General features: G+C 69.9%; 90 protein-coding genes and 3 pseudogenes (1 of these 93 only partly in view). 57 read left to right on the top strand and 36 right to left on the bottom strand.

Translation table 11 applies throughout. The features are described 5' to 3' along the window. The first annotated feature begins 206 nt into the window (after positions 1-206). The 8 genes from ACZ4NB_RS27470 to ACZ4NB_RS27435 all read left to right on the top strand — a co-directional run bounded on the left by ACZ4NB_RS27470 (position 207) and on the right by ACZ4NB_RS27435 (position 7,650). Positions 207-476 (top strand): YkoF family thiamine-binding protein, encoded by a 270-nt coding sequence (locus ACZ4NB_RS27470; protein ID WP_407288398.1) that lies wholly within the window; start codon positions 207-209, stop codon positions 474-476. After that, entirely contained in the window at positions 473-853 is a 381-nt protein-coding gene (locus ACZ4NB_RS27465) for a helix-turn-helix domain-containing protein (RefSeq protein ID WP_467665671.1), read from the top strand. The genes ACZ4NB_RS27470 and ACZ4NB_RS27465 overlap by 4 nt, the downstream gene beginning before the upstream one ends. Before the next feature lie 171 nt (positions 854-1,024). After that, positions 1,025-1,546 carry a 2-oxo-4-hydroxy-4-carboxy-5-ureidoimidazoline decarboxylase gene (gene uraD / locus ACZ4NB_RS27460; protein ID WP_393501397.1) on the top strand — a complete coding sequence of 174 codons (522 nt, stop codon included), beginning with the start codon at positions 1,025-1,027 and terminating at the stop codon, positions 1,544-1,546. Next, positions 1,543-1,971 (top strand): hydroxyisourate hydrolase, encoded by a 429-nt coding sequence (gene uraH / locus ACZ4NB_RS27455; protein ID WP_467665669.1) that lies wholly within the window; start codon positions 1,543-1,545, stop codon positions 1,969-1,971. The genes uraD and uraH overlap by 4 nt, the downstream gene beginning before the upstream one ends. A gap of 7 nt (positions 1,972-1,978) precedes the next feature. Then, the gene (pucL, locus tag ACZ4NB_RS27450) at positions 1,979-2,902 is read left to right on the top strand and encodes a factor-independent urate hydroxylase (RefSeq protein ID WP_467665667.1); all 924 of its coding nucleotides are present in this window, start codon (positions 1,979-1,981) and stop codon (positions 2,900-2,902) included. An 83-nt stretch (positions 2,903-2,985) separates the two neighbouring features. Next, the gene (locus ACZ4NB_RS27445; RefSeq protein ID WP_467665665.1) at positions 2,986-4,362 is read left to right on the top strand and encodes a nucleobase:cation symporter-2 family protein; all 1,377 of its coding nucleotides are present in this window, start codon (positions 2,986-2,988) and stop codon (positions 4,360-4,362) included. An 84-nt stretch (positions 4,363-4,446) separates the two neighbouring features. After that, positions 4,447-5,832 (top strand): 8-oxoguanine deaminase, encoded by a 1,386-nt coding sequence (locus ACZ4NB_RS27440; RefSeq protein WP_467665663.1) that lies wholly within the window; start codon positions 4,447-4,449, stop codon positions 5,830-5,832. A 297-nt stretch (positions 5,833-6,129) separates the two neighbouring features. Continuing rightward, positions 6,130-7,650, top strand: a complete 1,521-nt coding sequence (locus ACZ4NB_RS27435) for a nucleobase:cation symporter-2 family protein (protein ID WP_467665661.1) — start codon at positions 6,130-6,132, stop codon at positions 7,648-7,650. Between the two features lie 119 nt (positions 7,651-7,769). Here ACZ4NB_RS27435 and ACZ4NB_RS27430 read toward each other — a convergent pair whose 3' ends face one another. From ACZ4NB_RS27430 to ACZ4NB_RS27410, 5 genes are all read right to left on the bottom strand, one after another. After that, the gene (locus ACZ4NB_RS27430) at positions 7,770-8,645 is read right to left on the bottom strand and encodes a chitosanase (RefSeq protein WP_467665659.1); all 876 of its coding nucleotides are present in this window, start codon (positions 8,643-8,645) and stop codon (positions 7,770-7,772) included. 111 nt (positions 8,646-8,756) lie between these two features. Next, complete coding sequence (locus tag ACZ4NB_RS27425; RefSeq protein ID WP_467665657.1) at positions 8,757-9,332, bottom strand: TetR/AcrR family transcriptional regulator; 576 nt, start codon at positions 9,330-9,332, stop codon at positions 8,757-8,759. A gap of 176 nt (positions 9,333-9,508) precedes the next feature. Beyond that, positions 9,509-11,137, bottom strand: coding sequence for a malate synthase A (gene aceB / locus ACZ4NB_RS27420; RefSeq protein ID WP_467665655.1), 1,629 nt, complete (start codon positions 11,135-11,137; stop codon positions 9,509-9,511). 368 nt (positions 11,138-11,505) lie between these two features. Next, positions 11,506-12,084 carry a nucleotidyltransferase family protein gene (locus ACZ4NB_RS27415; protein ID WP_467665653.1) on the bottom strand — a complete coding sequence of 193 codons (579 nt, stop codon included), beginning with the start codon at positions 12,082-12,084 and terminating at the stop codon, positions 11,506-11,508. Between the two features lie 157 nt (positions 12,085-12,241). Further along, positions 12,242-12,466, bottom strand: a complete 225-nt coding sequence (locus tag ACZ4NB_RS27410; RefSeq protein ID WP_467665652.1) for a hypothetical protein — start codon at positions 12,464-12,466, stop codon at positions 12,242-12,244. A 363-nt stretch (positions 12,467-12,829) separates the two neighbouring features. On the opposite strand from ACZ4NB_RS27410, the gene ACZ4NB_RS27405 reads away from it, so the two are divergent. Together ACZ4NB_RS27405 and ACZ4NB_RS27400 are read left to right on the top strand one after the other, a co-directional pair. Further along, the gene (locus ACZ4NB_RS27405) at positions 12,830-14,701 is read left to right on the top strand and encodes a serine/threonine-protein kinase (RefSeq protein ID WP_467665650.1); all 1,872 of its coding nucleotides are present in this window, start codon (positions 12,830-12,832) and stop codon (positions 14,699-14,701) included. 424 nt (positions 14,702-15,125) lie between these two features. Beyond that, on the top strand, positions 15,126-15,461 hold the full coding sequence (locus ACZ4NB_RS27400; RefSeq protein ID WP_467665648.1) for a DUF5955 family protein: 336 nt from the start codon (positions 15,126-15,128) through the stop codon (positions 15,459-15,461). 17 nt (positions 15,462-15,478) lie between these two features. Here ACZ4NB_RS27400 and ACZ4NB_RS27395 read toward each other — a convergent pair whose 3' ends face one another. Further along, positions 15,479-16,282: an IclR family transcriptional regulator gene (locus tag ACZ4NB_RS27395; protein WP_467665646.1), complete on the bottom strand. Its 804-nt coding sequence runs from the start codon at positions 16,280-16,282 to the stop codon at positions 15,479-15,481. A 268-nt stretch (positions 16,283-16,550) separates the two neighbouring features. Here ACZ4NB_RS27395 and ACZ4NB_RS27390 point away from each other — a divergent pair, with 268 nt between their 5' ends. The 5 genes from ACZ4NB_RS27390 to ACZ4NB_RS27370 all read left to right on the top strand — a co-directional run bounded on the left by ACZ4NB_RS27390 (position 16,551) and on the right by ACZ4NB_RS27370 (position 22,175). After that, positions 16,551-17,345 (top strand): aspartate/glutamate racemase family protein, encoded by a 795-nt coding sequence (locus tag ACZ4NB_RS27390; RefSeq protein WP_467665645.1) that lies wholly within the window; start codon positions 16,551-16,553, stop codon positions 17,343-17,345. Between the two features lie 42 nt (positions 17,346-17,387). Beyond that, positions 17,388-18,938, top strand: coding sequence for an NCS1 family nucleobase:cation symporter-1 (locus tag ACZ4NB_RS27385; RefSeq protein ID WP_467665643.1), 1,551 nt, complete (start codon positions 17,388-17,390; stop codon positions 18,936-18,938). A 177-nt stretch (positions 18,939-19,115) separates the two neighbouring features. Next, entirely contained in the window at positions 19,116-20,456 is a 1,341-nt protein-coding gene (gene allB, locus ACZ4NB_RS27380; RefSeq protein ID WP_467665641.1) for an allantoinase AllB, read from the top strand. Beyond that, positions 20,453-21,583, top strand: coding sequence for an allantoicase (alc, locus tag ACZ4NB_RS27375; RefSeq protein ID WP_467665639.1), 1,131 nt, complete (start codon positions 20,453-20,455; stop codon positions 21,581-21,583). The genes allB and alc overlap by 4 nt, the downstream gene beginning before the upstream one ends. Positions 21,584-21,641: 58 nt before the next feature. Then, positions 21,642-22,175 carry a GNAT family N-acetyltransferase gene (locus ACZ4NB_RS27370; RefSeq protein ID WP_467665637.1) on the top strand — a complete coding sequence of 178 codons (534 nt, stop codon included), beginning with the start codon at positions 21,642-21,644 and terminating at the stop codon, positions 22,173-22,175. A 53-nt stretch (positions 22,176-22,228) separates the two neighbouring features. On the opposite strand, the gene ACZ4NB_RS27365 is transcribed toward ACZ4NB_RS27370, so the two are convergent. The 4 genes from ACZ4NB_RS27365 to ACZ4NB_RS27350 form a co-directional block, all read right to left on the bottom strand. Further along, a complete protein-coding gene (locus tag ACZ4NB_RS27365; RefSeq protein WP_467665635.1) occupies positions 22,229-22,906 on the bottom strand; it encodes a thiaminase II/PqqC family protein in 678 nt (225 codons plus the stop codon). Positions 22,907-23,016: 110 nt separating this feature from the next. Beyond that, the gene (locus tag ACZ4NB_RS27360) at positions 23,017-25,695 is read right to left on the bottom strand and encodes a beta-N-acetylglucosaminidase domain-containing protein (RefSeq protein ID WP_467665633.1); all 2,679 of its coding nucleotides are present in this window, start codon (positions 25,693-25,695) and stop codon (positions 23,017-23,019) included. Positions 25,696-25,841: 146 nt separating this feature from the next. After that, positions 25,842-26,036 carry a DUF6126 family protein gene (locus ACZ4NB_RS27355; protein WP_467665631.1) on the bottom strand — a complete coding sequence of 65 codons (195 nt, stop codon included), beginning with the start codon at positions 26,034-26,036 and terminating at the stop codon, positions 25,842-25,844. Between the two features lie 20 nt (positions 26,037-26,056). Then, positions 26,057-26,683: a helix-turn-helix domain-containing protein gene (locus tag ACZ4NB_RS27350; RefSeq protein WP_467665629.1), complete on the bottom strand. Its 627-nt coding sequence runs from the start codon at positions 26,681-26,683 to the stop codon at positions 26,057-26,059. Between the two features lie 229 nt (positions 26,684-26,912). Between ACZ4NB_RS27350 and ACZ4NB_RS27345 the strand changes: the two genes are divergently transcribed. The 3 genes from ACZ4NB_RS27345 (at position 26,913) to ACZ4NB_RS27335 (ending at position 29,365) form a co-directional block, all read left to right on the top strand. After that, complete coding sequence (locus ACZ4NB_RS27345) at positions 26,913-27,362, top strand: ribonuclease (protein ID WP_467665627.1); 450 nt, start codon at positions 26,913-26,915, stop codon at positions 27,360-27,362. A 307-nt stretch (positions 27,363-27,669) separates the two neighbouring features. Further along, positions 27,670-28,338, top strand: a complete 669-nt coding sequence (locus ACZ4NB_RS27340) for a bifunctional 4-hydroxy-2-oxoglutarate aldolase/2-dehydro-3-deoxy-phosphogluconate aldolase (protein ID WP_467665625.1) — start codon at positions 27,670-27,672, stop codon at positions 28,336-28,338. 199 nt (positions 28,339-28,537) lie between these two features. Continuing rightward, positions 28,538-29,365: a transporter substrate-binding domain-containing protein gene (locus ACZ4NB_RS27335; RefSeq protein ID WP_467665623.1), complete on the top strand. Its 828-nt coding sequence runs from the start codon at positions 28,538-28,540 to the stop codon at positions 29,363-29,365. Positions 29,366-29,383: 18 nt separating this feature from the next. On the opposite strand, the gene ACZ4NB_RS27330 is transcribed toward ACZ4NB_RS27335, so the two are convergent. Then, positions 29,384-29,752 carry a VOC family protein gene (locus ACZ4NB_RS27330; protein ID WP_467665621.1) on the bottom strand — a complete coding sequence of 123 codons (369 nt, stop codon included), beginning with the start codon at positions 29,750-29,752 and terminating at the stop codon, positions 29,384-29,386. A 243-nt stretch (positions 29,753-29,995) separates the two neighbouring features. Between ACZ4NB_RS27330 and ACZ4NB_RS27325 the strand changes: the two genes are divergently transcribed. The 7 genes from ACZ4NB_RS27325 (at position 29,996) to ACZ4NB_RS27295 (ending at position 37,137) form a co-directional block, all read left to right on the top strand. Beyond that, the gene (locus ACZ4NB_RS27325) at positions 29,996-30,715 is read left to right on the top strand and encodes a GntR family transcriptional regulator (protein WP_467665687.1); all 720 of its coding nucleotides are present in this window, start codon (positions 29,996-29,998) and stop codon (positions 30,713-30,715) included. Between the two features lie 365 nt (positions 30,716-31,080). Beyond that, positions 31,081-32,106, top strand: a complete 1,026-nt coding sequence (locus ACZ4NB_RS27320) for a sugar ABC transporter substrate-binding protein (RefSeq protein ID WP_467665619.1) — start codon at positions 31,081-31,083, stop codon at positions 32,104-32,106. A 221-nt stretch (positions 32,107-32,327) separates the two neighbouring features. Then, positions 32,328-33,341 carry a sugar ABC transporter substrate-binding protein gene (locus ACZ4NB_RS27315; RefSeq protein ID WP_467665617.1) on the top strand — a complete coding sequence of 338 codons (1,014 nt, stop codon included), beginning with the start codon at positions 32,328-32,330 and terminating at the stop codon, positions 33,339-33,341. Then, positions 33,338-34,408 (top strand): ABC transporter permease, encoded by a 1,071-nt coding sequence (locus ACZ4NB_RS27310; protein ID WP_467665615.1) that lies wholly within the window; start codon positions 33,338-33,340, stop codon positions 34,406-34,408. The genes ACZ4NB_RS27315 and ACZ4NB_RS27310 overlap by 4 nt, the downstream gene beginning before the upstream one ends. After that, a complete protein-coding gene (locus ACZ4NB_RS27305; protein WP_467665613.1) occupies positions 34,405-35,250 on the top strand; it encodes an ATP-binding cassette domain-containing protein in 846 nt (281 codons plus the stop codon). Before ACZ4NB_RS27310 ends, ACZ4NB_RS27305 begins: the two co-directional genes overlap by 4 nt. 196 nt (positions 35,251-35,446) lie before the next feature. Then, the gene (locus ACZ4NB_RS27300; protein WP_467665611.1) at positions 35,447-36,568 is read left to right on the top strand and encodes an ROK family glucokinase; all 1,122 of its coding nucleotides are present in this window, start codon (positions 35,447-35,449) and stop codon (positions 36,566-36,568) included. Then, positions 36,565-37,137 (top strand): hypothetical protein, encoded by a 573-nt coding sequence (locus ACZ4NB_RS27295; RefSeq protein ID WP_467665609.1) that lies wholly within the window; start codon positions 36,565-36,567, stop codon positions 37,135-37,137. The genes ACZ4NB_RS27300 and ACZ4NB_RS27295 overlap by 4 nt, the downstream gene beginning before the upstream one ends. A gap of 100 nt (positions 37,138-37,237) precedes the next feature. On the opposite strand, the gene ACZ4NB_RS27290 is transcribed toward ACZ4NB_RS27295, so the two are convergent. Continuing rightward, positions 37,238-38,356: an oxygenase MpaB family protein gene (locus ACZ4NB_RS27290; protein ID WP_467665607.1), complete on the bottom strand. Its 1,119-nt coding sequence runs from the start codon at positions 38,354-38,356 to the stop codon at positions 37,238-37,240. Between the two features lie 168 nt (positions 38,357-38,524). Then, positions 38,525-40,072, bottom strand: coding sequence for an MFS transporter (locus tag ACZ4NB_RS27285; RefSeq protein WP_467665605.1), 1,548 nt, complete (start codon positions 40,070-40,072; stop codon positions 38,525-38,527). A gap of 103 nt (positions 40,073-40,175) precedes the next feature. Here ACZ4NB_RS27285 and ACZ4NB_RS27280 point away from each other — a divergent pair, with 103 nt between their 5' ends. The 3 genes from ACZ4NB_RS27280 to ACZ4NB_RS27270 all read left to right on the top strand — a co-directional run bounded on the left by ACZ4NB_RS27280 (position 40,176) and on the right by ACZ4NB_RS27270 (position 45,340). Next, positions 40,176-41,051, top strand: coding sequence for a helix-turn-helix domain-containing protein (locus ACZ4NB_RS27280; RefSeq protein ID WP_467665604.1), 876 nt, complete (start codon positions 40,176-40,178; stop codon positions 41,049-41,051). Positions 41,052-42,233: 1,182 nt separating this feature from the next. Beyond that, the gene (locus ACZ4NB_RS27275) at positions 42,234-43,334 is read left to right on the top strand and encodes an RICIN domain-containing protein (protein ID WP_467665603.1); all 1,101 of its coding nucleotides are present in this window, start codon (positions 42,234-42,236) and stop codon (positions 43,332-43,334) included. 32 nt (positions 43,335-43,366) lie between these two features. Further along, on the top strand, positions 43,367-45,340 hold the full coding sequence (locus ACZ4NB_RS27270; RefSeq protein ID WP_467665601.1) for a hypothetical protein: 1,974 nt from the start codon (positions 43,367-43,369) through the stop codon (positions 45,338-45,340). Positions 45,341-45,687: 347 nt separating this feature from the next. Here the strand turns inward: ACZ4NB_RS27270 and ACZ4NB_RS27265 are convergent, their stop codons facing one another. The 5 genes and pseudogenes from ACZ4NB_RS27265 to ACZ4NB_RS27245 form a co-directional block, all read right to left on the bottom strand. Beyond that, entirely contained in the window at positions 45,688-46,011 is a 324-nt protein-coding gene (locus ACZ4NB_RS27265) for a hypothetical protein (protein ID WP_467665599.1), read from the bottom strand. A gap of 74 nt (positions 46,012-46,085) precedes the next feature. Next, positions 46,086-46,592, bottom strand: a pseudogene (locus ACZ4NB_RS27260) (IS256 family transposase); the annotation flags it as partial. Between the two features lie 273 nt (positions 46,593-46,865). Next, positions 46,866-47,195, bottom strand: a complete 330-nt coding sequence (locus tag ACZ4NB_RS27255) for a hypothetical protein (RefSeq protein WP_467665597.1) — start codon at positions 47,193-47,195, stop codon at positions 46,866-46,868. Positions 47,196-47,382: 187 nt separating this feature from the next. Then, entirely contained in the window at positions 47,383-47,982 is a 600-nt protein-coding gene (locus ACZ4NB_RS27250; protein ID WP_467665595.1) for a hypothetical protein, read from the bottom strand. Between the two features lie 432 nt (positions 47,983-48,414). Next, positions 48,415-48,781: pseudogene (locus ACZ4NB_RS27245) on the bottom strand (short-chain fatty acyl-CoA regulator family protein); the annotation flags it as partial. Positions 48,782-48,888: 107 nt separating this feature from the next. On the opposite strand from ACZ4NB_RS27245, the gene ACZ4NB_RS27240 reads away from it, so the two are divergent. Then, positions 48,889-49,470: a cold-shock protein gene (locus tag ACZ4NB_RS27240; RefSeq protein WP_467665594.1), complete on the top strand. Its 582-nt coding sequence runs from the start codon at positions 48,889-48,891 to the stop codon at positions 49,468-49,470. Positions 49,471-49,575: 105 nt separating this feature from the next. On the opposite strand, the gene ACZ4NB_RS27235 is transcribed toward ACZ4NB_RS27240, so the two are convergent. The 3 genes from ACZ4NB_RS27235 to ACZ4NB_RS27225 form a co-directional block, all read right to left on the bottom strand. Beyond that, on the bottom strand, positions 49,576-50,151 hold the full coding sequence (locus ACZ4NB_RS27235; protein ID WP_467665592.1) for a hypothetical protein: 576 nt from the start codon (positions 50,149-50,151) through the stop codon (positions 49,576-49,578). Continuing rightward, a complete protein-coding gene (locus ACZ4NB_RS27230) occupies positions 50,148-50,540 on the bottom strand; it encodes a hypothetical protein (RefSeq protein ID WP_467665590.1) in 393 nt (130 codons plus the stop codon). The genes ACZ4NB_RS27235 and ACZ4NB_RS27230 overlap by 4 nt, the downstream gene beginning before the upstream one ends. Positions 50,541-51,209: 669 nt before the next feature. Then, the gene (locus tag ACZ4NB_RS27225) at positions 51,210-52,073 is read right to left on the bottom strand and encodes an SAM-dependent methyltransferase (RefSeq protein WP_467665588.1); all 864 of its coding nucleotides are present in this window, start codon (positions 52,071-52,073) and stop codon (positions 51,210-51,212) included. A gap of 794 nt (positions 52,074-52,867) precedes the next feature. On the opposite strand from ACZ4NB_RS27225, the gene ACZ4NB_RS27220 reads away from it, so the two are divergent. Then, complete coding sequence (locus ACZ4NB_RS27220; protein ID WP_467665586.1) at positions 52,868-53,047, top strand: hypothetical protein; 180 nt, start codon at positions 52,868-52,870, stop codon at positions 53,045-53,047. A 47-nt stretch (positions 53,048-53,094) separates the two neighbouring features. Here ACZ4NB_RS27220 and ACZ4NB_RS27215 read toward each other — a convergent pair whose 3' ends face one another. Continuing rightward, on the bottom strand, positions 53,095-53,892 hold the full coding sequence (locus ACZ4NB_RS27215) for a terpene synthase family protein (protein WP_467665584.1): 798 nt from the start codon (positions 53,890-53,892) through the stop codon (positions 53,095-53,097). A gap of 401 nt (positions 53,893-54,293) precedes the next feature. On the opposite strand from ACZ4NB_RS27215, the gene ACZ4NB_RS27210 reads away from it, so the two are divergent. The 3 genes from ACZ4NB_RS27210 (at position 54,294) to ACZ4NB_RS27200 (ending at position 56,572) form a co-directional block, all read left to right on the top strand. Continuing rightward, complete coding sequence (locus tag ACZ4NB_RS27210; RefSeq protein ID WP_467665582.1) at positions 54,294-54,449, top strand: hypothetical protein; 156 nt, start codon at positions 54,294-54,296, stop codon at positions 54,447-54,449. Between the two features lie 5 nt (positions 54,450-54,454). Then, entirely contained in the window at positions 54,455-54,817 is a 363-nt protein-coding gene (locus tag ACZ4NB_RS27205; protein WP_467665580.1) for a transposase, read from the top strand. 480 nt (positions 54,818-55,297) lie between these two features. After that, a complete protein-coding gene (locus ACZ4NB_RS27200; protein ID WP_467665578.1) occupies positions 55,298-56,572 on the top strand; it encodes an HAD family hydrolase in 1,275 nt (424 codons plus the stop codon). 134 nt (positions 56,573-56,706) lie between these two features. On the opposite strand, the gene ACZ4NB_RS27195 is transcribed toward ACZ4NB_RS27200, so the two are convergent. Further along, entirely contained in the window at positions 56,707-57,900 is a 1,194-nt protein-coding gene (locus ACZ4NB_RS27195; protein WP_467665576.1) for a PP2C family protein-serine/threonine phosphatase, read from the bottom strand. Between the two features lie 162 nt (positions 57,901-58,062). Between ACZ4NB_RS27195 and ACZ4NB_RS27190 the strand changes: the two genes are divergently transcribed. The 5 genes from ACZ4NB_RS27190 to ACZ4NB_RS27170 are packed head-to-tail and all read left to right on the top strand — an operon-like array spanning position 58,063 to position 63,311. Continuing rightward, positions 58,063-58,968, top strand: coding sequence for a metal ABC transporter solute-binding protein, Zn/Mn family (locus ACZ4NB_RS27190; RefSeq protein WP_467665574.1), 906 nt, complete (start codon positions 58,063-58,065; stop codon positions 58,966-58,968). After that, the gene (locus ACZ4NB_RS27185) at positions 58,968-59,852 is read left to right on the top strand and encodes a metal ABC transporter ATP-binding protein (protein ID WP_467665572.1); all 885 of its coding nucleotides are present in this window, start codon (positions 58,968-58,970) and stop codon (positions 59,850-59,852) included. The genes ACZ4NB_RS27190 and ACZ4NB_RS27185 overlap by 1 nt, the downstream gene beginning before the upstream one ends. Then, positions 59,852-60,781 (top strand): metal ABC transporter permease, encoded by a 930-nt coding sequence (locus ACZ4NB_RS27180; RefSeq protein WP_467665685.1) that lies wholly within the window; start codon positions 59,852-59,854, stop codon positions 60,779-60,781. Before ACZ4NB_RS27185 ends, ACZ4NB_RS27180 begins: the two co-directional genes overlap by 1 nt. Positions 60,782-60,810: 29 nt before the next feature. After that, the gene (locus ACZ4NB_RS27175) at positions 60,811-61,122 is read left to right on the top strand and encodes a DUF1490 family protein (protein ID WP_053924707.1); all 312 of its coding nucleotides are present in this window, start codon (positions 60,811-60,813) and stop codon (positions 61,120-61,122) included. Between the two features lie 2 nt (positions 61,123-61,124). Continuing rightward, on the top strand, positions 61,125-63,311 hold the full coding sequence (locus tag ACZ4NB_RS27170) for a heavy metal translocating P-type ATPase (RefSeq protein ID WP_467665570.1): 2,187 nt from the start codon (positions 61,125-61,127) through the stop codon (positions 63,309-63,311). A 104-nt stretch (positions 63,312-63,415) separates the two neighbouring features. Here ACZ4NB_RS27170 and ACZ4NB_RS27165 read toward each other — a convergent pair whose 3' ends face one another. The 5 genes from ACZ4NB_RS27165 to rpmG form a co-directional block, all read right to left on the bottom strand. Continuing rightward, a complete protein-coding gene (locus ACZ4NB_RS27165; protein WP_467665568.1) occupies positions 63,416-64,639 on the bottom strand; it encodes a GTP-binding protein in 1,224 nt (407 codons plus the stop codon). 92 nt (positions 64,640-64,731) lie between these two features. Next, positions 64,732-64,971, bottom strand: coding sequence for a 30S ribosomal protein S18 (rpsR, locus tag ACZ4NB_RS27160; protein WP_235444869.1), 240 nt, complete (start codon positions 64,969-64,971; stop codon positions 64,732-64,734). A 46-nt stretch (positions 64,972-65,017) separates the two neighbouring features. Beyond that, positions 65,018-66,175: a CobW family GTP-binding protein gene (locus ACZ4NB_RS27155; protein ID WP_467665566.1), complete on the bottom strand. Its 1,158-nt coding sequence runs from the start codon at positions 66,173-66,175 to the stop codon at positions 65,018-65,020. Further along, entirely contained in the window at positions 66,172-66,423 is a 252-nt protein-coding gene (locus ACZ4NB_RS27150) for a type B 50S ribosomal protein L31 (RefSeq protein WP_467665564.1), read from the bottom strand. The genes ACZ4NB_RS27155 and ACZ4NB_RS27150 overlap by 4 nt, the downstream gene beginning before the upstream one ends. Before the next feature lie 5 nt (positions 66,424-66,428). Next, positions 66,429-66,593, bottom strand: coding sequence for a 50S ribosomal protein L33 (gene rpmG / locus ACZ4NB_RS27145; protein WP_026252351.1), 165 nt, complete (start codon positions 66,591-66,593; stop codon positions 66,429-66,431). A gap of 84 nt (positions 66,594-66,677) precedes the next feature. Here rpmG and rpmB point away from each other — a divergent pair, with 84 nt between their 5' ends. From rpmB to ACZ4NB_RS27110, 7 genes are all read left to right on the top strand, one after another. Beyond that, entirely contained in the window at positions 66,678-66,914 is a 237-nt protein-coding gene (gene rpmB, locus ACZ4NB_RS27140; protein WP_467665562.1) for a 50S ribosomal protein L28, read from the top strand. Further along, complete coding sequence (gene rpsN, locus ACZ4NB_RS27135) at positions 66,914-67,219, top strand: 30S ribosomal protein S14 (RefSeq protein ID WP_467665560.1); 306 nt, start codon at positions 66,914-66,916, stop codon at positions 67,217-67,219. Before rpmB ends, rpsN begins: the two co-directional genes overlap by 1 nt. Before the next feature lie 169 nt (positions 67,220-67,388). Next, positions 67,389-67,940 carry a GNAT family N-acetyltransferase gene (locus tag ACZ4NB_RS27130; RefSeq protein ID WP_467665558.1) on the top strand — a complete coding sequence of 184 codons (552 nt, stop codon included), beginning with the start codon at positions 67,389-67,391 and terminating at the stop codon, positions 67,938-67,940. A 124-nt stretch (positions 67,941-68,064) separates the two neighbouring features. After that, positions 68,065-69,534 carry a Y4yA family PLP-dependent enzyme gene (locus ACZ4NB_RS27125; RefSeq protein WP_467665556.1) on the top strand — a complete coding sequence of 490 codons (1,470 nt, stop codon included), beginning with the start codon at positions 68,065-68,067 and terminating at the stop codon, positions 69,532-69,534. Beyond that, on the top strand, positions 69,531-70,850 hold the full coding sequence (locus ACZ4NB_RS27120) for a pyridoxal-phosphate dependent enzyme (protein WP_467665554.1): 1,320 nt from the start codon (positions 69,531-69,533) through the stop codon (positions 70,848-70,850). The genes ACZ4NB_RS27125 and ACZ4NB_RS27120 overlap by 4 nt, the downstream gene beginning before the upstream one ends. A gap of 1 nt (position 70,851) precedes the next feature. Further along, entirely contained in the window at positions 70,852-72,060 is a 1,209-nt protein-coding gene (locus tag ACZ4NB_RS27115) for an aminotransferase class V-fold PLP-dependent enzyme (protein WP_467665683.1), read from the top strand. A 111-nt stretch (positions 72,061-72,171) separates the two neighbouring features. Continuing rightward, positions 72,172-72,927, top strand: a complete 756-nt coding sequence (locus ACZ4NB_RS27110) for a class I SAM-dependent methyltransferase (protein ID WP_467665553.1) — start codon at positions 72,172-72,174, stop codon at positions 72,925-72,927. A 10-nt stretch (positions 72,928-72,937) separates the two neighbouring features. Here the strand turns inward: ACZ4NB_RS27110 and ACZ4NB_RS27105 are convergent. Further along, positions 72,938-73,096, bottom strand: a pseudogene (locus ACZ4NB_RS27105) (IS481 family transposase); the annotation flags it as partial. Here ACZ4NB_RS27105 and ACZ4NB_RS27100 point away from each other — a divergent pair. Next, positions 73,088-73,447 carry an Lrp/AsnC ligand binding domain-containing protein gene (locus ACZ4NB_RS27100; protein WP_467665681.1) on the top strand — a complete coding sequence of 120 codons (360 nt, stop codon included), beginning with the start codon at positions 73,088-73,090 and terminating at the stop codon, positions 73,445-73,447. The pseudogene ACZ4NB_RS27105 and the gene ACZ4NB_RS27100 sit on opposite strands and share 9 nt — an antisense overlap. Before the next feature lie 241 nt (positions 73,448-73,688). Here the strand turns inward: ACZ4NB_RS27100 and ACZ4NB_RS27095 are convergent, their stop codons facing one another. Continuing rightward, positions 73,689-74,189, bottom strand: a complete 501-nt coding sequence (locus ACZ4NB_RS27095; protein WP_467665551.1) for a Fur family transcriptional regulator — start codon at positions 74,187-74,189, stop codon at positions 73,689-73,691. Between the two features lie 104 nt (positions 74,190-74,293). Between ACZ4NB_RS27095 and ACZ4NB_RS27090 the strand changes: the two genes are divergently transcribed. From ACZ4NB_RS27090 to ACZ4NB_RS27070, 5 genes are all read left to right on the top strand, one after another. After that, positions 74,294-75,247, top strand: a complete 954-nt coding sequence (locus tag ACZ4NB_RS27090; RefSeq protein WP_467665549.1) for a metal ABC transporter substrate-binding protein — start codon at positions 74,294-74,296, stop codon at positions 75,245-75,247. Beyond that, entirely contained in the window at positions 75,244-76,062 is an 819-nt protein-coding gene (locus tag ACZ4NB_RS27085; protein ID WP_467665547.1) for a metal ABC transporter ATP-binding protein, read from the top strand. Before ACZ4NB_RS27090 ends, ACZ4NB_RS27085 begins: the two co-directional genes overlap by 4 nt. 4 nt (positions 76,063-76,066) lie before the next feature. Continuing rightward, positions 76,067-76,927, top strand: coding sequence for a metal ABC transporter permease (locus ACZ4NB_RS27080; protein WP_467665545.1), 861 nt, complete (start codon positions 76,067-76,069; stop codon positions 76,925-76,927). Continuing rightward, positions 76,924-77,838, top strand: coding sequence for a metal ABC transporter permease (locus ACZ4NB_RS27075; RefSeq protein WP_467665543.1), 915 nt, complete (start codon positions 76,924-76,926; stop codon positions 77,836-77,838). Before ACZ4NB_RS27080 ends, ACZ4NB_RS27075 begins: the two co-directional genes overlap by 4 nt. Before the next feature lie 64 nt (positions 77,839-77,902). Further along, the gene (locus ACZ4NB_RS27070; protein ID WP_467665541.1) at positions 77,903-78,583 is read left to right on the top strand and encodes a DUF6445 family protein; all 681 of its coding nucleotides are present in this window, start codon (positions 77,903-77,905) and stop codon (positions 78,581-78,583) included. Between the two features lie 49 nt (positions 78,584-78,632). Here the strand turns inward: ACZ4NB_RS27070 and ACZ4NB_RS27065 are convergent, their stop codons facing one another. The 3 genes from ACZ4NB_RS27065 to ACZ4NB_RS27055 all read right to left on the bottom strand — a co-directional run bounded on the left by ACZ4NB_RS27065 (position 78,633) and on the right by ACZ4NB_RS27055 (position 81,217). Beyond that, entirely contained in the window at positions 78,633-79,832 is a 1,200-nt protein-coding gene (locus ACZ4NB_RS27065; protein WP_467665539.1) for a GTP-binding protein, read from the bottom strand. A gap of 50 nt (positions 79,833-79,882) precedes the next feature. After that, positions 79,883-80,056, bottom strand: coding sequence for a 50S ribosomal protein L32 (rpmF, locus tag ACZ4NB_RS27060; protein WP_467665537.1), 174 nt, complete (start codon positions 80,054-80,056; stop codon positions 79,883-79,885). 195 nt (positions 80,057-80,251) lie between these two features. Beyond that, positions 80,252-81,217: a WD40 repeat domain-containing protein gene (locus tag ACZ4NB_RS27055; RefSeq protein ID WP_467665535.1), complete on the bottom strand. Its 966-nt coding sequence runs from the start codon at positions 81,215-81,217 to the stop codon at positions 80,252-80,254. Between the two features lie 229 nt (positions 81,218-81,446). Between ACZ4NB_RS27055 and ACZ4NB_RS27050 the strand changes: the two genes are divergently transcribed. Both ACZ4NB_RS27050 and ACZ4NB_RS27045 read left to right on the top strand, forming a co-directional pair. Continuing rightward, entirely contained in the window at positions 81,447-81,626 is a 180-nt protein-coding gene (locus tag ACZ4NB_RS27050) for a hypothetical protein (protein WP_467665533.1), read from the top strand. Between the two features lie 116 nt (positions 81,627-81,742). Then, positions 81,743-82,417 (top strand): hypothetical protein, encoded by a 675-nt coding sequence (locus ACZ4NB_RS27045; protein WP_467665531.1) that lies wholly within the window; start codon positions 81,743-81,745, stop codon positions 82,415-82,417. A 420-nt stretch (positions 82,418-82,837) separates the two neighbouring features. On the opposite strand, the gene ACZ4NB_RS27040 is transcribed toward ACZ4NB_RS27045, so the two are convergent. After that, a complete protein-coding gene (locus tag ACZ4NB_RS27040) occupies positions 82,838-83,083 on the bottom strand; it encodes a zf-HC2 domain-containing protein (protein ID WP_467665529.1) in 246 nt (81 codons plus the stop codon). Between ACZ4NB_RS27040 and ACZ4NB_RS27035 the strand changes: the two genes are divergently transcribed. Genes ACZ4NB_RS27035 through ACZ4NB_RS27020 form a run of 4 tightly spaced genes read left to right on the top strand, consistent with a single transcriptional unit; the run spans position 83,082 to position 86,099 of the window. Further along, complete coding sequence (locus ACZ4NB_RS27035; RefSeq protein ID WP_467665527.1) at positions 83,082-83,831, top strand: sigma-70 family RNA polymerase sigma factor; 750 nt, start codon at positions 83,082-83,084, stop codon at positions 83,829-83,831. The genes ACZ4NB_RS27040 and ACZ4NB_RS27035 overlap by 2 nt on opposite strands. Continuing rightward, positions 83,831-84,469, top strand: a complete 639-nt coding sequence (locus tag ACZ4NB_RS27030) for an ABC transporter ATP-binding protein (RefSeq protein ID WP_467665525.1) — start codon at positions 83,831-83,833, stop codon at positions 84,467-84,469. Before ACZ4NB_RS27035 ends, ACZ4NB_RS27030 begins: the two co-directional genes overlap by 1 nt. Next, positions 84,466-85,335, top strand: coding sequence for a metal ABC transporter permease (locus ACZ4NB_RS27025; protein ID WP_467665523.1), 870 nt, complete (start codon positions 84,466-84,468; stop codon positions 85,333-85,335). Before ACZ4NB_RS27030 ends, ACZ4NB_RS27025 begins: the two co-directional genes overlap by 4 nt. Continuing rightward, entirely contained in the window at positions 85,287-86,099 is an 813-nt protein-coding gene (locus ACZ4NB_RS27020; RefSeq protein ID WP_467665521.1) for a metal ABC transporter solute-binding protein, Zn/Mn family, read from the top strand. The genes ACZ4NB_RS27025 and ACZ4NB_RS27020 overlap by 49 nt, the downstream gene beginning before the upstream one ends. 97 nt (positions 86,100-86,196) lie before the next feature. Here ACZ4NB_RS27020 and ACZ4NB_RS27015 read toward each other — a convergent pair whose 3' ends face one another. Further along, the gene (locus ACZ4NB_RS27015; RefSeq protein WP_467665679.1) at positions 86,197-87,867 is read right to left on the bottom strand and encodes a class I adenylate-forming enzyme family protein; all 1,671 of its coding nucleotides are present in this window, start codon (positions 87,865-87,867) and stop codon (positions 86,197-86,199) included. Positions 87,868-87,941: 74 nt separating this feature from the next. Continuing rightward, positions 87,942-88,093, bottom strand: partial view of a CoA transferase gene (locus ACZ4NB_RS27010; RefSeq protein WP_467665519.1) — the end only. It continues 1,666 nt past the right edge of the window; only the last 152 of its 1,818 coding nucleotides appear in the window; its start codon lies off the right edge, out of view; it ends in the stop codon at positions 87,942-87,944.

The raw sequence follows: 88,093 nt of genomic DNA, 5'->3' as shown, positions 1-88,093 counted from the left end.
CGCTCCAGCAACGCAAGCTCGGTGAACAGGATCGACAGATTGACGTTGAAGCGCGTGTCCGTGAAACCCATAAGGCCGGCGCTCCTTCCGGATAGTGGAACTATTTTTCTGCGTAATGGAACATTGCCTGGCGGGTTCCGAGGCTGTCAAGGGGGCCCCGAAGCAATTTCTGGTGGCCGGGGCGAACCGCGCGTAGGTTGAGCGGCGTGCGATTGAGAGTTGAGTTCACGACGGAGCCGTTCGACCTGGACGAGGCGCCGGCGCATGCGGTGGTGGCGCGCGACATCGTCACCGGCGCCGAGCTGGACGCCGTCGATGTCGGCCCGTTCGGCAATACGGCCGAGGGCGACGCCGATCAGGTGCTCGGCGCGGTGTCCGCGCTGCTGCGCGAAACCCTGCGGGCGGGCGCCACCCGGGTCTCCCTGCAGGTCAACGTGATCGGGGAGGCCGCGCGGGGCGAGGGGGACGCGACGTGACCGAGCCCGCCGACCACCCGTTCGTCCAGGCGGTCAAGCCGCTGGTGGACGCCATGGGTGGACAGATGGTCGCGCCGGACCTGGCCACGGGCGACGATGTCGTGCTGACCTGGGAGGGGCAGGACCGGGTCGCCGTACGGCTCCCGCACCTGTCGGATTCGCTCGATCACATCCTGGCCGAGCTGGAGCGCCGGCACGGTATGCCGCTGGCCGAGCTGGACCGCAAGACCAAGCAGTCGGTGGTGCGGATTCTGGAGGCCCGCGGGGCCTTCTCGGTCCGGCACGGCGTCGAGACGGTCGCGGGTGCCCTTGGCGTCAGCCGCTTCACCGTCTACAACTATCTGAACAGGGAGAATGCCGCGAAGGGCGCCGACTGAGGCGATTCGGACGAAGAACCGCCCCGACCGCCGGAGCCGCCGTCCCGCATCACCCGGACGGCGGCTTTTGTGTCACCGACTTTTCAACAAAGTGTTGACGTGATGTTGCCGGAGGTCTTAGCTGTTTCCAGCCAACCAGAGCTGTCCAGCACCAGGCCACGGAGGCTTCCCGTGTCTTCGAGCAAGACCCCGGGGCTCACCCGGTTCAACACCGCCGACGACAGTACGGCACGGGCCGCACTGCACGAGGTGTGTGCCAGCCGGGCATGGGGGAACAAGGTTCTCGCCCAGCGCCCCTACGCCACCACCGACGCCCTGTTCGCCGCCAGCGACGCCGCCATGGCCGAGTTGACCGCACAGGACCTGGCCGAGGCGATGGCCGGGCACCCGCCCATCGGCCGGCCGAAGCCGGGGGACCCGACCTCGAACCGCGAGCAGAGCGGGATGGCCGGCGCCTCCGACGAGCTCAAGGCGGAGATGCTCGAACTCAACCTGGCCTACCAGGAGAAGTTCGGCCATGTCTTCCTGATCTGCGCCTCCGGCCGTACCGGAGAGCAGATGCGCGATGCGGTCCGTAACCGGATCGACAACACGCCGGAACAGGAACGAGAGATCGTTCGCGTGGAGCTCGGCAAGATCAACCGGATTCGCCTGACCCGTATCGCGGAGCACGCAGAAGGAGACGCAGCATGAGCAGCGAGACGGCTGCACCGACGTCGGTGTCCACGCACATCCTGGACACCAGCGTGGGCCGCCCCGCGGAGGGCGTCGCCCTCACGCTCTCGGTGCGCTCCGGCGACGGTGCCTGGACCGCCCACGGCGCGTCCAAGACCGACGCGGACGGGCGCTGCAAGGACCTGCCGGCGCTGCCGGAGGGCACCACCCACGTACGCCTCGACTTCGCCGTCGAGGAGTACTTCGTTTCCGACCAGCACAGCGTCGCAAAAGAGCACAGCACACACCAGCAAGCCGAGGAACAGCAGGACGCCCCCCGCGTAAGGGACAGCGGAGCCTTCTTCCCGGAGGTGGCAATCACCTTTGCCGTCAAGCCGGGCGAGCACTACCACGTACCGCTGCTGCTCAACCCGTTCGGCTACTCCGTATACCGAGGGAGCTAGCACCGACATGCCCACGATTCTCGGCCAGAACCAGTACGGCAAAGCGGAAAACCGCGTCGTCAAGATCACTCGTGATGGCGACACCCACCACATCAAGGACCTGAACGTCTCCGTCGCCCTCTCCGGCGACCTGGAGGAGGTCCACCTCTCCGGCTCCAACGCCCACTGCCTGCCCACCGACACGACCAAGAACACCGTGTACGCCTTCGCCAAGGAGTACGGGATCGAGTCGGCCGAGCAGTTCGGCATCCACCTGGCCCGGCACTTCGTGACCAGCCAGGAGCCGATCAAGCGGGCCCGGATCCGCATCGAGGAGTACGCCTGGGAGCGGATCGAGACCTCCGACGCCAACTCCCGCTTCATCGGCGCCGACGAGGTCAAGCACTCCTTCGTCCGCCAGGGCCAGGAGACCCGCCTCACCGAGATCGTCTACGACGGTGAGCAGTGGCAGGTCATCTCCGGTCTGAAGGACCTCGTGGTGATGAACTCCACCAACTCGGAGTTCTGGGGCTACATCAAGGACAAGTACACGACGCTGAAGGAGGCATACGACCGCATCCTCGCCACGCAGGTATCCGCCCGCTGGCGGTTCAACTGGACCGACGACGAGCAGCGGATGCCCAACTGGGAGCGTTCGTACGAGCAGGTGAAGAAGCACATGCTGCACGCCTTCGCCGAGACCTACAGCCTCTCGCTCCAGCAGACCCTGTACCAAATGGGTTCGCGCATCATCAACAACCGCTCCGAGATCGACGAAGTGCGGTTCTCCCTCCCGAACAAGCACCACTTCCTGGTGGACCTGGAGCCGTTCGGGCTGAAGAACGACAACGAGGTCTACTACGCGGCGGACCGCCCGTACGGGCTGATCGAAGCCACTGTCCTGCGCGACGGTGTCGAAGCCCGGATCCCGGTGGATCTGACGAACCTCTGAGCGCCTTTGACGCCACGCCGTGCCTCGCGTCCCCTCCCCACCCGACAGCGGGGAGGGGGCGCGGATCCTGAGGGGAACGACCCATGGCACAGCCATCGCACGACCCGCACCACCTTCCGTCCCCGGTCCACCCGGTGGACGAAAAGCCGGCGGCCAAGCGGCTCGTCCCTGCCGCGCTCCAGCACATCGCTGCGATGTACGCCGGTGTCGTCACCCCTCCGCTCATCATCGGCCAGGCCGTCGGTCTGGACGCCGCGGGCCGCACCCGGCTGATCGCCGCCGGCCTGCTCGTCGCCGGGCTCGCCACGCTCCTGCAGACGCTCGGCCTCCGTCGCTTCGCCGGCAACCGGCTGCCGTTCGTCAATGCGGCCAGCTCCGCCGGTATCACCCCGATGCTCGCCATCGCCGAGACCACCGCGAAGGGCCATCAACTCCCCGCCATCTACGGGGCGGTCATGGTCGCCGGAGTCTTCTGCCTCGCGATCGGCCCGTTCTTCGGGAGACTGCTGCGCTACTTCCCGCCGCTGGTCACCGGCGTCGTCATCACCCTCATCGGGGTCACCCTGATGCCCGTGCCGGTCGGTTGGGCGCAGGGCGGCGACGAGCACGCCGCCGACTTCGGCGCCATGCCGAACCTGGCGCTCGCCGCCTTCACCCTCGTGGTGATCCTGCTCGTCCAGCGCTTCACCCAGGGCTTCGTCAAGCAGATCGCCCTGCTGATCGGCCTGGTCGTCGGCACCGTCGCCGCGATCCCCTTCGGGATGGCGAGCTTCGACGGGCTGCGCTCGGCCCCGATCGCCGCACTGCCCACCCCGTTCTCCTTCGGCGCACCGGAGTTCCAGCCGGCCGCGATCCTCTCGCTGTGCCTGGTGATGCTGGTGCTGATGACGGAGTCGGCGGCCGGCATGCTCGCCCTCGGTGAGATCTGCGACCGTCCCACCACCAGCGCCACCCTCACCCGAGGACTGCGCACCGACGGCCTGGCCACCCTGCTCGGCCCCGTCTTCGGCGGCTTCCCGACCAGCGCCTTCGCGCAGAACGTCGGAGTGGTGTCGCTGACGAAGGTGCGCAGCCGCTACGTCGTCGCGCTCGCCGGCGGCACGCTCCTGGTCCTCGGCGCCTTCCCCGTCCTGGGCGCCGTGGTCTCCTTGGTGCCGATGCCGGTCCTCGGCGGCGCGGGTATCGTCCTGTTCGGCTCGATCGCGGTCAGCGGTATCCGTACGCTCGCCGAGGCCGGGCTCGACGACAGCTCGAACATCATCCTGGTCGCGGTCTCGCTCGGCGCCGGTATCATCCCGCTCGCCGCGCCGACCTTCTACGCGGACTTCCCCGCCTGGGCGCAGACCGTACTCGGCTCCGGAATCAGCGCCGGTGCCCTGACCGCGGTCCTGCTCAATCTGTTCTTCCACCATCTCGGCACCCGGAGCTGCTCGACGGTTCCGGCACTCAAATCCTCGTAGGGTCCTGCCGTGCCCGCCCCCGAGCTCCCGGACTCGTCCGAGCAAGGGGGAGCCCCATCGCCACCACAGAGAAGAGGAAGCACGATGGCACCATCGGCAGCCCAGCGCGTCGTCATCGAGAACTGTGCGATCGCGACCGTCGACGCCCAGGACACCGAGTACGCCTCCGGATACCTCGTCGTCGCCGACAACAAGATCGAGTCGATCGGCGCCGGCAAGGCCCCCGAGGGCCTGGAGAACGTGGTCCGTCGCATCGACGCCACCGGCCACCTGGTGACCCCGGGTCTGGTCAACACCCACCACCACTTCTACCAGTGGATCACCCGCGGGCTGGCCACCGACCACAACCTCTTCAACTGGCTGGTGGCGCTCTACCCGACCTGGGCGCGCATCGACGAGGAGATGGTGCACTCGGCCGCGCAGGGCTCGCTGGCGATGATGGCCCGCGGCGGTGTCACCACCGCGATGGACCACCACTACGTCTACCCCAAGGGCTCCGGCGACCTGTCCGGCGCCATCATCAAGGCCGCCTCCGACATGGGCGTCCGCTTCACCCTCGCCCGCGGCTCCATGGACCGCAGCGAGAAGGACGGCGGTCTGCCGCCGGACTTCGCCGTGGAGACCCTCGAAGGCGCCCTGGCCGGCACCGAGGAGACCGTCAACAAGCACCACGACGCCTCCTTCGACGCGATGACCCAGGTCGCCGTCGCCCCCTGCTCGCCCTTCTCCATCTCCACCGAACTGCTCCGGCAGGGCGCGGAGCTCGCCCGCCGGCTCGGCGTGCGGATGCACACGCACGGCTCGGAGACGGTCGAGGAGGAGAAGTTCTGCCACGAGCTGTTCGGCATGGGCCCGACCGACTACTTCGAGTCCACCGGCTGGCTGGGCGAGGACGTGTGGATGGCCCACTGCGTCCACATGAACGACTCCGACATCGCGGCCTTCGCCCGGACGAAGACCGGTGTCGCGCACTGCCCGTCGTCCAACGCGCGGCTGGCCGCCGGCATCGCCCGCGTCCCCGACATGCTCGCCGCCGGTGTCCCGGTCGGCCTCGGCGTCGACGGCACCGCCTCCAACGAGTCCGGCGAACTCCACACCGAGCTGCGCAACGCGCTGCTGATCAACCGCCTCGGGGCGCACCGCGAGGCCGCGCTCAACGCCCGCCAGGCACTGCGCCTGGGGACCTACGGTGGTGCGCAGGTCCTCGGCCGCGCCACCCAGATCGGCTCCCTGGAGCCGGGCAAGCTCGCCGACCTGGTGCTGTGGAAGCTGGACACGCTCGCCCACGCCTCCATCGCCGACCCGGTGACCGCCCTCGTCTTCGGGGCCGCGGCTCCGGTCACGCTCTCCCTCGTCAACGGCAAGCCGGTCGTCGAGAACGGCCGTCTGCTGCACGCCGACGAGGACGCCATCGCCCGCACCACGCGGGCCGAGGCGCAGCGTCTGGCCCGTATCACCGCCGAGGGCTGACCCCCGCGGCGCGGCACACACGGCCGACGCAGCTCACAGACTCGGCCGGGAGGGACGGCTCCCGGCCGGGCTTGTGGATCCGAGCGGGATCCACAAGCGCCGGACCCCGGGGGTGCGGAATCGATCCGTACCCCCGGGCCGCCGGCCCTGGCCACCGTCGTCCACGCGCCACAAGCGCGACCTCTCGCAGCATCGCCTACCAGGCGTCTTCTCGTACCACGCACCACATGGCAAGACCTCCGTGACAGCCTCGCACTCGCCGGCCCCCGGTGACGCAGAAATCGAAGGAGGCCCGCAGTGGCCGCAACTCCCGGGCAGACCCTGGAGGAGGACCGGAAGCATCCGGTCGACGAGACCCTCCCGCCCTTCAAGATGTTCACCAGCGGCCTGCAGCATGTGGCCGCGATGTACGCGGGTGTGGTGGCCCCGCCGATGATCGTGGGGCCGGCCTGCGGGCTGAGCGCCACCGAGACCGCGTTCCTGATGGGCGCGAGCCTGTTCACCGCGGGCATCGCCACCCTCCTGCAGACCCTCGGCTTCTGGAAGGTCGGCGCGAAGCTCCCCTTCGTCAACGGCGTCTCGTTCGCCGGCGTCACCCCCATGGTCGCCATCGGCAAGGCCCAGAGCCCCGACAACGCGCTGCCGATCATCTTCGGTGCGGTGATCGTCGCCGGTGTGCTCGGCTTCCTCGTGGCCCCCTACTTCTCCAAGCTCGTACGCTTCTTCCCGCCGGTGGTCACCGGCACCGTCATCACCCTCATCGGTGTCTCGCTCCTGCCCGTCGCGTTCAACTGGTCCCAGGGAGGCAACTCCCAAGCCCCCGACTACGGTTCCCTGACGAACATCGGAATGGCCGCGCTGACCTTTCTGATCGTTCTGGTGCTGCGCCGGGTGCTGCGCGGCTTCCTCCAGCAGATCGCCATCCTGCTCGGCCTGATAGCCGGCACCCTGATAGCGATCCCCGTCGGCATCACCCACTTCTCCGCCCTCGCCGAGGCGGATCTGATCGGCTTCCCGGCGCCCTTCCACTTCGGCGCCCCGCAGTTCGAGATCGCCGCGATCGTCTCCATGTGCATCGTGATGCTGGTCTGCATGACCGAGTCGACCGCCGACATGCTCGCCCTCGGCAAGATCGTCGACCGGCCGGCCGACGAGCGCACGATCGAGGGCGGACTGCGCGCCGACACCCTCGGCACGGCCATCAGCCCGCTCTTCAACGGCTTCGCCAACAGCGCCTTCGCACAGAACATCGGCCTGGTCGCGATGACCAAGGTGCGCAGCCGCTACGTCGTGGCCACCAGCGGACTGATCCTGATCGTGCTGGGCCTGTGCCCGGTGGCCGCCTCGGTCATCTCGCTGGTCCCGCTGCCCGTCCTGGGCGGCGCCGGCATCGTGCTCTTCGGCTCGGTGGCCGCCAGCGGTATCCAGACGCTGGCCACCGCCGCGATGGAGAAGGGCGACAACGCCCTGATCGTCGCGGCCTCCGTCGGCATCGGCCTGATCCCGATCGCCGCGCCGGACTTCTACCACCACCTCCCCAAGGACCTGCTGGTCGTCCTGGACTCCGGCATCAGCACCGGCTGCCTGGTCGCCATCGCCCTCAACCTCGCCTTCAACCACTTCGGTGGAAAGGCGTCCGGGGAGGGAGCCGACGGGGAGGCGGCGGACGCGGGTACGGCGGAGGGCCGGCCGGTGGCTGACGGGGAGCCGGCCGGGGCGGCGCCCGCCGACGGCCCCGCCGACCCGCACATCCCCCAGCAGCCCGACCGCGGCGCCGTGGACGACAGCGGCGAGCCGGCGGCCGCCCCCGCCCACTGAGGCACCGGGGTACGGACACCTCCTGCGCCTGGCAACGGCCCGTAGGGGAGCGCAACCGCCGCTCCCGTACGGGCCGTTGGGTATTCGGCGCCCGGTGCGGCCGGGGCGCGGACGGCGGGTCAGCCGATGTGGAAGCTGTCCCCGTACACCTTCCAGTCCAGCGGAGTGTGCAGATCGAGGTTGCCGTTCCTGAGGAACACCCGCTGCGCGGTGTCGACCCGGCTGGTGTCGCTGTGCGCCTCCTCCTGCTTCATCGCCCAGACCCGGGCGTCGAGGAAGGCGTTGAGGTAGGTCTTCTCGTCGCCGCCCTGGGCCGGCGGCTTCGCCTTGGCCAGCGCGCGCTTGCGGATGCCGGAGAAGCTGGTCTTGTCGTCACCGTCGCCGTGCATCACGATCGCGTCGTAGTACGCGAACTGCCCCAGCACACCGATGCCGTCGGCCTTGCCCTGCTTGACCGCGGGGTTGAAGTAGACCCGGTCCCGCTCGTCGTTCTGAGCCTTCTGGAACGCGGGGTCCTGGGCGGCCTTCTTCCAGTCCTTGGTGTAGGTGGGGTCCAGCCCCTCGTGCGAGTCGCTGCCGTCCACCTCGCGCAGTGCGGGGAGGTACTTGGCGAGGACGTTGCCGGGCTTGCGCTGGGTGTAGAGCTCGACGAGCTCCAGCATGTCGTGGGTGCCGGAGCAGAAGCCGATGATGCCGCCGGTGTACCCGCGGCCGTCGCCGATGTCCTCGATGTACTTGTACTGGTCCTTCCAGTCCAGTGAGGAGTTCTCCGCACTGGAGACCAGCTGCATGGCGATCTCCTTCTTGGCCGGGTCGTCCAGGCCCGTCGCGGCCCGCACGGTGTGCGGCGCGGAGCCGGTGGCGGCCGGTCGCGGGTGCGGTGCCGGGCCCGCCGCGGCGGCGACGGCGGTGGCCGGTACGGCCAGCAGCGCGAGGCCCAGCGCGATGCGGGTGGCGGTCTTGGGCAGGGCCGTGCCTATCGATCGGGTGCGCATGGAGACAGCCTCCAGTTCGGAGCGAGCCGTGGGGGATTCCCCAATCGTTAGGAAGCTTTCCTACCAGACTCCGGGTGCGGCGTACAGCCGTCGGACCGAGGTGCCGTGCGGTCAGCCCAGCAGTCCGCCGAGCAGCTCGCGGATGCCCGGCCCGGGATCGAAGTCCTCGACGGGGAAGGCGAGTTGATGGAAGACGACACCGTCCATGTAGTCGAGGAGGACCTCGCAGTGCCGACGCGGCGCCGGCGAGCCGAACCGCCGCAGCCAGTCCGCACCCCAGCTCACGACGGCCTCCCGTCCGCGGCTCAGCGCGGGCCGCAGCTCGGGCCGGGCCATGGACTCCAGGTAGAGGGCGAAACGGGCGGCGGTCCTGGCCCGTTCGGGCCCGGTCGCGTACTGCAGGAACCGGCCGACGGCGTCGGCGAGTTCCCCGGCGTCGGCCGGTGCGGCATGCGCGGCGAAGTCCTCCCAGTCGCGGCGCTCCAGCAGCTGCAGATGGCCGAGGATGCCGTCGATCAGCGCCGCCCGGTTGCGGAAGCAGTTCGACGTGGTACCGGACGGAACCCCCGCGGCGGCATCCACGGCCTGATACGTCAGCCCCCGCGCCCCCGCGCTCCCCAGGATCCCGATCCCCGCGTCCAGAACCTGCTCCCGCCGCCGTGCCACCGCGTCCGCCTCTCTCGTCACCTGTTCGCACTACGTTTATAGTGCCGACCCACTGTAGACAGGGTTCCGTGCGGTGCTGTCCGGCCGGCGCGTGCCACCGCGCCCGTGACCAAACGCCCGTGACCAAACGCCCGAAGGGCCCTTCCGCAGCGCGACGCGGCGCTGCGGAAGGGCCCTTCGGCCTCGGTCGAGGGACGTCAGCCCAGCAGCTCGTATGCCGGGAGGGTCAGGAAGTCGGCGTAGTCCGCGTCCAGGGAGACCTTCAGCAGCAGGTCGTGGGCCTGCTGCCACTTGCCGGCGGCGAAGGCGTCCTCGCCGGCCTCGGTGCGGATCGCGGCCAGTTCCTCCGCGGCGACCTTGCGGACCAGGTCCGCGGTGGCCTTCTCGCCGTTCTCGAAGACCACACCGGCGTCCACCCACTGCCAGATCTGGGAGCGGGAGATCTCGGCGGTGGCGGCGTCCTCCATGAGGCCGAAGATGGCGACGGCGCCCAGGCCGCGCAGCCATGCCTCGATGTAGCGGGTGCCGACCTGGACCGCGTCGATCAGGCCCTGGTAGGTGGGCTTGGCGTCCAGGGAGTCGATGGCGATCAGGTCGGCCGCCGCGACGGAGACGTCCTCGCGCAGCCGGTCCTTCTGGTTCGGCTTGTCGCCGAGGACCGCGTCGAAGGAGGCGCGGGCGATCGGGACCAGGTCGGGGTGGGCGACCCAGGAGCCGTCGAAGCCGTCGCCGGCCTCACGGTCCTTGTCGTTCTTGACCTTGGCCAGGGCCTTCTCGTTCGCCTCGGGGTCGCGGCGGTTGGGGATGAAGGCCGCCATACCGCCGATCGCGTGCGCACCGCGCTTGTGGCAGGTGCGGACCAGGAGTTCGGTGTAGGCGCGCATGAACGGGGCCGTCATCGTCACCGCGTTGCGGTCGGGGAGGACGAACTTGGCGCCGCCGTCGCGGAAGTTCTTGACGATGGAGAACAGGTAGTCCCAGCGGCCGGCGTTCAGGCCCGAGGCGTGGTCGCGCAGCTCGTAGAGGATCTCCTCCATCTCGTACGCGGCCGTGATCGTCTCGATGAGGACCGTGGCGCGGATGGTGCCATGCGGGATGCCGACGTAGTCCTGGGCGAAGACGAAGATGTCGTTCCAGAGGCGGGCCTCCAGGTGCGACTCGGTCTTCGGGAGGTAGAAGTACGGGCCCTTGCCGAGGGCGAGCAGGCGCTTGGCGTTGTGGAAGAAGTACAGGCCGAAGTCGACCAGGGCGCCGGGGACCGGACGGCCCTCGAACTGCAGGTGGCGCTCCTCCAGATGCCAGCCGCGCGGGCGCATCACGACGGTCGCGAGCTCCTCGGCGGGCTTGAGGGCGTAGGACTTACCGGACGCGGGGTCGGTGAAGTCGATCCGGCGCTCATAGGCGTCGATCAGGTTGAGCTGGCCCGTGACGACGTTCTCCCAGGTGGGGGCGGAGGCGTCCTCGAAGTCGGCGAGCCAGACCTTGGCACCCGAATTGAGCGCGTTGATGGTCATCTTGCGGTCGGTGGGACCGGTGATCTCCACCCGGCGGTCGTTGAGCGCGGCCGGCGCCTCGGCGACCCGCCAGCTGTCGTCGGCGCGGATCTGTGCGGTCTCCGGGAGGAAGTCCAGCGTGCTGGTCCGGGCGATCTCGGCGCGGCGCTCGGCGCGGCGGGCGAGCAGTTCGTCCCGGCGCGGGGTGAACCGGCGGTGCAGCTCGGCGACGAAGGCGAGCGCGGCGTCGGTCAGGACCTCGCCCTGCCGATCCGGGGTGTGGGCGGGGTCGACTTCGGCGATGGCCAGCGGGGACGGCGCTGGTGCGGACATGAGCTGTCACTCCATTCAGCGGCGGTGCCTGGCGGCCGCCGGTGCGTCGAGCGGCACGGGGTGCCGCGGGCTCCGAGAAACGGTCGCGGGCGCCGTCTGGGTTCAGGGCGCTTCTGACCAGTGGAGACTAGTTTCCTTATTGCGGAACTTCAATGGTTTGTTGATGTCGAGATTCTCAGGGTCGACAGAAGTGGTGATCGATTGGCTCTCGGTGCCACCTCGGTCACTCTCCATTACGCCTGACTCGTCGCCCCGGGGGCGCCCACTGGCCCCGGTTCCGGCCTGTCGCGGCCCGCGTTCGGCCCGTTCCGGCCCCGTGTGCGGCCCGTTCCGGCCCTGCGTCCCGCCCGCCCCGGCCCGGCCGTGCGTCACTCCAGCCGGTGCAGGTCCTCCGGCGTGTCGATGTCGTACGGCTCGGCGATGTCGGCGCACTCCACCAGGGTGAGGGCGTCGGTGTGCTCCTGGAGGTAGGCGCGGGCGCCGCGATCGCCCTGTGCGCTCGCCGCGACGGCCGGCCAGCGGTCGGCGCCGAAGAGCACCGGATGGCCGCGGCGGCCGTCGTACGCGGCGGAGGCGAGCGACTCGCGACCCTTGTACGCGGCGAGCACCCGCGCCACCGCCGCGGCGCCGATGCCCGGCTGGTCCACCAGGGACACCACGACCGCGTCCGCGCCCGAATCGGCCAGTGCGGCGAGGCCCACGCGGAGCGAGGAGCCCATGCCCTGCGCCCAGTCCGGATTGTCCGAGGTGCCGTACGCCGAGAGCTCGGCCCGCGCGCGTACGGAATCGGCGGCCGCGCCCAGCACGATGTGCACCGGATCGCAGCCGCCGTCCCGTAGGACGCGCGCGGCGTGCTCGACCAGCGGCCGTCCCCGGTGGTCGAGCAGCGCTTTGGGCCGGCCCCCCAGGCGCCGCCCGCCGCCCGCGGCGAGCAGCAGGCCGGCCACCCTCCCCTCGGGCCGTGTCGAGGCTGCCGGGACTCCCGGGTCGCGGTCGCCCGTTCCTCCCGGGGGTGCCGGCGGTGTCGGCGGTGTCGGTGGTGCGGGTGGTGTCGGTGCCATGGGGACTGCTTACCTCATGGCACCTCGTGGCGCGGCCCGTTGGTCAGGCCGCGTCGTCCGACGCCCGCGGGCGGGGGATGTTCGGCCGGAACCGCTCCCGCAGATGATGCGTGCGCTCCTCCACGCGGCCGCGCTCGGCGACGTAGCGGTGTATGTGCTCCAAGGTGATCTCCGACGCATCGGACAGCCCGTACGCGTGGCAGATGAGCTGTACGACGCTGACGCCGCGGCGGTCGGGGCCGGTGCCGGGGCCGGTGTCGGGCTCCATGGCGTTCTCCGATTCAGTGATATGCCGGATATTTTCCCTGGAAGGAAGAATGCTCCACTCTGCCCCTGCATACGCATCGGTTTCCGTACGCCCATGCCAACGGGTGCCGGTGGGAACGCACGTGCTGACGCATGATCAGGCGGCCGCCCGGGCATCGCGGGGGGCGTGCGCCGGTGGTCGCGGAACGGCCCGGAAAGGCCGTCAAATCCGGGAGCGAAACCGGCTCTTCGGACATGCGTGACGTACGCCCACCGGCGATGTCACGGTGCGGCGCCTGGCCGGATAAGGTTCTGCCCCGTTGCGGACAACATGGCTCCCCGCCCCTCTGGCGGGCGGAGCCATTCTTCTGAGTCGGGGGACGTCGTGGTGAACAGTGTGGGCTCTTCCGGGATCTTCCAGCCGCTGGAAGGCGACGACCCGCGGTCGATCGCGGGCTACCGCCTCACGGCGAAGCTCGGCTCCGGCGGCATGGGCAAGGTCTATCTCTCCTACACGCCCGGCGGCCGCCCGGTGGCCATCAAGGTGATCCGCCCCGAGTTCAGCGAGGACAACGAGTTCCGACGCCGCTTCAAGCAGGAGGTGCAGTCCGCGCAGCGGGTGCAGGGGCTGTTCACCGCGCCGGTCATCGACAGCGACGCCGAGGGCGCCAGCCCCTGGCTCGCCACCGCCTACGTCCCCGGTCCCTCGCTGGCCGCGGCGGTCGCCGAGCACGGCCGGCTCCCGGTCCCCACCGTGCTGCTGCTGGTCGCCGGCATCGCCGAGGCGCTGCAGGTCATCCACGGCGCCGGCATCGTGCACCGGGACCTGAAGCCGTCCAACGTGCTGCTGGCCGCCGACGGCCCGCGCGTCATCGACTTCGGCATCGCGCGCGCCGCCGACGCCACGTCCCTGACCAGCAGCGGCGTCACCGTGGGCACCCCCACCTTCATGGCGCCCGAGCAGGCCGCGGGCAGCACCATCACCCCCGCCACCGACGTCTTCGCGCTCGGCCAGGTCGCGGCGTACGCGGCCATCGGCACCCCGGCGTTCGGCGAGGGCACCTCGCACGGGGTGCTCTACCGCATCGTCCACGAGGAGCCGGATCTGTCCGGACTGCCCGAGGAGCTGCGGGAGTTGGTCACCCGATGCCTGGCCAAGGACGCCTCCGAGCGGCCGTCCGTCTCGGAGGTCATCGAGCTGTGCGGGGCGGCCTCCGGCCAGACGCAGCTGCGCCGCCCCGAGGAGTGGCTGCCCACCGCCGTCGCCGCGGACATCACCACGCGTGCCGCGGCGCCGGCGCCCGCGCAGACGCCGCCGCCCCCGCTGGAGGCGCCCACCGCGGGCGCACCGGCCCAGCCGCCGACCGTGCCCGCGCAGCCGCCCACCCAGCCCGCGCAGCCGCCGTCCGCACCGGCCGTCCCGCCGGTGGCCACCGAGCTGAACCACCCGCAGACCCCGCCGCCCGGCTTCGGGCCCGCGGCCTACGCGCCGACCGTCGGCGCCACCGCGCAGAGCGCGCCGATGAACGCCGGCCCGGCCGCCACCGGCCCGACGGCGACCGGCCCCACCGCCGCCTACCCCGCCGCCGCGGTGCCGGCCCCCGAGCCGCCGAAGAAGAAGCGCAAGGGGCTGATGACCGCTCTGGTGCTGGTCTGCCTGCTGGCCTTCGCGGGTGCCGGCGGCGGTGTCGTCTACGCCTTCATGAAGGACAGCGGCAAGAAGACCGACGACCGGGCCGCCGACGGCAAGAAGGGGACGAACAGCGCCGCGTCGCCGACGCCCGCCGGGGACCCGACGGCGACCCCCGGCGGCGAGGAGAGCAACTCCCCCGCCGCCCCCGCGCAGGACCCGACTCCGGTCGACTACAAGGGCATCAACCTGCCCGACGAGTACCACCTGTCGATGGCCGACGAGCCGGTGCAGCCGAGCAACTCGGACACCGACACCGACGTCGACTTCTCCTACGACGACAACAGCTACTCGGACGACCAGGTCGCCACCGAGAACGGCAAGCTGGTGCTGCTCACCCCCGGCCAGGAGGGCTCGCTCGAAACGTGCCGTAGCGAGACCCGGTTCACCGAGACCATCCTGACCAAGCAGCTCTCCAAGGGCGCGCAGATGTGCCTGACCACCGACTACGGCCATGTCGCCCTGATCACCTTCAAGGGCTACGCGCCGAAGTCGGACCCCAGCAGCTACATGACCGTCGACGTGCGGGTCTGGCGCAACGCGGTGCAGCCCAAGGAGAACTCCTGAGCGTCGAGTGCCTGGGCCCCTGGGCCCAGGGCACTCCCTGAGGGATGCGCCCCCCGGCAGACCGTATGTGGTCTGGCGGGGGGCGCATCCCTTAGGGGACGCCGCGCACATGTACCCGCCCACCCCCCGTAGGGGGGTGGGCGGGAGGGAAAAAACAAAAGGGGCGGCAAGCGGCAACCGCCCGCCGCAACGGCCCCGTTCACCCGGCACCCTGGCGGACGACCCGGTGGTTCCCCCGGAACAACCTGGTGGTTCGCCCCGGAACACCCCGATGGCGTGCCCCGCGGCAACCCCGCGGCCCGTCTCCCCGGCAACCCCGTGTCCCACCCCCGGAACAACCCGGTGATCCGATTTTTTCGCTCTCCGTATGGCGCGGGCAGCGCAGAGTGGCGTTAACTGTCCCGCATTGCGGAGGGCAACGGCCATGGAGGACGCCGTCGTTGTGGAACAGCTGCAGGAGGATCGACGAGTGACCGGGGTCGACGGCGACCCACGGGTCCAGGAGCTGCGCGGGGCGGTGGCCCGTCTGCGTCGCCAACTGGCCGTGCTGCCAGCCGAGTTACCGGACCGGGCGGCCGCCGATGACGAGCTGGCCGCACTGGACGCGATGGTCAGCCACGGGCTGCCGGAGGTGCCCCGGCTGCGCCGTTCGCTGCTGCTGATCGCCGGGGCGGTCGGCTCGGTGAGTGCGCTGTCGCCCGCGCTCACCGAGGTGCGCGAGCGCATCGACGGCTTCGGGGAGCTGCCGCGCGGCCGGTGAGCGGGAGCGCGCGCCGGCTACGCCGGCGTCTGGTTCGCCAGTGCCACCGACAGCTGCGCCGCGACGTCCTGCAGCACCGGCACGATCTTGTCCGTGGCGGCCTCCGTCACGCGCCCCGTCGGGCCGGAGATGGAGATCGCCGCCGAGGTGGGGGAGTTGGGTACGGGTACCGCGAGGCAGCGGACGCCGATCTCCTGCTCGTTGTCGTCGACGGCGTAGCCGAGCCGGCGGACGTCGGAGAGCGCCTCCAGGAAGCGCTCCGGGTCGGTGATCGTCTTCTCGGTCGCGGCGGGCATGCCCGTACGGCCGAGCAGTGCGCGGACCTCCTCCGGCGGGTGGTCGGCGAGCAGGGCCTTGCCGACGCCGGTGGAGTGCGGCAGCACCCGGCGGCCGACCTCGGTGAACATCCGCACCGCGTGCCGGGAGGGGACCTGGGCGACATACACGATCTCGTCGCCGTCGAGAAGCGCCATATTGGCCGTCTCGCCGGTCTCCTCCACCAGGCGGGCCAGATAGGGCCGGGCCCACGTCCCCAGCAGTCGTGAGGCGCTCTCGCCGAGCCGGATCAGCCGCGGGCCGAGCGCATAGCGTCGGTTGGGCTGCTGGCGTACATAGCCGCAGGCGACGAGCGTGCGCATCAGGCGGTGGATGGTGGGCAGCGGCAGTCCGCTGCTGGTGGACAGCTCGCTCAGGCCGACCTCGCCGCCGGCGTCGGCCATCCGCTCCAGCAGGTCGAAGGCGCGCTCAAGGGACTGGACGCCGCCGCTGGCGCCTGCGGGCTTGGCTGCGGCGGCGGAGGTGCTGGCGCTGGACGGCGGCACGTCGCGTTCCTTTCGGGGCGGGTCGGATCGGTCTCGGCTGGGGCTTGCGGGCGCCGGGCCCGACCGGAGCAGCCTACCGGTCCCCTCACGTTGACACACGGTCTCTCGCACACTCGTTCGCGCCGGTCAGGCCCTCCTTGTCCCAGGGTGCGAGACGTCGGTCAGGCTCCTAGCCGCGATCTCTTGACGGTGCCAGTGGCCGTAGCTACGTTCTGCTGCGCGAAACCTACTGTCCATTCTGTGGAATCCTCCAAATTGCTGGAGTGTCATGCGCATTCTCGTCATGAACCCGAACACCACGGCTTCCATGACCGACTCGATCCGCGCCACCGCCACCGCGGCGGCCGCCCCGGGCACCGAGATCATCGCCACCGAACCCCTGTGGGGCCCGGAGTCCATCGAGGGGCACTTCGAGGGCTATCTCAGCGCCGCGGCCGTACTGGACCGGCTCGCCACCCTCGACACGGCCTTCGACGCGCTGGTCATGGCCGGATTCGGCGAGCCGGGCCGGGAGGGCGCCCAGGAGCTGCTGGACGTACCCGTACTGGACATCACCGAGAGCGCCGCCCAGATGGCGATGATGCTCGGCCACGCCTACGGCGTCGTCACCACCCTCGACCGCGCCGTACCGCAGATCCAGGACCGGCTGCTGACGGCCGGGCTGCTCCAGCGCTGTGCCGCCGTCCGCGGTACCGGGCTCGGCGTCCTGGAGCTGGAGGAGGACCCGGAGCGGACCGTGGCGGTGATCATCGAGACCGCCCGCGAGGCCGTGCGGGCCGGTGCCGAGGTGATCTGCCTGGGGTGCGGCGGGATGGCCGGGCTCCAGGAGAAGGTCGCGGCCGCGCTCGGGGTGCCCGTGGTCGACGGCGTCGCCGCGGCGGTGAAGTTCGCCGAGGCGGTCGTCGGACTGCGGCTGGCCACCAGCAAGGGGCGCAGCTTCGCACCGCCCCGCCCGAAAGCCATCGGGTCCTGGCCGCTGAGCAGGCATCTGCGGCCGTACCAGGGGCGCGCCGAAGGCGCTCTTCGTAACACCGAATTTTCCGTACAGACATCAGACATCTGATAACTGACCCCTAAGCTCCACCCGATCTGCCTGGGAGGACACGTGAAAACCCCGTCACCGCAGCCCCTGCGGCCGGACCCGCGGCTCTTCAACGAGGACCTCGCGCCGGCCCCCGAGCGCAAATGGGGCACCTACAGCATCTTCGCGCTGTGGATGTCCGACACCCACGCGATCAGCAACTACGCCTTCGCGGCGAGCCTGTTCGTGCTCGGCCTGCCGGCCTGGGAGGTGTTCCTCGCGCTGCTGGTCGGCATCTCGATCGTCTACTGGCTGATGAACCGGATGGGGCACGCGGGCCACCGGACCGGCGTTCCCTACCCGGTGCTCGCCCGCGCCAGCTGGGGCGTGTACGGCGCCAACATCCCGGCCCTGCTGCGCGCGATCATGGCGGTGGCCTGGTACGGCATCCAGACCTGGCTGGCTTCGACGGCCGTCGTCCTGCTGACCCTGCAGATCGCGCCCGGTCTGGAGGCGTACCACCACAACTCGGTGCTGGGGCTGTCCACCCTGGGCTGGATCGCGTTCCTGCTGATGTGGGGGCTGCAGGCCGTCCTGCTGACCCGGGGGATGGAGTTCATCCGCAAGGTCCAGGACTTCGCGACCGGCCCGGTGGTCTGGCTCGTGGTGCTGGCGCTCGCGGTGTACCTGGTCGTCAAGGCCGGCGGCGATATCTCGCTGACCCGCAGCATCACCGGCCTCAGCGGCTCCGAGCAGGTCGAACAGAGCCTGATCGCGGTCAGTCTGACCGTGGCCACCTTCCTGACCCTGGTCCTCAACTACGCCGACTTCGCCCGCTTCACGCCGGACCACCGCTCCTACCGGCGCGGCAACCTGATCGGGCTGCCGGTGAACTTCACCGCCTTCGCGGTGGTCGCCGTGCTGGTCACCGCGGGCACCATCGCGGTCTTCGGCGAGGCGATCTACGACCCGGTGCGGGTGATCCAGAAGATCGACAATCCGGTGGTCACCGTCATCGGCGCGCTGTCCTTCATCGTCGCCACCATCGGCATCAACGTCGTCGCCAACTTCGTCTCACCCGCCTACGACTTCGCCAACCTCGCGCCGAAGTATCTGGACTTCAAGCGCGGCGGCATGATCACCGCGGTGCTGGCCGTCGTCGTGATGCCCTGGAAGCTGTACTCCTCGGCGCTGGTGATCCAGTACTTCCTGGGGGCGCTGGGCGCCTTCCTCGGCCCCCTGGTGGCGATTCTGCTCGTCGACTACTACCGGGTGCGGCGCGGCCGGATCGATGTGGACGCGCTGTTCTCGGCCGATGCCCGGGGCGCGTACTACTACCGCAGGGGCTACAACCCGAAGGCGGTGATCGCCTTCCTGCCGGCCGCCGCGGTCGCCGCCGCACTCGCCCTGGTCCCGGCCTTCGGTGTGGTGGCGCCGTTCTCCTGGATCTTCGGAATGGCGCTCGCCGGCGGGCTCTACGCGCTGGTCCGCCGCGGTGACCGGGTCGCTTCGGATGCCGGGCCGATCCCTGAGGACATCATCCCGTCGCAGGTCAGGACGGCTGCCGGTGAGCAGCCGGGGATCGTGCGGGGGGCCGGTGCGGCGGCCGCGCCGGTGGTCGCGGAGGGGTCTTGACGGGCCGGGATCCGGCATGAAGACTCATTCAACAGACTGTTGAATTCCGAATTCCGCATTCCGTTCCGATGCCCGCGTGCGGTGCGGAAGGCGCGCCCGGGGCGCCGCGGCCCCGGTGGCCGTGCGCCTCCCGCGCCGCCGGGCAACGATGAAGACACGATACGAGGAGGGGACCGGGTGTCCGAAAGAGAGCTGGTGCTGCGCTCCACGCGCGTCGTCACCCCGCAGGGGACGCGCGCCGCGACCGTCACCGTCAAGGACGGCAGGATCGACGCGGTGCTGCCGCACGACGCCGAGGTACCGGCCGGGGTGCGGGTCTGGGACTTCGGCGACGACGTCCTGCTGCCCGGTCTCGTCGACACCCACGTCCACGTCAACGACCCCGGCCGCACCGAGTGGGAGGGCTTTTGGACCGCCACCCGCGCGGCCGCGGCCGGCGGGATCACCACCCTCGTGGACATGCCGCTCAACAGCCTGCCGCCCACCACCACCGCCGCCCACCTCGACACCAAGCGCGAGGTCGCCCGCAGCAAGGCCCATATCGACGTCGGTTTCTGGGGCGGCGCCATCCCCGGCAACGTCAAGGACCTGCGTCCGCTGCACGACGCCGGGGTCTTCGGCTTCAAGTGCTTCCTGTCCCCCTCGGGTGTGGAGGAGTTCCCCGAGGTCGACCAGGAGCAACTGGCCACCGCCCTCGCGGAGATCGCCGGCTTCGACGGCCTGCTGATCGTGCACGCCGAGGACCCGGGCCACCTGGGCGCGGCCCCCGTGCCGCACGGCCCCAAGTACGCCGACTTCCTCGCCTCCCGCCCCCGTATCTGCGAGAACGACGCCATCGCCGGACTGATCGTGCTCGCCCAGCGGCTCGACGCCCGGGTGCATGTGCTGCATCTGTCCTCCAGCGACGCGCTGCCGCTGATCGCCGCCGCCCGGCGCGAGGGCGTCAAGATCACCGTCGAGACCTGTCCGCACTTCCTGACGCTGACCGCCGAGGAGGTCCCGGACGGCGCGACGGAGTTCAAGTGCTGCCCGCCGATCCGCGAGGCCGCCAACCAGGACGCGCTGTGGGAGGGCCTGGCCGACGGCACCATCGACTGCATCGTCTCCGACCACTCGCCGTCCACCGCCGACCTCAAGACCGCCGACTTCGGCGCGGCCTGGGGCGGCATCTCCTCCCTCCAGCTGGGCCTGCCCGCCATCTGGACCGAGGCCCGCGAACGCGGCCACTCCCTCGACGACGTCGTGCGCTGGATGGCCACCGCCCCGGCCGCGCTGGTCGGTCTCCACCAGAAGGGCGCCATCGAGCCCGGCCGGGACGCCGACTTCGCCGTCCTCGCGCCCGAGGAGACCTTCACCGTCGACCCGCAGGCCCTCCAGCACCGCAACAAGATCACCGCATACGCCGGCAGGACCCTGTACGGCGTCGTACGGTCCACCTGGCTGCGCGGCCGGCAGATCAACGACGGCGCCACCCTCGCCGAGCCCACCGGCGAACTCCTGGAAAGGCCGCGCGCATGACCACCGCCGACCTCCCCCGCTACACCGGCGACGCCAGCCCCTACCAAGGCGGCGACCCCTACGCCGACTACCGCACCCCCGGCGCCACCGGATTCCCCTTCGCCCACCTCCCCGACCTCGCCGACCGCCGGCTGGGCGCGGGCGTGATCGCCGCCAACGACGAGTTCTTCGCCGAGCGGGAGAACCTCCTGACGCCCGAGCCCGCCCACTTCGACCCCGATGCCTTCGGCCACAAGGGCAAGATCATGGACGGTTGGGAGACCCGCAGACGGCGCGGCACCGACGGCGCCCACCCGTTCCCGGCGGACGAGGACCACGACTGGGCGCTGATACGCCTCGGCGCACCCGGCGTGGTCCGCGGCATCGTCGTCGACACCGCCCACTTCCGCGGCAACTACCCCCAGTCCGTCAGCGTCGAGGGCGCCTGCGTGGAGGGCTCGCCCTCGCCCGCCGAACTGCTCGCCGACGACGTCGTATGGACCCCCCTCGTCCCGCGCACCGCCATCGGCGGACACGCCGCCAACGGCTTCGCCGTCCAGGCGGAGCGGCGCTTCACCCACCTGCGGCTCAACCAGCACCCCGACGGCGGCGTCGCCCGCCTGCGCGTCCACGGCGAGGTCGTCCCGGCCCCCGGCTGGCTCGCCGCGCTGGGCACCTTCGACGTCGCCGCGCTGGAGAACGGCGGCCGGGTCGAGGACGCCTCGGACCGCTTCTACTCCTCGCCCACCCACACCATCCAGCCCGGCCGCTCCCGCAAGATGGACGACGGCTGGGAGACCCGGCGCCGCCGCGGCACCGGCAACGACTGGGTGCGCTACCGCCTCACCGAGCAGTCCGTGATCCGCGCGGTGGAGATCGACACCGGCTACCTCAAGGGCAACTCGGCGGGCTGGGCGGGCCTGTTCGGCCGCGACGGCGAAAGCGGCGAGTGGCGCGAACTGCTGCCCCGTACGCGGCTGCAGCCCGACACCGTCCACCGCTTCCTGCTCGACGACGCCCCCGCCGTCACCCACGCCCGGATCGACATCTTCCCCGACGGCGGCATCGCCCGCCTGCGGCTGCACGGCTCGCTCACCGAGGAGGGCGCGCGCCGACTGACCGCCCGCTACGGGGAGTTGAGCGGCTGACGCCGTCTCACCCGGTGGCCCCGACCGCCGCGTCGGGGCCACCGGGCATGATGAGGGGATGACAGGGAACACACCTTCCGCGGCGCCGGCGGTGATACGGCTCTCGCATTACACGCCCGCCGACCAGAGCGAGATCCTCGGGGACGGCGCCGACCCGTTCGGTGTGGCGGAGGTCGGCCTGACCTGGCTGCCCAAGGAGGAGCACTTCGCCATCCGGCAGGACGGCCGACTGGTCGCGCACGCGGGTCTGCTGCCGATCCCGGTCTCGGTCGGCGGGGAGGAGACGCGGTGGATCGGCGTCGGCGGGGTGGCCGTCGCGTCCGACCTGCGGGGGCGGGGGCTGGCACGGCGGGTCGTCACGGCAGCCGTGGAGCACGCCCGGACGATGGGGCCGCGCTACGGACTGCTCTTCTGCCGCCCGCCGCTCGTCGCCCTGTACCAGCGGCTGGGCTTCCACCTCCTCCACGGGGACGTACAGGTCGAGCAGCCCGAAGGGCCCGTCGTCATGCCGCTGCGGACCATGTGGACGCCGCTGCGGGAGGGCGTGCGGCCTCCCGCGGAGCCGGTGCGGCTGCTCTCGCTGCCCATGTGAGCCGCGTCCGGCGGGCGGCGCCGGGTGCCGTCGGGCGTCCCCGGGCAGAGCGTTCAATCGCCGACCGAGTTCCAGAACATGAGTTCATACGCCTGGAGGAGCCGACCGTAGCGGTGTGCCGCGGCCGGCCGGGCCTGGCCGGTGTCGAGGCCGTGCTGCACCGCCGCCCGGGCCCGCTCGTGGACGGCCGGCGCCGGTTCGGCGAAGAAGCCGAAGAAGGCGCGGGCCGCGTCCGGGAAGGCGTAGTGGTCGCGCATCGCGGCCTCGACGACGCGGCAGCAGCCGCCCCAGGCGGCGAAGTTGGCGGTCAGTGCGATCGCCACGTCGGTCGGCTCGGCGCCGAGGGCGAGCCGCGCCGCGTAGGACGGGTATGCCTGGCAGCCGGGCCGCGGCTGGTAGCCGGCGATGTCGCGTGCCGTCAGTCCGCAGGCGTCCGCGAGCCCGGCCAGCTGCTTCAGGGCCAGCGCCTCCCCCTGAGCGAGCAGGTCGAAGAAGTCGGCCACGGGCGGGTCGCCGTCCGCCCGCCGCGCCAGATGCTGGAAGCTGAGGCGGTCGGCGGTGATCACCTGGTGCTGTTCGAGGGCGAAGGTGGCGAAGACGGAGCGCGGTGCCTCGCCCGCCTCGATCCGCGACACCAGCCGGTTGGCGCCGTCGTCCGGGGCGAGCTCGCGCACGGCGTCGTCGAGCACGGCGGCCGCGGTCGGCCGGGGGGCGTCGGGGTCGGGTCGCATGGGACGGTCTCCTCCGTGCGGGGGCGCGAGGCGGTGCCGGGCCCAGATTAGGCACCGGGACGCCGCCCGCGCGGGTACCGAACCGCGCCCCGGCGCCCCGGCGCCTCCGCTCAGCGCAGAATCACCTCATTGACCGCGGGTGCCGCCGTCCGGCTCCGCCACAGCAGCCGTACGCCCTCGATCGCGCCGTCGCCCGCCGCCAGGCGCGTGTAGGCGCCGGTCAGCGTGCCGAGCGGGCGCCAGACACCGCCCCTGCGGACCTCGACGCCCGCCTCCCCGGACGGTGCGCCCTGCGGCCGCAGCACCGTCACGGACCGCGCCGAACGGGGCGCGTCCGGTGTGAACTCCAGCGCCTCACCCGGCCGGGCCGCCCGCGCCGCCCGGTAGGCGGTCGCCGGGTCCTGGTCCGCCGCCGACCGCAGGGCGCTGCCCGGTGCGGCGGGCGGGTCGCCGGCCACCGCCACCCGATCGGCCCCGGCGACCGTGAACTCCCGCACCACCAGCCAGTTGTCCTGCGCCTGCGCGGCCCGCGCGCGCAGGTACCGGGCGGTGGTGCCGGCCGGCGGTACGACGCGCACTTCGGGTGTGGCGTCGAAGGCGGCCAGCCGCCGCCAGGTCCTGTTGTCCGAGGAGTACTCCAGCACGCCGTGGTGCAGATAGTCGTCCGGGCTGCCGCTCTTTCCCATGCTCAGGGTGACGGTGCCCAGCGGGCGCTCGGCGTGCAGATCCACCGCGACAGACGAACCGGCCCGCGGCGCCGCGCCGCTCCAGAAGTACGTGGCGTCGTCGCCGTCGGTCATCCGGGAGACCGCGTTGTCCTGATAGACCGGCAGATCCGTCGACGCCCTGGGGCGGCCGACGACGCCCAGCGCCTTGTCGTGCGCGGCCAGGGCGTCCTCGACGAAGGCGTCCAGCACCCCGTCGGCCACCAGCACCGGAATCCTCTTGCCGGTCATGTCCACATACACGAACGAGCAGGCGGTGCGCACCAACTCCGGTACGCGCTGGCGCAGTTCCCAGGCCCGCGCGTCGTCGCCCGCCTTGGTGGCCTCGATCAGCCGGAGGGCGGTACGCGCCGCGACGCCCCAGGCGTGCGCCGCGTCCAGCCAGGGCGCACCGTCCTCGACGAAGCCCCGGTCGGGCAGCCGGTCGCGCAGCACCGCCGGCGCGTCCTGGAGGCCCCGCAGCGTCGCGTCCAGCCGCCGCGCGTCCCCGCCGCGACCGAACTCCTCGACGGCGGCGGCGAGTTCGGGAGCCTGCCGGGGGTTGAGCGCGGAGGAGTAGTTGGCGTCGGCGAAGGCCCGCAGCGCCCGTGCCGTACGGGCGTCGCCACCGGCCAGCTCCTCGATCGCCGCGCCCCAGGAGGCACCCGCGTCATAGGCCGCGTCGTTCCACGCGTAGTCGGCCACCGTGTACAGCGCGAGCTTGGACGCCGCGGGCTGGATCATCGGGTTCGCGGTGATCCCCGCCAGCTGCCCGGGCAGTCCCTTCTCGCGGCCGCTGAACGGCCCGAGCAGCAGCCGGTTGGTCACATAGTCGTTGACCGGGTAGTTGTCCCAGGTCAGGATCGGGTGCCCGAAGACCTCCCGGGCCCGCCGGGCCTGGGCCACGGTCATCGTCGGCGCGATCACCCCCACGCCCGTCCACTCCACCAGCACATCGCCGTCCAGCCGGGCGGCCAGCGCCTTCTTGTACGGGGTCGGCTCGACGTCGTAGTACTCGGTCGGCACCATCTGCAGCGGCCGGGCGCCCGGATGCCGGGCGACGAACTCCTGGTTGACGCGGTTGAGCAGATGCGCCTGCGCGGTCCCGGCCGCCCCGCCGCCGGTACCGAACCGGTCCTTGTCCGCCGCGCAGTTCCAGTCCGTGTAGCTGATGTCGTCCAGCGGCACGGCGAAGGTCCGTACGCCGATGTCCCACAGCGTCTGGAACTTGGCGGTCAGCGCCCGCAGATCGGCCTCGGAGCTGTAGCAGACGGAGAGCCCGGGAGAGAGCGCGTAGCTGAACTCCACATGCCGCCGGCGCGCCCGGTCCACCAGCTCCTTGAGCTCCGCGAGGCGGTCGGCGGGGTAGGGGTCGCGCCACTTCTCCCGTAGGTAGGCGTCGTCCTTCGGCGAGTAGACGTAGAGGTTCATCTTGTGCTCGCCGTAGAAGTCGAGCTGGTCGAGGCGGGCCCGGTGCGACCAGGGGGTGCCGTAGAAGCCCTCGATGACACCGCGCAGCGCGGTGGCCGGCCAGTCGCGTACGGCGGTGCCCCGCACCTGGGCGCCGGGGCGGTCGCGCCGCGGGAGCAGCTGCCGCAGCGACTGCGCGGCGTAGTACGTGCCGGTGGCGTCCTTGCCGGCCAGTGCGATCCGGCCGGCGCCGACGGCGAGCGCATAGCCCTCGGCGGGCAGTCCGCCGGTGCCCCGCGCGCCCAGGTCCCGCAGCGCCGATGCCGCGCCCGCACCGTCGACGTAGACCGTCAGCCGCCGCCCGGCCGGTGCCCGGTCGGCCCGTACGACGTGGTCCGCGCCGGCGTCCCTGAGCGACTTCGACACCACCGCCAGCGCCGCGGCGTCGGCCTTCGGACCGGCGACGACGGTCACGGTCGGGGTGATGGTGACCCGGTCGGAGCGGGGGCGGACGGACTGCGGGGCGGGGGAGACGGCTCCGGCGGGTCTGTCCCGGGCCTCCCGGGCGGGGGCCTGGCGTCCGGCGGCGCCCGGCGGCCCCGACATGCCCGTCAGGGGGATCATGGCGAGAGCCAGGGCCAGCGCGGTGGCCGCCGCGGTGCGCGTACGGTGCATCCTTCGGTCCTCCTCGTGCGACGGGGTACGGGGTGGAGCCTGCTGCGAACGCCTTGCGGCAGCAGGCTCCACCCCGTGGCCGTGACGGGGCAATGGACTTTCGGACCGGACGGATGGACGGCCTCGCGGGCCGTGCGGGCCTGCCGTCAGCGCGACTTGGCGACGACCACCAGCAGACTCATGAACGCCAGCAGCACATGCGTCGCCACGACGTAGATGAACACCCGCACATACACCCCGCGGGGTGCCTTGTTCTCGACGTAGCGGCGGGTGGGGAGGGTCTCGGCGGGGATCGCCTCGTCCGGGCGATCCGCCGGGTGAGGAGTGGAGTGGTCGGGCACGGCCTAGGATCCTTCCCTGGTCACAGGCCACGGCGCGGCACATCGCCGCCCAGGCACAGCTCGGCGGCGCCGCTCTGCAGCAGCGTGTGGACGAACAGCAGCTCCGCACCGCCCCGGGAGGCGGCGGCGATACGGTGCGGGGTCAGCGAGTCGAAGTGCGCGGCGTCGCCCGGGTCCAGCACCTGCACCGCCGCACCGAGCGTCAGCCGCAGCCGCCCCTTGAGGACGTACAGCCACTCCTCGCCGGGGTGCACCCGGACCAGCTCGCCCTGCGCCTGCTGCGGCACATGGACCCGCAGCGCCTGCATCGCCCGCCCGGCGCCGCCCACGGTCCAGTACGTCCAGCCGCCGGCCTCCGACGGCTGCGCGCGGGCGGCCCGCACGATCGGGTCCCGCTCGGGGACGGTCTCGCCGAGCAGGTCGGATACCGTGGTGCCGTACGTACGCGCGAGCGCCAGCAGCATCGGCAGCGAGGGCTGGCGCCGGTTGGTCTCCAGCCGCGACAGGTGCGCGGGCGAGAGCCCCACCAGCCGGGCCGCGGCCTCCAGCGTGAGACCACTGCGTCGTCGCAGGTCGCGAAGGCGCGGTGCGACGGTGGGGAGATCCTCCGGCGGGGCGCCGGCGGGCTCGTCGGGGAGCTCGGTCATATCCCCGGTATAACCGTCCTTCGCCTCTCGGGCAAAGTTCTTGCCTCAGAGGCAAAGTCCCGTCCGAGGAGCGACGCGGCTCGCGAAGCGTCCCGTGGGGCGGCCCCGGCCCCGACCGGTCGAATCAGGACATTCAGGGTGGCGAACTGGGGTCGCCTTGTGAACTCCCGGGAAACTTCGATGATTTGGCATTGACAGGGGCATGTCTACGCGCGTCATTCTGGGAGGCATGAGAATCCCCCCACGGATCACCAGGATCGGCGCCGCCGGCGCCCTTGCTTCGGCCCTTCTCCTCGGCGGGACCGCGGTCGCCGCCACGCCCTCCGTCGCCACCGCGCGCCCGGCCGCCCCGTACGCCGCGACGGCGCACGCCACGACCGTGCACGTCCAGGCCGTCGGAGACATCTGCTACTCCAAGCTGCCCGCGCAGGCCCATGACACCCTCGACCTGATCGCCAAGGGCGGGCCCTTCCCGTTCCCGAAGGACGGGACGGTGTTCGACAACCGCGAGGGCATCCTCCCGGACCACAACACCGGCTACTACCACGAGTACACCGTCATCACGCCGGGCTCGCCGGACCGCGGTGCGCGTCGCATCGTGACCGGTGAGAAGCAGAACGAGGACTACTACACCGCCGACCACTACGCGTCGTTCGACCTCGTCGACCGCGGCTGCTGAGAGCGGCCCGCGAACTACCCGCGGCGGCCGGGGTGCACACGCACCCCGGCCGCCGTCGTGCTGTGCGCCCCCTTTTACCTGCCAATTCTCGCCTTCTTGGCAGAAGGGGCGCGTGGGGCGCACCCCCGAGGCAGGATTGTCAGTGGTTCCCGGTAGCGTTTCGGTAGAAACGAGGAGCGGGCGGGCATCGGCGGACAAGGGACCATGTGCGGTCAACTGCTGCGGCGCGCCCCGTAAAGGCCGTATCCGCCGTGGGCCTGGCGAGTCGGCATGAGGCGCTGGAGAAAAGGAAGGACGGCGAACTGCCGTGTATCGATGGGAGATCACCCGGGCCGCACTGGCGCAGCGCGTTTTCGCCATCGTCCGCAGCACGACGTACGACGAGGCGAGCGCCACCGCCGACACCCTGCTGTCCGCCGGCATCACGAGCCTGGAGATATCCCTGACCACCCCCTTCGCGCTGGAGGCGGTCACGACGCTGACCCGCGAGCTGGGTGATGACGCGGTCATCGGCGCGGGCACGGTCCTTGACGGGGTGTCGGCCCGGATGGCGGTCGACGCCGGCGCGCGCTATCTGGTCTCCCCGATCCTGGACGCCGAGGTCATCCGCACGGGCCACCGCTACGGCGTCCCGGTCTTCCCCGGAGTGTCGACGCCGACGGAGATGGTCCGCGCCCTCGAACTGGGCGCCGACGCCCTCAAGCTGTTCCCCGCCTCGGCGCACGAACCGTCCTGGCTCAAGGACATCCGCGCCTCCCTGCCGCAGGTGCCGCTGCTGCCGACGGGCGGGGTGACGCTGGACAGCGCGCCGGAGTGGATAGCCGCCGGTGCGGTCGCCGTCGGCATGGGCTCGGCGCTCTCCGAAGGCGACCGCGACACCGTCGCCAAGCGCGCCGCCGAACTCCTCACCCGCCTCGCCGAGGCCGCTCCGGACCAGGAGCCGGGCCGCGCCCCCGCGGGCCTCTACGACGACTGACGGCCCCGCCCGGCCAGGACTCCGTGGCGGCCCCGCCCCACCGCCCGGTCGAGGGGTTCACCGCGGCCCTCGGCTCTGTCACGCTGAGCGCTTCGGCCATGTGATCACGCCGCCGTGCGCGCCGCTTCCCGCCCTGGCGCGCACCGTGGCTGAGCGCGTGACCGCCCGACCAGGAGTCACAGCAGCCACCGGAGCCCGTATGAAGCGCGCCGCCACCCTGTCCGCCCTCGCCTGTCTGCTCGCCGTCACCGCCGCCGCCCCGGCGGCCTCCGAGGCCCCCGCCGCGTCCAGGGGAGCCCTGTCCGGAGCCGGCAAGAAGGTCTCGGCCCTCGACACCGTCCCGCGGCGCGGGGTACTGCGCGTCTGCACCACCGGCGACTACCGCCCCTTCACCCACCTGGACCCCAGCACCGGCACGTACCGCGGAGTGGACATCGAGATGGCCCAGGACCTCGCCAAGAGCCTGGACGCCACGCCCCGTTACGTCGCCACGACCTGGTCCCGGCTCGTCGCCGACCTGTCGGCCGGCCGCTGCGACATCGCCATGGGCGGGGTGTCCATCACCCTCCCGCGCGCCCGCGCCGTCTCCTTCAGCGAGCCGACCCGCACGGACGGCAAGACACCCATCGCACGCTGCGCCGACCAGGACAGGTACCGGACCCTGGAGCAGATCGACCGCCCGGGCACCACCGTCATCGTCAACCCCGGCGGCACCAACGAGGAGTTCGCCCGCGCCCACATCAAGCGGGCCACCCTCAAGGTCCATCCGGACAACACCACCATCTTCGACGAGATCATCGCCGGCCGCGCCGACGTGATGATGACCGACGCCGGTGAGACCCGCTACCAGGCCAAGATCCACCCCGAACTCTGCTCGATCCACCCGGACAAGCCCTTCACCTTCTCCGAGAAGGCATACGCCCTGCCCCGCGCCGACACCGAGTTCACGGCCTATGTGAACCAGTGGGTCCATCTGGCCACGCACGACGGGACGTACCGCGCGTACGAGAAGGAGTGGATGAAGTAGCCGAAGCAGCGGGAGGGGTCAGGCCGTCGTGCCGCGCTCCGTCGCATGGCTCAGCACATTGACGATCCGGCCGTTGGGGTCCTTGGTGAAGAAGCGGCGCACGCCCCACTCCTCGTTCTGGAGGGGGTGGACGATCTCGGCGCCGGCGGCCAGCACGGCGGCGTACGCCGCGTCCACATCGTCGACCTCGATGCTCATGTCGGGGGTGACGGGGGCGGTGCGGTCCTCGGTCATGAAGATGAGCTGTGCGGTGGGGTGGGCGGGGGAGGCGAGGGTCATGATCCAGCCCTGATGCATGACCTCCTCCAGGCCCAGCAGGCCGTAGAACGTGCGGCTCTCCTCCAGGGCGTCGGAGCGGATGTCGGGGACGACGCGGCGTACGGACACGGGGACTCCTCGGTCGGGGTGCTCGGTACGGGGCCTCTCTGGCTATCAGAAGCGGCCATCGGCGCGCAGGGGAAGGGCGCAGGCGCCGCCCGGTGCGGCCGAGCACGACCCTCGGTAGTAGTCCTTGTCCGGACAATGTGACCTCTGGACTTCCCGTCATCTGCCGGGGCGGATACGCTCGCCAGCGTGGGGAAACGCGATACAGAAGATGCCCTGGGCGCCGAGAGCCCCGTCCAGTTCAGCGTGGACCGGAGCAGCCCGGTCCCGCTGTACTTCCAGTTGTCACAGCAACTGGAGGCGGCGATCGAGAACGGCAGGCTCGCCCCCGGCAGTCTGCTCGGCAACGAGATCGAGCTGGCCGGCCGGCTCGGGCTGTCCCGGCCGACCGTGCGGCAGGCGATCCAGTCGCTGGTGGACAAGGGGCTGCTGGTGCGCCGCCGCGGCATCGGCACCCAGGTCGTCCACAGCCAGGTCAAGCGGCCCCTGGAGCTGAGCAGCCTCTACGACGACCTGGAGGCGGCCGGGCAGAAGCCGGCCACCCGGGTGCTGCTCAACACCACCACCGAGGCCGACGCCGAGGTCGCCGCCGCGCTGGGCATCGCCGAGGGCGCTCAGGTCGCACTGGTCGAGCGGCTGCGGCTGACGCACGGTGAGCCGGTGGCCCATCTGCGCAACCACCTGCCCGCCGGACTGCTCAAGCTGGAGACCGCCGAGCTGGAGGAGACCGGCCTGTACCGCCTCATGCGGTCGGCCGGGATCACCCTGCACAGCGCCCGGCAGGCCGTCGGCGCCCGGGCCGCGACCGCCGAGGAGGGGCAGCGGCTCGACGAGCCCGAGGGCGCCCCGCTGCTCACGATGCAGCGGACGACGTTCGACGACACCGGGCGCGCGGTCGAGTTCGGCTCGCATGTCTACCGGGCTTCGCGTTACGCCTTCGAATTCCAGCTGCTGGTCCGTCCCTGAGCGCTCTGCAAGGGCCGGCGTCGGCACATCGTGATCGGGGCCGCCGGAAAGTCCGGCGGCCCCTTCGTTGTGTCCCCGTTGTGTCTTCATCGTGATTTCGGGGTGTTTTCGTGGGGTTTTCTGCGGGTGTTTTCCGGGGTGCTTTCGGTCGGGATTGCCGGGCGGTCGATCCTTCTTCTCGTCCTTCCCCGGAGTCCGGTCGGCGCCTGCACTGAGCCCGTGCGGAGGGTTGATGCATCCAGCTATGCCCCGATATGACGCATGCCCGCGTCAGAATGTTCGGACAAAGTATTGACGTGGCTCCGTACGCGCCTTAGAACTCTCTCCAGCCGCATTCAGGCGGCCGGGAGAAAGGCGGTCCCACGATGATCGGCGTGCGAAACGTACGTATGGCTCGACCCGTCAATGTCCTCAGCGCGGCGGCCCTGGTGGCGGCCCTCGCACTGGTCGCCGGATGCAGCAGCTCCGGGGGCAAGGGCTCCGAAAGCAAGCCCGGGGCGTCCGGCAGCGGCGGCAAGAGCGCCGGTACGCCCCGGCTGACCATCGGCATGGTCAGCCACTCCGGCGAGGGCGACACCTTCTGGGACATCGTCCAGAACGGCGCCAAGGCGGCCGCCGCCAAGGACAATGTGAAGTTTCTGTACGCCAGCGACAAAGAGGGCTCCAAGCAGGCCCAGCTGATCCAGTCCTACATCGACGCGAAGGTCGACGGGCTGATCGTCACGCTCGCCAAGCCGGAGGCGGTCAAGGCCGCCGTCCGCAAGGCCGTCGCGGCGGGCATCCCGGTCATCACCATCAACTCGGGCGGCGAGGTCTCCAAGGCGTACGGCGCGCTAACGCATATCGGCCAGGATGAGTCGGTGGCCGGCCAGGCCGTCGGCGAGGAGCTCGCCGGCCGGCACGCCAAGAAGGTCCTGTGCGTCATCCACGAGCAGGGCAACGTGTCCCTGGAGGACCGCTGTGCGGGCGTCCGCAAGGGCTTCGACGGCAAGGTCGAGAACCTCAACGTCGACGGCACCAACGCGCCGGCCTCGCAGTCCTCGGTCGAGGCCAAGCTGCAGTCCGACAAGTCCATCGACTCGATCGTCACGCTCGGTGCCCCGATGGCGGCGATCTCCGTCAAGGCCAAGGAGGAGGCGGGCAGCGACGCACAGGTCGCGACGTTCGACCTGAACCCGGCCGTGGTCAAGCTCCTCAAGGCCAAGGACGTCGCCTTCGCCGTCGACCAGCAGCCCTACCTCCAGGGCTACGAGGCGGTGGACCTGCTCTGGCTGAACAAGACCAACGCCGATGTGCTCGGTGGCGGAAAGCCGGTGCTCACCGGCCCGGCCCTGGTCGGCCAGGAGGACGTTCCGAAGCTGGAGGAGTACACCGGGCGCGGGACCCGGTGAAGCCGTAACGGAAGGCGGGACCCGATGAACCGGTACAGATCGCCGGTAACGGATACTTGGTCGGTTGGAGCCGGCCGCCCGGTACCGGCGTGCGACACCGTGAAGGCGCAGCCAGGACGGCCCGGCGGGGCCGGAAGGGCGAGACAGCCAGGACGGCCGGCGCAGCCAACACGGCCGATACAGCCAACACAGCGTGACATCAGCGGGAAGGGCAAGTCCTCGTGGCAAGGGTTCGGAGAAGGGGACGCGTCGTGAGCGCCGTGGTGGCGGCGACGCTCGGCGCCTCGCTGGCGGGATGCAGCGCCACCGGAGGCAAGCGCGCCGAGGAGGAGCGGGCCGCCCAGGCCGCCGGCGGCAGGGCCGCGGTGAACACCCCCAGGTGGACGTTCGCGATGGTCACCCACTCGGGAGACGGCGACACCTTCTGGGACATTGTGCAGAACGGCGCCGAGCAGGCCGCCGCCAAGGACAACATCAAGTTCGTCTACGGGCACGACAAGGAAGCCAGCCGACAGAGCCAGCTCGTGCAGTCCTATATCGACCAGAAGGTCGACGGACTGATCGTCTCGCTGGCCAAGCCGAACGCCATGAAGGACGTCGTCCGCAAGGCCGAGAAGGCCGGTATACCGGTGATCACGGTGAATTCCGGGGCCGAGGAGTCCAAGGCGTTCGGCGCGCTGACGCATATCGGCCAGGACGAGGCGGTGGCCGGCGAGGCCGTCGGCGAGGAACTGAACAAGCGCGGCCGGAAGAAGGCGCTCTGCGTCCTGCACGAGCAGGGCAACGTCGGCCATGAGCAGCGCTGCGACGGTGCCGAGAAGACGTTCAAGGGCGATCTTCAAAAGCTCTACGTCGAGGGCACGAACATGCCCGACGTTCAGTCCTCGATCGAGTCCAAGCTCCAGTCGGACCGCGGTATCGACTCCGTCGTCACACTCGGTGCGCCCTTCGCCGCCACCGCGGTCAAGGCGAAAGAGCAGGCCGGCAGCGACGCCGAGATCGACACCTTCGACCTCAACGCACAGGTCGCGGACGGCCTCAAGAACGACTCGCTGGGCTTCGCGGTCGACCAGCAGCCCTATCTGCAGGGCTACGAGGCGGTCGATCTGCTCTGGCTCTACAAGTACAACTCCGACGTTCTCGGCGGCGGCAAGCCGGTGCTCACCGGCCCCCAGGTGATCACCAAGAAGGACGCCGCCGCGCTGCAGGAATACACGAAGCGGGGAACACGATGAGCACCACCGACGCACCACCTCTGCAGCCCGCGGGCCCGCCGGCCAAGCATGCCGACGAACGCCTGCTGCACCGCTCCCTGGCGCGCCGCCTGATGGGCCGCCCCGAACTCGGCTCGGTCGTCGGCGCGGCCGCCGTCTTCCTCTTCTTCTCCTTGACCGCCGAACCCTTTCTGCAGGCGTCCAGCCTTTCCACCGTGCTGTACGCCTCGTCAACGATCGGCATCATGGCCGTGCCGGTGGCGCTGCTGATGATCGGCGGCGAGTTCGATCTCTCGGCCGGTGTCATGGTCGTCAGCTCGGCGCTGATCTCGTCGATGTTCAGCTACCAGATGACGGCCAACACCTGGGTCGGCGTCGGGGTGTCGTTGCTGGTCACCCTCGCCATCGGGGTCTTCAACGGCATCCTGCTGACCCGTACGAAGCTCCCGAGCTTCATCATCACGCTCGGCACGTTCTTCATGCTGACGGGCCTGAACCTCGGCTTCACCAAGCTGATCAGCGGCACGGTCTCCACGAAGTCCATCGCCGACATGGAGGGCTTCGCGTCGGCCCGCGCGCTCTTCGCCTCGCATCTGACGATCGGCAGCGTCGACATCCAGATCACCATCCTGTGGTGGATCGCGCTGGTCGCGGTGGCCACCTGGATCCTGCTGCGCACCCGCGTCGGCAACTGGATCTTCGCGGTGGGCGGCAACTCCGACGCCGCACGGGCGGTCGGTGTCCCGGTGACCAAGACCAAGATCGGCCTCTATATGGGCGTCGCCTTCGCCGCCTGGGTCTCCGGACAGCACCTGCTGTTCTCGTACGACGCGATCCAGTCCGGCGACGGGGTGGGCAACGAGTTCCTCTACATCATCGCCGCGGCGGTCGGCGGCTGTCTGATGACCGGCGGCTTCGGCTCGGCGATCGGTGCCGCCGTCGGTGCCTTCATCTTCGGCATGACCAGTAAGGGCATCGTCTACGCCCAGTGGAATCCCGACTGGTACAAGTTCTTCCTCGGCGCGATGTTGCTCCTCGCCACACTCCTGAACGCATGGGTCCGCAAGCGGGCGGAGGAGAAGTCATGACAGACCTGGACAAGAAGACCGCCGAGGGCGGGAAGACGGCCCTGGTCGAGCTGACGGACGTCAGCAAGTTCTACGGCAACATCAAGGCGCTGGAGGGTGTGTCCCTGGAAGTGCACGCGGGGGAGATCTCCTGTGTGCTCGGCGACAACGGCGCCGGCAAGTCCACCCTCATCAAGATCATCGCGGGGCTGCACCGGCACGACGCCGGCACCTTCACCATCGAGGGCGAGGAGACCACCCTCTCCTCCCCGCGCGAGGCCCTGGACCGCGGTATCGCCACCGTCTACCAGGACCTGGCCGTGGTCCCCCTGATGCCGGTGTGGCGCAACTTCTTCCTCGGCTCCGAGCCGACCACGGGGGTGGGCCCCTTCAAGCGGCTCGACGTCCGCACGATGCGCGAGACCACCCGCAGCGAACTGCTGCGGATGGGTATCGACCTGCGCGACGTCGACCAGCCGATCGGGACCCTCTCGGGCGGTGAACGGCAGTGCGTCGCCATCGCCCGGGCCGTCTACTTCGGCGCCAAGGTCCTCGTCCTGGACGAGCCGACCGCGGCGCTCGGCGTCAAGCAGTCCGGTGTCGTGCTCAAGTACGTCGCGGCCGCCCGGGACGCCGGGCTCGGCGTGGTGTTGATCACCCACAATCCGCACCACGCCTACCTCGTCGGCGATCGTTTCGTCCTCCTCAAGCGCGGCACGATGGCCGGCAGCCACGCCAAGTCGGAGATCGCCCTGGAGGAGCTGACCCGCCAAATGGCGGGCGGCAGCGAACTGGAACAGCTCAGCCACGAGCTGTCCCGCACCGCGACACCGGAATTCCCCGGCGGTCACCGGCCCGAGTGATCACCGGCCCCCGCCTCCGCGCCCCGTGGTCCGCCGCGGGGCGCGGAGGCATGTGCGCGGTGCGCCGCACGGCCCCGGTGATGCACAATCGCAGCGAACCAGTACATCGAGGCCCCGGCCTCCCGAGACCCGCAGGGACGAGACGACTCTTGCGCGCACGCAGCCGCCGCGACCGTAACGGCGAAGAGGTGGGTCGATGAGCATGTACCGGGACCGGGTGCACCGCGGATCCGCGAGGGCCACCGTGCTGCGCACGGTCGGCACCCGCGAGCGGCGCTCGCATCTGACCGCCCCCCGTGTGCCCACCGTCGGTATCGACATCGGCGGCACCAAGGTCATGGCGGGCGTGGTCGACGCCGACGGGACGATCCTGGAGAAGGTCCGCACCGAGACGCCGGACAAGTCCAAGAGCCCCAAGGTCGTCGAGGACACCATCACCGAGCTGGTGCTCGACCTCTCCGACCGGCACGACGTCCACGCGGTGGGCATCGGCGCGGCCGGCTGGGTCGACGCCGACCGTTCCAATGTGCTCTTCGCCCCCCATCTGAACTGGCGCAACGAGCCGCTGCGCGACCGGCTCGCCGGCCGGCTGGCCGTCCCCGTCATGGTCGACAACGACGCCAACACCGCCGCCTGGGCGGAGTGGCGGTTCGGCGCCGGCCGCGGCGAGGACCACCTCGTCATGATCACCCTCGGTACGGGCATCGGCGGCGCCATCCTGGAGGACGGCGCGGTCAAGCGCGGCAAATACGGTGTGGCGGGCGAATTCGGCCATATGCAGGTCGTCCCCGGCGGCCACCGCTGCCCGTGCGGCAACCGCGGCTGCTGGGAGCAGTACAGCTCCGGCAACGCCCTCGTACGGGAGGCCCGGGAGCTGGCCGCCGCCGACTCCCCGGTCGCGTACAACATCATCGAGCGGGTCGGCGGCCGCATCGGCGACATCACCGGGCCGCTGATCACCGAGCTGGCCCGGGAGGGCGACGCGATGTGCGTCGAACTCCTCCAGGACATCGGCCAGTGGCTCGGCGTCGGCATCGCCAACCTCGCCGCCGCCCTCGACCCGTCCTGCTTCGTCATCGGCGGTGGTGTCAGCGCCGCCGACGACCTCCTGATCGCCCCGGCCAGGGACGCCTTCCGGCGCCACCTCACCGGCCGCGGCTACCGCCCCGAAGCCGCCATCACCAAGGCCCAGCTGGGCCCCGAGGCCGGAATGGTCGGCGCCGCCGATCTCGCCCGCCTGGTGGCCCGCCGATTCCGCCGCGCCAACCGCCGGCGCGTGGAGCGCTACGAACGCTACGAACGGGCCGGCCGCCGATGACCGAAACCGAGTCGCCCACCATGCACGACGACCACCTCCCCACCCCGCCGCCCCGGGACAAGCGCCGCCGCCCCGTGCTGATGGCGCTGATCGTCTTCCTGCTGATCGCGATCCCGGCCGGCTATATCGTCATCTCCGCCGAGCAGAGCCGCGACAGCGGCGAGGGCAAGGAGCAGGAGGCCGCCGCCACGGGCCTGACCAACGCCTTCCCCTCCAAGGTCCAGCAGCGGATCTACAACGTGCCGGTCCCGATCGGCTCCACCCCGGTCTGGTACTACGAGACCAACTCCTGGGAGACCAGCTCGCTGTTCGTCCAGTTCCGGACGAACGACTGGGGCCTGGAGCACTACCTCAAGGCCGTCGGCACCAGCACCGCCGCCCTGAAGAAGGGCCTGAAGACCATTCCGCCCGAACAGGCGGCGAAGGTCGGCTGGGACTTCGGCGTCGACTGGCCCTGGGCGGGCACGACGACCACGAGCAAGGCACCGCATCCGTACCAGCGGATCATGGTCAGCTATGACGAGCCGGGACACCCGGTCGTCTACACCGTCTCGACGGTGCGGTTCTGACCTGCGCGGACCTTGCTCCGGGCAGGGGCGGCGGCCCGGGACGAGGCCAGCAGCCGGTGGTGTCACCGGCGGGCCGCGGTGTCGGAGGGCGGCTCCCAGGTCAGGACGGCTGGGGTTCGGTCAACCCGTTCGGAACCTGCCACTCGTGGCGCCGCCCCTTGTTGGTCAACCGCAGGCCGTTCTTGAAGACGACCAGGCCCAGTTCGCTCGCCGCCTTCGCCACAAGGGGCGCGGTATCGCCCGTCTTCCCGTAGCCGAAGTTCAGCACGGACCCGGCCTGGAGCGCCGTCTTGGTGTAGTCCGCAGGCGGGACCTTGACGAGGTCGGCGGCCTGGTCACCGATGAGGTGCCGGATCAGGGTCGGCCCGGTTCCGGTGAAGGCCGGGCCGGGCAGTACTTCGCGGATGAAGTCGAGTACGGCCTTGGTCAGGGCGATACCGGCCGCCGAGGACTTCTGTTGGCGCCTGAGGATGGTGTCGAAGAGTTCCGCGCCGTCGTCGTAGGAAGGCGGGTTCAGCCGGTCGTCGACCCCCAGGACGTGTCCGACGACGCGCCAGACGTGGAAGAAGGCGTCGCGGTCCTCGGGCGGCAGGTCGACGCCCAGCCGCACAAGCCCTCGCGGGATGATGACAGCGAAGCTCATCAGCGTCCCGGCCAGGTCTTCCTGGTTGACCGGCAGCCCCCAAGCCCGGCTCCAGTCGTCCTGGCGGCCGACGTGGTACCGCATGGTGGCGTGCAGCAGACGGATCTTCTGTGCCGAGCGGAGCCCGCGCCCCCGGGGTCCCAGACCCCCGTCGTCGAGGACGTCGACCACGAACTGCGAGGTCTCCATCAGCCTCCGGTACACCCCCGAGGTCAGGCGCTGTGAACGTGCGAGCACCTGGGCCCCGTCCGCGCAGCCGTAGCACAGTGGGAGGGAGGCGCACAGCAGTGTCGAGACGACCAGCGCCTCGTAGCGGCCCAGCAGGGTGCGACCGCGCTCGATCAGCTCCCGGTCGGCCCACTCGGGCAGTACGGAGCTCTGCTCGAAGTACCGCTGGAGCTGGGGCGGCAGGCCGGCGGGCAAGGTGTCGCTGTTCTTGCCGAACCCGAGCAGCGCCCGCCGTACCTCTTCCTGTCTCCCCAGCTCGTAGGTCTCGGCGATCGCGGCGTCGCCCGCCGCATCACCGGTCTCCCGCATCCGGTCCAGCACCTCGTCCGTCCACACACCGGCGGGCACATCGGCCTCCTCGAATCAGGTCATCTCGTCCACGTCTACCAGCCCGAGCGGGGCGCTGACGGCAACGTCACCCGAACGAGAAGAAGGACGGCCGGATGGGCGCTCATGCGTCGAATCCGGTCTCGCCCGAGCCGGCCACGAGGCCGTCCGCCGCCCCCGGCTGGACACTCAGCGTGGAGTCGGCAGGGATCCCCGGACGCCGCCTACTTCGACGATGTCCTGGGCCGGGGGTGCCGAACAGGCGTCGTCGGGGCTGGTGAAGGCCCTCGGCAGGTAGCGCACGGCCAAGGCGCCGAGTGCGGCGTGGAGGATGCCTGCGACCGCGGCGGCGGCGTGCAGACCGGTGACGAAGGCGGCCTTGGCATCGCTGACCGCTGCGGCCGTGAGGCCGGGTGTCCGGAGCGTCTCGTTGAGAGTGCCGGCGAGGTCGGGGCCCTGGAGTCGGAAGACCGCAGCGGCCAGCGAGCCGAGGAGCGCGATGCCGAGGGCGTTGCCGATCTCATTGCTGGTCTCGGCGATCGCTGCCGCGGATCCGGCGCGCTCCGTGGGCACCGCGGCGACGGCGATGTCGGCGACCACGCTGAAGGAGATGCCGTAGCCGATGCCGGCGATGACGGTGGAGGCCACGTACCAGCCGATGCCGCCGGAGGCGCCGGGCGCCAGCAGCACGAGCATGCCGGCGGCGATGAAGAAGTGGCAGGCGATGAGCGCTGCCCGGGGGCCGATACGTGCGACCACAGCAGGTGTGGCGATGCAGGTCACGGTGAGCACAGCGGCGCCGGGGAGAGCGACGAGAGCCGCGTCCATGACGGTCAGACCGAGGACGGACTGGAGGTAGATCCCGCCGAGGTAGGCCGTTGCCGACCAGGCTGCCAGCGGCAGCAACCCGGTCAGGGCCGCGATCGTGAACACCCGGTCGCGGAAGAGGCGGAAGTCGATCAGCGGGTGTTCGAGGCGATGCTGCCGCCGGACGAACCACCCCAGCGCCGCGACGCCGACGATCCCTGTGGCCGTCGGGGCCGCGGTCAGCCCCTCCGCGGCAACATGCTTGATCGCGTAGACGGTCAGCAGGATGCCCACGGTGGAGAGCACCACGCTCAGGATGTCGACGCGGCCGGTTCGCGCGGCACGTACCTCGCGGAGCAGGATCGGGGCCAGGACCAGGAACAGCACCACGACGGGGAGATTGACCAGGAAGACCGACCCCCACCAGAAGCTGCTCAGCAGCCGCCCGCCGATGGCCGGACCGATCGCGAAGCCCGCGGCGAACGTGGCGGCGAAGATGCCGATCGCCTTCGCCCGCCGGCGCGAGTCGGGAAACAGTTCGCTGAGTACGGCCAGCGCCGACGGCAGCAGCGTGGCACCGGCCACACCCATCAGGGCCCGGAAGGCGATCAGCAGCTCCGGCCCGGGGGCGAACGCCGCTCCCGCCGAGGCTGCGCCGAACACCGCCGTGCCCGTCATCAGCAGCTTCAGCCTGCCGTACCGGTCCCCGATGTTCCCGAACGCGATGAGCAGGGACCCGACGGCGAACCCGTAGACGTCCAGGATCCACAACGCCTGATCAGCGGTCGGCGACAGCGCCTCGGAGACCTTGGCCATCGCCAGGAACAGAACCGAACCATCCATCGCGACCAGCAGCACCGGCCCGAGTACCACCAGCAGACCGAGCCACGCCCGCAGGCCCGGCGAGTGAGAAACACGCTGTTCGTCCATGCCTTTGACGGTGCGGCACCGCCCGCCCGGCAACCATCCCCGCGCCATGGGTACACCTGGCAGGGATACTCAGGGGCGGACCGTGGCGCCTACGCTCCAAGGCATGGAACTGGAGAGCCTCGGGACCTATCTCAAGACCCGCCGCGACCGGGTCACACCCGCCGACGTCGGCCTGCGCATGTACGGTGCCGCCCGCCGCGTACCGGGCTTGCGCCGCGAGGAACTCGCCCACCTCGCCGGCGTGAGCGCCGGCTACTACACGCGGCTGGAACAAGGCCAGGCCGGTACGGCCTCCCAGCAGGTCCTCGATGCGCTCGCCGGCGTGCTCCAGCTCGATCCGGTCGAGACGGCCCACCTGCACAACCTCGCCCGACAGTCCGCCCCACCGCGCCTCGTCCGCCCCCGGCCCGAAAGGCCGCATCCGCGGGTACTGGCGCTCCTGGCCTCTCTGGGCGAGACCATACCGGCCGTCCTGCTCGGCCGCCGCGGCGACGTACTGGCCTGGAACCGCACCGGACATGCCCTCGTCGCCGGACACATCGACTTCGACGCACCCCACGATCCCGCGCGACGACCGTCCATCCCCCGGATGTTCTTCCTCGACTCCCTCACCCGCGACATGCACCGAAACTGGTCCGAACTCGCCCGAATACACGCCGCCTACCTGCGGCTCACCGCGGGCCGGTATCCCACCGACGCCCGGTTGGCCGAACTGATCGGCGAACTCGCCATGCGCAGCCGCGACTTCGCCGAACTCTGGGCCAAGGCGGACGTCGCGGACTGCACTGTGGGCACCATGCGCCTACAGCACCCCACGGTTGGCGGGGTCGACGTCGACTACCAGGTGTGGCTCCAACCTGAGAGCCCCGACCACCGGCTGGAGGTCTACACGCCCAACGACCCCGCCTCGGCCGATGCCTTGCGACTGCTGTCCGACCAAGCCGCCGACCAGCGGAGACCCAAGGGCCGCACCTGCTGAGGCGGTCTCTTCACCGATCACGACGGGGGACGCTTCGACCGGCGCACTCAGGACCACGGACCACGATCTGAGATCGCGCAGGGTGCGAGTGAGCCACCGAGGCGCACTCTCCAGCATCGCCGTGATGGGGCCGGAAGACACCTCAGTCCTGATCACGAGCAAGGCACCGAATCCGTTACCAGCGGATCATGGTGAGCTACGAGGAGCCGGGGCACCCACCCGGTCGTCCACACCGTCTCCACGATGAGGCTCTGACCTGCGCGCGCCCCGCTTCGGGCGCGATCGGCTTCGGCCATGACATGGCTGGAGATCAGCAAGGTGACTCCGTCGGCCGCCGAGGCGAAGGACATCAGGTTCTCCCCGATACGCTCGGCCCGTAGCGCGGCTAGCGGTTCACCGGGTGCGGGCAGAGGGAACTCCAGCTCCGGGACCACGTAATCGAAAGTTGGCGTTGACCTGCTGGACCGGGGGGAGGAAACGGGACTGGCTATTCCCGGCGGCAGAGACCGTCGCCCTGCCGCAGCCTTGTCTCTCATGACGGTTCCCATCTGATGTTCTGGGCCTTGAACACCCGGCTATGAGTGCCACCGGTCGGCGTGTGGAAGCGCCGTTAGCAGCACGGCTTTCGCTGCTAAGGGTTCAGCGCGCTTCACACAGACGCGCCCGCAAGCCGGCAGCAGACACTGAGCGATGGCGAGGCCGTTCCACACGGCCGCGACGGAGGGGATGCGCGCGCCGCCGAAGGGGATCAGGGCCATGCTGGGGTGCGTTGCGTTGCCCCGCAGTCGCACCACTCAGCGATGATCTGCGACTTCGGGATGGGCTGCCGGTTCAGGATGCTTCGCCGCAACAGCAGGGTGCATTCGATGGCATCACTCGATCAGGGGAATGTGATCAGGTCAGCGCCGAAGCACCTCAACTGCCCCCTCGTGTCGACGGTTGGCTTGAAAGGCTCGGAACCCCCTCGGACAACCTTGCGGCTGTCACTCCAGCGCAGGCGGAATCGCAGCACACGGACAGGGCGCCCCGAAATCGGGAATCGATTGCCTTCGCTGCCCTGGGCCTGATTCGCACGCTAATTGGCGCTGGCTGATCTTGCCCTGTTTCGCGGCAACGGTCTTTACACGCCTCCCATGGCTCGGTGGAGTTATTGCTCCGAAAGAGTGACAGGGGAGGGTGTCTGTGAGCGAGCTGCTGGAAGGCAGTCAGTACCTGATCAAGAGCAAGAAGACCGGGTTGTATATGACCGGGAAGCCGAATCCGGACCGTGCGGAGCACGGAACCGTCGAGATGCAGCCTCTGCGGGAGGGGGAGGAGCGCAAGACACAGCTGTGGGAATTGCGGCAGGGCAACGCCCAGGGGCGGTTCATGCTGCGCAACATGCAGCGGCGGCAGTCGTACCTGCACCCCACCGGGCACAGCGGTGATGCCAGCACCCGACTGGAAGAATTCGTCTACGAGCAGGACCACGAAGACAGCTACATGTGGGAGCTGGCCAAGGAGGCGGCTCCGGGTGGTGATGTCTGGACGCTGAAGTGCGTGGTCGGCGGGCGCTGGCTCAACATCGTGGGCCACAGCGACGCGGCGGGCGCCCAGGCGGAGATCTACGACGACCACCAAGACACCCACGCCTACCGGCAGTGGACGCTGGAGCGGGTCCCCTCGACGGCATCCGGGGTCGAACTGCCGCTGACCTTCTCCGTCCCCCAGGAGTTCCAGTCCCTGGACCTCCTGGCCTCCGCCGAGGAGAACACCAACCAGCTGCTCGAACGGCTCGGGAAGCTCGACCCCCCGCCGTCGCAGGAGGAGCTCGCCCACGCCGTCCTCGCGCAGCAGACGATGTATGAGGTGTTGACCGCGGCCGGGGCCGTCTACGCCGGTGTCCTGCTGGCCAAGACGCCGGGAGACGCCCCGCCGGAGCAGCAGCACCTGAGCTCGGCGATGCTGACGGTCGTCGCCCGGCCCAGCGAGCTGAACAACGAGGAAACGGTCGACCGCCTGGCACGCACGCTGGGGGCGATCCATCCCGAGGCCGAGGTCGGCGTCTCCCGGATGCCCACGGGGCGCGTGGTGCTGCTGACCCAGGACAGCAAGGTCGACCAACCGGCCAACCTCCTGGCCAACGGCGGCCCGCCCACCGTGGTGCGCCAGTTGCATGTCTTCGTGCCCGTCCCGGGCCGGCTGGCGATGGCGGACTTCTCCATCTCCACCGAGAACGTCGCCGAGTGGGACCACTACGTCGACATCCTGGCCGGCGTCTGCAACACCATCAAGTTCACCTGAATCCGACTGCCGCCACGGACAAAGGACTCGCCATGACGAAGTCGCTGTACACACTGGAAAGCGAAGCCAAGACCCAGCTGCCCAACCTCGGCTACAACGCCTCCGTGCACGACCTGGTCGTGCAGGCCGCACACAAGGAACTCAACCGGTTCGTCGAGAACGAGGGCGAAGCGGTGCATATGTGGGGCTGGGACCCGGGCTCTTTGCACGACGCGGACCGCTACCGCATCAGCCAGCTCCTGCGCTCCTTCACCTACCAGGAACAGCGCATCATCGCCGCCCTGAAACGACTGGACGAGCAGTACCGCGCCTACGTCGCTTCCTCTCCCCAGGCCCGCGCGAATGCCGAGGCGTTCATCGCCTCGCTCAATCAGGCCGCCGCCCGCCGCGTCGTCGACATCGTCCTCACCCACCGGCCGTGGGATGCAGCGGCCTCCTCGTTCACGGATGACAAGCGAGACCAGGTGGCCAAGGATGTGGTGGCCAAGTGGCAACAGGCGGCTTCGTATTTCGATCCTCACGCTTCCCAGGAGGGGCGGGTGCCCTGGGGGTACCACGAGGATTGGCGGGTGAGCGAGAGCGAACGCCTCGTGGATGGTGTGCTCGCGCAACACATCAAAGACACGCCCGCGATGGCGAAGGTCACGGAGGCTGTCAACAAGGACATCGAGGATCTCCAGGGAGGCGACACGGGGTTCGACTACGACGAGCCCACTGCCGACGACGAGCCCGGTGCCGCTGACGGGCCCGGGACAGGCTTCAAGGCGCTTTCGGGCCTCAAGCCCCTCGCGAAGCGCGCCGAGGGCGCTATTGACTTCGCCGGAGACGTCGCTGAGGACTTCCTGCCGAAGCCCGTCGCGGATGCCGCCCGCCCCGTCGTGAACGCCGTCGAGGACCTTCTGGCCCGCATGTACGAGACGTACGCCGACCCGCATGCGGGCACCTACCCCCAACCTCCCTTCCGTCGCATCCACACCCTGCACAGCGTCATCGACTTCCACGACCCCCAAATCGCCCGCGAGCTCGGCTGGCGCAGCAACGCGTTCGCCTCCAACCCCTGGGACGAGCAAGGGAACGAGAGGCCCGAGGACACGTCCTTCAAGGGTTCCGGGTTCGACATGGACTTGTGGCGTCTGAAGGACCACGGCTACCCCACCGCGCGCATCCCCGACGGGCGGCTGTACGACCTGGTGGACATCGCCCTGGCCGTGCAGGCGGAGTACCAGCTGCAGTGCTTCTTCGTGGACCGGGAACTGGCCAAGGTCATCGAGACCCGGGGTAAGGAAGAGCAGTGGCTCTACAAAAAGACCGCGGAGTGGGCCGCCGAGCTGGCCGCGGCGAAGCAGCGGGAGATCGACCGCTGGAGCTTTTGGGGTGACGTCCTCGGCATGGTCAGTGCCGTCGCGGGCGTCTGTACGTTCATCCCGGGGCTGTCTTTGATCGCGGGCCCGATCGCCGTCGTCACCGCTGGTGTGTCGCTCGGCTTGCACGCCAAGGCCATCTCCCTCAAGGGGAAGGTGGACCTCGCGGATGGCGTCACGCTCGCAACGGATGTGCTGTCTGCCCTTCCCGTCGTCGGCTCAGTGGCCAAGGGGGCGAAGGGCGCGTGGGCGGCGGCCCGTTTGAACAAGGTCGCCAACGTGATCGTCCGCGATGGCGGGCGGGCGCTCGTCGGGGCGATCGCCAGCAAGAGCGCATCCGACGCCAGCCGGGTGTTCGACTACCTGGGCAAGAAGGGCGCCAAGGTGGTCACCGGCACCGTCATCGAGAGCAAGATCCCCGGGAGGGTGCTGCAGGGGGCGGTTGCCCTGGCCACGCAGGTACCCACGGCTGTCGAATGGGCCACCCCCGTGGACCAAGTAGCGAAGGACACGGCCGCTGGTACCGCGCTGACCGCCAATGTCGGCCAGACCATTGGCGAATGGGACACGGTGGGCGCCTTCACGAAGAAGGTGGGCACCCTCAGCCTCGAACGTTTCGGGAAGTTCTTCACGAGCCTCCACTGAGGCACCCCTCGCCCGGAGCACCACGCTTCGCAGGGAGCCACCCCGGCCGGCGCCGGGCCCCCAGGGGCCCGGCGTTTCTTCCACAGGACCCATTCGGACGGCAACGCCGAATGCGCCGACGACAAGCCACGACACCGCCTGATCCATCCAGGTCTCAGCACCGGCCTCGCCTGGTAATCCTGCCGCTACATCAGCGTCCTCAAGCACTGGCGTGGTCTGGCACATGCGCACCGACAAACCCGCCATCCAGAGGCTCTCCGACAGCCGCTCACCGGAGCCAGAGCCGGATGCAGGGTGGTGACGGGTTTCCCGAGAGCAATTGTCAAGAGCTGTGGATCAGCAGCTGTTCACACGGTCTCGTGGTTCAGGTGGATGAGCCCTTCGATGGAGCCCAGGCGGGCCTGCATGGCGGGGTCCGCAACCGGCGTGGTGGTGAGCAACAGCACCTGGGCCGACGGGTGTTCCGGAGCGTAGAGGTCGTCTTCGCCGTCGTCGCCGGGGATCGGGTTGGGCTGGATCTCGACCCGTCCGTTGGGGCTGCTGGCGAGGTGGTAGACGCCCCGGTAGTCGCTGTCGCGCTCGGTGAAGACCAGCCCGAGACAGTCACTGACGAGCCGGACCAGGTCGTCGGCGGTGTGGGCGCTGGTGCCGTAGGTGTGATGGTCGGTCATGGTGCATCAGACCCTATGCCGCGACGGTGGCGGGACGCTCGACCAGTTGGACGCGTTCGAAGCGGGCCCCGACTCGGACGAGGGCGACGAGGTGGGGCGTTGAGCACGTTGGCCGTTTTGTGAACCCAGCACCTCTGATGCCGGGAGGCGGGGAAGACCTCGGCCAGGGTCTTCCAGAAGCCGAGAGCCCCGTCGCCCACCGCCAGGACCGGGGCACGCATTCCCCGGCGTGCGCAGTCGCGCAGCAGGTCCGCCCAGGACTCGTCCGACTCGCGGTAACCGTCCTTGAGCGCGACCAGCTCCTTGCTGCCGTCCGCACGCACGCCGACCAGGACGAGCACGCAGGCTTTGGCTTCCTCCAGGCGGACGTTGAGGTGGATGCCGTCGGCCCACACGTACACGTAGTCGACCTCCGCGAGGTCGCGGTCCATGAACGCGGCGTGGTCGGCCTGCCACTGCTGGGTCAGCCGGGTGACCGTGGCTGGAGACAGCCCGGCTGAACTGCCCACGAACTGCTCCAGCGCGGGCACGAAGTCGCCGGAGGACAGGCCGTGCAGGTAGGGCAGGGGCAGCACCTCGCTGTCGGACGATCTCGTCGATCAGGGAGGAGCCGCTGGCCGTGGTGCCGTCGTCATTCACTACGCTGAGGACGTGCCTTCCCGGCCGGTGCTGCGAACACCGGTCTTGCTCGGTGACCTATCGATCAATCACTCGGGAAGGTACGTCCTCCCCGAGGCGATCCACAGGTCCTGAGCATTGCTCGTTTCCCGATTCTCCCCATGCGTACGCACGTAGGGAGTTTCGGAAAAACACAGCACCATCCTGCACCCCCGCCCGGTCACCCGCAGGCATACTCACGCCGGTTTCAGGACTTTCTGCGAGATCGAGAACACTACGTACTCCGCGGGGCGGGTCGGAGCGATGGCAATGTCGCACGTCACGATGCCCTCAGCCTGGGCAGCCGGCGGGTTGTTCTTCTCGTCGCACTGCACAGAGAACGCTTCCTCGGGAGAGCTGCCCTTCAGTACTCCCTGCTTCCACTTGCCATGCAGGAACCCGCCCACGTTCTCCTTATGGGCCTCCAACGTCTCCGGCGTCACCTCGTTGCCTTCAAAGGGGACCGACTCCTCGATTCCCTCCTTCAGGCCCTCCACAAGGACGCCATCCGCTCCCGGGATATCCACGCTTTGCCCTCCTCCATCTCGACACCACTCGACCGGAGTGAAGCCTCCCCGTCAGACGGGGCGAGCGAACGAAGACCACTCGACTGTGTGACCCCAGGTCTCGACCCTGACGCTACGCTGCGGGCCCGCCTCGACCTCGACACCAGCCCGCGCCTCGGCACAGCCCCCGCCGACCGCGGCACGGCCACTACTCGACGATGTCCTGGATGCTAATAACCCCCCGTGCGAGCAGAACCCGTCGGATGCGCTCAGAGATGTTGAGGCCCAGACGGTTATCGAGGGTTTTGTACGTTTCGAGCAGGTAGAGCCCCTCCTCTTTGTTTGCCACGAGAGACTCGGCACCCGGAAACGTAACGGCCCGGAACTCTTCCTTCAGAGTGGAGTACTTCTTCCACAGATACGGGGCAATATCAGAGTTCTGCAGGAGGTACTCGTTGATCTGGACACGGTAGAAGCGCTGCAGGCGACGCGGGGTCAGCTCGCCGGGGTCGATCTTCGACTGCAGGCTCAGGTCGTCTCGGACGTCGAACTCCTTGTAGACCGCCTTAACGTTGATCTTCTCGCCGTTCATGATGAACTCGCCGAAGACTTTGTTGCCGGAGCCGACGACGGCGGTCTGGATGGCACAGAACAAGAGGATCTTCAGGCCACCCTTGGCCGTAATGGTCTTGAGGATCTCCCCGTCCGAGTAGTTGTCCGTCGACACAGGCTGGAAGCCCTTGAAGTCGGCGATTGCGACGAGATCCTTCAACTGCTGGTTGTTCAGGAATTGCTGTTCCATGCCCATGGCTGGGTGACTCCCTGTCCTCGTCCCTCGGTGCGCACGCTTCGGCCCGTCGATAGGGTCAATTCCTCGCTGGTTACCCCAGGGCCGGCCGGGTAGGCCGAGCAGAGGGTGGATTCAGCCGGTGGGGGGAACGGTGGCTTGACCTCGCCTGCCTCGGGCTGGGCGGCGGGACCGCGGTCGACACTCCGCGGCTACCTCCGCATCGGCTACGCCCAGATCTCCCCCCGAGCGTGTCCGTGCCAGGATGACGAAGTCCGTCGGCTCCGGAAGGACGCCGCCGACGAGCAGCTCTCGAAGTGACTTGCCAGGTAAGGAGTGCAGGGCCACTCTTGCCGACAAGTGGTCGCTCGACGTGAGGCACTCCTGGCGTATGGGGTACCCCTGACATGCGGCGGCGGGTGAGCGGCCCGAAGGATTCCCTCCCCGTACCGCTTACTCCTTGCTGCCCGACGTCTCCACCGGATAGGGGACATGGGTTCGTCGGTCGGGGGCGACGGCCATCCGGCCATCCGGCCATCCGGCCACCCGCCGGCGGCCGGGTCCGCTGGGCGCAGACGCGACGCTCGCGGATGCGGCAGCCCAGGCCGATCGGAGTCGCCGCCCGGGGGTCTTCCAGGGCAACGCCTTCCGCGTAGACCAGACGACGCGCGTGGCGCAGTTCGCAGCCGAGGGCGATGGCGAACTCGGCGCGTGGCGCGTGATGCCCGGCTCCGCCTCGGGCGACGGTGCGCGTCACCCAGAAGTGACGCTTGCCGTCGGCCATTTCGGCGGAGGGTGCTGAGGGGCGGTCGCAGACGGTCTCGAAGCCGACCCCGAAAACCTCATTTTGCCACGCTCGGGAAGCCGGACATCCGTTTCACCAGCGCGCTCGACAACGACATTGAGGTTGCCGAACGAGCCGATCAAGTGCTGGTCTACGACCTGCCTGTAGGGCAGGACGGACTGCTCTGGCAGGACCTGCTGTCCTGGTGGCAGGAGGCTCGCAACAGCACCGACGAGGCCCAGGCGGGTCGGTCCTTGTACCGTCGCATGGCAGCCTGCCTGCCCCGGGAGTCGAAGGGGCAGCACAACCCTTTCTGGATCCACCACAGCATCTACCGAAGCCAGCTGAGTGACGTACCGGCTCTCCTGCCGGCGATACGGCTGCACTGGGACCCCAAGACCGTGCGCGAGGGCGGTGAGCGGTCCCTACAAACCTGCGTATGGACTTCCAGGGGCCGAGGTCGCCTTGGCCTGCGGCCAGTGCCGATAGCCGGTGCCGTGGCATGGAGTAAGGGATTGCTGATGGCAAAGGGCAAAGTGAAGTGGTGCAACTCTCAGAAGGGCTTCGGCTTGATCCAGCCGGACGACGGCGGCACGGAGGTGTACTTTCATTCCTCTGGCGTCGCAACCCAGGCCCACGGGATCCTGGACGATGACCAACCGGTCGACTACGAGCTCACACAGGGGCCCAAGGGCCCCCAGGCAGCGAACGTCATTCCCCGGTAGTTGGCACAGCCCGGTGGCTTGACCCACCAGTCATGCAGGGGCAGGCCACCGAGTGGAATTCGCCAACAGCATCCGAGACCGTCCGGGGCGCCGCTGTCTGCCGGGTCAGGCCAGGAGGAAGGCCGCGGCCGTCGCTGCGCCGAGGGACGCGCCGGCCACGGTCTGGGCGATGGTGTGGTACGTCAGCGCCACCCGGGACCAACAGACCGCGACAGTGAGCAGGTAGGCGAGCAGCCACCAGGGCGAGTGCACGACGGCGAGCAATGCGGGGACCGCGGACGCGACCGCGGAGTCCACGCTGATCTTCCAGACCGTGTTCACGGCGAGAAGGACGACGGTCATGGCCCACAGGGCGAGCATGGCGACGAGGATGCCGGTCGGGGCCCCGCCGAGGACCATGGCGAGCGAGCCGAGGCCGATCGACGCCAGGATGACGAAGAAGATCGGGGCCCGCTTCGTGCGGTCCACCACGTGCCGGTCACCCCACGTGCCTCTCGTCCGCTCCCACTCGATGTACCCCGCCGGGACGAGACCGGCGCACACTGCACCGAGAAGGCCCCATGGAATGCCGGTCCAGTCGCCCGCGGCCGCCAGGCCGATGCCGACCATGCCGACCACGAGGACGTTACGGGGCTGAAGAACATCAGTGACGGTCCGGGCCGTCATGGCGTAACTCGTCATGCGGCTTGTCCCCCCGGCGGCGAGCATCCTTTGCTATGGGCCGGGCTGCTCTTCTTGTACGCCCGGCCACTCGGCGGAGCCATGCGCTCTCTCCGTCCTGGTCCGTGGCCGCGGGCTGCTCGAACGCCGCGACTGGACCCGCGGGCGCCCCTCCCACCTTGGCTGCAGGCGCGGCTTTGATCCAGTATGCCTGAGCGACGGAGCGGTGGACGGCTCTCGCCCTGGCGGCCGCCATCAGGTCGTGGGACGTGATGACACAGCTTCTCGATCGCGTCTGCGACATCGTGGATCCACCTGTCGAGCCGGAGCTCGGCGTCCATGTCGCGGCGGGTCGGCTCGCGGTAGCGGGAGCGCGGCGGCTCCATCGGCATGGAGGGGAAGGCGGTCATCAGTTCGCGCCACATTGGGTACGGACGGGCGAGGGCCCACCAGGCGTGGGCCGCGTATGACGCGGAATCGTCCGATGCCTCAAACGCGACGCTTCCCGGAGGTCTTTCCGCTGGTCAGATCCGTACAGCCTTGGCCCCCGTCATAGGGGTTGTGAGAGATGAGGAACCCCCGTCGGCTGGCTCGGCGGGGGTTTCTGCGGTCAGGGGTGGGCCTGGTGCGTGGTGTTCGACGCGGTCTTGCTGTGAGCTGGAGCCAAAACGTGAGACTGGGACAGGAACTCGTGCGCTACCACCTGCTCGGGGAAGCCCTGGACGACCTGCACCACGATCTGCAGTGATCAACTGCCGCACCCACGGGTGGGACTGTTTGATCGGTGGGGCTTCTGGGGGTGTCGCCGAGCTGACTGCGAAAGTCGCCAGTAGTTGATCTTGGGCTCAGTGGGGTGACCGGCGATCGCATTGCGCGGTGCCGGCCGGGGGCGAGTCACCAGTTGCACGGGTACGCCCGCCGACATCGGGGCGGGCGAACGGGGTCCGGGCGTCGCTGTCACCTCGGGGCGAAGCAGCGCGCAGGGACTGCGAGACGGGGGAGCCCGGGCGGTCTTGTGCGACCTGACGGACACCGAGGTGCTGCTCAGGTCCGTGTCCGTCAATTCAGGTCTGTGTCCGTCAATTCTTGATGAATCCTAGTATCCGGTATTCGAGGGTGCCCTCTCGGTAGGCTCGGTACATTCGTGCGTGACGCATGATGGACCGTTCCATATCTTTTTTCAGATCGGGGTCCGTTCCTTGCTGGTGGAGTATTTCTTCTGACCATGCGTTGACGTGGAGCGCGGTTTCGGCGATCTTGTCGGTGATGAGGTGGTTCTCCGCGAGTTGGAACCCTTCGCGTTCGGCGGCCGTGATGTAGTCGGTGGCGGCTCCCATGCAGGTCCGGAACAAGGTATCGGCGAGCTCCTGGCCTCGTTGTGTGGTGTGGAAGAGGTCGGAGATGCAGAAGACCCCGCCGGGCTGCAGCACGTGCCGGGCGTGGCGGAAGAGGGTGGGGCGCGGTATATAGCAGGAACTTTCGATGCAGACAGCGGCGCCGAATGTTCGGGGAGGGTAGTCGAGGGAGAAGTCCAGGCAGGCCGTCTCAATGAGATCGCCGACCTGTGCGGCCTCGGCGTATTGCCGTACCAACATTTCGTGGTCGGGGATGTTCGTGAGCGCGGTTACCGCGAGTTGTCGCTCCTGTGCCCAGTAGATAGCCGGTCCGCCCAGGCCGCAGCCGATGTCGAGCAGTGTCCCTTCCTGTAGGGCTGAGTAGGCGTCGAGGAGTTGTGTGCTGTGGTCCAGCAAGAGTTCTTGGGCGTGGCGGAGGCGTTCTCGGATCGGTTCGGCCAGGCCGGTGGTGTCGGCCTGGCCGTCGGGGTAGTAGCCGTGGTGATAGTGCACCTTGGGCGGCGGCCCGTAGCGCATGATGATCGCATCGGTTTTGGCTTGATAGAAGTCTGGTGCGGAGGGGTTGCTGTCGGGAGTGCGCCATTGCATTGCTGGTTCGTCCTTTCTTGTCGGTGGTGATCAGCGGAATGGCTCGATGTCCTGGTGTGCTTTGCCGTGTCAGTGGTCGCGATTGATCGTCTGGTGGGGCGTTCACGGTGAGTTCGAGGACTGCGGACTGGTAGGAATAGCGGGGCAGGTGGTGCAGGGCCGCTTGGGGTTCCTGGATGGTCTGTTCGGTCGCCCAGTGGATGCCGCCGGCTTCGCTTCGGTGACGAGGTTTGCGGCGTGGCGGATCTCCGCTGGGGTGAGGCGCCCACCGCGTGCAGGCAGCCCGCCCCATCCGCCTCGGCCGGGCGGTATCCCTTGCCCTTGACGGTCTGGACGTGCACCATCACCGGACGAGGAAGGGCACGGGCCCGCTACAACACCCCCTTGATCACCCGGTGTTGTGCCCGCCGAGGGGCCCGAAGTAGGGATGCCGCCGGTATTCGAGGCAGCGGACGGCGGTGCGTACCGAGGTGTGAGAGCGGGGACCGGGAGACACCGCACTGACCGCCGCTGGGGCGGCGGGGGTGCCTGTCACGCGGGCGTGGTCTCGAATCGCTCCAGTTCCTCCACCGACGCGGGCACCCAGTGCTCACGCTCACTCACTCCCACACGACCGCCAGCGCCAACCCAAGCCTCTTCGTCCTCAGTCCGACACATCGGTCGGACATGGCGAGATTGCTTCATTGATCCCGAAGTTACGTCACAGAGCCGCAGAGGACACGACGGAGGAAGACCCCCGGCTTCGAGACTTGGAACTCGGCAGCGCTCGGGGGAATTCATGGCATCTCGCACAATTGGCCGACATCGATGCCTTCGGGCCCAGCGTGATCGAGGGCCTGCTCGCCAAGGGCCCCGTTGTGCTCACTTGCCGCACCGCCCGCCACACCACCGCCGTGACGGAAGCGGGCGTCCTGGCCGACGCGGCAGTTATCACTCCGTCGCCTGGTTGGGGCGGGACGGGGTGGTGGCAATGAGCGGTGTCCCAGTCTCCGTACCGATCTGGCTAACCCTACGAGGTTGGTCAACTGAGTAGATCCTCCACATATGAAGCGGTCTTGCCATGCTCGGGGACCTCGGAATCCGCGAAGCGGATGGTGTCTGTTCGATACCCGTTCTCCATCCCGGCGGCCCATGACTGTTGGTCTCGTACGCACCGCATGATGGGGGCCTGCGATTCGAAGGTCATTCCCAGCTCGTCCATTGTTGCGGGCAGATCCCGTGCCGCGGCGAGATGATCTTCCACCCGCGCTGCGATGCGAGCGGCCACGGCGTCGATGGATTCCTGGACTCCGAGGTTCTCGTGGTGGGCCAGGACGGTGACGAAGTTGATCGGATCGTCCTTCTCCATGTGCAGCGAGTGGATGTCATTCACCCAGCACATGATGTCGGCCGTAGCCAGGATCAGGGTCTGATACTGAGCGGACCAATAGAGCGCATCCGGCACTGTGGCACCTTCGACCATCCCCACGAGACCAAGTGTGGGGAGAATGGTGGACGCGTTGCGCCGTACGGCGATGTAGTCCCCTGTAGAAGGGACTGCTCCGGACACTCGGTAGGAGTTTTCGGCTAAATGCCCGCTGAGCCACAGGTCCAGGTTTCGGCGGAACCTTGCCACCCAGCAAGGGGGACGACCCGGAAGGGTGCGGCGTAACAGGTCCTGCAGGGCATCGACGAGAGGGTGGCGGCCATGGGCTGTTGGGCGGGGGGTATCGGCGATCAGCAGACCGAACCTCTGGCACCAGTGCCCGGCCAGTTCCTGCACCCGGCGTGACTGCGGATGGATGGCCGTGGAGAACGGAAGCCTCAGGTCCGGGATCACGTATGTGTCCATGGCTGTTAGCCCTGTACCGGCTGGTCGGCACGAGTCCGCGGATGGGCGGTCATCGGCAGTTTGCTGGGCCGAACGGCGGTGGCGATCCTTCGGGAATGTTCCCCGGACGCGCACACGACTGTGGGGTGGATGTCGCGCTCATGTGCTCCCCATATGCGCCGAGAGCGTGCCAATGTATGCCACCGTCTTTCTATCGCTGCCGTTAGTTCACGCATTCCACCCACGCGCTCGCACGCGCCTTCTTGGCGGCGCAACGCAGAGCGCAAGGGCTTGAGAGCGCAATATAGGGAGCACGGGGCTCGCGAGGTAGGGCGCTAACTCGCCAGTCCCAGATGCAGACGTGGCACACCAAAAGGCCCAATTTCCAACCCACCAGCCAGGAACCACCCATGACGGGTGAGGCAGTCGTCGGCGTGGATACCCACGGGGATGCCCATGTCGCCGCCCTACTCCTGGCCCAGCGAATCGAGCAGCTCACCGGACAGATCCGGGAACTGCAACAGCGCCTGGCCCGCTCGTCGAACGCCACGCCCCACAGCTGCTGATCCCGGTGGGCATTGGACCGGACAGTGCCGTCAGGCTGCTGATCACCATGGGGGACAACCCGGAACGCCTGGGCAGGGAGGCGTCCTTCGCCGCGTTGTGGGGGTCAGCCCGGCCGAGCCACTCCTCGGGCGGTCGGCAATACCGGCGCCTCAACCGTGGTGGTGACCGGCAGGCCAATGCCGCCCTGCAACGGATCGTGCTGACCCGCCTGCGCTTCGACCCACGCACCCAGGACTACTACGAGCGCCGCATCAAGGAGGGAAAGGCCCGACGCGAAATCGTCCGATGCCTCCAACGCTACGCTGCCCGGGAGGTCTTCCCGCTGGTCAGGGCCGTACAGTCTCGGTCCCCGTCATGGGGGCTGTAGTGAAGTTGACGGGTGCAAGATCTGACATTCCGTAGAACCTGGCCACCACGGATCCTCCACCTGACGCAGGGTTTCGAGGGCCACGCGCCGGCCGGGCGGGAGGGTCCGGGCGGTCGGTTCGGCGGCGGTCTCGATGCGTTTGAGGTTGCACCGGACCTGGACGCGGCCGTCGGCTTGCTCGAACACCGGGGCCCGCACCACGGGGCTGGCGCCCTGGGGTGTGACGTGGCGGCGGTCCACGGGGTACGGCGTGCTGAGCAGGTCCAGTGCGTGCGGTGACGACTCGCGCAGGATGCGGTGCACCGTCCAACCGTCCACCAGGACCGAAGCGCCGCCCTGCAGGGCCTTGCGGTGTGTGAGGGGGCGGAATCGCGGGCGCATACGTCACCCGGCGGTAATCTCCCCTCCAGCCACCGGGTTTGGCACCCTGACGTGCTGGTCCCGGTGTTTGTCCCACCCCTCATATGTCAAGGAGGACGCATGCGCACCAAGCGCACCCTCATCACCGGGCTGGTCGCGGTCACTGCTCTCGTGGCCTCGGTTCCCACGGCCACCGCCGTGCCCGACACGGCCCGGCAGCACGCTAATTGCCCGCAGCTTTCCAAGAGCCTCAAGTGGTACGGCGACAACCGCGCCAGGCTCCAGAAGATGATTGACGAGCGTGGCCGCTGTTCCGGCACCGGCGGTTCCCGCCCGGTCGCCGCCTTCGACTGGGACAACACCGTCGTCAAGAACGACATCGCCGACGCCACGCTCGCTTGGGCCCTCAAGCACGACAAGATCCTGCGTCCCAAGAACTGGACGGACACCAGCGCCTGGCTCACCCCGGCTGGCGGTCGCGCCCTGACCAAGGCATGCGGCACCTCCGTCCCCGTAGGCAAGCCGCTGCCCACCTCCAAGAACGCCGCCTGCGCCGACGAAATCATGGAGATCCGCAGCGAGGCCAGGACGATGTCCGGTCAGGATGCCTTCGCCGGTACGTGGGACCACCGCCGTACCAAGCCCGAATACGCCTGGGTTCCCCAGCTGTTCGCCGGACTCACTCCGGGCCAGCTCGGCTCGTACACCAAGAAGGCCCGAGCCGAGGTCTTGGCCGCTCCCATCGGCAGCGTGCAGACCGTCGGCACCCACAAGCTGGCCGGCTACATCCGCTACTACGACCAGCAGAAGGACCTCATCCGTACGCTCAAGGCCGCCGGCTTCGACGTCTACATCGTCTCTGCCTCCCCGGAGCCCATCGCCGAAGCCTGGTCCGGCGGCGTCGGCCTGGACCGCGCGCACACCATCGGCATCCGCAGCCTTGTCCGGAACGGCAAGATGACCACAGGCATCCGTGGCTGCGGCGACGTCAAGGACGGCCGGGGCGAGGTGATCCCCTACATCGACGGCAAGCGCTGCTTGATCAACCAGGAGATCTTCCACGTCAAGGGCGCCGACGCCTGGCGGCAGCAGGACCGGACGCACCGTATCGCGCTCGGCGGCGGCGACGCCGACACCGATGTGACCTTCGTCGGCGACGCCACCGGTGCCCATCTGGTCATCAACCGCAACAAGAGCGAGCTGATGTGCCGCGCCTACGACAACGCCGACGGCCGCTGGGTGGTCAACCCGATGTTCATCGACCCACTGCCCCGCAAGTCCGGGACCTACCCCTGCGCCACCGAGGGCGCCACCCGTGCCGACGGCAGCCTGGGCCCGGTGCGCCGCGCCGACGGCACTGTCGTACCGGACCAGCACGACAGCATCCACGGCTGACCGCCATGAGGGCCGCACCGTCACAGGAGGGTGCGGCCCTCGCTCCGCCAGCAGTGAGAAGACCTTCTTGAAGTCAACCGTTGGACCTGGGGTCAGAGATGGTTCGGGGCTGTCCAGGGGGCCGGCAGCACCGTTCAATCCCGCGGTTTGTCGCTGCCGGCGCGGTGGCGGAACCCATCGGCGTGGATCAACTTCCCATGGGGATGCCTTGGCGGGGGCATGCGGCGGATGGCGACGAGGGCTGCGTCGTCGGCGAGGCTTCCGCCGGTGTGAGCCAGCAGATCGCGCCGGATGTGCTGGAGCAGGGCGTCGGGAGAAGCTCCGGCCCATTGGGCGGTACGTTCCGCGAAAGGATAGAACTCGCCCTTCTGATTGCGGGCCTCGACGATCCCATCGGTGAAGAGCAGGAGAGTGTCGTCGGCTTCGAAGGTGAACACGTCGAGGGTGTAACCCGCGGGGCCCACGCCGACGCCGAGCGGGGGCGCCGGGTGCAGGCTCGGGACGGTGACAGAGCGGCCGGGGCTGAGGAGCAGTGGCGCCAGGTGGCCGCAGCTGGTCATCCGGGTGACGGCGTCCTGGTCGGGGATCTCCATGAGCAGGGCCGTGACGAAACGTTCGCCGGCCTCCTCCTCCGGTTCGAAGTCGTCCAGGTAGCGGCCGACGCTCTTCTCCAAGGTGCTGGCCAGAGCTGGCAGGCCGGTGTGCTCGTGGGCGGCTTCGCGGAAGGCACCGAGGAGGAGGGCTGCTTCTCCGATGGCGGCCAGACCCTTGCCCCTGACGTCGCCGATCATCAGGCGCACCCCGTCCTCTGTGCGGGTCGCGGCGTACAGGTCACCGCCGATCTGGGCTTCGTCCTCCGCCGCCAGATACATGCAGGCGATCCGCAGGGGGCCGATCTGCTCCGGGAGCGGCCACAGCAGGACGTGCTGCGCCGCCTCGGCGACCGACCGAACCTGCGCCAGCTGGCGTCGGTGCCGTTCACGCACCACGCAGAAGAAGACGATCAGACACGAGAGCACCGCGAGGGCGAGGACCTGGACCATCACGTTCCGTGAGGACAGCACGCCGAAATGCCAGCCGATGAACGCCTGGGCGGCCACCGCCATGAGCCCGATGGCCCCGGTCGTGCGAGGACCGGCGAACGAGGCGGTGAGCGCGGGCGCGATGACCAGCAGCGGACCGAGGTGCACGTCCTCCGGGACCATGAGGTCCACGATCGTGATCACGACAATGAGCAGCATCGGGATCGCGACCAGCGCGTGGCTTCTCTGCCACGGCTGCCGCGGACCCGCCCAGCGCGGCCACGGCCCCATCTCTCCACCATGCATCGTGTCCGGGCGATCGACGAGCGAAGACCACGGCTGCTCCGCTGCAGTGGAGGCCGGACCGGGGGTGGGCTGATAATGAAGCGATAACCGTTTCGGTTTCTCTTCGCTCGGGAGGCCGCGATGCGGGCGTCCTCGATCCGCGGCCGGGCTTCGGTCACGGGTATGGGTGTGGGTGTGGTGCTGGCGTTGGTCTGCGGCTGCGGCAGCGCCACGGACGCCGATGTGCCTGGCGGTTCCCCGAGCGACACCCGCTCCCCGGTCATTCCGGTCGTCGCCTCGACAAACGTGTACGGGGACATTGCCCGTCAGATCGGCGGCGACAAGGTCAAGGTCGTCTCGATCATCAGTGACCCGGCGCAGGACCCGCACTCCTACGAAGCCAGCACACAGAACCGGCTGGAGCTGTCCAAGGCGAAGGTCGTCGTCGAGAACGGTGGCGGTTACGACGACTTCGTCGGCCGGATGTTGGACGGTTCGAAGAACTCCTCGCCGACGGTCGTCGACGCCGTACAGGTCTCTGGGAGGGCTGCCAAGGAAGGCACGGACCTCAACGAGCATGTCTGGTACGACTTCCCGAGCATGGGGAAGCTGGCCGACCGGATCGCCGCCGCACTGGCCAAGGCCGCGCCCGCCGACGCCGACGCCTTCCGACACCACGCGAGGACCTTCAAGGAACGGCTGACGACGCTGGAAGGTAAGGAACAGCAGATCAGGGCGGCTCAAGGTGGCGCGCCGGTGGCGGTTACCGAGCCGGTTCCGCTGTATCTGACCGAGGCGAGCGGGCTGCGGAACAAGACCCCGGCCGATTTCAGCCAGGCCGTCGAAGAGGGCAGCGATGTCTCCCCGCGTAGTCTGCGCCAGACGCTGGCCCTGTTCACCGGCCACCACGTCAAGGCGTTGATCTACAACCAGCAGACCTCCAGCCCTGAGACGGAGCAGGTCAAGCAGGCGGCCGAGGAGCACGGGATCCCGGTGGTCCCGGTGACCGAGACGCTGCCCCGCGGTGAGCACTACATCGGCTGGATGACGGCCAATGTCGAAGCCCTGAAGCACGCCTTGGACACGTGATGGACCGTACCGAGGCCGTAACGCCGGTCCCCGAGCCGGGCCGGGCCCCCAGGAGCGAGAGCCGGGCGGCCGGGCCCGTCATCAGCCTGCGCGGCGGCACCCTGGCCTACGGCGACCGCGTCCTGTGGCGCGGCCTGGACCTCGACGTCCAGCCGAGAGAGTTCCTCGCCGTCCTGGGACCGAACGGATCGGGCAAGACCAGCCTGCTGCGGGTGCTGCTCGGCCGGCAGCCGCTCACCGAGGGGTCGCTGACGGTCCTCGGACACGCCCCACGTCGCGGCGGCCGGCACATCGGGTACATCCCGCAGCAGACCTCGCTGCCCGCCCACACCCTGCCGCGCGCCCGTGACCTGGTGCGACTCGGTCTGGACGGGCATCGCTGGGGCCTGCCGCTGACCCGGCCGGCGATGCGCCGCCGGGTGGATGACCTTCTGGAAGCGGTCGGCGCGACGCGCTACGCGGATGTTCCGGTCGGTCGGCTTTCCGGCGGCGAGCGGCAGCGCGTCCGTGTCGCCCAGGCGCTGGCCACCGACCCGCGGATCCTGCTGTGCGACGAGCCCCTGCTCTCCCTCGACCTGCAACACCAGCGCACCGTCGTCACCTTGGTGGAACGCCGGCTCCGCGCCGCCGAGACCGCGGTCGTCTTCGTGACGCACGAGATCAACCCCGTCCTGGGCCTGGTGGACCGCGTCCTGTATCTGGCCGGGGGCGGATTCAGGATCGGGCCACCGGACGAGGTCATGACCTCTGCGGGCCTCTCGGAGCTGTACGGCACGCACGTCGACGTCATCCGCGTCAGGGGCCGGATCGTCGTGGTCGGAGCCCCGGATGCCGGCACCGGCCACACGCACGCCGACGGGGCGGAGGAGGGAGCTGACCAGTGATCGCGCTCGGGCTCGGGCTGCTCGCCGATGGCGCGGACGACGGTGGCATCTGGCATCAGATCTTCAACTTCGACCACTACGGCGAACTGCTCGCCCTGGTCCAGAATTCGCTGCTCGCCGGGGTGCTGCTCGGGCTGGTCGGCGGACTGGTCGGGGTGTTCGTGATCATGCGGGATCTGCCGTTCGCGGTGCACGGAATCAGTGAACTCTCGTTCGCCGGCGCCTCGGCGGCGCTGCTCCTCGGGGTGAACATCGTCGCCGGGTCCATCGTGGGATCCCTGCTGGCGGCGGCAGCGATCGGCATCCTGGGTGTCCGCGCCCGCGACCGCAATTCCGTGATCGGCATCATCATGCCCTTCGGGCTCGGGCTCGGCGTGCTGTTCCTGTCCCTCTACAAGGGACGCGCGGCGAACAAGTTCGGCATCCTGACCGGCCAGATCATCGCCGTCACCACCCCGCAGATGGCCTGGCTCCTCGGGACATCCGTAGTGGTACTGATCGCGCTCGCCGTCGTCTGGAAGCCGCTGACCTTCGCCTGCGCCGATCCGGAGGTGGCCGAGGCCCGCGGCGTCCCCGTACGGGCGCTGTCCTTGGTCTTCATGCTGCTCCTGGGGCTGGCGGTGGCGCTGTGCGTACAGATCGTGGGGGCGTTGCTGGTGCTCGCGCTGCTGGTCACACCGGCGGCCGCCGCCGCACGCGTCACCGCATCCCCCGTGCTGCTGCCGGTGCTGAGTGTGGTCTTCGCGCTCTGCGCGATGGAGGGTGGGACGCTGCTCGCGCTCGGCAGCACCATCCCCATCAGCCCGTACGTCACCACCATCGCGTTTGTGATCTACCTCGCGTGCCGGCTGGTGGAGGCACGGCGTACGAAGCGGGTCGAACGGGTCGCACTCGGTTCGCCCGGCGACCCCGCACGGACGCACACTTGAGGGGATTGGTTGTGACGGAAGGAGATCTCATGCACCCCGTCGCGCTCGCCGGAGCAGCAGCCGGCCGCCTCGCCCACTATGCGATCTCCGGAGTGGTGGGTGCTTTGATCATCAAAGGTGCCGCCAAGCGCCTCCCTGAGGCAAAGCCTGCCGCCCGCAAGGCGGTTGTCGGGGGCTTGGCCGGCGGAATCGTGGCAGGGCGGTGGCTGGCCTCGGCCGCGGAAGAAGCCCGGCTCAAGGCCGGTGACGTCCTCGCCGAGGCCCGTACGTCACTGGGCGAAGAGGTTCCGCCACCCTCCGCGGTCGCCACCGAGGGGCACGAGCACGATCACGAGCACTGACCATGTCCGCCGTGGTCGTCCGCTCCGTCGCCTCGGGCCGGGCCCGGCTGACCGTCCCCTGGGTACGGGCGCGCCCCGGCAGTGCCGGATTGGTCGATGAGCGGCTGATCGGCATGCGGGGATTCCGGGCGCTGCGCATTTTCCCGCGTACCGGCAGCGTGGTGATCTGGATGGCCCCGGACCTCCTGGACATCGACCGCTTGGTCGACGCGCTCGAAGAGGCCCCATCCGCCTCCATGCCCGCGAAACCCACCCGTTCCACGCCCGACTCGTCCACTGGCGAACTCGCCCGCCTGGTCGTCGGTGGCGTGGTCCTCGCCCTCGTGGCCGTGCGCCGACTGCTGCGCCGCCCCCGCATCACCGCAGGCTCCTCCGGCCTCCTCGGGGCGATCACCCTCTTCACCGGCCTGCCCTTCTTCCGCGGCGCCCTGCGCTCACTGCGCGGCCGAAGCCACCCAGGGACGGACACGCTGGTCACCGCGGCGACGGTGATCTCGCTGGTCCTGCGGGAGAACGTGGTGGCTCTCACCGTCCTGTGGCTGCTGAACATCGGTGAGTTTCTGCAGACCCTGACCCTGCGCCGCACGCGGCGCGCCATCGAGGAGCTGCTCACCATCGGGGAGGAGCGGGTCTGGCTCGTACGGGAGGAAGGCGTCGAGGTCGAGGTGGCGCTCGAAGAGGTCGCGCCGGGTGATGTCGTCGCCGTCTACGAGCACCACCGCATCCCGGTCGACGGAGAGGTGACCAAGGGCGAGGCCCTCGTGGACCAGGCGGCAATCACCGGCGAGGCGCTGCCCGTCTACGCCCGCGCGGGCGCCGGGGTCTACGCCGGAACCATCGTCACCTCCGGCTCGCTCACCGTCCGGGCCACGTCCGTCGGCGCGGACACCACCGTCGGCCGGATCATCAGCCGGGTCGAGGAGGCCCAGTCCGACCGGGCTCCGATCCAGACCGTCGCCACCCGCTTCACCCAGCGCTTCGTCCCCGTCTCCTTCGCGCTGGCCGCCTTGACGTACGCCGTCACCCGCGACGCGCGGCGCGCCATGACGATGCTGCTGATCGCCTGTCCCTGCGCGGCCGGGCTCGCCACGCCCACCGCCATCAGCGCGGCCATCGGCAACGGCGCCCGCCGCGGCACCCTCATCAAGGGCGGCACCCACCTGGAGGGCATCGGGCGGGTCACCGCGGTCGTCTTCGACAAGACCGGCACCCTCACCTTCGGACGGCCCCTGGTCACCAGCGTGGTCACCCTCAGCGACAGCTACACCGCCAACCAGGTCCTCACCCTGGCCGCCTCCGGCGAGCTGCACGCCCGTCATCCGCTCGCCCAGGCCATCGTCGCCCACACCGAGGAACAGCACTTGCGCGCGCCCATCCACCAAGCCTGCGAGGTCGTCCTGGGCATGGGCATGCGCGCCGAACTCGACGGCACCCGGCTGCTCGTGGGCAGCCCCGCCCTGCTGCGTCAGCACGGCGTCGAGCTGACGGAGGAGGCCCAAGGCTGGACCGAGCAGCTGCGCGGCGGCGGCGAAACCGTCATCTGCATCGCCCACGACGAGGACCTGATCGGCCTGCTCGGCGTCTCCGATGCCGTACGGACCGGAGCGGGTGCCGTGATCCGGCAGCTGACCGATCTGGGGGTGTCCCGCGTGGTGCTGCTCACCGGCGACGCCCCCGAGACCGCGCAGGCCGTCGCCGACGCCCTCGGCATCACCGAGGTACACGCCCACGCCCTCCCCGAAGGCAAACTCCAGCTGATCCGCGACCTCCAGGCCGAAGGCCACACCGTTGCCATGGTCGGCGACGGCACCAACGACGCCCCCGCGCTCGCCCTCGCCGACGTCGGCATTTCCATGGGTGCCCACTCCTCCCATGTCGCATTGGAAACCGCCGATATCGCGCTTCCGGGCGACGATCTGCAACAGGTCCCGGCCGTCGTCGAGCTCAGCCGCCACACACTGCGCGTGGTCCGCCAGAATTACGGCCTCGCTATCGGCGTCAACCTCCTCGGCCTCGTCGCCGGAGCCGGCGGCTCGATGAACCCGGTCCTGGCCGCCCTCCTCCACAACACGAGCAGCATCGCCGTTGTCGGCAACTCGGCCCGGCTGGTGAACCACACCCCGCATCTGCCGTACACCGCCGACGAGGCGCTGATGGCGGCGCCGCTGGAGGACCGGCGAGTGCGCTGAGGCGGCTGCCGCGCGTTCCCTCCCCGGGCCGGGACAGCGGGTGAGCGCCATCGCCAGCGGCTCCTACCGCGCTCCTGGCTCCGACTCTCCGGGATTCTCAGCTCTCAGCCATCGGTCGGAACGTCCGGTACCGCATCTCCGAGCAACGGATCGGGCAGGCCGGCCCAGCCCTCGACGCCGAGCGACAGCTCGCGGTCGTCGAGCAGCGTGGCGTCCAGGACGCCACGGAGCTCGTCCTGGTCCAGCTCGGTACCGGTGAAGACGAGCTCATTGCGCCGCTCGCCGTAGTAGTCGTCCCAGAACCAGGAGGCCAAGGTGCGGCGCTGCGGCGAGGCATCGCGCCACGCCCGTGTGTCGCCCTCCTGCAACCAGCGGCCGGTCTCGCGTAGTTCGAGGTGGCGTCCGGCGGATCGCCAGCTGACGACCGAGCCCGGTTGCGTGGCCACCCACAGATGGCCGCGGCTGCGTAGCACTCCTGACATGATCTTCGGCAGGCTGTCCGCCAGCCGCTCCGGATGTACGGGACGGCGCGAGCGCCACAGTACGGAGACGACGCCGAGATCGACACCGCGCCGGTGCGCCGGTGTGAGGACGGGGTCGAGACGATCGGCCGGACTGGCCTCGACCCACCGAGGATCGGGCCTGGTCAACGCGTCGAGGGCGACCTCGCCGGCAACGGCACCGGCAGCGGAGAGCACGGTTGCGGAGGGACTGAGGTGGGCGAGCAGCGCCCGCACCCCTTCTCGCGTTCCGTCGGCCGCCTCCCGACCGGGTCCCACGATCACCGTTGTGGCCGCCTCCACTTGGCGGGCGGCGGCCTCGGCGAGAGTGACCGGTACGGCTCGGGCGCCCGGACCGTAGAGCCGGACCGCCTGGTGCACACAGCGCAGATCGCTGAGGAAGCGGTCGGGGTCCACCCCGGCGGCTACCGGCCCGAGAGCGTAGTGATGTGCCGTGGGCGTGCGGCCCAGCGGGGTTTGCCACAGTGCGGCCAGAAAGAGCTCCGCGTCGAGTTCCGCCGGGAGCGCGAGCACGACATGGGGCCGCGTCGTACGGCGGGCGATGGCCTCGACATCCTGACGGACGATCACGGCGGGGTCGCCGGTTGCCGCCCGGCACAGCTCGTCCCGAAGCTGCCCGTCGTCGCAGGAGACGACCCGCTGCACGAACGGATACCGCCCGCCTTCGTCGTTGTCGACCGATACCGACAACACCACGGCGTCAGGCGCGGCACGTCGCAGCGTGTCCACTGCGTGGCTGCGGGCCTGCGGCGTGTTGCCCGAGACGATGCTCAGCAGTCCCCGCTTCGGCGTCCTGCCGGTGTTCACCGTCCCACCTCCGCGAGGGCGGCAACGAGTGTGTGGGCGGCTTTTCGTGCCCGCAGCATCGTCAACGGCACTTCTGCTCTCCTCCTGGCCGGCTATCGGGAGGCGTAGGGGATCAGGGCCATCTCGCGGGCGTTCTTGATGGCGCGGGCTATCTGCCGCTGCTGCTGCCTGGTCACGTTGGTCACCCGACGGCTGCGGATCTTGCCGCGGTCGGAGATGAACTTCCGCAGCAGGTTGGTGTCCTTGTAGTCGATGTAGGTGATGCCGGCGGCGTCCAGCGGATTGACCTTCCGCTTGGCGGGCTTGTTCTTGAGGTTGGGGCGACGGGGCATGGGGTTCGGTCCGTTCCTTCCGGTTCTGGGGGGCTCGGTTACGGGCTCAGGCGACGGGGTCGAGCAGTTCGTCGAAGGCGTGCGACAGCTCTCTCCAGGACTGCGGCCCGGCCGCGTACTCGGCGTCGGTGAGCAGGCACGAGTCCAGCAGGGCCAGCAGGTTGTCCCGGTCGAGGCCGGGACAGGTGAAGGTGAGGTGCTGGCAGCGGTCGCCGTGTTCGGGGTGCCAGTCGAGGGCGGCGGCGACGCGGCGTTCGGCGGGCACCATTTCCCAGGCGGCGTCCGGCAGCGCGGCAAGCCACGGGCCCGCCGATTCCACGCACAGCGCGCCGCCGGCCGCGTCCCACGACAGCAGCGTGTCGGGCCGGTCGGCCAGCCAGAACCGGCCCCGGATACGAGCGGCGGCGCAGACCAGATCCTCCAGGGCCGCGTGCAGCCGCCCCGGGTGGAAGGGCCGCTCACGCCGCCACACGAGAGTGTCGACCCCGTGTTCGTCGGCCTCCTGCGGCAGCAGCGCACACGCCGGGTGCTGACGGGCGGCCGCCGCCTCGACGTCGAATCCGGCCATCAGGGCCGGGCCGAGCGTGCCCTGGCCGACCCTCACACGCTGTGCAGCAGGAGTCAGCTGGGCGAGCAGCGCGAGATCGCCGTCGTCCGCGGGCTCGTCACCCTCGGCGAGGGCGATCACCGTGGGGTATTCGATCTGCCGGGCGAAGGTGTCGGCCACCGTGCGCTCGTCGGTCGGGGCGGCCGCGAGACCGGCCTCGGCCAGGTCGTCACCATTGGACAGACACGGCAGCACGAGCGCGGGGTCGACGGCGGTGGCCACCCCGGTCAGCTCCAGCGATTCGCTTTCCGCCGCGATGACGGCGGCCATGGCCTGCGGCTCGACCGAATCCCACAGCTCCACAACAGCCAGCCGATACGTTCCGGCATCGGCCAGCCGCACCAGCTCCGGGACCAGGTCCTCGCGCAGCGCGCAGCAGGCGCAGTCGTTCACCAGCGGGGCGTGGTCGCTGCTGACCGGTCCGTTGACGTCGCGGATGGTGCGGTGCACCGAGCGGTCGGGGCCGGACGACAGGTCGTGGTGCAGCACCACGGTTCCGGGCACGGAGTGCAGGATGTCCCCCACCGCGGCGCGGCGGGCGCCGTCGCACAGCCCGCCGACGATCACCACCGGCAGACGGCGCTCGGCCGGACTCACCGTTCCCTCCGCCCGTACCGGCGCTGGAAGCGCTCAACACGGCCCGCGGTGTCCAGCACGCGCTGGGTACCGGTGTAGAACGGGTGGCTCGCCGAGGAGATCTCCACGTCGATGACGGGGTAGGTATTGCCGTCCTCCCACTCCACCGTCTTGTCGCTGGTGGCGGTGGAGCGGGTGAGGAAGGCGTGGTTGGCGGCGCGGTCGCGGAAGACGACGGGCCGGTACTCGGGGTGGATTCCGGGCTTCATGGGGGTCAGCGCTCCTCGCGGAAATCGACGTGACGACCCACGACCGGGTCGTACTTGCGCAGGGTCAGGCGATCCGGGTCATTTCGGCGGTTCTTGCGGGTCACGTAGGTGTAGCCGGTCCCGGCCGTGGACCGCAGCTTGATGATCGGACGCAGTTCGTTACGAGCCATGCCGAGCAGCATACACAAATGGTTTTCATTTCCATCAAGCTGCTACAGTGCTGCCTCGCTGCCTGCACACGATCAAGAGGGACCATGTCAGCCCACTGTCAACTCACCGGTCGCCAACCCGGCTTCGGCAAGACCGTCTCCCACTCGCACCGCCGCACCTCGCGCCGGTTCGACCCCAACATCCAGCGCAAGCGCTATTGGCTGCCGAGCGAGAACCGCCATGTCCGGCTCACGCTCAGCGCCAAGGGCATCAAGACCGTCGACACGATCGGCATCGAGGCCGCCGTGGCCCGCATCCGCAATCAGGGAGGAAAGGTCTGATGGCGAAGAAGAGCAAGATCGCCAAGAATGAACAGCGGCGCGAGATCGTCGCCCGCTATGCCGAGCGCCGCGCCGAGCTGAAGGCGATCATCGCCAATCCGGGCACCTCCGAAGACGAGCGCGCGGCCGCTCAGCAGGAGCTGCGCCGCCAGCCGCGCGACGCCAGCGCCACCCGGATCCGCAACCGCGACGCAGTCGACGGACGCCCCCGCGGCCACTTGCGCACCTTCGGCCTCTCCCGCATCCGGGTGCGCGAAATGGCCCACGCCGGCGAGCTCCCCGGCGTCACCAAGAGCAGTTGGTGACCTTCATCGCGCCGGACTGACGCCCGGCCACGCGAGGACTCCGGGTTGGGCAGTGGTCGCAGCCACGGCACTGCCCAACCCGGCATAGAGGAAAGGGTGGTCCAGTCCCAGGCGACGCCCGGGCGCGCTTCGGCGCAGCTACCGGTCCGCCTCTGGGAGGGTGAACCTCATGGCTGACCGTATTGCGCCCGAGTTCACCCAGATCGTCCGGCCGTGGGAGATCACCCCCGAGCGGAGGCGGGAGCTGATCGAGTGCTGGACGGTCGTGAGCAACGCGGGCGGCGCTGTCGTACCGCTCGGGTTCCCCCCTCCTCCGGTGGGCACCGAAGAAGTCGCACCGGCGGTCGAGGAGTTGATCGCCGGGCTCGGTCCGCAACGCGGCCGGCTGCTGCTCGCCACCGTCGAGGGTGACTTGGCGGGATGGCTGGTCGTACGCCGTGACCTGCACCCCTTCATCGCGCACTGGGGCGAACTCAACCACCTCCAGACGCACCCGCGCTTCCGCAGTCGGGGCATCGGCACCGCGCTGATGCACCGCGTCCAGGACCTGGCGCGGGAGGAGATGGGCCTCGAACAACTCCACCTCGCCGCACGGGCGGGCATGGGGCTGGAGGAGTTCTACCGCCGTCTGGGATGGCGGGAGATCGGCCGCTGGCCCGGGGCGCTGCGGGTCGCTCCCGGCGACGACCGCGACGACATCCTGATGGTCCGCACCCTCTGACCGGTCGCCGGCGCGAACGAGCCAGACACTCGTACGGGCGGGCGTAAACGGCCCCGCGATTGGAAAGAGATGAGGGCTGGACGCCGATAGCGACGTGTCATCCTCAACGGGGAGGAACGCCTGGATGCACGGTGACCCCTTGTACCTGGAGCCGGGCCTCGAACCGCCGCTCTCGTCCCTGCTGGGGTCACCCGCGTTCCTTCACACACTGGTCGATGCGTTCGGATCACCGCTCAATGTCCTGCTGCCCGACCGGATCGCGGAGAACATCGAGCGCTTTCGCTCGGTCCTGCGTCGGCACAGCCTCTCCGGGCAGGTGTTCTTCGCGCACAAGGCGAACGGTTCCAGCGCGCTGGTGCGACGCCTCGCCGCCACAGACGCCGCCATCGACGTGGCATCGCTGGGCGAGCTGCAGCACGCCCTCGGCGCCGGCTTCACCCCGGACCGGATCGTGGCGACCGGCCCCAAGGATCCGCAGTTCCGGTGGCTCGCCGTGCTCACCGGGGTCACCGTCAGCGCGGACGGGCAAGGGGAGCTGGAGGACATCGCCGCCCTCGTACGCAAGCACGCCCTGCCCCGCGTACGGGTCCTGCTGCGGCTGTCGGATTTCGAGGCTTCCGGCGTCAAGGTGCTCTCCCGGCAGAGCCGCTTCGGCACCTCCGTACGGGGGCTGGACCGGCTGCTGGACGCGGTCGAGCGGCACCGGGACGCCGTCGAGCCGACCGGCGTCGCCTACCACCTCGATACCACCAGCCTCGACGAGAAGGCCCTCGCCCTCGAAGGCTGCCTCCATGCCCTGAACGAGCTCCGGCGCCGGGGGTTTGAGCCGCGCGCCCTCGACACCGGCGGCGGCTACGGCGTGAACTACCTCGCCCACGGCGCCCAGTGGGACCGCTACACCACCGAGCTCGCCCACGCCGTCCTGGGCCGCCGCCCGCCCCTGACCTGGGGCGGGCACGGCTACGGTCTACGCGCCGAGAACGGCACCCTCCGTGGGGCCCTGGGTCTCTACCCGGCCCACCGCCCCATCGCCGGCCCCGCCTACCTCGACGCGCTGCTGTCGATGCCCGCCCCCTCGCTGGGCCGCCCGCTGGGCACTCTGCTGCTGGAGAACCTGTACGACCTCTACACCGAACCCGGAAGGGCACTGGTCGACCAGTGCGGGCTGTCCCTGGCGCGGGTGCTGGAGGTGCGCGGTACCGAGTCCGGGGACCACCACCTCGTACGCCTCGGCATGACGGCGAGCGATGTGAGCCTGGAGGAACACGGCGTCCTCATGGACCCGTTGCTGCTGCCCCGCGATGGCGCTCCCGTGGGGCCCCGCGGGCCCGTAGGGGTGTATCTGACCGGCAGTCTGTGCCTCGAAGCGGATCTGATCACCCGTCGGATGGTCCATCTGCCCCGCCTGCCCCAGCCGGGCGACCTCCTCGCCTTCGCGAACACGGCCGGCTACTGCATGGACTTCCACGCCACCCGGGCCCAGCGGCAGCCCATCGCCCGCACCGTAGCCGTGCACCGGGACGCCGGCACCTGGCGATGGTGCCTGGACGAGGAGTACTGGCCGATCAACTGCCATGGGGGGCATGAGGAATGAGATACGACAGCATCACCGACGTCATAGGCAACACCCCGCTCGTACGCATCGACCCCGCCGTCCACGGTCTGCGCGCCATCGACCTCTACGCGAAGCTGGAAATGCTCAATCCCTTCGGCTCGGTCAAGGACCGGGCCGCCTGGAACATGGCGCGGCCCGGCCTGCCCGGTGCCCAGGAGCGGGGCGAGACGATCGTCGAGCTGTCGAGCGGGAACACCGCCAAGGCGCTGGCCGCCATCGCCGGCATGCACGGGCTGGCGTTCAAGAGCGTCACCAACCGGATGCGGGTGCCGGAGATCAAGGAGCTGCTTCTGCTGCTGGGCGCCGAGATCGAGGAGCTGCCCGGACAGACCGAGTGCCTCGATCCGACCGACACCGAAGACCCGTTGACCCGTTTCCACCAGGAGCTGACCCGGCCCGGCAGCGCTCATCTCCACACCGATCAGTACTTCAACGCGCTCAACGCCGAGGCACATGAGACCGGCACCGGACCGGAGATCGTGGCGGACCTCGACGGCCGGGCCCCGGACTGGTTCATCGCCTGTGTGGGCACCGCGGGTTCGTCCACCGGGGTCGCCAGGGTGCTGCGCGACCACGACCCGGCGGTACGCGTCGTCGGGCTGGTCGGGGAGAAGTCGGACTTCATTCCGGGGATCCGCAATGCCGACGAGGTGCACGAGGTCGGGCTGTTCGACCCCACCACGTACGACACGATCGATCCGGTCGGCTCCGGCGACGCCATCGACGGGATGCTGACCCTCGTCCGCCGCTGCGGGATACTCGCCGGGCCCACCGGCGGCGCGGCGTACTTCGGAGCGGTGCGCCATCTGCGCCCGCTCGACGCCGAGCTGACGGCCCGTAAGACGGCCGTGTTCATCGTCTGCGACCGGATGGAGAGCTATCTCAGCTACGTACGGGACCGCCGGCCGGAGCTGCTGGGCCGCTCGCCGGTCAAGAACTCCGTGGCCACGCTCACCGACGCCGAGGTACGAGCGGCCGGCGTGATCGACACCGCCGACGCCCAGAAGTGGATCGCGGCGGAACGGCCCCTCGTCATCGATCTGCGCGGCCCCTTCGCCTACGCCGCGCTCCACATCGAGGGATCGGTCAACATCGTCGACGAGCTCTTCGACGAACTCCTGCGGGGCGGCCTGCCCTTCAGCAAGCGGCAGCCCGTGCTGCTGGCCTGCCCGGTCGGCGAGAAGTCCGCCCAGTACGCCGCCCTGCTGACCCGTATGGGCCACCCCGACGTGCGCAGCCTGGCCGGCGGCATCATCGCCTGGCGCGACGCGGGCGCACCGCTGGTGCGTGAGTGACATGGACCGTCCCCCGCCCTGCCAGCTCGACGAACTGCGGCCGTGGCAACGCGCGCTGCGCGGCCAGTTCCCCATCATCTCGGCGCACCCGGACCTGATCTACCTGGACAGCGCCGCCACCGCGCAAAAGCCGCAGCCCGTCCTGGACGCCGTACAGCGCTACCTCGTCACCTCCAATGCCAACGCGGGACGGGGCACCTACCCCTGGGCCAACGCCACGACGGCGATGGTGGAGCGGACCTGCGACCGGATCAAGGAGTTCCTCGGTGACCCGGCCGCCGACCGCTCGGCCGTGCACCTCACCAGCGGCGCCACCGAAGGGCTGCGCAGCGTCGCCCGCGACTGGCTGGCGGCGCCCGGCTTTCTCCGTGACGGCGACGAGATCGTCGTCCCCTTCGCCGACCACCAGGCGAATCTGGAACCGTGGCTGGAGGCTCGGGAGCTGCTCGCCCGCCAGGGCGTCCGGATCCTGGTGCGGGAACTGCCCTGCCAGCCGGGCTCCGGCGACTACGATCCGGCGGCGCTCGCCGAGGTGATCGGCCCGCGCACCCGCTTCGTCGCGGCCACCCATGTGCACCATGTCTACGGCAGCGACATGAACGTCCACCGCATACGTCAGGTGGCCGGACCCGAGGTGCCGATCTGTCTGGACGCGGCCCAGAGCGTCGGGCACCTGCCGGTCTCCGTCGCCGAACTCGATGTGGACTTCGTGGTGTTCTCCGGGCACAAGGTGATGGCCCTGCCGGGCTCCGGTGCGATCTGGGCCCGGGAGACACGCGGCCCCGCGTTCCGGCCCGGTGGGTGGCGCGGCACCCCGAACACGGCCGGCGCCGTCGGCCTGACGGCGGCCCTGGACTGGCTGGAGGCAGCGGGCCCGGACCGTATCGAACGGTGGACCGTTGGTCTCGCGGCCCGCCTGACCGATGGGCTGAGCCGGCTGGACGCCTACGACGTCCTGGGCTGCGGCCGGAGCCTGGCCGCCGACTCCCCGGTGCAGCGGCGCCGCAGCATCGTCGCCTTCCGGCACCGCGACATCAGCTCGGGCGACCTCGGGTTCATCCTCTTCAGCCGCGGCTTCATGGTGCGCTCCGACAGCCACTGCCAGGCCGGAGCGTCGGAGAAGGAGAGCTCCGTACGAGTGAGTCTGCACGTCTACAACACCCTTGAGGAAATAGCAGCGTTGCTCACCGCGCTCGCTAGTCTACAATGATTTTCATTAGCGCCCGGCTGTGTCCACCGGCACCGCCCGACGGTGCCGTGCCGGTAAGTCAGCGGCACGGCGCGGGTATGGGCATGGGTATGGGCACGCGGAACGGCCGGGATGGAACTGAGCACTGAGACCGCCACGCGGTGGGTGGAGCGCTGGGAAGGCCAGCAACAGCGCTACGCAATCGACCGCGAGGAGCGCTTCACCGTGATCACCGATGTGGTCGAACATGTGACGGCCGGTCGGGCGAGCCCGCTGGTCGTCGACCTCGGCTCCGGCCCCGGAGCGCTGGGGGCACGGCTGGCCGCCCGGCTGCCGCGCGCGGAGGTCCTGGCCGTCGACGCCGACCCGCTGCTGCTGGAACTCGGCCGGGTCTACTACGGCTCCGCCGCCCGCTACGTCGAAGCGACGATCGGCGAACCCGGCTGGCTCCACGCCCTCGCCCTGGACCGGCAACTGGATGCGGCCGTCTCGGCGACGGCTCTGCACTACCTCGGCGCGCACACCCTGCGGCAGGTCTACCGCCAGCTCGCGACCGTGCTCCGCCCCGGCGGCGTCCTGATCAACGGCGATCACCTCTCCCCGGACGGCGCCAAGATCTCCGGCATCGCCGCCCAGGTCGGCCTCCGCCGCGCCAGGCGCCAGGCAGCCTTCGTCCACGAGGACTGGAAGTCATGGTGGACGGCGGCCGGCGAGGACCCGGATCTCGCCGGTCTGCTCGCCACCCGCAGCCGCCGCTCACTGCCGTACTGCGAGGGAAATGACCTGACGCCGGCCGACCATGTCGCGCTCCTGCGCGAGGCGGGATTCGAGGACGCCGGGTCGGTCTGGCAATTCGGTCACAGTCACGTCCTGGTCGCCGTGCGCTGACCTTGTGGCAGCCGAGGTCACCGTGGCGTCGGTAGCGGTTGACCCACTTGGAAGCGCACGCTCCAGAGATGCCCAACTCGGCTGCTACGTGTGCGATGGGTCGCGTCCGGCACCGTTCGCCAACCCGGCGGCGACCTTCGACGGACGGCGGCGCATTCTTGTGCCTCAACGGGCAGGCTTCCTTGCTCGAAGCGGAACCGCTGCGCGGTGGCTGGTGGCTACGCGTCCCACACGGTGGTTGATCAACGCGGGGTCAGCGAGTCCAGGAGTTATCCGGCTGCGCACCACGCACGCCCAGCTCTCACACGCGCTGGACTTCGCCTCCCGGACTCCTGAGGTCGCCTCCACTCTCAGAGTCACCGGGGAAGACTGCCTCATCTTCGACGTCTACTGTCCGCAGGCAGGACGACTCGAAGAAGTCGTCGACGCACTTGCCCGTTACGGCCCTGTCACCACATCCCTCGTGCTCCGCTCCTACCCCCAGAAGCCGCTGACCGACGCAACGTCAACAACGTCATGACCCGCAACAACTAGGGTCTGACCCATCGGACAGGCCGTAGGCCCCTCGCCGAACTACGCGCCCGCTCACAAGGCTCCGACCTACCGAAACGGAGGACGGAACCGCGCCTGAGCCCGGCTGCTCCTTGGTCGGGCTCGACGGCCTCCGCCTGCCGCACGAGGCAGCCTGGCACCGCGGGGCGACAAGCTGAGGCGATTCAGCTACGGGTGCGATCGCGCGGTTCTCGGCCGGCGGGCGAGGTTCAGCAGCGCTGTGACCTGCGGGGATCTGAGGGGCGGGGGGACTCCTGGCGGCATGGGGTGTCTCCTTGTCCGGCGGACGGTGCGCAGCCGGCGCAGACGCCGGTGAGTTCGAGGGTGTGCTCGACATCGGTGAAGCCGGTGTGCTCGCCGAGCCGGTCGGCCCACGCCTCCACGACCTCCGTGTCGACGGCCCGGCTGCGGCCGCAGCACCGGCAGATGAGGTAGTGACGGTGACCGTCCCCGTGCCGCTCCCGGTAGAGCCGCTCCCCGGTCTCGTCGCGCACGACATCGACACGCCCGGCTCGTTCCAGGTCGCGCAGCGTGCGATAGACGGTGGTGAGGCCCACGCTGACGCCGGCTTCTGCCAGCAGGGCGCACAGGGACTGGGCGGAGATGAAGTCCCGGCAACCGGCGAGCGCTTGCCGCACTGCGGTGCGCTGGCGCGTTCTGCGCGCGCCCGGCTCCACGGTGTCCGTCCGCCCTGCCGCTGCCCCGCTCATCTCGACTCCCAGTTGACCTAAGCCTGTCGATCACTCAAACTACCTGAACATGATTTTCATGTCCACTGATGCCATTCTCACCCAGTCACGCCCAAGGAGACCCCGTGCACCGTCCGCAGCAGGCCCTCGTCGCTCTCGCGGCCATATCCCTCGCCGCGTTCTCGCTGGCCGGCTGCGGCGCGAAGGGTGGCACCGGACAGTCCGACGGCTCGGGGCCGGGCGCACTGAAGGTGGTGGCCACCACCACCCAGGTGGCGGACTTCGTACGCAACATCGGCAAGGGCCGCGTCGACGTCCTCCAGCTGATCAAGCCGAACGCCTCGCCCCACGAGTACGAGCCCACACCCGCCCACCTCCAGGCGATAGGCCAGGCCAAGGTGCTGTTCGAGAACGGTGCGGGGCTGGAGGAGGAATGGCTGGACAAGCCGGTCCGGGCCGCCGGGTTCAGCGGCAGGACCGTCGACACCAGCAAGCACGTCACGCTCCGCCGCGGTGAGGACGAGGAGACCGGCAAGCCCGCGGACGACCCCCACATCTGGCACAACCCCCGCAACGCGAAGATCATGTGCCGGAACATCGAGCAGGCGTTGATCAAGGCCGACCCGGACCACAAGGCCGACTACCAGGCCAACTTCACCGCCTACGCCGAACGACTCGACGCCCTCGACAAGGACATCGAGCGCAAGATCAACTCACTGCCACGCCAGGACCGCAAGCTGGTCACCAACCACGACGCCTTCGGCTACTACATCGACCGCTACCACCTCACCTACGTCGGCGCGGTCATCCCCGACTTCAGCGACCAGGCCGAACTCTCCGGCAAGCAGATCGACAGCCTGGTGCAGAAGATCAAGGCACAGAAGGTGAAGGCCGTCTTCGGCGAGAGCTCGCTGCCGCCCAAGACCACGAAGGCCATCGCCCGCCAGGCCGGCGTCGAGGTGATCGCCGGAGACGGCTCGCTGTACGGGGACTCGCTCGGCCCCAAGGGCTCAGCAGGAGACACCTACCTCAAGAGCGAGCGGTTCAACACCAAGACCATCGTGGACGCGCTGAAGTGACCACGCCGACCACTCCCGCGCCGTCGGCCATCCCCGCTCCGCGCACCGGAGCGGACCCGCACGGAGCACAGCCCGCGATCGTTTTCGACCACGCCTGTCTGGGCTACGGCTCCAAGGTCGTCCTCGACGGTGTACACGGCTCGGTCCCCCGCGGCCGGGCGCTCGCCCTCGTCGGCCCCAACGGGGCGGGCAAGTCCACCCTCATCAAGTCGGCGTTGGGGCTGGTGACCGTGGCCTCGGGGTCGGTGACGGTGTGCGGGCGGAGTCCGGCCGCCGCCCGCACACACACCGCGTACGTGCCCCAGGCCGACACCCTCGATCCCGAATTCCCGGTCACCGTCGGGCAGGTGGTGCTGATGGGCCGCTACCGCGCCGTCGGCTGGCTGCGCCGGCCCGGGCGCCACGACCGCTCCATCGCGGCCGAGGCACTGGACCTGGTCGGCCTCGCGGACCGGGCCCGGGACCGCTTCGGCACCCTCTCCGGCGGGCAACGGCAGCGCGTTCTTCTCGCCCGCGCGATCGCCCAACAGGCCGCCGTGCTGCTGCTGGACGAGCCTTTCAATGGCGTGGACGCGGTCAGCAGGGATGCACTGATCGGTGCGCTGCGTGAGCTGAAGAGGGGAGGCGCCACTGTCCTCGTCAGCACCCACGACCTGGCGATCGCCCATGCCGCATGCGAGCAGGTGTGTCTGCTCAACGGGCGGCAGTTCGGCTTCGGGTCGCTGCAGTCGACGCTCACCGCCCGGAACCTCAGGGCCTGCTACGGCGCTCAGGTGCTTGAGGTGGACGGCAGCACCGTAGTGGCGGGGGTGTGACGGCATGGCCCTCCTCACCGACCCCTTCCAAGCCCCTTACATGGCCCGCGCCCTGGTGGAGTTGGTGATCCTCGGGATACTCGGCGGCCTCGTGGGCGTGTTCGTGCTCGTACGCCGCCTGGCATACGTCGCCGACGCCCTCACCCACACCGTCTTCCCCGGTGTCGTCATCGGCTTCGCCGCCGGCGCGGCGGACGGGGTGTTCTGGGGCGCCCTCGCCGCGGGCCTGCTCACCGCCGCCCTGCTCACGCTGCTCACCCGCACCCCCCGGATCAGCGAGGACGCGGCGCTGACCCTCATCCTCACCGCCCTGTTCGGGCTGGGGGTGGTGCTGGTGTCACGCCGGCACAGCTACCACCACGACCTGACGGCGTTCCTCTTCGGTCAGGTGCTCACCGTCACCCGGCAGGAGATCGTGCAGAGCGCGGTCCTGGCCCTGGTGTGCCTGACCGTCCTCGTCGTCCTCGGGCGTCATCTGACGCTACGGGCCTTCGATCCGGAGGGAGCCCGCGCCCTGGGCTACCGCGTCGGGCTGCTGGACCTCGCACTCCACACGGTGATCGCACTGGTAGTCGTCGCAGCGGTCCGGTCGGTCGGCACCGTACTGGTCATCGCGCTCGTGATCATCCCCGCGGCCGTCGGACGCCTGGTCTCCCACCGCATTCCCATGATCGCCACCACCGGCGCCGTGTTCGGCGGGCTGTGCGGCTGGCTCGGGCTGGCGGCCAGCAATGAGGCGTCGATCCGGTACGGGTTGCCGCTGGCCGCCGGCCCGGCCGTGGTCCTGCTGATGGTCGGCGGATACCTGGTACTGCGCGCCACGACCGCCCTCACCGGCCGGATGGCCCGGAAGGCACGGACATGAACTGGCTCGACTCCTACGCCCACCGCGCCGTGCTGGAGGCGGCACTGGTCGGCGCCGTCTGCGGGGCGATCGGCCTGCATGTCCTCCTTCGCCGCCTGAGCTTCTTCGCCATGGCGATGACCCATGCGACCTTCCCCGGCGTGGTGCTGGCCACCGTGACCGGCTTCGACCTCTACCTCGGTGGCGCGGCAGCGGGCCTCCTCGGCTGCCTGTGCGTCGTCGGCGTCTCACGCCGCCGCGATCAGGACACCGGCACCGCTACGGGCATCATGCTGTCGGCCGGCTTCGCCCTCGGCGTCGCCCTGCTGTCCGCCTCCAACGGCTTCAGCCGGAACCTCGAAGCCTTCATGACCGGCTCCCTCCTCACGGTCTCCGACCACGACCTGACGACCACGGCAGGCGTCGGCGCCGTCGTCCTCCTCGTCCTCGGCGCGCTGCACAAGGAACTCGTGCACGGCGCATTCGACCCCGAAGGGCAGCGGGCCGCCGGATACCCCGTAGTGGCCCTGGAACTGCTGCTCCTGCTGCTGGTGGAGGCCGTCATCGTCGTCACCGCACCTGCCGTTGGCGTGATGCTGGCCATGTCCCTGATCATCGGCCCCGCCGCCACCGCCCGTCTGTGGACCGAGCGGATCCGCTGCGCCGTACCGCTGGCGGCGGCCCTCGGTGTCGGCGCGTGCCTGATGGGCCTGGAACTGTCCATCCGCTGGGACATGGCCGCCGGAGGCGCCATCACCCTGGTCGTCGCCGCCCTGTTCCTCGCCTCCCTGGCCGTGTCGCCGCATGGCATTCGCGCCAGGGTGCAGCGCCGCCTCCGACGAGCCCACGACGCTGTCCCCGAAGGTTCATCCGAGTCCGTTCCCCAAGACGAAAGCGACATGACGAAGCCGGAACCCCTACGGTTGCGGTGAGTTGACGGAGGATTGACCACTTCGCGGGAGAGCGCTGACGCGGGCCGACCCTAAGGTCGGCCGCATGCCCCCACGTGCCCCGAGGCCCTTGGCGCTCCCCGTCCTCCCCTACCGAAAACCCACACCCGGCCGGGACTACTGGGTTCTGGACAATGTGCTGCCCGACGCCGATGCCGTCCGGGCCCGCTGCCTCGCCAAGGACGACTGGGGCGAGGGCTATCCGCACAAGCCCGAGAGCTGGCCCGGCCTGCGCACGATGCCCGGGCTCGAACCGGCTGAACTGACCCGCGTCGAAAGACTGGTCAGGTCTGCCACCGGCGCGCGCCGCCTGTGGCAGGAGACCGCTCCCGGCGGCGGCACCCTCAACCACAACTGCATCCAGGTCGTGGGCGAGGACGAGTGCGAGCCCCGACCCCACACCGATTCGCGATCGCTGTGCCGCTACGCCGCCGTGCTCTATCTCAACCCCGACGTGCCCAAGGACTGCGGGACCAGCTTCTACCGCCAGAGCCTGCCGGGCGACCGGCTCGGCGGGAACATGGTGACCTCACCGCACGACAACCTGGTCGACGCCCTCGGAACGCGCTTCGTCCCGCCCGACTCCTTCACCGAGGACGTACGGGTATCGCACCGCTACAACCGGCTGCTGCTCTACACCGCCAACATGATGCACAGCGCCACCGGCTACTGGGGCAGAACCCTGGAGGGCAAGCGGATGACCGCTGTGTTCTTCTGGATGGCATAACGCCCGTGCCGGACCAGCAGGCAGCTGGTCCGGCACGGGGACAGAGCCTTCAGCCGGTGGCGACCGCTTCGTGGCCGTGCTCGTGCTCGCAGGCGTCGTCGATGCCGTACGTCTCCCAGGACGGGAACGGATCGTCCAGCCCGGCGGCGGTCTCACCGTCCCGCAGGAGGCAGGCCGTGAGCCGTTCGGTCAGGGCCTCCTTGCGCAGGGCGGTGCCGATGAAGGCCAGCTCCTGCGCCTGCTGTTCGCCGCTGCGGACGCCGGCCGGTTCGAAGCGTGCGACGACGCCGGCCTGGGACCACAGCCCGGTGACGGCGGGCCGGGTCGCGAGCCGGAAGAAACCCTTGGAGCGCAAGATGCCGCCGTACGCCCCGCTGTCCAGCTCCTCGGCGACGAACCGCCACAACCGCTCGGGGTGGAAGGGCCGTTCGGCACGGAAGACGACACTGGAGATCCCGTACTCCTCGGTCTCCGGGACGTGGTCTCCGTTGAGTTCGGCGACCCATCCCGGGGCCTGCTGGGCCTTCTCCACATCGAACCGGCCGGTGCCGAGGATCTCGACCGGGTCCACCTGCCCGTGGCGGACGGGCACGATGCGGGCCGAGGGGTTGAGGCGGGCCAGGGTGGCCTTGAGCCGGTCCGTCTCGTCCTCGCTGACGAGGTCGAGCTTGTTGAGCACGATCACGTCGGCGAACTCGACCTGGTCCATCAGCAGGTCGCTGACCGTGCGTTCGTCGTCCTCGTACTGATCGAGACCGCGCTCCGTCAGTTCGTCGCCGCGCGCCAGTTCGGGGAGGAAGTTGGCGGCGTCGACGACGGTGACCATGGTGTCCAGGTCCGCGACGTCCGCCAGCATCGCCCCGTCGTCGCGGGCGAAGGAGAACGTGGCGGCAACCGGCATGGGCTCGGAGATCCCGCTCGACTCGATGAGCAGGTAGTCGAACCGGCCCGCGCGGGCGAGCCGGTCCACCTCCTCCAGCAGGTCGTCCCGCAGCGTGCAGCAGATGCACCCGTTGGTCATCTCCACCAGCCGCTCCTCGGTACGCGACAGCGCCGCTCCGCCGTCGCGCACCAGCGCCGCATCGATATTGACCTCGCTCATGTCATTCACGATCACCGCCACGCGAAGCCCCGCGCGGTTGTTCAGGACGTGATTGAGCAGCGTGGTCTTGCCCGCACCGAGGAATCCGGAGAGCACGGTGACGGGCAGAGGACGGTCGATGGCGGCGGGTGCGGCAGAGGCGGACACGGGCGGTTCCTGTTCGTACGGGATCGACTGGGGAATGCGGCGTGCGCCTGTCACTTCCCAGGAAGCGGAAGCAGCCCACGCTCGTAGGCGCGCACCAGACGACGCGGCACCTGGTACTCGACTCCGTCGACGTAGACCGGGGCGAGGTCGGGGGTGCTCGCCTTCCACTGCGCGCGGCGGTGGCGGGTGTTGCTGCGGGACATCTTGCGCTTGGGAACGGCCACTGAGGGAACCTCCTGATGAATCAGTGCTGCAGACCCAGAAGCTACATGAAAACGAATGTCATGCGCAAAAGAACCTCGTCTTGATGGCGGCGGCACTGGCCCGGCGTCTCTCCGCTCTCCAGGCGCCGCAGCCGGCGCGTGGCGCTGTGGACGGTGACGGGCGCGCGAGGTGTGCGGCGGCAGGTCGACCGGCCGTCACGCTGCCTTGGCGTCACTCCAAGTGGTGGGCGTTGGTGCGGGGTTGATGTCCAGGAGTGCTATGCGCCCTCCCCGTTCTGCTGCCACGAGCATGCGCCGCCCTATCCACGCAAGGGACGTGGCGGGGGAAGTCAGATGCCATGCGGCGACGGACGTGTAACCGTTCCTCTGGTGCCGGACCCCGGCCTGCCACAGGCGGATGGTGTAGTCGGATCCGGCCGTCGCGAGCATGTCCCCGTCGCCGGGGCGCCACGCCACCGCCGATGCGCAGACGGGGAGGACGGCCAATCGTGTCGGCCGCCTGGGGCCGATGGACCAGAGCGACAGGTGGCGCTCGGCCGGTACGGCCAGCCGGTGCCCGCTGTCGCTGAAAACCGGGCCGTGCGGACCTGAGCTGTCCTCGCACTCGACCGGCCGCCCCGATGGGCGATGTGTCTCCCACAGCAAGGTCTTGCCCTGGTATGTCGAGCCAACAGCCCATCGGCCGTCGACGGACAGGGTGAGATCGCCTGGTGCGCCGCTGTAGGCATGGACGGCGACCGGCTCGCGACGCGTGGGCATGAAGCAGCGGACGTGGCCTGCCAGGGAGACCGCCAACAGGCGTCCGCCCTGCGCGCCGGCCACGTCGGTGGCTGCAGCCGGGAGGGAGGCGGTGGACCACTGTGCCACGCCGTCAGTGTCGTAGGTGGTGACATGGCGTCCTTGCGCAATCGCCACGACGCCCGGCCCCATCCAGCATGCACGGATGCATGCCTCGGGAGTGGTCCGCGTGATCAGCCTGCCGTCCGCAGCGCGCCACAGGCCGTATCCACGGGGGCCTGTCAAGGCCAGGCTCCGCCCATCAGGAGAGAAGGCGAGACCCGTGATGCCGCCGGGCAACGCGACGTGGCCGTGCTCCTCGCCTCCATCAAGATCCAGCACGCGAACCCCGCCGCGGCGCCCGGCGGCAGCGATCAGACCCACGCCCACCGACAGAGAGGTCGGTTCCCACGGGAGTCGCCTCGACCAGAGCTGGGATCCCTGCGGGCGTTCACCGGTTGCTGGGGGAGTCGGCACTCTCACCATGGCTGCGTTCCTGCCTGGGGCCTGGAGGTGCGGCGGGCGCGGGGGCGTGTCCGCTGTGAGGATCCGTTGACGTGCATGGCGGTCTTCCATTGGTGAGTAATGGGAATCATTTCCATTAAACACTCTCGTGGGGTCCGGCTGTGATCCGGGTTCCCCGCTCGTACTGGAGGCCAAGGCTCCCGACGGATACCTCGTCACCGGCGGCGGCTACGAGCTGCCGGAGTACGACCGGCACGACGCGACCGTCCCGGGACTCTGCCGTCAGTACGAGGGCAGACAGGGGACGCACTGGACGAGATGCCTTTGAGGGAGAGGGCAAACCGGCGCAGAGTTGCGTCAGTTGGCTCGCACGAGACGGAAGACTTCCGTCCGGTCGGATAATTTCTGTCCGGCCGGCCGAGGCGGGTGGCAGCATGGCGGGCGATGTCCGCCGAGTCGCTGTCGAGATGGGTGCGCGCCGCGCTGTTCGCCGCGGTGTGCGTCGCGCTGTCCGCGACCGGCCATGTGCTGATGTCCGGCTCCGATGTCGCCCCGTGGGCCTTGGTCGCCAGCTTCCTGGCCACCGGGTCCGGTGCATGGGCAGCGGCGCGTCGGGAGCGCGGGCCGGTGGCGATCGTGGGCGGGCTGCTGGGGGCGCAGGCGGTGCTGCACCACCTGTTCGCGTGGGCACAGCAGCGGCCCGTGCCCATGCAGATGTCGATGCAGATGCCGATGGGTACGGCGCACGCCGATGTGCAGACGTGGTGGATCGAGGAGCTGGTGCGGTGCGGGGCGCCGCACGGGGCGTCCACCATGGGCCATGGCGGGCACAGCTCGCTCGGGATGGTCGCCGCTCATGGACTGGCCGCCTTGGTGTGCGGGGTGTGGCTGTGGCGGGGCGAGACAGCCGTCTTCCGGCTGCTGCGCTGCGTGGGCATGCTGGCCGAGCTGGCCGTCGGGGCGCTCAGGCTTCTGATCGTCTGCTTCGTTCGTCCTGTGCGGCGGCCGAGCCTGTGGGCCGTTTCGCGCGCCCGGCTTCCCGTCGCCCGGCTGCGGGCGGCGCTGCTGTGTCATGTGCTGTCGCGGCGTGGGCCGCCGCAGGAACTTGCGTACTGCTGAGCGTCCTTCGCGGGCTGCCGGGCTGTCGCGCTGACCCGGCGGTCCGGTAACAGGTGTCCGCACAGCACCCCGCTTCGGCCACTGCCATCGGGGGCTGTCGACGCCTGCCCGAGTGCGAGGGATCGCCCTGCGTGAACCACCGTCGCGGAGGCCCGTGTTCGAGGGCGCGCGGCGGGAGCTTTCCTGCCTTACGGCTGTACGTCCCGGGTTCCGCCGCCAGAGAGGTGGCGGTGACTGACACCGGACGACGGCCGTCCATCCGCCGTGCCCTGGTGTCCTTCGGCATCGGTACGGCCGTGCACCGAGGACTGATCCCCGATGACACGAATACCTCCTTGGCGTGCGCTCGATTGCGCCGTCGTCAGCCGGGCCGGAGCCCCGTTCCGATTCCCTTGCAACTGCCGGTCCAGGCGCAGGGACTCAGTGGCCGTCCCGGCTTTCCCGGCGGTCGGCCAGCATGCTCAGCAACCGGTCCGTCCACTCCGGGGTGGGGCCGGCGTCTTCCGTACGACTCAGGGCGCGCAGCCGCTCGGCATCGGCGGCCCAACGGCGGCAGTCGGCGCACCGGGCGAGATGCCGGTCGAGGGCCTGCGACGCAGCGGTACCGCTGTCGAGTTCGCCGTCCAGGCGGGCGGAGAGCGCGGTGCGGTGGGGGGCGCAGTTCATGGCGTCATTCTCGCCCTCGCGACGCCGCCCTCCGCTGTCCGGGCCGCCGGCTCCCGGAACCGGGAGACGTGTCGTGGACGATGAGCAGGTGACCGTCCTGGCAATGGCGGCCCGCACCGGCGATCCGGCGGCGGTGGAGGCGTTCATTCGGGCCACGCAGCGGGACGTGTGGCGGTTCGTCGCCCACCTGACCGATCCCCAGTCGGCGGACGACCTCGCCCAGGAGACCTTTCTGCGCGCGCTGGGCAGCCTTTCCCGCTTCGCCGGGCGTTCCTCGGCACGTACGTGGCTGCTGTCGATCGCCCGTCGGGTGGTCGTGGACCGCTACCGCGCCGCCTCCGCGCGGCCGAAGACGGCGGATCTGGCGGACTGGGAGGAGGCCGCCGAGCGCTGTCAGCCGCGTGGTCTGCCGGGCTTCGAGGAGCGGGTGGCGCTGGACGAGCTGTTGGCCGGTGTGCCGGTCGACCGGCGGGAGGCGTTCGTACTGACGCAGGTGGTGGGCCTGCCGTACGCGGAGGCGGCGGAAGTGGCGGGGTGTCCGGTGGGCACGGTGCGGTCGCGTGTCGCACGGGCCCGGAGCCAGCTGATCGCGATGCTGCGGGCCGCCGAGGACGCTGCAGAACGCACCCGCGGGGTGAGCGGAAAGGAAAGCCGGGAACCGAAGGCGTCCGGCGTCCGACTGCTCTTCTTGGCCGGGGCACGCGGCTCCGGCGCACGGCACGCGGTGACTGTGGGGAGGAGGGTCTGATGGAGGGGCTCGGCATACGCATGGCCGAGGTCTCCTGTCGTCACGGGCGGCAGGAGGTGGTCCACGAGGTGGATCTCGATATCGCCCCCGGCGAGCGGGTGGCGCTGACCGGGACCAACGGATCGGGCAAGACGACGCTGCTGCGCGCGGTGCTGGGCCTGCACCGTGACGTCGGCGGGCAGATCGCGGTGGGCGGCCGGCTGACCGGAACGGCGGCCGAGTGGGCGTGGCGGCGCCGGGCCTGCGCGTGGATTCCGCAGCGCCCCGCGGGGGGCCGATTCCCCTTGCTGGTACGGGAGTTGCTGGCCAGCAGTGGGGACGTGGAGGAGGCCGGAAAGGCGGCCGGGCGGCTGGGCGTCGGCGAACTGGCCGACCGGCCACTGCACACCCTGTCCGGCGGCCAGTTGCAGCGGGTGCACCTGGCTCGGGCCGTCGGCTGCGTGGCGGCCGGGGCCGGGGTGCTGCTGGCCGACGAGCCCACCGCCGCCCTGGACTTCGACGGGCAGGCGGAGGCGGCGGAGGTACTGACCGGACTGCCGGTGACGCTGGTCGTCGTGACGCACGACCGCGGGATGGCGAAGCGGTGCGACCGGGTCCTGGAGATGGCCGCCGGACGCGTGCGGGAGGTCGCCGCATGAACGGGTGGACACACCTCGGCGACCTGCTGAGCCTGATCCCCGTGCAGCGCGCGGGCCTCGCCCTGCTGCTGGCGGCCGTCGGACTGCCGGTCGTGGGCGTGGTGATCGTCGGGCTGGACATCATGCCGGTCCGCTTCGCGATGATGCACGTCGCCCTGCTGGGCATCGCCGTCGGGCTGCTGACCGGGCTCGACCCCGCCCTCTGCGCGATCGTCGCCTGCGCCCTGGCCGGCGCCGGTATCAGCCCGCTGGCCCGTACGCCCGACGGGCTGTCGGGGGCGATGGGACTGCTGATGAGCCTGGCCATCGCCGCGGCGCTGCTCGTCCTGGCGGTCTCCGGGGTCAATGCCGCCGGGGCCTTCGCGCTGCTGTGGGGCTCGATCCTGTCGGTGGGCGACGGGGACGTGGCCGTCCTCGCCGCCCTCGCCGTGGTCGTCCCCGGGCTGTTCTGGTGGCGGCGGCGCCAGGTGGCGCTGCTGCTGCACGACCGCGAGCTGGCGCTGTGCGCCGGGGTGCCCGTGCAGCGGCTCACCCTGATCCTGCTGGTGCTCGTCGCCGTGTCGGTGGCCGGCGCGATCCGGCTCACCGGCGCGCTGCTGGTGGACGCCCTCACGCTGCTGCCCGCGCTGGCCGCCCGCCGCCTGGGACGCTCCCTCGGCTCGATCGTGGCCTGGGCGATCGGCATCGGCCTGGCCGTCAATCTCGTCGGTTTCCTGCTGGCCCTGGCGCTGGACCTGCCGCCCGGGCCGATTCTCGTCCTCGTGGCCGGGGCAACCGCCCTGGTCGCTCATCTCGTCCCCGAACGGAGAAACCGCTCATGGCACGCATCCGCGTCCGCGTCCCCTTCCTCCCCGCCCTTGCACTGACGACCGGGCTGTCCCTGCTCACCGGCTGCTCAGACAGTGGCACCGAGCACTCCGCCCACGCCGGGTCGCATGACAAGGACGGTGGTCCGGTCGTCGTGGCCACCACGACCTGGGAGGCGGCCTTCGCCCACGCCGCCGGGGCGAAGAACGTCAAGGTCATCGTGCCGCCGTCCGTACAGCACGCCCCGGACTACGAGCCCAAGCCCTCCGACCTCGCCGCGGTCGCCGGCGCCGACTATGTGCTGTACGCGCCGTTCGAGCCCTTCGCGGGCAAGATCAAGGACGCGGCGGGCTCGAAGGCCGAACTCGTCGCGGTGAACCTCGACAACACGGCCGACAAGGCCACCGCCGAAGTGACGAAGCTGGGCAAGAAGTTCGGCACCCAGAAGGCCGCAGCGGCCTGGACGAAGAAGTTCAGCGGCGAGTACGGCAAGTTGTCCGCCGAGGTGAAGAAGGCGTGGCCGGGCGGCCACCGCCCGACGGTGGTGGCCCAGGCGTTCTCCTCCTGGGCAGCGAAGCTGGCCGGTGCGGAGGTGGTCGGGACGTACGGGCCGGATCCGGTGACGCCCAGCCAGGTGTCCAAGCTGTCGGCCAAGAAGCCTGCGCTGGTCCTGGACAACGTCCACATGTCCACCGGCACGGTCCTGCCGGACTCCGGCGCCCAGCAGATCGAGATCGCCAACTTCCCCGGCAAGGACCTGGATCTGCTGGCGGTGTACCGCAATGCGGCGACAGCCGTGGAGAAGGGGCTGGGCAAGCACTGACGTATGGCACGGCGGCCGGGAAGGGCCGCGGCGCATCAACCGCCGCGGCCCTCACCCTGTTCGGGGCGGCCCTGCCCTGATCCGGGCCCGGTGCCGCCTACCCGTCCACGGCGCCCTGCGGCACTGACCCGGCGAGCCGTTCACGCATCGCCGCCCGGTCCGGCTTGCCCGCCGGGGTCAGCGGAAGCTCGTCCAGGAGCAGCAGCGCCTCGGGGTGCTTGCGACGCTCCAGGGCACGCTGGTCCAGGTGTCGGCACAGCCCCTCCAGGGTCAGTTCCTGTCCCTGTTTCGGTACCACGCAGGCACCCAGCCGTTCGCCCATCAGCCGGTCGGGTACGCCGACGCAGACCGCCTCCCGCACCTGCGGATGTGTCAGGAGGTGTTGCTCCACCTCGTTGGGGCTGATGTTGGCACCGCCGCGGATGACGATGTCCTTCAGCCGCCCCACGAGGCGCAATGTGCCGTCGTCGTCCAGCACTCCGAGGTCTCCGGTGCGCACCCAGCCGCCGGGAGTGCGGTAGCGGACATCGAGTTCGGGCGAGCCCACGTACGACAGCGGTGTCATCGGGCCGCGGGCGACGATCTCGCCCATGATGCCCGGGGGCATCGCCACGATGTCGCCGCGCGGGGCGGCCAGGTCGGCGATGCGGATGTCGGCCACCCGGGGATCCGGACGTCCCACTGCGATTCCCGGCCCGTCATCGGGCTCCGGCTTCTCGTCGATCCCCGTATGGCAGTTGACGCCGTCGGCCGACCCGTACAGGTTCACGACCGCGCAGCCAAAGGCGCGCCGGGCCTCGGCCGCGGTGCCCTGGTCGAGGGGAGCGCCACCCAGCACCAGTGCGGTGAGGGAAGAGGTGTCGACAGCCGTCCGGCCGAGGCGCTCAAGGAGCATACGGACCATGGTCGGTACGGCGAAGAGGTGCGTGGGTCGTTGCCGGCCGATCGCGGCCAGGGCGGCATCGGCGTCGAATCGGTCGATCAGCACCAGGGTGCCGCCGTGGCGGGCCAGGGTGACGGCGGTGCCGCTGCTCCCGAATGCCGACGCCAGCGGCACGAGGAAGAGGTTGCGCGGCGCCTGCCCGTCGGCCAGAAGGGACGCCAGGAAGTTGCCGCGTCCTCCGGCCAGCGCGTTGTGCGAGTAGGCCACCATCTTGGGTTCGGCCTCGGAACCGGAGGAGACCAGGATGCGGGCGGCCGAGTCAGGGTCCGGGCGGGCAGGGGTGAAGACCGCGCCATCGGTCCTCAGCAGTTCGCCGAAGGAGACGCAGCCGTCCGGGGTCCGGCCGGGTCTGGCGGCGATCACCGTACGAAGCGCGGGAAGTTCGGTGGACAGCGCAAGGAGGTCCTCCGCGTGGCGGCTGCCGCGGTGTTCGGCTGCCGTGATGACGGCGACGGCGCCCGAGCGGCCGAGCAGGGAGGCGGCCTCGCACCTGCCGCGGCCGACCGGAAAGGGCAAGGCGAGGGCGCCGAGGGCCGCCAGGGCGAGGTCGGCGACGACGGCCCGCCGCCCGTTGGGCAGCTGAACGCCGACCACATCACCGGGGCGGATGCCGGTCGCGGCGAGTCCGGCGGCCAGACCTCGCGCGTGGCGATCCAGTTCGCCGTAACTCACCTCTCCCTGCGGGTCGATGACGGCGGCTCGGTGCGGGTCCGCGCAGCGACGGGCGCGGAAGAGGGCGTACAGGTCGAGGTCGGGGTAGCTGCCGTCGGCCGCCCAGGAGCGGCGCAGCGCGGCGGGCACCAGGTCACGTATCGGCTCGTGCACGGCGGTCACCTCGGCTACGTCGGTCGTTTCGGGTACGGAGGTCGCCACGGGTACGTCGGTCGCGTGCGGAACGGTCACGAGAGGCTCCAGGGGGACGGAACGGCGGGTGCGCCATGGGCGTCGCGGGTGAGGGCGCCGGCGAGCCGGGGATCGTGCGGCAGCGCGGCGAGGTCGGTGCTGACGGCGGTGGCCGCCAACCCGCGGGCACGCAGGACGGCGACGGCTT

It is taken from the genome of Streptomyces sp. NPDC026575 (genome assembly GCF_055567415.1).
Note: the sequence above shows the minus strand (reverse complement) of the source record. Positions and strands in the feature narration are given on the sequence as shown.

Coding starts and splice junctions, on each gene's coding strand:
- uraH (WP_467665669.1), top strand. CDS start 1,543: ATGAGCAGCGAGACGGCTGCACCGACGTCGGTGTCCACGCACATCCTG.
- pucL (WP_467665667.1), top strand. CDS start 1,979: ATGCCCACGATTCTCGGCCAGAACCAGTACGGCAAAGCGGAAAACCGC.
- ACZ4NB_RS27445 (WP_467665665.1), top strand. CDS start 2,986: ATGGCACAGCCATCGCACGACCCGCACCACCTTCCGTCCCCGGTCCAC.
- ACZ4NB_RS27440 (WP_467665663.1), top strand. CDS start 4,447: ATGGCACCATCGGCAGCCCAGCGCGTCGTCATCGAGAACTGTGCGATC.
- ACZ4NB_RS27430 (WP_467665659.1), bottom strand. CDS start 8,645: ATGCGCACCCGATCGATAGGCACGGCCCTGCCCAAGACCGCCACCCGC.
- aceB (WP_467665655.1), bottom strand. CDS start 11,137: ATGTCCGCACCAGCGCCGTCCCCGCTGGCCATCGCCGAAGTCGACCCC.
- ACZ4NB_RS27410 (WP_467665652.1), bottom strand. CDS start 12,466: ATGGAGCCCGACACCGGCCCCGGCACCGGCCCCGACCGCCGCGGCGTC.
- ACZ4NB_RS27400 (WP_467665648.1), top strand. CDS start 15,126: ATGGAGGACGCCGTCGTTGTGGAACAGCTGCAGGAGGATCGACGAGTG.
- ACZ4NB_RS27390 (WP_467665645.1), top strand. CDS start 16,551: ATGCGCATTCTCGTCATGAACCCGAACACCACGGCTTCCATGACCGAC.
- alc (WP_467665639.1), top strand. CDS start 20,453: ATGACCACCGCCGACCTCCCCCGCTACACCGGCGACGCCAGCCCCTAC.
- ACZ4NB_RS27370 (WP_467665637.1), top strand. CDS start 21,642: ATGACAGGGAACACACCTTCCGCGGCGCCGGCGGTGATACGGCTCTCG.
- ACZ4NB_RS27365 (WP_467665635.1), bottom strand. CDS start 22,906: ATGCGACCCGACCCCGACGCCCCCCGGCCGACCGCGGCCGCCGTGCTC.
- ACZ4NB_RS27360 (WP_467665633.1), bottom strand. CDS start 25,695: ATGCACCGTACGCGCACCGCGGCGGCCACCGCGCTGGCCCTGGCTCTC.
- ACZ4NB_RS27350 (WP_467665629.1), bottom strand. CDS start 26,683: ATGACCGAGCTCCCCGACGAGCCCGCCGGCGCCCCGCCGGAGGATCTC.
- ACZ4NB_RS27345 (WP_467665627.1), top strand. CDS start 26,913: ATGAGAATCCCCCCACGGATCACCAGGATCGGCGCCGCCGGCGCCCTT.
- ACZ4NB_RS27335 (WP_467665623.1), top strand. CDS start 28,538: ATGAAGCGCGCCGCCACCCTGTCCGCCCTCGCCTGTCTGCTCGCCGTC.
- ACZ4NB_RS27320 (WP_467665619.1), top strand. CDS start 31,081: ATGATCGGCGTGCGAAACGTACGTATGGCTCGACCCGTCAATGTCCTC.
- ACZ4NB_RS27310 (WP_467665615.1), top strand. CDS start 33,338: ATGAGCACCACCGACGCACCACCTCTGCAGCCCGCGGGCCCGCCGGCC.
- ACZ4NB_RS27305 (WP_467665613.1), top strand. CDS start 34,405: ATGACAGACCTGGACAAGAAGACCGCCGAGGGCGGGAAGACGGCCCTG.
- ACZ4NB_RS27300 (WP_467665611.1), top strand. CDS start 35,447: ATGAGCATGTACCGGGACCGGGTGCACCGCGGATCCGCGAGGGCCACC.
- ACZ4NB_RS27295 (WP_467665609.1), top strand. CDS start 36,565: ATGACCGAAACCGAGTCGCCCACCATGCACGACGACCACCTCCCCACC.
- ACZ4NB_RS27285 (WP_467665605.1), bottom strand. CDS start 40,072: ATGGACGAACAGCGTGTTTCTCACTCGCCGGGCCTGCGGGCGTGGCTC.
- ACZ4NB_RS27280 (WP_467665604.1), top strand. CDS start 40,176: ATGGAACTGGAGAGCCTCGGGACCTATCTCAAGACCCGCCGCGACCGG.
- ACZ4NB_RS27270 (WP_467665601.1), top strand. CDS start 43,367: ATGACGAAGTCGCTGTACACACTGGAAAGCGAAGCCAAGACCCAGCTG.
- ACZ4NB_RS27265 (WP_467665599.1), bottom strand. CDS start 46,011: ATGACCGACCATCACACCTACGGCACCAGCGCCCACACCGCCGACGAC.
- ACZ4NB_RS27250 (WP_467665595.1), bottom strand. CDS start 47,982: ATGGGCATGGAACAGCAATTCCTGAACAACCAGCAGTTGAAGGATCTC.
- ACZ4NB_RS27235 (WP_467665592.1), bottom strand. CDS start 50,151: ATGACGAGTTACGCCATGACGGCCCGGACCGTCACTGATGTTCTTCAG.
- ACZ4NB_RS27230 (WP_467665590.1), bottom strand. CDS start 50,540: ATGACCGCCTTCCCCTCCATGCCGATGGAGCCGCCGCGCTCCCGCTAC.
- ACZ4NB_RS27225 (WP_467665588.1), bottom strand. CDS start 52,073: ATGCAATGGCGCACTCCCGACAGCAACCCCTCCGCACCAGACTTCTAT.
- ACZ4NB_RS27210 (WP_467665582.1), top strand. CDS start 54,294: ATGACGGGTGAGGCAGTCGTCGGCGTGGATACCCACGGGGATGCCCAT.
- ACZ4NB_RS27200 (WP_467665578.1), top strand. CDS start 55,298: ATGCGCACCAAGCGCACCCTCATCACCGGGCTGGTCGCGGTCACTGCT.
- ACZ4NB_RS27195 (WP_467665576.1), bottom strand. CDS start 57,900: ATGCATGGTGGAGAGATGGGGCCGTGGCCGCGCTGGGCGGGTCCGCGG.
- ACZ4NB_RS27190 (WP_467665574.1), top strand. CDS start 58,063: ATGGGTGTGGGTGTGGTGCTGGCGTTGGTCTGCGGCTGCGGCAGCGCC.
- ACZ4NB_RS27185 (WP_467665572.1), top strand. CDS start 58,968: ATGGACCGTACCGAGGCCGTAACGCCGGTCCCCGAGCCGGGCCGGGCC.
- ACZ4NB_RS27175 (WP_053924707.1), top strand. CDS start 60,811: ATGCACCCCGTCGCGCTCGCCGGAGCAGCAGCCGGCCGCCTCGCCCAC.
- ACZ4NB_RS27170 (WP_467665570.1), top strand. CDS start 61,125: ATGTCCGCCGTGGTCGTCCGCTCCGTCGCCTCGGGCCGGGCCCGGCTG.
- rpsR (WP_235444869.1), bottom strand. CDS start 64,971: ATGCCCCGTCGCCCCAACCTCAAGAACAAGCCCGCCAAGCGGAAGGTC.
- ACZ4NB_RS27150 (WP_467665564.1), bottom strand. CDS start 66,423: ATGAAGCCCGGAATCCACCCCGAGTACCGGCCCGTCGTCTTCCGCGAC.
- rpmG (WP_026252351.1), bottom strand. CDS start 66,593: ATGGCTCGTAACGAACTGCGTCCGATCATCAAGCTGCGGTCCACGGCC.
- rpmB (WP_467665562.1), top strand. CDS start 66,678: ATGTCAGCCCACTGTCAACTCACCGGTCGCCAACCCGGCTTCGGCAAG.
- rpsN (WP_467665560.1), top strand. CDS start 66,914: ATGGCGAAGAAGAGCAAGATCGCCAAGAATGAACAGCGGCGCGAGATC.
- ACZ4NB_RS27130 (WP_467665558.1), top strand. CDS start 67,389: ATGGCTGACCGTATTGCGCCCGAGTTCACCCAGATCGTCCGGCCGTGG.
- ACZ4NB_RS27125 (WP_467665556.1), top strand. CDS start 68,065: ATGCACGGTGACCCCTTGTACCTGGAGCCGGGCCTCGAACCGCCGCTC.
- ACZ4NB_RS27120 (WP_467665554.1), top strand. CDS start 69,531: ATGAGATACGACAGCATCACCGACGTCATAGGCAACACCCCGCTCGTA.
- ACZ4NB_RS27115 (WP_467665683.1), top strand. CDS start 70,852: ATGGACCGTCCCCCGCCCTGCCAGCTCGACGAACTGCGGCCGTGGCAA.
- ACZ4NB_RS27110 (WP_467665553.1), top strand. CDS start 72,172: ATGGAACTGAGCACTGAGACCGCCACGCGGTGGGTGGAGCGCTGGGAA.
- ACZ4NB_RS27095 (WP_467665551.1), bottom strand. CDS start 74,189: ATGAGCGGGGCAGCGGCAGGGCGGACGGACACCGTGGAGCCGGGCGCG.
- ACZ4NB_RS27080 (WP_467665545.1), top strand. CDS start 76,067: ATGGCCCTCCTCACCGACCCCTTCCAAGCCCCTTACATGGCCCGCGCC.
- ACZ4NB_RS27075 (WP_467665543.1), top strand. CDS start 76,924: ATGAACTGGCTCGACTCCTACGCCCACCGCGCCGTGCTGGAGGCGGCA.
- ACZ4NB_RS27070 (WP_467665541.1), top strand. CDS start 77,903: ATGCCCCCACGTGCCCCGAGGCCCTTGGCGCTCCCCGTCCTCCCCTAC.
- ACZ4NB_RS27045 (WP_467665531.1), top strand. CDS start 81,743: ATGTCCGCCGAGTCGCTGTCGAGATGGGTGCGCGCCGCGCTGTTCGCC.
- ACZ4NB_RS27035 (WP_467665527.1), top strand. CDS start 83,082: ATGGCGTCATTCTCGCCCTCGCGACGCCGCCCTCCGCTGTCCGGGCCG.
- ACZ4NB_RS27040 (WP_467665529.1), bottom strand. CDS start 83,083: ATGAACTGCGCCCCCCACCGCACCGCGCTCTCCGCCCGCCTGGACGGC.
- ACZ4NB_RS27030 (WP_467665525.1), top strand. CDS start 83,831: ATGGAGGGGCTCGGCATACGCATGGCCGAGGTCTCCTGTCGTCACGGG.
- ACZ4NB_RS27025 (WP_467665523.1), top strand. CDS start 84,466: ATGAACGGGTGGACACACCTCGGCGACCTGCTGAGCCTGATCCCCGTG.
- ACZ4NB_RS27020 (WP_467665521.1), top strand. CDS start 85,287: ATGGCACGCATCCGCGTCCGCGTCCCCTTCCTCCCCGCCCTTGCACTG.